Origin of the sequence: Streptomyces sp. cg35 (assembly GCF_050410835.1) — a bacterium.
Classification (GTDB): domain Bacteria; phylum Actinomycetota; class Actinomycetes; order Streptomycetales; family Streptomycetaceae; genus Streptomyces.
In genome coordinates this window covers 1290943-1402726 of the sequence record NZ_CP191268.1, presented here as the reverse complement: position 1 = coordinate 1402726, position 111784 = coordinate 1290943, and the positions used below count along the sequence as shown (strand labels likewise).

Sequence of the window (111784 nt, the reverse complement as noted above, 5' to 3'; positions counted from 1 at the left end):
CGTCGTCGGACACGCTACGTTCTGCGTCGTGGTCGTCTTCAACAACGTCGCCGCCCGGCTGCGCCGCCTCCCGGGCTCGTACGAGGAGGCGGCCATGGACCTGGGCGCCGACACGTTCCGGACGTTCCGCGACATCACGTTCCCGCTGACCCGCTCGGCGCTCGCGGCCGGCGGCCTGCTCGCGTTCGCGCTGTCCTTCGACGAGATCGTCGTGACCACCTTCACCGCGGGGGCGGGCGTGCAGACCCTGCCGATCTGGATCTTCTCCAACATGGCCCGCCCCCAGCAGGCCCCGGTGGTCAACGTGGTGGCCGTCGTCCTCGTCCTGCTGTCGGTGATCCCGGTGTACCTGGCCCAGCGGCTGTCCTCCGACACGGCGGCGGGCAGCCGGGTGTGACGACGGGTCAGTCCATGGCCTTAGCGAACAGCGGCACCACGTTCTTCAGCGCGTACTGGACCGAGAGCACCGAGTCGGTGGCGAAGGCGGAGCTGAGGTTCGTGTCGTCGAAGACGACCGAGTGACCCTTCTTCACCGCCGGGATCGCCCGGTACAGCGGGTCCGACTCGATCTTCTTCGCGGTGGTGCCGATCGGCGCCATCACCATCAGGTCCGCGTCGAGCATCTGGAGGTTCTCCTCCGACACCGGCACCGAGAACGCGGCGCCCGCCTTCTTCTCCACGGCCGCGTTGTTCTCGAAGCCGAGCCGCTCGACGAAGTCCAGCCGGCCGGTGCCGTGCACGTACGCGCCCCAGGCCGAGGCGGTGCGCGAACCGACCGTGATGCTCCGGCCCTTGAACTCCGGGTGCGCGGCGGCCGCGTCCGCGAACTGCCGCTCCGTGTCGTCGATCAGCTTCTCGCCCTTGTCGGGGACGCCGAGCGCCTGGGCGACCATGGTGGTCTGCTTCTCCCAGGAGATCTTGTACTGGTCGCCGCCCTTGGGCACACCGATGGTCGGCGCGATCTTGCTGAGGGTGTCGTAGCGCGTCTGGTCGCCGCTGGACTTGGTGTCGAGGATGAGGTCCGGCTCGAGCGCCGCGATCTTCTCGTACTCGGGCTCCAGCGTGCCGATCTTCTGCGGGGACTTGTCGTACGCGCCCTTGGCCCAGGGGCCGACGCCGTCGCCGCCGAAGGCCAGCCAGTCGCTCGCGCCGACCGGCTGCACGCCGAGCGCGAGGGCCGTCTCGGCGTCGCCCCAGCCGAGCGCGACGACGCGCCGGGGCTGCTCGTCGACCGTCACGGTGCCGAACTTGGTGGAGACCTTCGCGGGGAAGCTGCCCGCGGACTTCTGGGCGGCCGGGCCCGCCGCCTCGTCGTCGTTCGAGCCGCAGGCGGCGAGGGCGCCGGCGAGGGTCAGCGCGAGCGCGCCGCCGAGCAGCCGGCGGCGGGTGGTACGGGGGGTCCGGGTGGACATGAGGGGCTCTTTTCGCGGTTCTGTTGCGGGGGCGGGGGCGGGGGCGGGGGCGGGGTCACGGGTCGGGGTCACGGGGCGGCGTCGACGTGATGGCGCCCCATGGGGACGATCAGCGGGGTGCCGGACGCCGGGTCGGGGATGACGGTGCTGCGCAGCCCGAACACCTCGGCGACGAGGTCCTCGGTGACGACCTCGCGGGGCGCGCCCTCGGCGACGATGCGCCCGTCCTTCATGGCGACGAGGTGGTCGGCGTAGCGGCAGGCCAGGTTGAGGTCGTGCAGGACGACGACGAGCGTGACGCCGCGCTGCCGGTTGAGGTCGGTGAGCAGGTCGAGGACGTCGAGCTGGTGGCTGATGTCGAGATAGGTCGTCGGCTCGTCGAGCAGCAGCAGTTCCGTCTCCTGGGCCAGGGCCATGGCGATCCAGACGCGCTGGCGCTGGCCGCCGGAGAGCTCGTCGATCGACCGGTCCGCGAGATCGAGGACGTCCGTCGCCGCCAGCGCGGTGGCCACCGCCTCGTCGTCGGCGGGCGTCCAGCGCCGGAACCAGCCCTGGTGCGGATACCGGCCCCGGCCCACCAGGTCGGCGACGGTGATCGACTCGGGCGCGACCGGGGTCTGCGGCAGCACGCCGAGCACCGCGGCCACGTCCTTGGTGGACATGGCGTGCACGCTGCGCCCGTCGAGCAGGACCGTGCCCGCCGTCGGGGTGAGCAGCCGGGCCATCGACCGCAGCAGCGTCGACTTGCCGCAGGCGTTCGGGCCGACCACGACGGTGATCCGGCCGGGCGGGACGTCGACGTCCAGCGCGGAGACGATGCGGCGCTCGCCGTAGCCGAGTTCGAGGCCGCGGGCCTGCAGGGTGTGCGGGGAAGCCACGGGGGTCTCCGGTTCGTCGAGGGCGTCGGGACGGGACAGGTGCGGTGCGGGGCGCATGGTCAGCCGCCCTGCCCGACCCGGTTGGCCCGGGCCAGCAGCCACAGCAGGTACGGGGCGCCGATCACACTCGTCACGATGCCGACGGGCAGCTGGGTGCCGGGCAGCACGTGCTGGCCCGCGAAGTCGGCGACGGTCACCAGGAGCGCGCCGGTCAGGGCGGAGGGCAGCAGGGCCGCACCCTGCCCCGGCACCAGGCGCCGGGCGATCGGCGGCGACACGAACGCGACGAAGCCGACGGGGCCCGCCGCGGCCGTCGCCACCCCGGCCAGCGCGGTGGCACAGGCGAGCAGGGCGAGCCGGTCCCGCTCGACCCGTGAGCCGAGCCCGCCTGCCGTGTCGTCGCCGAGCTGCAGCGCGGACAGCGCGCGGGCGGCCACGACGGTCAGCGGCACGAGCACCGCGGCGCCGACGAGCAGCGGCCAGAACTGCGGCCAGGAGCGGCCGTTGAGGCTTCCGGCCAGCCACAGGAACGCGGTCTGCGCCTCCGTCACGTCCGAGCGCGTCATCTGGTACGAGATCACGCTCGACAGGCCGGTGCCGACGCCGAGCCCGATCAGGACGAGCCGGTAGCCGGTGACGCCCTTGCGCCAGGCGAGCAGGTAGACGGCTGCGCCGGTGACCAGGGCGCCGGACAGTGCCACGAACGACAGGGGCGTACCGCTCAGGCCGGCGAGCCCGCCGGCCAGCACGACGGCCGCGCCCGCGCCGGAGCTGACGCCGATGATGTCGGGGCTGGCGAGCGGATTGCGCAGCAGGGTCTGGAAGACCGCGCCGGACAGGCCGAAGCAGCAGCCGACGAGCAGCGCCAGCAGGGCGCGCGGCAGGCGCAGTTCGAGCACCACGAAGCGGGTGCCGCTGTCGCCCCCGCCGAACAGGGTGGCGACCACGTCGCGCAGCGGGAGCGTGTAGTCGCCGAAGCTCAGCGAGACGCACAGCGCGGCGAACGCGGCCACGGCGAGGGTGGCGGTCACGGCGGTGAAGCGGGCACGCCGGCGCCGGCGTACGGACACGACACGGGCGGTGGCGGCGTGCAGGGCGGTGCCGGTCACAGCTCCACCGTCTTCCTGCGCCGCACGAGCACGACGAACGGCACGGCGCCGAGCGCGGCCGTCATCACGCCGACCTGGACCTCGCCGGGCCGCGCGACGAGCCGTCCGGCGACATCGGCGAGGAGCAGCGCGGCCGGGGCGAGCAGCGCGCTGCAGGGCAGGATCCACCGGTAGTCGGGCCCGGTGATCAGGCGCACCGCGTGCGGCACGGCCAGGCCCACGAAGGCGATCGGTCCGGCGATCACGGTCGCGGCCCCGCACAGCAGGACCACGCAGGCCGCGGCGCCGATCCGGGCCAGGGCGATCCGCTGGCCGAGCCCGCGGGCCGTGTCGTCGCCCAGGGCCAGGGTGTTGAGCTGCGGGCCGAGCGCGAGGGCGAGCACGACCCCCACGGCGACGAACGGCAGCGCCTGCCACAGCACGTCCGGCTCCCGGCCGTTCAACGCCCCCACCTGCCAGAACCGGAACTGGTCGAAGGTCTGGCGGTCGGTGAGCAGCATCGCGCTGGTCAGGGCACCGAGGGCGGCGGCCACGGCCGCGCCGGACAGGGCGAGCTTCACGGGCGTCGCGCCCTCGCGGCCCAGGCTGCCGATCCCGTAGACGAGGACGGCGGCGAGACAGGCGCCGAGGAAGCCGAACCAGATGTACTGCCGCGGCTCGGTCAGGGCGAGCACGCTGATCGCGAAGACCACGAAGACGGAGGCGCCTGCGTTGACGCCCAACAGGCCCGGGTCGGCGAGCGGGTTGCGCGCCACGCCCTGCATCACGGCGCCCGCCAGACCGAGCGCGGCGCCGGCCATCAGGCCCGCGGCGGTGCGCGGGATCCGCACCTCCTGGACGATCAGCTGGGCGCGGACGCCGCGGTCGGGGTGGAAGAGCCCCGCGACCACGTCGGCGAGCGGGACCCGGCCCGAGCCGACGGCGAGGCTGAGGCCGGTCGCGGCCAGCAGGAGCACGGCGAGTGCTCCGAGGCCGAGCAGCGACCGCGCGGTGCCGCGGCGGCGGGCCACGGGGGCCGTGTCCCACAGGGTGAGTTGCACTGGTTCGTCGTTCCTTGTCCACCGGATGCCGCGCAGGGCGACAGGTGCCGGAACCACGCGTTCCAGGCGTTAGGTGAGCCTAACCTAACATCGGATAAGGTTCATTCGACAACTACCCTTGGCGCGGCCTGCGGACGCGCCGCGGTCCCGTACGAACTCAGGAGTCGGTTTGCTGCACGGCACGGACACCCTCGCGTCCCGCCCGTCCCCGGAGCGGGGCGACGGTTACGAGGAGCTGCGCTCCGCGGAGCAGCTGCGCGAGATGCTCGGGGAGCCGCACCCCATCGTGATCGACAAGGTCCACGACCGACTCGACGACCGGGACCGGGAGTTGCTCGCCCGCTCGCCGTTCTGCCTGCTCTCCACGTCGGACGCGCACGGCAACTGCGACACGTCGCCGCGCGGGGACGGCCCCGGGTTCGCGCACGTCGTCGACCCCGGCACGATCGCCCTGCCGGACCGGCCCGGCAACCGGCGCGCCGACAGCTTCCACAACGTCCTGCAGAACCCGCACGCGGGCCTGCTGTTCCTGATACCCGGCGCCACCGACGTCCTGCGGATCAACGGCCGGGCCCGGATCCTCACCGACGCCCCGTTCTTCGACGACATGACCGTCAAGGAGCAGCGGCCGACCCTCGCCCTGCTCCTGGAGATCGACGAGATCTATCTCCACTGCCCTCAGTCGCTGCGGCGCTCGGGCCTGTGGAATCCGCAGTCGTGGGAGAGCGGCGGCCGTACCGCCCGGCGCTGACGGGGACTCAGTTGCCGCTCATCAGGCGGTACATGCCCACGGAGTCGTGCGTCGAGGTCTCGGCGAAGCCGAACTTCTCGTAGAGGAACTTCGCCGGCCCGTCCGCGATCAGCGAGACGTACGCGGTCGCGGGCGCCCGGCGCTCCAGCTCCTCGGTCAGCGCGGCCATGATCCGCTTCCCGAGGCCCTGGCCCTGGTGGGCAGGGTGCACGCAGATGTCGACGATCTGGAACGCCGTGCCGCCGTCCCCGATGATCCGCCCCATCCCGATCGGCTCCCCCTCGTGCCGCAGCAGCACGCCGTACCAGGTGTGGGGCAGGGCGAGCGCGACGGCCTCGGGTGCTTTGTCGGAGAGCCCCGCGTCCGTGCGCAGGCGCCGGAAGACGTCGACCGACGGGACCCCGGCCTCGACCGTGTAAGGGTCAGTAATTGCACTCATGCCTTACATCATACGGGCGTCCGTGTGCGCGCTGTCTAGGGTTGGCGCATGCAGACGATCACGGGGGTTCCCGAGGGCTGGCCGACGGACGAGGCGACGGCGCGGGCGGTGCAGGACGCGCTGCGCGACCGCGTGGTGCTGGACGAGGCCGGGCCGGCGCCGGGGGCGGGCACGGTCACCGGGATCGACGTCGCCTACGACGACGAACGCGATCTCGTCGCGGCGGCCGCGGTCGTGCTGGACGCGGCGACACTCGACGTCGTCGAGGAGGCGACGGCCGTCGGGCACGTCGCCTTCCCCTATGTGCCGGGCCTGTTGGCGTTCCGTGAGATCCCGGCGGTCCTCGGCGCCCTGGCGGCGCTGCGCACGGACCCGGGGCTCGTCGTGTGCGACGGCTACGGACGGGCCCACCCGCGCCGCTTCGGCCTCGCAAGCCACCTCGGCGTGCTCACCGGGCTGCCCACCATGGGCGTGGCCAAGAATCCCTTCACCTTCACGCACGGCGAGGTGGGGCGCGCGCGGGGGAGCGCCGCCGCCCTCATGGACGGCGGCGAGGAGCTCGGCCGCGCCCTGCGCACCCGTGACGGCGTGAAGCCGCTCTACGTCTCGGTGGGCCACCGCGTCTCCCTGGCCAACGCGTGCGCGCACGCGCTGGCCCTGACTCCCGCCTACCGGCTGCCGGAGACGACCCGCAGGGCCGACCGGCTGTGCCGTGACGCCCTGCTCGGCCTCGGCGCCGGCGAACAGGCGCTCACCTCTCGGCGGCGACCCGGAAGGTGAGCCCGGCCGCCCGCAGCCGCCCGATCAGCGCGTCGCCCATCGCCACCGCGGTCGTCACCTGCCCCGAGGTGGCGGGGAGTTCGTCCTGCGCGAGGCACATCGCGGCCTCCGCCAGCATCTTCGCCGTCTCCTCGTAGCCGGGGTCCCCGCCGGACACCTCCGTGAAGACCTGCCGCCCGCCGCCCTCGCCCACGAACCGCACCGAGAACCAGCTCTTGGCCCGGCGCGCCTCGTCGGGGCCGTCCCCGGGCAGCAGCCGACCGCTCAACCAGCGCCGCGCGGGCGGCAGTTGAGCCGCGGCGAACAGCGCTCCCGCGGCGGCGACCCCGCCCACCGCGACCGGCAGCGACTTCACGGCCGCGTAGTGCCGGTAGCGGAAGTCCGGGCCGTAGCGCTCCAGGGCCCGCGCCGAGCGCTGCACCACCTGCGGGTCGATCGTCGGCAGCGGCACGGCCCAGGCCCCGACCTCCTTGGCGTACCGCGGCGTTCCCGTCGGCGCGTACGCGGTGCGCCCCACCAGCCGGGGCTGGTGGCGCCGCCGGTCCTGCTGCGCGGCGAGCATCTGCCGGGCCCGCGCGAACTGGTTCAGCGCGGACGCGAACGTACCGCCCGAGAACGTGGCGTTCGACCGTACGAAACCGTCGACCCGCAGCGGCACCGCCTCCGGCAACTGCTGCACCGTGAAGTACGCGCCCAGGTCGTGCGGCACCGAGTCGAAGCCGCACGCGTGCACCAGCCGGGCGCCCGTCTCTCGTGCGCGGGCGTCGTGCCGCACATACATGAGATCCACGAACTCGGGCTCACCTGTGAGGTCCACATAGTCGGTGCCCGCGTCGGCGCACGCCGCGACCAGGCCCTCTCCGTACTCCAGGTACGGGCCCACCGTCGTGGCCACCACGCGCGAGCGGGCGGCCAGGTCGCGCAGCGACGCCGCGTCGGCGACGTCCGCGCGCTCCAGCGGCAGCACCGCGCACGCCGGGTCGATGCCGGTGAGCCGCTCGCGCAGCCGCTCCAGCTTGGCCGTGTCGCGCCCGGCGATCGCCCAGCGCAGCCCCTCGGGAGCGTGCGCCGCGAGGTACTCGGCGGTGAGCACCCCCACGAAGCCCGTGGCCCCGAACAACACCACGTCGTACGTCCTGTCCGTGTTCCCGGGGTTCCCAGGCCTGTTCATGACACCCCTCACCGTGCTCCCGCGCCGCTGTCGGTGGCTGAGGCTAGCGTGCGGGCTCGCGGCGCTCCTTAGGGGGCCGGAAATTGGCTAAGCGCTTGCTCGTCGGGGGGTTGTGCTGACCAGGACGTGTTCATAGCATCTCTGGTGTTACATCAGTTGTGTCACAGACTGGGGGCGTGGCGGGATGGCAGTGGCAGGCACGGAATCCGGCGGTGGCCCGCTCGCCGGGGTGCGCGTGGTCGAGCTCGCCGGGATCGGCCCGGGGCCGTTCGCCGCGATGCTCCTCGCCGACCTCGGCGCCGATGTCGTACGGGTCGACCGGCCCGGCGGAGCGGGCCTCGCGATCAACCCCGAGTACGACATCACCAACCGCAACAAGCGGTCCGTGATCATCGACCTGAAGGCCGAGGACGGCGCGGAGCAGGTGCTCCGGCTCGTCGAGCGCGCCGACGTGCTGGTCGAGGGCTACCGGCCGGGGGTCGCCGAGCGCCTCGGCGTGGGGCCCGCGCCCTGCCACGCCCGCAACCCGAAGCTGATCTACGGCCGGATGACCGGCTGGGGCCAGGAGGGCCCGCTCGCCCAGCGCGCCGGACACGACATCGCGTACATCGCGCTCACCGGCACCCTCGGCATGATCGGCAAGCCGGACGAGCCGCCGACCGTCCCCGCCAACCTCGTGGGGGACTACGCGGGCGGCTCCCTCTACCTCGTCGTCGGCATCCTCGCCGCACTCCACCACGCCCGCGCCACCGGCGCCGGACAGGTCGTCGACGCGGCGATCGTCGACGGCACCTCGCACCTGGCCGCGATGATCCACGGCATGCTCGCGGCCGGCGGCTGGCAGGACCGGCGCGGCGCCAACCTGCTCGACGGCGGCTGCCCGTTCTACGGCACGTACGAGACCGCCGACGGCCTGTACATGGCGGTCGGCGCCCTGGAGCAGCAGTTCTACGACGAGTTCATCGACCTGATGGGCCTGGCGGGCGTCGCGCCCGCGCGCAAGGACCTGACCCGCTGGGACGAGCTGCGCGAAGCCGTCGCCGCCCGCTTCACGCAGCGCACCCGAGACGAATGGACGGCCGTCTTCGAGGGCTCCGACGCCTGCGTGGCCCCCGTCCTCTCGCTGCGCGAGGCCCCCGGCCATCCGCACCTCGCCGCCCGCGGCACCTTCGTCGACCACGGCGGCATCACCCAGCCCGCGCCCGCGCCCCGCTTCTCGGTCACCCCCACCGCCGTCCGCACGGGCCCCGCCCAGCCGGGCGCGGACACCGCGGAGGTGGCCCGCGACTGGGACGTACCAGGTCTGTTCGACCCCACGAAGAAAGGCAGTTGATCGCCAGCATGGAACGACGCCTGTTCAGCGCCGAGCACGAGGCGTTCCGCGAGACCGTCCGCACCTTCCTCGCCAAGGAGGTGACCCCGCACTACGAGCGGTGGGAGAAGGACGGCATCGTCGCGCGCGAGGCCTGGCTCGCCGCCGGACGCCAGGGGCTCCTCGGCCTCGCCGTGCCCGAGGAGTACGGCGGCGGCGGCACCGCCGACTTCCGCTACAGCGCCGTCCTCGCCGAGGAGTTCACGCGCGCGGGCGCCGCCGGACTCGCCGTCGGACTGCACAACGACATCATCGGCCCGTACCTGACCTCCCTCGGCACCGAGGAGCAGAAGCGGCGCTGGCTGCCCGGGTTCTGCGACGGCTCGACGATCACCGCCATCGCGATGACCGAACCCGGCGCCGGTTCCGATCTGCAGGGCATCCGCACCACCGCCGAGGACCACGGCGACCACTGGCTGCTCAACGGCTCCAAGACGTTCATCTCCAACGGCATCCTCGCCGACCTCGTCATCGTCGTCGCCAAGACCACGCAGGAAGGCGGCGCGCACGGACTGTCCCTGCTCGTCGTCGAGCGCGGCACGGAGGGCTTCGAGCGCGGCCGCAACCTCGACAAGATCGGCCAGAAGGCACAGGACACGGCCGAGTTGTTCTTCAACGACGTGCGCGTCCCGAAGGAGAATCTGCTCGGCGAGCTCAACGGCGCGTTCATCCACCTGATGACGAACCTCGCGCAGGAGCGCATGGGCATCGCCGTCGCCGCCATCGCCGCCGCCGAGCACCTGCTGGAGATCACCACGAGCTACGTCAAGGAGCGCGAGGCCTTCGGGCGGCCGCTCGCCAAGCTCCAGCACATCCGGTTCGAGATCGCCGAGATGGCCACCGAGTGCGCCGTCACCCGGACCTTCCTCGACCGCTGCATCGAGGACCACGCGGACGGCACCCTCGACGCCGTGCATGCCTCCATGGCCAAGTGGTGGGCCACCGAACTCCAGAAGCGCGTCGCCGACCGCTGCCTCCAACTGCACGGCGGATACGGGTACATGACCGAGTACCGCGTCGCGAAGGCCTTCACCGACGGACGCATCCAGACCATCTACGGCGGCACGACCGAGATCATGAAGGAGATCATCGGCCGTTCGCTGCTGTCCTGAACCACAGCTGAACCACCGCACCGCAACCCTCAGCTCCGCGAAAGGCAACCCAGTGACCACAGACGCGTACGTCTACGACGCGATCCGCACCCCGCGCGGCCGGGGCAAGGCCAACGGCTCGCTGCACGGCACCAAGCCGATCGACCTCGTCGTCGGCCTCATCCACGAGATCCGGGACCGCTTCCCGGACCTGGACCCCGCCGCGATCGACGACATCGTGCTCGGCGTCGTGGGCCCGGTCGGCGACCAGGGCTCCGACATCGCCCGGATCGCCGCGATCGCGGCGGGCCTGCCGGACACCGTCGCGGGTGTCCAGGAGAACCGCTTCTGTGCCTCCGGCCTCGAAGCCGTCAACCTGGCCGCCATGAAGGTCCGCTCGGGCTGGGAGGACCTCGTCCTCGCCGGCGGCGTCGAGTCGATGTCGCGGGTGCCGATGGCGTCCGACGGCGGCGCCTGGTTCGCCGACCCGATGACCAACTTCGAGACCGGCTTCGTGCCGCAGGGCATCGGCGCCGACCTCATCGCGACCATCGAGGGCTTCTCGCGGCGCGACGTCGACGAGTACGCGGCGCTCTCCCAGGAGCGCGCGGCCGCCGCCGTGAAGGACGGCCGCTTCACCCGCTCCGTCGTCCCGGTCAAGGACCGCAGCGGCCTGACCGTCCTCGACCACGACGAGTTCCTGCGCCCCGGCACCACCGCGGACTCGCTGGCCAAGCTGAAGCCGTCCTTCAAGGACATCGGCGACCTGGGCGGATTCGACGCGGTCGCGCTGCAGAAGTACCACTGGGTCGAGCAGATCGACCACGTTCACCACGCGGGCAACTCGTCGGGCATCGTCGACGGCGCCTCGCTCGTCGCCATCGGCAACAAGGAGGTCGGCGAGCGCCACGGTCTGACCCCGCGCGCCCGCATCGTCTCCGCGGCCGTCTCCGGCTCCGAGCCGACCATCATGCTGACCGGCCCGGCGCCCGCCACGCGCAAGGCCCTCGCCAAGGCGGGCCTGACCATCGACGACATCGACCTCGTCGAGATCAACGAGGCGTTCGCGGCGGTGGTGCTCCGCTTCGTGAAGGACATGGGTCTGTCGCTGGACAAGGTCAACGTGAACGGCGGTGCGATCGCCCTGGGACACCCGCTCGGCGCGACCGGCGCGATGATCCTGGGCACGCTCGTCGATGAGCTGGAGCGGCGGGACCTGCGGTATGGGCTGGCCACGTTGTGCGTCGGCGGGGGGATGGGCATCGCCACGATCGTGGAACGGGTGTAGCGCCGTAGGGGTGCGATTCCGTTGCCGGGCGCGGGTTGTCGCGGGCTGAGCGCGCGGTTCCCCCGCACCCCTGAAATGCAGGCGCTGCGCGCCGCATTTCCCCGATGAGACGACGCACGAAGTGCGCATCTCAGGGGCGCGGGGAACCGCGCGACCAGACCCCACCGGACCCGCACCCGGCCACGAAACACCGCCGCCCTTCCCAGAAGCCGCCCGCCAACCTCCCCGCACCTGACTTCACGGAGACCGACATGACCGCAAGCACGACCATCCGCTGGGAACAGGACGACACCGGCATCGTCACGCTCGTCCTGGACGACCCGAACCAGTCCGCGAACACCATGAACCAGGCGTTCAAGGACTCCATCGCCGCGATCGCCGACCGCGCCGAGGCCGAGCGCGACTCGATCCGGGGCATCATCTACACCTCCGCCAAGAAGACCTTCTTCGCGGGCGGCGACCTGAAGGACATGATGAAGGCCGGGCCCGAGGACGCCCAGGCCGTCTTCGAGACCGGCACCGGCATCAAGAACTCGCTGCGCCGCATCGAGACGCTCGGCAAGCCGGTCGTGGCCGCCATCAACGGCGCGGCCCTGGGCGGCGGTTACGAGATCGCCCTCGCGAGCCACCACCGCGTCGCACTCGACGCCCCCGGCTCCAAGATCGGCCTGCCCGAGGTCACGCTCGGCCTGCTCCCGGCCGGCGGCGGCGTCACCCGCACCGTCCGCCTCATGGGCATCGCCGACGCCCTCCTCAAGGTCCTCCTCCAGGGCACCCAGTACGCCCCGAAGCGCGCCCTGGAGAACGGCCTGATCCACGAAGTGGCCGCCACCCGCGAGGAGATGATCGAGAAGGCCCGTGCCTTCATCGACGCGAACCCCGAGTCGCAGCAGCCCTGGGACAAGCCCGGATACCGCATCCCCGGCGGCACCCCGGCCAACCCGAAGTTCGCCGCGAACCTCCCGGCCTTCCCGGCCAACCTCAAGAAGCAGCTGAACGGCGCCCCCTACCCGGCCCCGCGCAACATCCTCGCGGCCGCCGTCGAGGGCTCCCAGGTCGACTTCGCGACGGCCCTGACCATCGAGGCCCGCTACTTCACCGAGCTGGTCACCGGCCAGACCGCGAAGAACATGATCCAGGCGTTCTTCTTCGACCTCCAGGCCGTCAACTCGGGCGCCAACCGCCCCAAGGGCATCGAGCCCCGCAAGGTCCGCAAGGTCGCCGTGCTCGGCGCCGGCATGATGGGCGCCGGCATCGCCTACTCGTGCGCCCGCGCGGGCATCGACGTCGTCCTCAAGGACGTGTCCGCCGAGGCCGCGGTCAAGGGCAAGGGCTACTCCGAGAAGCTGTGCGCCAAGGCCGTCTCGCGGGGCCGCACCACCCAGGAGAAGGCGGACGCGCTGCTCGCCCGCATCACGCCCACCGCCGACCCGCAGGCCCTGGCCGGCTGCGACGCCGTCATCGAGGCCGTCTTCGAGGACCCCTCGCTGAAGCACAAGGTGTTCCAGGAGATCCAGCACGTCGTCGCCCCCGACGCGCTGCTGTGCTCCAACACGTCCACGCTGCCGATCAGCGTCCTCGCCGAAGGCGTCGAGCGGCAGGCCGACTTCATCGGTCTGCACTTCTTCTCGCCCGTCGACAAGATGCCGCTCGTCGAGATCATCAAAGGCGAGCGCACCGGTGACGAGGCCCTGGCCCGCGCCTTCGACCTCGTACGGCAGATCAACAAGACGCCGATCGTCGTCAACGACTCGCGCGGCTTCTTCACCTCGCGCGTCATCGGCCACTTCATCAACGAGGGCGTCGCCATGGTCGGCGAGGGCATCGAGCCCGCGTCGGTGGAGCAGGCGGCGGGCCAGGCCGGCTACCCGGCGAAGGTGCTCTCCCTGATGGACGAGCTGACCCTCACCCTGCCCCGCAAGATCCGCAACGAGACGAAGGCCGCGATCGTCGAGGCGGGCGGCACCTGGGCCCCGCACCCGGCCGAGGGCGTCATCGACCGCATGGTCGACGAGTTCGGGCGCACCGGCCGCAGCGGCGGCGCGGGCTTCTACGAGTACGGCGAGGACGGCAAGCGCGCCGGGCTCTGGCCGGGCCTGCGCGAGCACTTCACCAAGCCCGGCAGCGAGATCCCGTTCAAGGACATGCAGGAGCGCATGCTCTTCTCGGAAGCGCTCGACACGGTGCGGCTCGTGGAGGAGGGCGTCCTGACGTCCGTCGCCGACGCCAACATCGGCTCCGTCTTCGGCATCGGCTTCCCCGGCTGGACCGGCGGCGTCCTCCAGTACATCAACGGCTACGAGGGCGGCCTCACCGGATTCGTCGCCCGGGCACAGGAGCTGGCCGAGCGCTACGGCGACCGGTTCCTGCCGCCCGCGCTGCTGGTGGAGAAGGCCGAGAAGGGCGAGACCTTCACCGACTGACGCCGGACACGGCGGGAGGCGTTCCCACCCGAGGCGGTCAGCCCTCGGCGCGGAACGCCTCCCGCAGCTCCTCCTTCAACGACCGCTGGAACGCCGTCACCAGCGCCTGCACCACCATCGGCTGCATATGGGCCGAGAGCGACTTCATCGCCGCGAGATGCTCCGGATCCGACTCGCGCTCCCGGTAGGGCCCCCACACCTCGTCGCGGAACAGCCGCGACAACTCGTGCGCCGCCTGGCGGGTGTGCTCCATCAGGACGGTGCGCGCGGCCAGGATCGTCTCGTGCGCGATCGGTACGTCGAGCAGCTGCACGCCGAGCCGCAGCAGACCGACATCCACGCGGTACGTGTCCGCGTCCTCCGTGTAGGCGACGACGCCCATGGCCGACAGCCGGTCCACATCCGTGCCGGACAGGGCGCGGCCCGCCCGGCGCTCCAGCTCGCCGCGCGTCATGTCCTCCGCGGCGTCCGGCGCCCAGGTCGCCACCAGCGCCCGGTGGATGGCCAGATCGTGCGCGCTCAGGTCGGGCGGCAGCTGCTCCAGGTACCGCTCGATCGCGGCGAGGGTCATGCCCTGGTGCTGCAGCTCCTCGATCAGCGCGAGCCGCGACAGATGGTCCTGCCCGTAGTGCCCGACCCGGCGCGGACCGATCACCGGCGGCGGCAGCAGCCCGCGCGTGCTGTAGAAGCGGATCGTGCGGACCGTGACGCCCGCGCGCGCGGCCAGCTCGTCGACGGTCAGCGTGGGGGCCGACGCCGCCTCGGCGTCCTCGATGTCCGTCGTCATGTCCGCCTCGCGGGTCGCTCTCGTACACGTACGTGCAGCTGTCAATCAGGTTCAACAGTATTGCTGACACACCGATGTTGTGAAAGTGTCCCGCCCGGCCCAACTCGGCGCCTTATACGCCTGACCGGGCGTCCTGTACAGAGCGATCCCGTCATGTGAGAAGAACCGCTATGTGATCTCCGCCACCGCGTGCCCGGTGATCTCTGGGGGAAGGTGCACAGTCGGTCCGCGCACTGTCAGGGGTGTCGCGGACCGGAGCACATCCGGACCCCGGTGACCTGCGCGTCTCCGGGCACCACAGAGTGGACACCCCCACGTGAGCAAGGACGCCGTCACCACGGCCCTGGACGCATCCCCCACGGATGCCGCCCAGGCGCCCGCCGACGCGGGCGACGCCGGTTACAGCAAGGACCTCAAGAGCCGCCACGTCAACATGATCGCGATCGGCGGCGCGATCGGTACCGGACTCTTCCTCGGGGCCGGTGGCCGCCTCCACTCGGCGGGCCCCGCCCTCGTCTTCGCGTACCTCGTCTGCGGAGTCTTCGCGTACCTGGTCGTACGCGCCCTGGGTGAGATGGTCGTGTACCGGCCCTCGTCCGGCTCGTTCGTGTCGTACGCGCGCGAGTTCCTCGGCGAGAAGGGCGCCTATGTCGCCGGTTGGATGTACTTCCTGAACTGGTCGATGACCGGCATCGCCGACATCACGGCGATCGCGCTCTACACCCAGTACTGGAGCGCCTTCACCAGCATTCCGCAGTGGGTGCTGGCGCTGATAGCCCTCGCGGTCGTGCTCGGCGTGAACCTCATCTCCGTGAAGTACTTCGGCGAGATGGAGTTCTGGTTCGCGATCATCAAGGTGGCGACGCTCGTCGCCTTCCTGTTCGTGGGCATCTTCCTGGTCGCCACGCAGCACCCGGTCGACGGCCACACACCGGGCCTGCACATGATCACGGACAACGGCGGCTGGATGCCCAGCGGCACCATGTCGGTCATCCTCGTGATGCAGGGCGTCGTCTTCGCGTACGCGGCCCTGGAACTGGTGGGCGTCGCGGCCGGCGAGACGGCCGAGCCGCACAAGATCGTCCCGCGCGCCGTGAACTCGATCATGTGGCGCGTCGGCCTCTTCTACTGCGGCTCGGTGCTGCTGCTCGCCCTGCTGCTGCCGTCGTCCGTGTACAAGGACGGCGAGAGCCCGTTCGTCACCCTGTTCTCGAAGCTGGGCGTCGGCGGCATCGGCGACATCGTGAACCTGGTCGTGCTGACCGCCGCCATGTCGTCGCTCAACTCCGGGCTGTACTCCACCGGCCGCATCCTGCGTTCCATGGCGATGTCCGGCTCCGCGCCGAAGTTCACCGCCCGGATGAACCGCAGCCAGGTGCCCTACGGCGGCATCCTGCTGACCGCCGGTGTCGGCGTCCTCGGTGTCGGCCTGAACTACCTGCTGCCGCACGACGCGTTCGAGATCGTCATCGAGATCTCCTCGATCGGCATCATCGGCACCTGGGTCATGATCATGGTCGCGCACCTGGCGTTCGTCCGCCGGGCCAAGCAGGGCCTGGTCGAGCGGCCGAAGTTCCGCCTGCCCTGGTCCCCGGTCACCGAGATCGTCACGATCGTCTTCCTGCTGCTGGTCCTCGGCCTCATGTGGAACGACGCGGAGACCGGCCGCAAGACGCTCTGCCTGATCCCGCTCGTCGCGGTGCTCCTGGTCGCCGGCTGGTTCCGCGCCCGCCGCGGCATCGAACAGCGGGCGGCGCAGCAGAACGCGGGCGCGACCAAGGGCGACTAGCCCACCCGCCGTTGTCGGTGCCGGCCCCTACGGTGGCGTCATGTCGGAGATCACGTATGTCCGGGGTGACGCCACCGTGCCGTTGGGCAAGGGCAGGTAGAGCCGCTGATCGCCGAGCGGATCGTGGCCCGGGGGATACCGGTCGCGGTGTACGGGCACGACGGCTGAGCGGGCGCGTTGCGGCGGTGGGCCGTGCGGGTAGGACTCAGGCATGGCCCTGGTTCCGTGGGACGTTCACTTCAAGACGGGTCAACTGGCCGTTTTCGCGGCCGCGTTGGCGACGGCGCTCGTCACCTCCGTGAGGCTGCGGCCCGGCCCGGAGGCCCCGGCGCCACCGGCGCCGCCCGTGCGGCTGCGGGCCCAGGTCGTCCCGACCCACAGCACCCCGGCCGACGCCGAGCACACCGCCGCGGTCACCGACCTGTGCACCTGCGTCGCCGAACTCGCCTCGGACCTGGCCAAACGCTACGGCGGCGAGCTCTAGACCGGGCCGCGCCGGGGGTGCGTACCGGCCGCGCGGGCGGCGCATACTGGGTCGACAGGCACCATCGGCCCCGCGCGCCCCAAGGGAAGCGGCATGAAACAGCACGACCCGGACCCGGCACCGCCCCCGCCCGGCGGGATCCTCTGGGACACCGCGGGTGACGTCCGCTCGCTGCTCGCGCTGCCCGCCGCGTTCGTCCTCCAGGTCGCGCACCCGGCCGTCGGTGCCGGGGTCGACGACCACTCGGTGTTCCGGACCGATCCGTGGGGCCGGGGCCGGCGCTCGCTCACCTCGGTCCTGATGTGGGTCTACGGAGGCGAGGAGGCCGTCGAGGAGGGCCGCAGGCTGCGCCGCCTGCACCGCACGATCCAGGGCACGGACCCGCACGGCCGGCGCTACCACGCGCTGACCCCCGCGTACTACGCGTGGGTCCACGCCACCGGCTACCCCGTCGCCCGCTACGCGCGCCGCTACTTCGCCCGCCCCTTCACACCCGACGAGGACGAGCGGTTCTACGCGGAGTGGCTGATGGTCGGGCGGATCCTCGGCATCCACGACCGGGACATGCCGCAGACGACGGCGGAGTTCTGGCCGTACTACCGCACGGTGCTGGCCGAGGAGATCGGGCAAAACGCGGTGGTCGACGAGCTGATCGCGCGGGACCGGGCGATTCCGGCCCCGCCGGGCCGAGGCGTCCTGAGGGTGCTGTGGCCCCTCCTGCGCCCCGTCCTCACGCGCGTGCTCCGGTTCCTGTCGATCGGGCTGCTCCCGCCCGAGGCGCGCGAGGCCCTTCACCTCCGGTGGACGGCCGGGCAGGAGCGCCGCCTGCGTCTGCTCGGCGCCGTCGTCCGGTCCGTCGTGCCGCGCCTGCCGGAGCGGTGCCGGTTTCTTCCCTTTGCCCAGCGGGCGCGGGCGGCTGCTCGTCTGCCGTGAGCGGTCGCGTCGCCGACTGCGGGCCGGTGGTCCGTCCTCGCGCAGTTCCCCGCGCCCCTGGAGATGCGCACTTCGTGCGCGATCTCCATCGATGAAGGCGAGCGGCGAAGCCGCAGCCTTCAGGGGCGTGGGGAACTGCGCGACCGGCCACGACGCAACGTGCACCCACCGCACGACGGCCGACGGCAGACGGGTCAGTGCTCCCCGTGCACCCCGTTCGTGGCAGCGATCTGCTTCCACGACTTGGGCTGGTGCGGCGCCGCCGCGGCGCGGGCGGCAGGAGCCGCCGGCTTCGACGGCTGGTAGAGCCACGTGTCGAACAAGGACGCCAACGGCTTGCCCGAGACCTTCTCCGCGTACGACACGAAGTCGGAGACGGACGCGTTGCCGTACGCGTGAGCCGTCGGCCAGCCCTTCAGGATCTTGAAGAACTTCTTCTCGCCGACCGCGTTGCGCAGCGCCTGGATCGCGACGGCGCCCCGGTCGTACACGGCCGCGTCGAACTGGTTCTCCGCACCCGGGTCACCCGGCTTGACGGTCCAGAACGCGTCGTCCGCCGGGTGCTGCGCGTACACGTAGTCCGCGAGCTCCTGGGCCGTGCCCTCGCCCTCCTTCTCCGACCACAGCCACTGGCTGTAGCGGGCGAAGCCCTCGTTGATCCAGATGTCCTTCCAGTTGTCGACGGAGACGCTGTCGCCGTACCACTGGTGCGCCAGCTCATGGACGACCACCGACACGTTCGAGCCGCTCGCGAACTGCTTCGGCGAGTAGAAGGGACGCGTCTGCGTCTCCAGCGCGAACGACGACGGCACGTTGGGGACGTACCCGCCGAGCGCCTCGAAGGGGTACTTCCCGAAGACCGACTCCAGCCATTCCGCGACCTCGGTCGTGCGCTCCACGCTCGCCTTGGCCGCGCCCTCGTTCGCGCCGAGGTCCTTGCTGTAGGCGTTGACGACCGGCAGGCCGTCCGCGGTCGTGTCGGTCGTGATGTCGAACCTGCCGACCGCCAGCGTCGCCAGGTACGTGGCCTGCGGGTGGCTGGAGCGCCAGTTGAAGCGGGTCCAGCCCAGCTTCGAACTCTGCGACTGCAGCGTGCCGTTGGAGATCGCCTGGGTGCCGTCCGGCACGGAGACCGACACGTCGTACGTCGCCTTGTCGCGCGGATGGTCGTTCGACGGGAACCACCAGGCCGCCGCCTCGGGCTCGTTGGCGGCGACGCCGCCGTCCGGGGTGCGCTGCCAGGACGTGAATCCCCACAGCTTCACCTCGGACGGCTTGCCCGCGTACTTCACGACGACCGTGAAGGGGGTGCCCTTGGGCAGCCCGGCCGCGGGCGTCACCTCCAGCTCCTGCACATCGGACTTGGTGAACGCGGCTTTCCTGCCGTTCACCCTGACCTCGCTCGCGGTGAGCCCGAGGTCGAGGTTGAACCGCGACAGGTCCTGCGTGGAGGAGGCGAGGATCGTCGCCGTGCCCTCCAGCAGGTCCGTCTTCGGCTGGTACTTCAGACGCAGGTCGTAGTGGGAGACGTCGTAGCCGCCGTTCCCGTACATCGGGTAGTAGGGGTCGCCGATGCCCGAGGCCCCGGGCTCGAAGTCGGCGGCCGATGCCGGGATCGCCAGCAGGAGGGAGGCCGCCAGCGCGCCAGGGGCGATGAGTCTGCGGTACACGAAAACTCCAAGTCGTAGGGACAGGCCGAGGATTGATCTCGTCCGCGAGCCTATTCAGCACCTCGTGCCCCGGTCGTGTCCATGGCCGCAGCTGTCACACGATCGCCATTCGGCCGACATGTGCCTTCCTGCCCCAAGCGCCTGTCATCGGCGCGTTCGGCCCTCTGTCGCACAGGAGTTGACCCGTGTACCTTCCGCGCCATGCCGATACCTGCCCGACGCACCCACCGCCTCTGGAGAACGTTCGCAGCCGCGGCCACCGCCGCCCTGCTCGCCGTTCTCGTCGTACCCGGCGCCGCACAGGCGGCACCCGCCTCCCGCGCGTCGCAGCCCGTCTACTCCTACGAGAACGCGATCCGCGAGTCCGTCTGGGTCGACACCCGTGTCGACGGGGACGACGACGGAAAGACGGACCGGGTCGCCGTCGACATCGTCCGCCCGCGCGAACCCGCCGCGCAGGGCCGCAAGATACCCGTGATCATGGACGCCAGCCCGTACTACTCCTGCTGCGGGCGCGGCAACGAGAGCCAGCTCAAGACGTACGACGCGCACGGCAATGTCGTCCAGATGCCGCTCTACTACGACAACTACTTCGTGCCCCGCGGCTACGCCTTCGTCGCCGTCGACCTCGCCGGGACCAACCGCTCCGACGGCTGCGTCGACGTCGGCGGCCGCTCCGACATCCAGTCCGCCAAGGCCGTCGTCGACTGGCTGAACGGACGCGCCAAGGGCTACACCACCCGCGCCGGCACCGACCGCGCCCAGGCTTCCTGGACCAACGGCCGCACCGGCATGATCGGCAAGAGCTACGACGGCACCATCGCCAACGGCGTGGCCGCCACCGGGGTCGAGGGCCTGAAGACCATCGTCCCGATCGGCGGGATCTCCTCCTGGTACGACTACTACTTCCAGCAGGGCGCCCCGCTCTACGACTCCGGACCCGAGTGGCTCTCCGACTACGTCGAGAGCCCGGAGGCCCGCACCCGCTGCGCCGCCGTGCAGAAGCGACTTGTCGACGAAGCGCCCCGCAGCGGCGACTGGACCTCGCTGTGGCAGGAGCGCGACTACGTCAAGGACGCGCACAAGGTGAAGGCCAGCGTCTTCGTCGTGCACGGCATGCAGGACCTGAACGTCCGGGCCAAGCACTTCGGCCAGTGGTGGGACGCCCTCGCGAAGAACGGTGTCGAGCGCAAGATCTGGCTGGCGCAGACCGGACACGTCGACCCCTTCGACTTCCGCCGCGGCGCCTGGGTCGACACCCTGCACCGCTGGTTCGACCACGAACTCCTCGGCTACGACAACGGCATCGACCGTGAGCCGATGGCCGACATCGAGCGCACGCCGGACCACTGGACCACCGACCGGGCCTGGCCCCCGAGCACGACCGCGACCACCGCGCTGCGTCCCGGCAAGGGCGCCGCCGCGGGCGTCGGCACCCTCGGCCTCACCCCGGGCCGCGGCACCGAGACGTTCACCGACGACCCGGCCCTGAGCGAGACCGACTGGGCCGCGCAGATCGACACGTCGACACCCGGCAAGACAGGGTTCATCAGCCGCCCGCTCGGCAAGGACCTGCGGCTGTCCGGCTCCTCCAAGGTCACCGTCACCGCGACCCCGACCACGGCGAGCGCGCACCTCAGCGCCGTCCTCGTCGACCTCGGCCCGGCCACGATCCGCGACTACGCGGGCGCCGGCGAAGGCATCACGACGCTCACCGAGCGCAGCTGCTGGGGCCCGAGCACCACCGGTGACAGCTCCTGCTTCAAGAACACCGCGACCGCCACCGCCGACGTCAACTCCACGATCTTCAGCCGTGGTTGGGCCGACCTCGGCACCTACGCGAACCCGGACAAGGGCCGCCCCCTCACCCCCGGCAAGCCCTACACCGTCACGCTCTCGCTCGCGTCGAGCGACCACGTCGTGCCGGGGGGCCACCGGCTCGCCCTGATCGTCGCCGGAACGGACAAGGACCTCATCGACCCTCCGTCGACCAGGCCGGCCCTCACGCTCGACCTGTCCCGCACCGTGGCCCGCGTCCCCGTCGTCGGCGGCGCGGCCGCCTTCGCCGCGGCCACCGCCGGATCCCACCACGCCACCCCCCACTCGACCGCGGCCGACGGCCTGACCACGTTCCGCCAGGACCGCCCCGTCCCGGGAGGCAGCAACCGATGAAACCCCGCACGCGGGCCCTCGGCCTCGCCACCGCCGCGGCGGCGCTCGCCGCGCCCCTGGTGGCGAGCGCCCCCGCCCAGGCCACCTCCACCGCTCCCCGCACCGGCTTCGAGCAGACGAACGGCGCCCGCTGGACCGGCCAGGCCGAGGAGCAGCGCCTCCTCGCCACCGTCGACAAGGCGTCCGACCGGGTCACCGTCTCCCGCATCGGCACGACGAAACAGGGTCGACCGCTGCAACTCGTCCGCATCGGCGAGCACCGCACCGCGAACACCGTGCTGCTCATCTGCAGCCAGCACGGCGACGAACCGTCCGGCCGCGAGGCCTGCCTCACCACGATCCGCGACCTCGCGTACGCCAAGGACCGGGCCACGCGAACCTTCCTGGCCCGCACGACCCTGCTGGTCGTGCCGACCGCCAACCCCGACGGCCGCGCCGCCGACACCCGCGGCAACTCCGACGGCGTCGACATCAACCGCGACCACATCGCCCTGCAAACGGCGGAGGCGCGCGCGATGGCGGCCGTCATCCGCGACCGAAGGCCCGACGTCATCTACGACCTCCACGAGTACGGGGCCACGCCCCAGTACTACGACAAGGCCCTCTTCGACCTGTGGCCGCGCAATCTCAACACCGACAGCGCGGTCCACGACGAGGCCGAGACCCTGTCCCTGGACTACGTCCGCCCGGCCGCGAACGCCGCCGGGCACTCCACGGGCACGTACGGCATCTGGACCGACCCGGTCACCGGCGACCCGATCAAGCAGACCGCGGGCGACGGGCAGGAGCGCATCCTGCGCAACGTCTCCGGCGTCAAGCACGCCGTCGGCCTGCTCATCGAGAGCCGCGTCGACCCCGGGACGCCCGCCGAGGAGGCCGACCCTGCGCTGAACAACCGACGCCGCCGCGACTCCCAACTCGCGGCGCTCCGAGGCCTGTTCCGCTTCACCGGGGAGCGGGCCGGCCGGATCGAGGCGGCGACGGGCGCCGCCCGCGTCGCCGGCTTCCGCGACACCGGACCGGTCTACGTCGGCGGCGCCGACAACGACCCGGCCGAGCCCGCCGAGATCATCCAGGACCCGCCCTGCGGCTACCGGCTCACCGCCGCCCAGTACGGCGAGTTCAAGGACGAACTGGCGCTGCACGGCATCACCGTCCGGAAAACGGGCAAGGGAGCCTATGTGCCGCTCCGGCAGTCCGAACGGGCCCTGGTGGCACTGCTGCTCGACGCACGTGCGCCCTACCACTTGACGGAAGGGGCGCCCGACAGCAGCTGTTGATCGAGTGTCGGACGTGTGGGGCGCGTCGTATGTGGTAGGTCCTCAAGGGTGACAAACCCTCAGGAACCACCCAGCGACGCGCCCCTCGCCGAAGAGGGCGCGACAGGCGGCCGGAGCCCTTCCACCGACCGGATCGTGTTCGGCGTCACCGCCGTGCTCACCCTGGCCTTCGTGGTCTGGGGCTCCGTCGCCACCGACAACCTGGAGAGCGTCTCCACCAGTGCCCTCAACGGGCTGATGCACAACGGCGGTTGGGCCTTCATGCTGGCCGCCACCGGCTTCGTGGTCTTCGCGCTGTGGCTGGCCGTCAGCCGCTACGGGAAGATCACCCTCGGCAAGGAGGGCGAGGAACCGGAGTTCCGCACGGTCTCCTGGGTCGCCATGATGTTCAGCGCCGGCATGGGCATCGGCCTCATGTTCTACGGCGTGAGCGAACCCCTCGCGCACTTCTCGACGCCCCCGCCGGGCACCGACCCGGCCGATGCCGCCGACGCCATGGAGACGGCCATGGCGACGACCCTGTTCCACTGGACCCTGCACCCGTGGGCGATCTACGCGGTGGTCGGACTCGCCATCGCGTACAGCACGTTCCGGCGCCGCAGGCGGCAGACCATCTCCTCCGTCTTCGTCCCGCTCATCGGCGAGAAGCACGCGCACGGGGCGTGGGGCAGGGTCATCGACATCCTCGCGATCTTCGCCACGCTCTTCGGCTCCGCGGCCTCGCTCGGTCTGGGCGCGCTGCAGATCGGCTCCGGCTTCGAGGTCCTGAACTGGATGGACAAGGCGAGCACGGCGCTGCTCGTCTCGATCATCGCCGTCCTCACCGTCGCGTTCGTCGCCTCCGCCGTCTCCGGGGTGGAGAAGGGCATCCAGTGGCTGTCGAACATCAACATGGTCCTCGCGCTCATCCTGGCGGTCTTCGTCTTCGTCGCGGGCCCCACGATCATCGTCCTGGACCTCCTCCCCACGTCCATCGGCGCCTACCTCGGTGACCTGCCGCAGCTCATCGGCCGCACCGAGGCCTCCAGCGGCAAGGGCGTCGCCGACTGGCTCGGCAGCTGGACGGTCTTCTACTGGGCGTGGTGGATCTCCTGGACGCCCTTCGTCGGCATGTTCATCGCGCGCATCAGCCGCGGCCGCACGATCCGTCAGTTCGTCGGCGGCGTCATCCTCGTCCCGTCCACCGTGAGCCTCATCTGGTTCGCGATCTTCGGCGGTACGGCGATGAAGATGAAGGAGCACGGGCAGCTCGGCGGCGCCGACACTCCGGAGGCCCAACTCTTCGGTGTGCTGCACGAGTTCCCGATCGCCACGGCGTCGAGCCTGCTGGTCATGATCCTCGTCGGCATCTTCTTCGTGTCCGGCGCCGACGCGGCCTCGATCGTCATGGGCACCCTGTCGCAGAAGGGGGCGCTCGAACCCGGCCGGTTCGTCGTCATCTTCTGGGGCGTGGTCACCGGCGCGGTGGCGGCCGTCATGCTCCTCATCGGCAACGGCTCCGGCAACGCGCTCACCGGCCTGCAGAACCTCACGATCCTCGTGGCGGCGCCCTTCACCCTGGTGATGATCGGCATGTGCGTGGCCCTCATGCGCGATCTGCGCCGGGACCCGCTCATCGTCCGCGGCGACATGGGCAACGAGGTGGTGGAAGCGGCCGTGGTCGCCGGACACGAGCAGTACGGCGGCGAGTTCGAGATCCGCATCGGTCCGGGCGACGGGCCGGAGACGGAGGGCGATCCGATCGGCAAGCACTGAGTCCGCGCGGACGGGGGCACGGCAGGCGGCTGACCGTGCCCCCGTCGACGCCGGCTCGTCCGGCCCCGGCCGTCAGCCGTCAGCGCCCTCGACCAGCCGGGCCGCCTCCTCCGCACACCCCCACGCCACCGTCACCCCGGCACCCCCGTGCCCGTAGTTGTGCACCAACACCCGCCCGGACGGGGTCACTTCACGCTCGATGCGCACCGCGGGACGCGCCGGACGCAGCCCCACCCGATGCCCGAGCACCCGCGCCCCCGCGATCTCCGGACGCACCGCCGCGCACCGCGCCACGATCGCGTCCGCCACCGCCGGGTCCGGTTCCAGGGACCACGCGTCCTCCTCCGCGGTACCGCCCAGCAGCAGCCCGCCCGGCTGCGGGAAGAAGTACGTCGTCGCGTCCGAAGCCGGATCGGCGGCCGTGAACCAGGTGCGGACCCCGGGGTTCTCCACGACCACCAACTGCCCGCGCACCGGCCGCACCGCCGGGTCCGGCACCACGTCCCGGGCGCCCAGACCCGTGCAGTTCACCACGACCGGCGCCGCGGCCGTCGCCTGCGTCAAGGATGTCACCGAGCGCCGCTCGACCGGCACCCCTGTCGCCGTCAACTCCCCGTGCAGCCACGCCAGATGCGCCGGCATGTCGATCAGCGGCAGCCGCGCCGCGAGACCCCGGTCGGTGTCGCGCAGCCCCGCCACCTCGCCCGCCCACGCACCGAGCCCGTCCAGCCGGGTGCCCGCGTGTACCCCCTCGACCATGCGTACGCCGGTCTCCGCCGCGCGCCCCGCCCACTCCTCGTACCGGCGCAGCGAGCGCACCGACCACGGACCCACCCGCTCGACGGGGTCGATCCGGTACGGCCACCACAGGGCGCCCGCGACGGCCGAGGTGGTGCGCTGCGCCGGGTCCCGCGACCACATGCGCACCCGGTGGCCGCGCCACGTCAGAACCAGGGCGGTGGCCAGCCCGATGACCCCGCCGCCGACCACGATCACTTCGCCGCTCGCCTCACTGTCCACGCCCGGACCGTAGCGGAATGTGTCATGCCGTGCTCACATCGGGTGCCAGGTGGGGATACTCACCTTATGTCTGCCGAGTACGCGACCTTCGGACTGGCACCGGCGATGCGTGCCGGGGGAGTTCTCGCCAACGGTGACGTCCAAGTCCACCGGGACTTCGTGGACTTCATCGTCGACGGGCGTCCGCTGCTGTTCCAGCTTTCCGACCTCGACGCCGTCTCCCCGCTGGCCGCCGACATCCCGCCCGCCATCTTCACCGACCACGTCCGAAGCCTGCTCCTGGAGGCCGAGGCGCCCCTCGCCCACGGCCGCTACGTCATATACGGCTGTCCCGAGTGCGAGGGGCTGGAATGCGGCGCCGTCACCGCGGTGATCGAGCGCGCCGGCGACGGCAGCGACGACTACGTGTGGCGCGACTTCGCCTGGCAGACCGACGAGCACGCCGACCTGGAGCTCAACGGCTACCACGGCATCGGCCCGTTCCGCTTCGAGGGCACCGCGTACCGCGCCGCCCTGGGCCGCCTGCTCGGCGGAGCGGCCGGGACCGCCCCGCGCCGCCGCGTGCTGCTCATCGGCGCCCGCGTCGCGGTCCTCGCCAAGCTCGCCGCCGCCCTGCGCAGCATCGGCATCGGCGCCGAGATCACCCAGGACGCGTCCGGCGTATCGGCCGAGGAGCTGCGCACCTACGGGGCCGTCGCCTTCGGCCGCGCCGTCGACGAGGACCGGCGCGCCGCGGTGCGGCGCCAGTTCGAGCAGGCGGGCGCCGACCCGGCGTACGTCGAGGGACTCGCGCCGATCATCCCGCTGCTCGTCGCCCAGATCGAGGCCGCGCTCGACCGCAGCCCGCAGGAACAGCGCCGCCTCACCCGGCTCGTCGCCGCCGACGGGGAGGCGGGCATCGAGGTCACCTCCACCTGCCGGGTGCAGCTCGTCTCGTACCGTCTGGACCGTCTGTACCGCCCCCGCACCCACGACGTCTTCGACGAGGTGCTCGGCCCCGGACGGCACCGGATCCCGCTCGACGGCAGGGCCACCAAGGGAGAGTCCTTCCTCGTGGCCCGCACCACCGGGAGCGTGCTGGTGGCGCCGATGGCGCGCTGACCGCCCGGACCGGGCCGATCCCTGTGCCCCGATTAGGATCGACCCCCTGATGACTGCCACCCTCGTAGCCAAGAACCTCGCCGCGGGACACGGGGACCGTGCCCTGTTCGCCGGGCTCGACCTCGTCGTCGCGCCCGGCGACGTGATCGGACTCGTCGGCGCCAACGGCGCCGGGAAGTCCACCCTCCTGCGGCTCCTCGCCGGACTCACCACCCCGGAGGAGGGCGAGCTGCGGCTCTCCCCGCCGACCGCGACCGTGGGCCACCTCCCGCAGGAGCCGGACCGCAGGCCCGGCGAGACCGTCCGCCAGTTCCTCGCCCGCCGCACCGGCGTCGACGAGGCCCAGCGCCTCATGGACGAGGCCACCCAGGCCCTCGTCGACGAGGCTCCGGGCGCCGACGACGCGTACGCGACGAGCCTGGAGCGGTGGCTGAACCTCGGCGGCGCCGACCTCGACGAGCGGGCCGACGAGGTGGCCGCGCAACTGGGCCTCCAGATCGGCCTCGACCAGACGATGACCTCGCTCTCCGGCGGCCAGGCGGCCCGCGCGGGGCTCGCCTCGCTCCTCCTGTCCCGCTACGACGTCTTCCTCCTGGACGAGCCGACCAACGACCTCGACCTGGACGGTCTGGAGCGCCTGGAGACGTTCGTCCGCGGGCTGCGCGCGGGCACCGTCGTCGTCAGCCACGACCGCGAGTTCCTCACCCGCACGGTGACCAAGGTCCTCGAACTCGACCTGGCCCAGCAGCAGATCAACCTCTACGGAGGAGGCTACGACGCCTACCTGGAGGAGCGCGAGGTCGCCCGGCGGCACGCCCGCGAGGAGTACGAGGAGTACGCGGACAAGCGCTCCGCGCTCGAAGGCCGCGCCCAGATGCAGCGGTCCTGGATGGACAAGGGCGTCAAGAACGCCCGGCGCAAGGCCACGGACAACGACAAGCTCGGCCGCAAGTTCCGCAGCGAGTCCAGCGAGAAGCAGGCCGCCAAGGCCCGCCAGACCCAGCGCATGATCGAACGGCTCGATGTCGTCGAGGAGCCCCGCAAGGAGTGGGAGCTGCGCATGGAGATCGCCTCCGCGCCCCGCTCGGGCGCGGTGGTCGCCTCGCTCAGGGACGCCGAACTCCGTCGCGGCGACTTCCGTTTCGGGCCGGTCACGCTCCAGATCGACTGGGCGGACCGGGTCGCGATCACCGGTGCGAACGGCTCCGGCAAGTCGACGCTGCTCGGCGCTCTGCTCGGCCGGATCCCGCTCGACTCGGGGCACGCGACGCTCGGCTCCGGCGTCGTGGTCGGTGAGGTCGACCAGGCCCGCGCCCTGTTCCACGGTCCGCAGACCCTGCTCGACGCGTTCTGCGAGGCCGTCCCCGACACCGAACCGGCCGAGGTCCGCACCCTGCTCGCCAAGTTCGGCCTGAAGGCGGACCACGTCCTGCGCGCTGCGGCGACCCTCTCGCCCGGCGAACGCACCCGCGCCGCGCTCGCCCTCCTTCAGGGCAGGGGCGTCAACCTCCTGGTCCTGGACGAGCCGACCAACCACCTCGACCTGCCGGCGATCGAACAGCTGGAGTCGGCCCTCGCGTCGTACGAGGGCACGCTGCTGCTGGTCACGCACGACCGGCGGATGCTCGACGCGGTGCGGACCGACCGGCGGCTGCTGGTGGCCGACGGCAAGATCACGGAGGGCTGAGCGGGAGCGCCGCCGAGGGGCGCGGGGAACTGCGCGACCGGCCATGAACCGGCCGCCGGTTCCCCACGCCCATCACCCCCTACGGCACCTAGGCCAGCCCTGCCTTGCGCAGCGCGTCGGCCATCGCGGAGTTGGCCGGCGCGGCCGCGGGCCGCCCCTTGCCGCCACCACCGGAGCCGCCGCGGCCACCACCGGAGCCACCGCCGGCCCCGCCACGGCCACCGCCCTGCCGGGACTTCTGCTGCGGCGGACGACGATCGCCGCCCCGCTCTCCCCGCCCTCCGCTCCCGCCCGAGGGCTTCTCGTCGTCGAGGCGCAGCGTCAGCGAGATCCGCTTGCGCGCCACGTCGACCTCAAGCACCTTGACCTTCACGATGTCCCCGGGCTTCACGACGTCGCGCGGGTCCTTCACGAACGTACGGGACAGGGCCGAGACGTGCGCGAGCCCGTCCTGGTGCACACCGATGTCGATGAACGCCCCGAAGGCCGCGACGTTCGTCACGACACCCTCCAGGATCATCCCCGGCTCCAGATCGGAGATCTTCTCCACGCCCTCCTTGAAGGTGGCCGTCTTGAAGGCGGGCCGCGGGTCGCGCCCCGGCTTCTCCAGTTCCTTCAGGATGTCCGTCACGGTCGGCAGACCGAACGTCGTGTCCACATAGTCACCGGGCTTCAGCGAGCGCAGCGTGCCCGTGTCGCCGATCAGCGAACCGACCTCGCCACCGGTCGACTTCGCCATCCGCCGCACCACCGGATAGGCCTCCGGGTGCACCGACGACGCGTCCAGCGGGTCGTCGCCGCCCCGGATGCGCAGGAAGCCCGCGCACTGCTCGTACGCCTTCGGGCCGAGCCGGGCGACGTCCTTGAGGCCCTTGCGATTGCTGAACGGGCCGTTGGCGTCGCGGTGCGCCACGATGTTCTCCGCGAGCCCGGCGCCGATGCCGGAGACCCGGGCGAGCAGCGGGGCCGACGCGGTGTTCACGTCCACGCCCACGCCGTTCACACAGTCCTCGACCACGGCGTCCAGGGAGCGCGAGAGCTTCACCTCGCTCAGGTCGTGCTGGTACTGGCCGACACCGATCGACTTCGGGTCGATCTTGACCAGTTCGGCGAGCGGGTCCTGCAGCCGACGGGCGATGGAGACGGCGCCGCGCAGCGACACGTCCATGTCCGGCAGTTCCTGCGAGGCGAACGCCGACGCCGAGTACACCGAGGCGCCCGCCTCGGAGACCATCACCTTGGTGAGCTTCAACTCCGGGTGCTTGGTGATCAGTTCACCCGCGAGCTTGTCGGTCTCGCGCGACGCCGTGCCGTTCCCGATCGCGATCAGGTCGACCGCGTGCTCCTTGGAGAGCTTCGCCAGCTTGGCGATCGCCTCGTCCCAGCGGTTGGCCGGCACGTGCGGGTGGATGACATCGGTCGCCACGACCTTGCCCGTCCCGTCGACCACCGCGACCTTCACGCCCGTACGGAAGCCGGGGTCCAGGCCCAGCGTCGCGCGCGTGCCCGCGGGCGCCGCGAGCAGCAGGTCCCGCAGGTTCGCCGCGAAGACCTTGACCGCCTCGTCCTCGGCGGCCGTACGGAGCCGCAGCCGCAGGTCGATGCCGAGGTGCACCAGCATGCGCGTGCGCCAGGCCCAACGGACCGTGTCCTGCAGCCACTTGTCACCCGGACGCCCCTGATTGCGGATGCCGAACCGGTCGGCGACGATCGGCTCGTACGAGCTGGGGCCGTCCTCGACCGGCTCCTCGGGCTCCAGGACGAGCTCCAGCACGTCCTCCTTCTCGCCGCGCAGCATCGCCAGGATGCGGTGCGAGGGCAGCTCCTTGAAGGGCTCCGCGAAGTCGAAGTAGTCGGCGAACTTGGCGCCCGCCTCCTCCTTGCCGGACTTCACCTTCGCGGCGAGGCGCCCGCGCACCCACATGCGCTCACGCAGCTCACCGATCAGGTCGGCGTCCTCCGAGAAGCGCTCGGTGAGGATCGCGCGGGCTCCGTCCAGCGCGGCCTGCGGATCGGCGACGCCCTTGTCGGCGTCCACGAACGCGGCCGCGGCGGCGAGCGGGTCCACCGACGGGTCGCCGAGCAGGCCCTCCGCCAGCGGTTCGAGGCCCGCCTCGCGCGCGATCTGCGCCTTCGTGCGCCGCTTCGGCTTGAACGGCAGGTAGATGTCCTCCAGGCGCGCCTTGGTGTCGGCGGCGCGGATCTGCGCCGCCAACTCCTCGGTCAGCTTGCCCTGCTCGCGCACCGAGTCCAGGACGGCGGTGCGCCGCTCCTCCAGCTCGCGCAGGTACCGCAGCCGCTCCTCCAGGGTGCGCAGCTGGGCGTCGTCCAGGGACTCCGTCGCCTCCTTGCGGTAGCGGGCGATGAAGGGCACCGTCGAGCCGCCGTCCAGCAGCTCGACGGCGGCCTTCACCTGCCGCTCCCGTACGCCGAGTTCCTCGGCAATCCTGCCTTCGATGGACCCAACAGTGGGTGTCGCCACGATCCCGTACCGCCTATGTCGACTGAGGTTGCGCGGCAATTGTGGCAGGTGGCGCCGACAACGGAGGATCAGGGCGCCGACCTGCTCACACGTGGTGCGTGCGGTGGCCCGAACGGGAGGCGCCGCCGAAGAGGCGGCCGAGCGCGCGGAACGGCAGCGTCACCACGGTGGCGACGGCCCCGCCGGTCTGACGCAGGACATCGGCGATGGCACGGAACATGGGAGGCGCTCCTCTCGTTGTCCGGCCGGGGTGGCCGGATCCGTCAGGAGCGCCGGGTACCGCGCAGCGCCGTGCTCATGCCTCAGGCGGCCTTGCCGATGAGATCCGCGGGGAACGCCCCGTTGCCGAACGCTGTCCCGATGAACCCCGTGGCCAGCTCGGTCAGCCGGGCCACGCCCGCGTCCCCGAGGTGGTCGTAGGGCGCCCGGTCGAGCACGTCGGTGCGCTCCTCGATCGCGGCGCGCAGGCCCGCGCCCTCCTCGGTCAGCGTCAACTCCTCGTCCGCGGTGAGCAGTCCCCGCGCGCGCAGCCGCTCGGCGGCCCGGTCGAACTCGTCCCTGGACCAGCCGCGCGTGGCGAGCAGCCACTTCGGGGCCATGCCCTTGCCGGTCGCGACATGGCTGACCAGCGCCTCCACCGGGTCGAGTTCGGCGGCGAGCAGCGCGGCGAGGTGCCCGTCGCCGCGGTGCTCGCGCAGCAGCGTCGCCGCGTGCCAGTACGCCAGGTGCGGCGCCTCGGGGACGGGCAGGTCGGCGTGGGCCGCGTACAGGGGGCGGGCGTGTCGCGTGCACGCCTGTGTGGCGCGCAGCGCCAGCTCTGCGGCCTCGGCCATCTCGGGGGAGGCGAGCACGTCCTCGCCCAGGAGGCGGCGCAGCGTCGCGTCGACGGCGCGCAGGCGGGCCGCGAGGACCGTCTCGGGGGAGGCGGTCCGCCACACCGCGGGCACGTGCCGGGCCACGAGGTCGTGCTTGAAGTTGTAGAAGGCGGCGGTCACCGTACCGGCGCCGACCGCCCCCAGGGCCGCGGACCGGGCGGCGAAGTAGGCGGCGCTGCGGTCCGTCACACCCACCGCGGCCAGTTCCTTGCCCAGGTCGGGCGAGAAGTAGTGGGTCGAGTGGAACGGGTTGAGGACGTTGTGACAGTGGCGGGCGGCGCGCGGGCGCGGGTCAGCGGTCATGCCGACACGTTACCGACCGGTTGGTACGCGCAGGGAGGCAGGGGAGGCGGCCATGGCAGGAAAGGTGGGCTGCTCGTCATTGCAGCCATGCGCGATGCCCCCGAACAATGAGGGACATGTCGCCCCGCACCGTCCTGGTCCTCCTCTTCGACGGCGTCCAGAGCCTCGATGTCACCGGCCCCGTCGAGGTCTTCGCCGGCGCCGCGCTCGCCGCGGGCTCCGCCACCGGCGCGTACCGGGTCCGCACGGCCTCGCCCGACGGCGCACCGGTCCGTACGTCGAGCGGCCTGACCCTGGTCCCGGACCACGCCCTCGCGGACGCCCCGGCCCCGCACACCGTGCTGGTCCCGGGCGGCCAGGGCACGCGCCGCCCCGACCCGCGCCTGATCGACTGGCTGCGGACGCACGCCCCGCACGCCCCGCGGATCGTCTCGGTCTGCACGGGCGCGATCCTCCTCGCGCGGGCGGGCCTCCTCGACGGCCGCCGGGCCACCACCCACTGGGCGTACTGCGAGCGGCTCGCCCGTGACCACCCGGCGATCGACGTCGACCCGGACCCCATCTACGTACGCGACGGGAACGTGGCGACGTCCGCCGGCGTCACCGCGGGCATCGACCTGGCCCTCGCGCTCGTGGAGGAGGACCACGGCAGGGACACCGCCCTGACGATCGCCCGCCACCTCGTCGTCTTCCTGCGACGCCCGGGGAACCAGGCCCAGTTCAGTGCCCAGCTCGCGGCCCAGACGGCCCGCCGCGAGCCGCTGCGCGAGCTCCAGCAGTGGGTCACCGAGCACCCCGACGACGATCTGACGGTGGAGTCGATGGCGGCCCGCGCCCGCCTGTCCCCGCGCCACTTCGCCCGCGCCTTCCAGGCGGAGACGGGCCTCACCCCCGGCAGATACGTGGAACGCGTCCGTGTCGAGCACGCGCGCCGTCTGCTGGAGGACACCACCGACGGCGTCGAGGAGATCTCCCGGGCCAGTGGCTACGGCACCCCCGAGGCGATGCGCCGCGCCTTCCTCAAGACCCTGGGCACGCCCCCGGCGGAGTACCGCCGCCGCTTCCGCGCCCCGGCCCCCGCACACTGACCCACCGAAGGGAAACACCGTGCAGATCGCCGTTGTCCTGTTCGACCGCTTCACCGCGCTCGACGCCGTCGGCCCCTACGAGACCCTCGGCCGCCTGCCCGACGCGGAACTCGTCTTCGTCGCCGAGGAGCGGGGCCCCGTCCGGAGCGACACCGGCGCCCTCGCCCTCGTCGCCGACAAGGCCTTCGCCGAGGTCCCGCACCCGGACATCGTCGTCGTCCCGGGCGGGCCGGGCCAGACCCCGCAGATGGAGAACGAGACCCTCCTCGCCTGGCTGCGCGCGGCCGACGCGACCAGCACCTGGACGACCTCGGTGTGCACGGGCTCCCTGCTGCTGGCCGCCGCGGGCCTGCTGGAGGGGCGCCGGGCCACCTCGCACTGGCTCGCCCTCGACGTCCTGAAGCAGTTCGGCGCGCGGCCGACCGGCGAGCGCGTCGTCATCGACGGCAAGTACGTCACCGCGGCCGGGGTCTCGTCCGGCATCGACATGGGTCTGACCCTGCTGGGCCGGATCGCGGGCGACGAGCACGCCCAGGCCGTCCAGCTGCTGACCGAGTACGACCCGCAGCCGCCCTACGACGCGGGCTCGCCGCAGAAGGCCCCCGCGCACCTCGTCGAGGAGTTCCGAGGCAAGAGCCGCTTCATCCTGACGTAGCCGGCACGGTCCAGCCGAAGCGCGGCGCCCTGCGCTCCAGGAACGCGGCGACACCCTCCCCGGTGTCGCCGCTGCCGCGCGCCTGCCCGGCCCAGTACCCGTCCCGGTCGGTGCGCCCCGCCACGAACTCCTTCGCCGCCGCCTGCGTCAGCAGCGAGCGGCCGGCCAGGACGCGGGTGAACGCGGCCACCCGCTCGTCCAGTGCGGGCCCGTCCAGGACCTCGTCCACGAGCCCGGACCGCAGGGCCCGCTCCGTCCCGATCAACTCGCCGGAGAACAGCAGGTACTTGGCGGTCGCCGGCCCCACCAGCGCCGTCAGACGCCGCGTCGACGACGCCGGGTAGACGATCCCGAGCTTCGCCGGAGTCACCCCGAACAGGGCGCTTTCGGCGGCGAACCGCAGATCGCAGGCGGCCGCCAGCTGACAGCCGCCGCCCACGCAGAAGCCGCGCACCACGGCCAGCGTCGGTTTCGGGAAGGCCGCGAGCGCCTCCTCCGCCGCGACGGCGAGCCGCTGCGCGGCGCCCGCGTCCTCGCCGAGCGTGGAGATGTCCGCCCCCGCGCAGAAGGTGTCACCGGCGCCGGTCAGCACCAGGACCCGCACGGCCGGGTCCGCCGCGAGCTCCGCGAGGAGCGGGGGCAGGGCGGCCCACATGGTGTCGGTCATGGCGTTGCGCCTGGCCGGATGGTCGATGACGACGGTGGCGACCCCGCCGGTGACGGTGTGCGTGAGCTGCTGCGAGGACAAGGGAGCCATGCGCCGGATGCTATCCGCCGGTGTCGAACGTACGATCAAGAAGGGGTGCCGACAGGAGGCGCCGATGGCCGGACAGGACGATGAGAGCCCGCTGACGGGCAAGGTCACGACCGCGGAGGAACGCGGCCCCGCCCACCAACGCAAGAAACTCCGGCGCGGCTTCGGCTGGCTCGCCGTGCTCGGCGGCCTCCTGGTCGTCGCGGGCGTGATCGGCCTCTTCTACACGGCCTTCGCGACGTTGACCTCGATGCTGCTGTTCGGCTGGCTGCTGCTGATCGGCGGCCTCGTCGGGCTGCTGCACGCCATCCAGTCGCGGGGCAGCAACTTCTTCTGGCTCGGCGTCGTGGTCGCCGCCCTGAACCTGGCGGCGGGCATCGTCGTCATCCGCCGTCCGGAGGGCACCGCCCAGGCCCTCACCATGTTCGCCGCGCTCCTGTTCCTGACCGGAGGGGTCTTCCGGCTGGTCGGCGCCCTGGTCGTGCGCGGCCCGCAGTTCGGCTGGACCCTGGTGCAGGGCGCCTTCGGCATCCTGCTCGGCGTCCTGGTCCTCGGCAACTGGCCGGAGAGCAGCCGCTATGTCCTCGGCTGCTTCTTCTCCCTCGCGCTGCTCTTCGACGGCCTGGGCCTGCTGGCCACCGGACTGGGCGGCCGCCGGATCGTCAACCTCGTACAACAAGCTGAAGAGCCGCCGAAAACGGAACAACTGGGCCAGGATCAGTCGCCTGGCTGACCAGGTCATACGTCCACGATCAAAATCCGCCGATAGTCGCTGACTTATGGTCAGTCAACCGGTCCGGACCAGCGCGTTGCCAACACTCGAAGGGTGGTGACAATCGAGCGCAAGGGCGGCGACCGGACGATGCGTGACGACGGGTTGGAAGCGCGCCCGCGTCCTCAGGACAGTGGGGGAGCTCCCCCCGAGGCCGCCACGGGCGTGCCACTGCCGTACGAGGGGATCTGGCGGTTCACGGCGCAGGCGGTCGACGCCTCCGTGCCGCAGGCCCGGCGGGCGGTGCGCGAACTGCTCGCGCGGCAAGGGGTGCCCGCCCCCGACGACCTGGTCCACGGGCTGCTCGTGATCGTCTCCGAGCTCGTCACCAACGCGGTGAAGCACGCCGCCCTCCTCTCGCCGATGCTGGCCGTGGAGGTCGCCGTCGGCGCGGAGTGGGTGCGGGTCTCGGTGGAGGACGAGCACCCCTACCGCCCGACGGCGCTGGAGGCCACCAGCGGCCAGACCGGCGGCCGCGGCCTGCTGCTCGTGCGGGAGATCACCGCGGAGGCGGGCGGCGTCTGCGACGTCGAGCACACCGCCAGCGGGGGCAAGGTGATCTGGGCCGCCCTGCCCCTCAAACCGGCGAACGTCTGACGGCTACCAGCCCGTGGCCGGACCCGTCAGTTCCCGGACGGCGGGCCGCGCCGCGTCGAGCACGGTCATGAACCACGCCGAGAACGGGTCCTTGGCGTGCCGCTCGGCCAGCTCCGCGGCCGTCACGAACGCCGTCTCCCCGACCTCCTCGGGGTCCGGGTCCAGCGGAGCCTGCACCATCCCGACGAACAGGTGGTTGAACTCCTGCTCCACCAGACCCGACTCCGGGTCCGGGTGGTTGTAGCGCACGGTGCCGGCCTCCGCCATCAGCGACGGCGAGACGCCCAGCTCCTCGAAGGTGCGCCGGGCGGCCGCGGCGAACGGGGCCTCGCCCGGGTACGGATGCCCGCAGCAGGTGTTCGACCACACACCGGGGGAGTGGTACTTGCCGAGTGCCCGCTGCTGGAGCAGGAGCCGTCCCCGCTCGTCGAAGAGGAACACGGAGAACGCTCTGTGCAGCTGGCCCGGCGGCTGGTGGGCCGCGAGCTTCTCCGCGGTGCCGATCGTCCTGCCGCCCTCGTCGACGAGTTCCAGCAAGATCGCTTCTCCGGTGCCGTTCGACGAGCTGTTCGCCGCGGTGGCAGGTGTGGTCGGCATACCCATCCTTCGCTTCGGTCCTCGGGCCCCAAGTCTGCCGTACGAAACGGACAGCCATCCGCACTGGTGGTGCTCCGCATGTCCCGCCCGGCCGCGAAGCCGGGCGGGACCACGGCGGGCGCGGGTCAGACGCCGAACGCGGCAGGGTAGGCGATCGTGCCCCGCGGGACCTGCCGGGAACCGCCACCGGCCCCCAGGTCGAGGGCCATCATCGCCTCGTCGGGCACCTCGAAGGCGGGCCTGATGCCGTACGCGGAGGCGGGCGTGAACCCGAACCTCGGGTAGTAGGCGGGGTCCCCGAGAACGAGCACGATTCCCTCCCCGTGCGCCCGGGCCGCCTCCAGCACCGCGCGTACGACGGCCGAACCGGCGCCCACGCGCTGGTACTCCGGAAGTACGGCCACCGGTGCGAGCGCCGCCGCGGGCGCGCCGTCCACCGTGCAGCGGGTGATCAGCGCGTACGCGGCGACCGTGCCGTCCGGTGCCTCGGCGACGTACGACAGGCCCTCCAGCCAGGCGCCCCGGTCGGCCCGCAGGGCGTCCACGAGGTCGGCCTCGGCCGCGGTCGGGAAGGCGGCGGCGCTGACGGCGTGCACGGCCTCCCGGTCGCCGTCCGTCTCCGGCCGTGTCGGCCAGGCGGCCGCGGGCCGCAGCGCATAGCCCGTGTATCCGTACTCGCTGCCGTGCTCGCGCCGCATCGCCAGCTCCGCCCGCGTGCCGGCGAGCGCCTCGGCCATACCGGGCCGCTGTGGATCGGCGGCGTCGGCCCGCTCGGCGAGCGGCTCGTAGTACTCGTCCCAGTCGGACTCGGGCTGCCGGTGCACACCGAGCACGGAGTACCCGGCGGTCGTGCAGGCCCGCAGGTTCCCCTCGGTCGTCCGCAGCTTGTAGTGCTCCTCCCAGAAGGCGCGGGCCGCGGGGGAGGGGGTGTACGTCGTCCACTCGCACTCGGTGAGGACGAGCGCGCCGCCCGGCGCGAGCAGCCGCCGCCACCGCGCGAGCGCGGTGGCGAAGCCGATGCTGTAGGCCGAGCTCTCGGCCCAGATCAGGTCGAACGAGCCGTCCGCGTAAGGGAGTTCGCCCATGTCAGCCGAGACGGCGTGCACCCGGTCGGCGAGCCCGCGCGTGTGCGCCGCGGCCCGCAGCTCGTCGAGGAAGGGCTCGTGCAGGTCCACGGCCGTCACCTCGCCGCCGGTCTCCGCGGCGAGCAGCAGCGCGGAGCGGCCCGGACCGCAGCCCAGGTCGAGGACGCGGGGCCGGGCGGGCAGTTCGCCCACGAGGGAGAGGAGACGCCGTGTGGTGGCGTCGGAGCCGGGGCCCTGCCGGGGCAGCCCGTGGTGCAGGGCGAAGAAGGAATCGCGTACGACGTTGCTGTTGTCGGTCAACGTAGAACCCTTGAGTGAAGGGGCCTCGCTCAGGCGACGGCCCGGGAGATGGGGATGCACCTGTCGCTGCGCACGGCAGCGGTCACCGCGACGACAGTCATCAACCCACCTCCTCAAAGATCGATGGCCACGCTAGCACGGAGGGTCACCGAGCGGGGGTTCAGTGGCAGAGCTTCGCCTCGTGCTCCGCATGTCCGGTGGGCTCCAGCTGGAACGTGCAGTGCTCGACGTCGAAGTGGTCGCCGAGGCAGCCCTGCAGCTCGTGCAGCATCTTCTCGTTGCCGATCGCGCTGAGCACGTCCGGACTGACGACCACGTGCGCGGAGAGCACCGGCATGCCCGAGGTGATCGTCCAGGCATGCAGGTCGTGGACGTCCTCCACGCCCGACAGCGCCAGTATGTGGGACCGCACCTGGGCCATGTCGACGCCCTTGGGAGCCGACTCCAGCAGCACGTTCAGGGTCTCGCGCAGCAGCTTCACCGTACGCGGCACGATCATGAGCCCGATCAGGATCGACGCGATCGGGTCGGCGGCCTGCCAGCCCGTGGTCAGGATGATCACGGCCGAGACCAGCACCGCCAGCGAGCCGAGCGCGTCGGCCGCCACCTCCAGGAAGGCACCGCGCACGTTCAGGCTCTCCTGCTGGCCCTTCACCAGGAGGGACAGCGAGATCATGTTCGCCACCAGGCCGATGAGGCCGTAGACGATCGTCAGACCGCCCGCCGTCTCGGCCGGCTCCATGAAGCGCTGGATCGCCTCGTACAGGACGTAGCCGCCGACGCCCAGCAGGAGCAGGCAGTTGGCGAGCGCGGCGAGGATCTCGGCGCGCGCGTAGCCGAAGGTGCGCTGATCGCTGGCCGGGCGGTTGGCGAAGTGGATCGCGAGCAGGGCCATCGCGAGGCCGAGCGCGTCCGTGGCCATGTGGGCAGCGTCCGCGATCAGGGCGAGCGAGTCGGCCGCGAGGCCGCCGACGATCTCCACCACCATCACGGTCAGCGTGATCGAGAGCGCGATGCGCAGCCGTCCCCTGTGAGCGGCGGCGGCCGTCCCGGTCGTCGGCCCGTGGCTGTGCCCGTGGTCGTGTCCGGCCCCCATGGAAACCGCCCTCCGTATCCGCTCGCCGTGCCGCACCGGTCCGGGGCGGCGATCACAGTGAACTACGGGTAGGGGGTATCCGCAAACACTGCAGTGAACACCGTTGTCATGTGCCCTGACCTGCGGAAACGTTCTCCCGGTAGGGGCGGGGCATGTCCGCAGGTCAGAGGACCGGCACGCTTCACTCGGGGTGCCGCAGCCGCCATCCGGCCCAGGCCGACTCGACCATCTCGCGCACGGTGCGCCGCGCCGTCCAGCCGAGCTCCTTCTCGGCCCGCGCCGAGGAGCCGACCGCGCGCGGCGCGTCACCGGGGCGACGCGGCTCGACGAGCGCGGGCGTGGAGTTCCCGGTGACGTCCGCGATCACGTCGACGAGCTCGCGCACCGAGACACCCTGGCCCGTGCCGATGTTGAGGGTCAGGTCACCGCTCGCGTCGGGCAGCGCCAGCCGGCGGGCCGCCGCCAGATGCGCCTCGGCGAGGTCGGCGACGTGGATGTAGTCACGTACGCACGTGCCGTCCGGCGTCGGGTAGTCGTCGCCGAAGATCCGCGGGGCCTCGCCGCGGGTGAGCCGGTCGAAGACCATCGGGATCACGTTGAAGACGCCGGTGTCCGCGAGCAGGGGCTCGGCGGCGCCCGCCACGTTGAAGTAGCGCAGGCACACCGTCGCCATGCCGTGCGCGTGCCCGGCCGCCCGCACCAGCCACTCGCCCGCCAGCTTCGTCTCGCCGTACGGGTTCACGGGAGCACACGGCGTGGACTCCGTGATGAGGTCGGTGTCGGGGTTGCCGTAGACCGCCGCGGACGACGAGAACACGAACCGGCGCACACCCGCCGCCGCGACGGTCTCCAGGAGCGTGGCGAGTCCGCCCACGTTGTCCCGGTAGTACGGCTCGGGCTTCTCGACCGATTCACCGACCTGCTTGTGCGCGGCGAGGTGCACGACACCGGTGACGTCGTGCTCGGCGCAGACCCGGCGCACCAGGTCGGCGTCCAGGACCGAGCCGCGCACCAGCGGGATCTGTGCGGGCAGCCGGTCCGGCACCCCCGACGTCACGTTGTCGAGGACGACGACGCGCTCCCCGGCGCCCGCCATCGCCCGTGCCACGTGTGCCCCGATGTATCCGGCTCCGCCGGTGATCAGCCATGTCATGACGCACCACCCTAAGCCGGTCGCGGACGCCCTCGGGTTTGTGGCCCGGGGCCTTGATCGACAATGATGAACGGGCGGCCTGGCCTACGCAGACCGTGTGGGACAGGGGCCAATCGGGCCGTAAACGGGCGGTGAACGTCCACTTCTCATCATCCGATAGCCTCTGCCGACATGCCGCCCGGCCACCCCTAGGGACTGCGCTCCGGGCGCCTCCACCGTGCATGAGCCCGGCGCCCTCGCGTCGGCACCCAAGGAGTGAGTTCGTCTGTCGACCGCCATCGTCACCGGCCAGCCGGTTCCCGGGTCGTCCCTGGAGGGCGATCTGCGGGCGCTCGGCTTCGACGTGCGACTCGCCCCGGACGTCGCGGACGCCGCAGCGGCACTCGCCACCGCCCCCGCGGACCAGCGGGTCGCCGTCGTCGACGCCGGCTTCGTGGGCCATGTCCACGCCCTGCGCCTCGGCCTCACCGACCCCCGCTTCCCCGTGTCCGCGATCCCCGGCGCCGTCACCGCGCAGCCCGCGGCCCGCGAGGCCCTGCACCGCGCGGTCGGGGAGACGGGCATCGCGCCCGACGCCACGGCCAAGAGCCTGGAAGCGGCCGGCACCGATGTGCACCGCCCCGAGCTCGGCGAACTCGTCGCCGCGGTGCCCGCCGACCCGCAGGCCCGCAACGAGGCCCGGCAGGCCGTCGCCGCCGTCGACGACGAGGCGATCCGGCTGCGTACCGCGGTCAAGGCCCGGGACGGCTTCTTCACCACGTACTGCATCAGCCCGTACTCCCGCTACATCGCGCGCTGGTGCGCCCGTCGCGGACTGACCCCGAACCAGGTCACCACCGCGTCGCTGCTCACCGCCCTGATCGCGGCGGGCTGCGCGGCCACCGGCACGCGCCCCGGCTTCGTCGCCGCGGGCCTGCTGCTCCTCTTCTCCTTCGTCCTGGACTGCACCGACGGGCAGCTCGCCCGCTACTCGCTGCAGTACTCGACGCTCGGCGCCTGGCTCGACGCGACCTTCGACCGCGCCAAGGAGTACGCGTACTACGCGGGCCTCGCGCTCGGCGCGGCCCACGCGAACGGCGATGACGTCTGGGCCCTCGCGCTCGGCGCGATGGTCCTCCAGACCTGCCGCCACGTCGTCGACTTCTCCTTCAACGAGGCGAACCACGACGCGACCGCCAACACCAGCCCCACCGCCGCCCTCTCCGACAAGCTCGACAGCGTCGGATGGACGGTCTGGCTGCGCCGGATGATAGTGCTGCCGATCGGCGAGCGCTGGGCGCTGATCGCGGTCCTCACGGCGCTGACCACCCCGCGCATCACCTTCTACGTCCTGCTCGTGGGCTGCGCGCTCGCCGCCTGCTACACGACGGCCGGCCGGGTGCTGCGCTCCCTGACCCGCAGGGCGCGCCGCACCCCGCGCGCCGCCCAGGCACTGGCCGACCTGGCCGACGCGGGCCTGCTGCGGGGCATCACCGTCCGCAAGCTGCGCGGCGGGGGGTACACCGCCCCGCTGCTGGCCCTCCTCGGCGCCGCGATCCTTGTGATCATTGCCACCGTCGAGGACTTCGGCTCCTGGAGTGTCGTCGCCGGCGCCACCGCCTACGTGATCCTCGCCGACGTGGCCGTCAGCGGACCCCTCACAGGCGCTCTGGACTGGCTCGTTCCACCGATCTTCCGCGCCGCCGAGTACGGCACGATCCTGCTGCTCGCGGCCAAGGCGGACGTGAACGGAGCCTTGCCCGCGGCTTTCGGGCTGGTGGCGGCGGTCGCCTACCATCACTACGACACGGTGTACCGCATCCGCGGTGGCACCGGAGCACCCCCGCGCCGGCTGGTGCACGCGATCGGCGGGCACGAGACCAGAACGCTCGTGGTCACCGTGCTGGCCGCGCTGCTCACCGACACGGATTTCACCGTCGCGCTCACGGTCCTCGCCGTGTTCGTGGCACTCGTGGTGCTCGCCGAGAGCATCCGCTTCTGGGTCGCCTCCGCTCGACGTGGAGCACCCGCCGTACACGATGAAGGAGAACCCGCATGATCGGCCTCGTCCTGGCCGCCGGCGCCGGCAGCCGGCTCCGCCCCTACACCGAGACGCTTCCCAAGGCGCTCGTGCCTGTCGTGGGCGAGGGAACCGAGAACGAGCTCTCCGTCCTCGACCTGACCCTCAAGAACTTCGCCGAGATCGGCCTCACCGAGGTCGGCATCATCGTCGGCTACCGCAAGGAGGTCGTCTACGAGCGCAAGGCCGCGCTCGAGGCGAAGTACGGCCTGAAGCTGACGCTGATCGAGAACGACGTGGCCGAGAAGTGGAACAACGCCTACTCCCTGTGGTGCGGTCGTGACGCCATCAAGCACTCGGTGATCCTCGCCAACGGCGACACCGTGCACCCGGTCTCCGTCGAGAAGACCCTGCTGGCCGCCCGCGGCGACGGCAAGAAGATCATCCTCGCCCTGGACACGGTGAAGAACCTGGGCGACGAGGAGATGAAGGTCATCGTCGACCCCGAGAAGGGCGTCCAGCGCATCACGAAGCTGATGGACCCCGCCGAGGCGACCGGCGAGTACATCGGCGTCACCCTCATCGAGGGCGAGGCGGCCGAGGAGCTCGCCGACGCGCTGAAGGCCACGTACGAGCGCGACCCGCAGCTGTACTACGAGGACGGCTACCAGGAGCTCGTCAACCGCGGCTTCAAGGTCGACGTCGCGCCCATCGGTGACGTCGCGTGGGTCGAGATCGACAACCACGAGGACCTCGCCAAGGGACGTGAGATCGCGTGCCAGTACTGACGAGGCTCATTCCCTCGCCGGTCGTCGTCGACATCCGGCGAGGGGCGCTCAACGACCTCGCCGGGGTCCTCGCCGACCAGAGGATCTCGTCGTCCCAGGGCTGTCTGGCCATCGCGATCAGCGGTGGATCGGGCGCCGCCCTGCGCGCCCGCCTGGAACCCTCGCTGCCCAGCGCCGAGTGGTTCGAGGTCGGCGGCGGCACCCTCGATGACGCCATCAAGCTCGCCGACGACATCAAGAAGACGGGCCGCTTCGACGCCGTCGTCGGCCTCGGTGGCGGCAAGATCATCGACTGCGCCAAGTTCGCCGCGGCGCGTGTGGGCCTGCCGCTGGTCGCCGTCGCGACGAACCTGTCGCACGACGGCCTGTGCTCGCCCGTCGCGACCCTCGACAACGACGCGGGCCGCGGCTCGTACGGTGTGCCGAACCCGATCGCCGTCGTCATCGACCTCGACGTCATCCGTGAGGCGCCGGTCCGCTTCGTGCGCTCCGGCATCGGCGACGCCCTGTCCAACATCTCCGCGGTCGCGGACTGGGAGCTCGCCGCCCGCGAGCGCGGCGAGGACATCGACGGACTGGCCGCCGCCATGGCCCGGCAGGCCGGCGAGGCCGTGCTGCGCCACCCCGGCGGCGTCGGCGACGACGGTTTCCTCCAGGTGCTGGCCGAGGGCCTGGTCCTCACCGGCATCGCCATGTCGGTCTCCGGCGACTCGCGGCCCGCCTCCGGCGCCTGCCACGAGATCAACCACGCCTTCGACCTCCTCTACCCCAAGCGCGCCGCCAGCCACGGCGAGCAGTGCGGCCTGGGCGCGGCCTTCGCGATGCACCTGCGCGGTGCCCACGAGGAGTCCGCGTACATGACCGAGGTGCTGCGCCGGCACGGCCTGCCGGTGCTGCCGGAGGAGATCGGCTTCACCGTGGACGAGTTCGTGAAGGTCGTGGAGTTCGCTCCGCAGACCCGACCGGGCCGCTACACGATCCTCGAACACCTCGACCTCTCCACCGACCAGATCAGGGACGCCTACGCCGACTATGCAAAAGCCATCGGTAGCTGAGCTCCGCCCGGTCGTTCACCCCGCGGGCGTGAAGGACCGGCGCAGCGGTGAGCACTGGGGCGGACGGCTCTACATGCGCGAGATCTCGCTGCGTGTGGACCGCCACCTGGTGAACACCAAGGTCACGCCCAACCAGCTGACCTACCTGATGACCGTCTGCGGCGTCCTCGCGGCCCCGGCCCTGCTCGTACCGGGCATCTGGGGCGCGGTCCTCGGCGTCGTCGCGGTCCAGCTGTACCTGCTGCTCGACTGCGTCGACGGCGAGATCGCCCGGTGGCGCAAGCAGTACTCGCTCACCGGCGTCTGGATGGACCGCGTCGGCGCGTACCTGACCGACGCCGCCGTGCTGGTCGGCTTCGGTCTGCGCGCCGCCGATCTGTGGGGCTCCGGCCGCATCGACTGGCTGTGGGCCTTCCTCGGCACCCTCGCCGCGCTCGGCGCCATCCTGATCAAGGCCGAGACGGACCTGGTCGGGGTGTCCCGCGCCCAGAGCGGCCGGGAGCAGGTCAAGGAGTCCGCGTCCGAGATCCGCGGCTCGGGCATGGCGCTGGCCCGCAAGGCCGCCGCCGCGCTCAAGTTCCACCGCCTCATCCTGGGCATCGAGGCGTCCCTGCTGATCCTGGTCCTCGCGATCGTGGACCAGATCCGGGGCGACCTGTTCTTCACGCGCCTGGGCGTGGCCGTCCTGGCGGGCATCGCGCTCCTCCAGACCGTGCTCCACCTCGTGTCCATCCTCGCTTCGAGCAGGCTCAAGTGAGCGCCCCGGGAGAGCAGTTGAAGGTCGGCGCGGTCGTCATCACGATGGGCAACCGCCCGGCCGAGCTGCGCGCGCTGCTCGACTCGGTCGCCAAGCAGGACGGCGACCCCGTCGAGGTGGTCGTGGTCGGCAACGGCTCACCGGTCCCGGACGTCCCCGCGGGCGTACGGACCGTGGAGCTGCCCGAGAACCTCGGCATCCCCGGCGGACGCAACGTCGGCATCGAGGCATTCGGGCCCTCTGGCTCCGACGTCGACATCCTGCTCTTCCTCGACGACGACGGCCTGCTGCCGCTGACCGACACGGCCGAGCTGTGCCGCCAGGCCTTCGCCGCCGACCCGGAGCTGGGCATCATCAGCTTCCGCATCGCGGACCCGGACACCGGCGAGACCCAGCGCCGTCACGTCCCGCGGCTGCGCGCCGCCGACCCGATGCGCTCCTCGCGCGTGACGACCTTCCTCGGTGGCGCCAACGCCTGCCGGACGCGGGTCATCGCGGAGGTCGGCGGGCTGCCCGACGAGTTCTTCTACGCCCACGAGGAGACCGACCTCGCCTGGCGTGCCCTCGACGCGGGCTGGCTGATCGACTACCGCGCGGACATGGTGCTGCACCACCCGACGACGGCTCCGTCCCGGCACGCGGTCTACCACCGCATGGTGGCCCGCAACCGCGTCTGGCTCGCCCGCCGCAACCTGCCCGCGCTGCTGGTCCCGGTCTACCTCGGTGTCTGGCTGCTCCTCACCCTCGCCCGTCGTCCCTCGGGCCCGGCCCTGAAGGCCTGGCTCGGCGGATTCAAGGAGGGCTGGACGACGCCCTGCGGACCCAGGCGTCCTATGAAGTGGCGCACGGTGTGGCGCTTGACCCGACTGGGCCGACCTCCTGTCATCTGACAAGCTCGAGTCTGAGAGCATGCGGGCCTACCCACGGTCCCTGCTCCCGCCCATGCCCGATCAGGCTGTGCTTTTGAAGACGAAAGTTCCCCCTTGTGAGTGAGACAACGCATGACGGGCCGGTCGCCGTGAGCGCGGCCCCGTCCCCCGACGACGGGCTCTCCCCGGCCGAGCTCGCCGCCAAGTACGGCTTGTCCGTCAGCGGAGCCCGTCCCGGTCTGTTCGAGTACGTACGACAGCTGTGGAGCCGGCGCCACTTCATCATCGCCTTCTCCCAGGCGAAGCTGACCGCCCAGTACAGCCAGGCGAAGCTCGGCCAGGTCTGGCAGGTGGCGACGCCGCTGCTGAACGCGGCGGTGTACTTCTTCATCTTCGGGCTGCTGCTCGGCGCGAGGAAGGGCATCCCGCACGACATCTACGTGCCGTTCCTGGTGACGGGCGTCTTCGTCTTCACGTTCACGCAGAGCTCGGTCATGGCGGGTGTACGGGCGATCTCCGGCAACCTCGGCCTGGTGCGCGCGCTGCACTTCCCGCGGGCCTCGCTGCCGATCTCCTTCGCGCTCCAGCAGCTCCAGCAGCTGCTGTTCTCGATGATCGTGCTCGTCGTGATCATGCTCGGGTTCGGGATCTTCCCGGCGCTGTCGTGGCTGCTGGTGCTGCCGGCCCTGGTGCTCCAGTTCGCCTTCAACACGGGCCTCGCGCTGATCTTCGCCAGGATGGGCAGCAAGACGCCCGACCTCGCGCAGCTGATGCCGTTCGTCATGCGCACGTGGATGTACGCGTCCGGCGTCATGTTCAGCATCCCGGCGATGCTGGCGGGCAAGGAGAGCGTGCCCAGCTGGGTCGGCGAAGTGCTGCAGTGGAACCCGGCGGCCATCTACATGGACCTGATCCGCTTCGCCTTCATGGGTGGGCACGGGTACACCGACGACGAGTACCTGCCTCCGCACGTGTGGGGCTTCGCCCTCGGCTGGGCCGTCCTGTTCGCCGTGGTCGGCTTCGTCTACTTCTGGAAGGCAGAGGAGAGGTACGGCCGTGGCTGATCTCGACAAGACGACCGATGCCCGCATCCCGACGGTCATCGCCGACGAGCTGCACATCGTGTACCGCGTCAACGGCGCCAGGACCGGCAAGGGCAGCGCCACCTCCGCGCTGAGCCGGATACTCAAGCGCGGTGAGGAGCGCGGCGTCCGCAAGGTGCACGCCGTGCGCGGCGTCTCCTTCACCTCCTACCGCGGCGAGGCCATCGGCCTGATCGGCTCGAACGGGTCGGGCAAGTCGACGCTGCTGCGGGCCATCGCCGGCCTGCTGCCCGCGGAGAAGGGCAAGGTCTACACCGACGGCCAGCCCTCGCTGCTCGGCGTGAACGCGGCGCTGATGAACGACCTGACGGGCGAGCGCAACGTCATCCTCGGCGGCCTGGCCATGGGCATGTCCCGCGAGGAGATCAAGGCGCGCTACCAGGAGATCGTCGACTTCTCGGGCATCAACGAGAAGGGCGACTTCATCACCCTGCCGATGCGGACGTACTCGTCCGGCATGGCGGCCCGCCTGCGCTTCTCCATCGCGGCCGCCAAGGACCACGACGTGCTGATGATCGACGAGGCCCTGGCCACGGGCGACCGGAAGTTCCAGAAGCGCTCCGAGGCCCGCATCCGCGAGCTGCGCAAGGAGGCCGGCACGGTCTTCCTGGTGAGTCACAACAACAAGTCCATCCGTGACACCTGTGACCGCGTTCTGTGGCTGGAGCGCGGGGAGCTGCGTATGGACGGTCCGACGGCCGAGGTACTCAAGGAGTACGAGAAGTTCACGGGTAAGTAACCGCCCGGCTTTCCGACCGCGTCATAACAGGCCCCACCGGAATCCAACCGGTGGGGCCTCTGATGTTCATGTAGATGCCAACTACTTCCCGATCAAGGTCAAGGGTGGGTCAACTTCCTTGCCAGTAAGGAATCTTGGCGTCAATCGGTGTGTTGTTGTGATGCGCGGAACACCCCGCCGTGGCGGTCATCGTTGTACAACGTAAGCTGTACCGGTGCTTATGCGCGGCAAGTGGGGCGATAATGCGCGATGTCCTGGTCCGATAGGGAAGGTCGGTCGCGCGGACGGCCGGGCGGCGTGTCCGAAATAGGATGTATTAGTCCGCAGTGTAGAACGGGAGATGTGACGGCAATGGTTACGGGAAATCTCCAGGTCCACGAGGCTTTCGCCGTCGTTCCGGAAGCGGACCGCACCCGGTGAGCGCACTGTCCCGTGTGCGCCCGGTGCCCCCGCAGGGCCCGGAGAGCGCCACCTTGGACAAGGCCGCCGACGAGAACTTCCCGGTGGCCCCGTTCTTCCTGCCCCGCGCCTGGCGCGACGACCTGATGGCCGTGTACGGGTACGCGCGCCTGGTCGACGACATCGGCGACGGTGACCTCGCGCCGGGCGGCGCCGACGCCCGATTCCTCGGCGTCTCACCCGAACGGGCCGACGACCGCCTCGCGATGCTGGACGCCTTCGAGGCCGACCTGCGCCGCGTCTTCGACGCGACGCCCCGGCACCCGCTGCTGCGCGCCCTGCAGCCCACCGTCCGGCGCCGCTCGCTCACCCCCGAACCGTTCGTCGGCCTCATCGAGGCCAACCGCCAGGACCAGCTCGTCACGCGCTACGAGACGTACGACGACCTCCTCGCCTACTGCGAGCTGTCCGCCAACCCGGTCGGCCGCCTCGTCCTCGCCCTCACCGGCACCGCGACCCCCGAGCGCATCCGCCGCTCGGACGCGGTCTGCACGGGACTGCAGATCGTCGAACATCTGCAGGATGTCGCCGAGGATCTGGCGCGCGACCGCATCTATCTTCCCGCCGAAGACATGAAACGGTTCCACGTCCAGGAGTCGGATCTCGCCGCGCCGACCGCAGGCGCAGCGGTGCGCGCCCTGGTCGCGTTCGAAGCGGAACGCGCCCTCCGGCTCTTGAATGAAGGCACCCCCCTCGTGGGTAGCGTCCACGGCAGATTGAAGCTGCTGCTGGCCGGGTTCGTGGCTGGGGGGAAGGCGGCGGTCCACGCGATCACCGCCGTTTCGTACGACGTCCTTACCGGACCGCCCAAACCCACCAAGCTCCAGCTGCTGCGCGAGGTGGGAGCGACTCTGCGAGGAGAGGGGTGAGCAAAACCGTGGAGTCTGACCAGCAGGTGTCGGCACCGGTGCTCGCCGCATACAGCTACTGCGAGACCGTCACCGGGCAGCAGGCCCGTAACTTCGCCTACGGCATCCGGCTGCTGCCGACCGCGAAGCGGCGCGCCATGTCGGCGGTGTACGCGTTCTCGCGTCGCGTCGACGACATCGGCGACGGCACGCTGGCGCCGGACGTGAAGGCGCAGCGGCTCGACGAGACCCGGGCGCTGCTCGGCCGGGTCCGCGACGGCAAGGTCGACGAGGATGACACCGATCCGGTGGCCGTCGCGCTCGCGCACGCCGCCGACCGGTTCCCGATCCCGCTCGGCGGGCTCGACGAGCTCATCGACGGTGTCCTGATGGACCTGCGCGGCGAGACCTATGAGACCTGGGACGACCTGAAGGTGTACTGCCGGTGCGTCGCAGGCGCCATCGGACGGGTCTCCCTCGGCGTGTTCGGGACCGAAGCGGGGGCGCGGGGCGCCGAGCGCGCGCCCGAGTACGCCGACACGCTCGGGCTCGCACTCCAACTGACCAACATCCTCCGGGACGTTCGCGAGGACGCCGCCGACGGGCGGACCTATCTGCCCGCCGACGATCTGGCCAAGTTCGGCTGCTCGGCCGGGTTCGACGGTCCGGTGCCGCCCGCCGGTTCGGACTTCGCCGGGCTGGTGCACTTCGAAGTGCGTCGCGCCCGCGCCCTGTTCGCCGAGGGCTACCGCCTCCTGCCTCTGCTCGACCGGCGCTCCGGTGCCTGCGTCGCCGCCATGGCCGGGATCTACCGCCGCCTGCTCGACCGCATCGAGCGCGAGCCGGAGGCCGTGCTGCGCGGCCGGGTCTCGCTGCCCGGCCACGAGAAGGCGTACGTCGCCGTGCGCGGCCTGTCCGGCCTCGACGCCCGCACCGTCTCCCGGACCGCGCTCAGGAGGCGCGCCTGATGGGCATTCCGGTGCTCCCTGTCGCCTCCGCCGCGAAGTGGCGCGCAACCCTCCGGGGCGGCGCGGCGTCCCTGCATGCAACGACCTGCCGAGCGTTCGTCACACCCGTCGAACCCCGCCGCACGCTGGTCGTACGCACCGCCGGCACCACTGAGGGAGAGGGCGCATGAGCACCGGCAACACGGCATCGGAAGCGCTCGACGCGGACTCCGCCGCGCCGGAACGCAGGCCCGTCGCGGTGGTCGTCGGCGGCGGGCTCGCAGGGATCACCGCGGCGCTCGCGCTCGCCGACGGCGGCATGGACGTCACGCTTCTCGAAGGGCGGCCCCGCCTCGGCGGCCTGGCCTTCTCCTTCAAGCGCGGCGACCTCACCGTCGACAACGGCCAGCACGTGTACCTGCGCTGCTGCACCGCCTACCGCTGGTTCCTGGACCGCATCGACGCCACGCCGCTCGCGCCCGTGCAGGAACGTCTCGACGTGCCCGTGCTCGACGCCGACCGGAACCGGCTCGGTCGGCTGCGGCGCACCGCCCTGCCCGTACCGCTGCACCTGGCGAAGAGCCTCGCCACCTACCCGCACCTGTCGCTGGCCGAGCGCGCCAACGTGGGACGGGCCGCTCTCGCCCTCAAGGGCCTCGACCCCGCGGATCCGGCGCTCGACAAGCAGGACTTCGGCTCCTGGCTGGCGGAGCACGGTCAGTCGCAGCGGGCCATCGAGGCGCTGTGGGACCTGGTCGGCGTCGCGACCCTGAACGCGGTCGCGGGCGAGTCCTCGCTGGGGCTTGCCGCCATGGTGTTCAGGACCGGGCTGCTGTCCGACCCCGGCGCCGCCGACATCGGCTGGGCCCGGGTGCCCCTCGGTGAACTCCACGACACCCTCGCCCGCAAGGCGCTCGACTCCGCGGGCGTACGCACCGAACTCCGTACACGCGTCACCTCCATCTCGCCTATGGAGAACGGGCGTTGGAGTATCGAGGTTCCCGAGGCACCCGACACTTCCGGCCAGATTCTCGAGGCCGACACCGTCGTGCTCGCCGTGCCGCAGCGCGAGACGTACGACCTGCTGCCCAAGGGCGCGCTGGACGACGCCGACCGGCTCCTCGACATCGGCACCGCGCCGATCCTCAACCTGCACGTCGTGTACGACCGCAAGGTCCTCAAGCAGCCGTTCTTCACCGCGCTCGGTTCCCCGGTCCAGTGGGTCTTCGACCGCACGGAGGCCTCGGGACTCACCGAGGGCCAGTACCTCGCCGTGTCCCAGTCGGCCGCCCAGGACGAGATCGACGAGCCCGTCGCCGCGCTGCGCGAGCGCTACCTGCCCGAGCTGGAGCGGCTGCTGCCCGCCGCGCGCGGCGCGACGGTGCGCGACTTCTTCGTCACCCGGGAGCGGACGGCGACCTTCGCGCCGGCCCCCGGCGTCGGCGCCCTGCGGCCCACGGCCCGCACCAATGCCCCCGGCCTCTACCTGGCCGGCGCGTGGACCGCCACCGGGTGGCCCGCGACCATGGAAAGCGCAGTCCGCAGCGGCACGAGCGCCGCGGACGCGGCGCTCGCCGCCCTCGGCCGCCCGCGCGGCCATCTGTTCCGGGAGGCGGCGTGAGCATCGAAACACCCACGGCAGCAACGCCGACATCGGTAAATCAAGGAGAGACTGTGCCACCTGTGCCCTCGGCCGAACAGGCTGCCGACGCGGTGGACGTGACCGCGCTTCTGGAGCGCGGCCGAACCCTGGCCACGCCGGTGCTCAAGGCGGCCGTGGACCGCCTCGCGCCGCCCATGGACACCGTCGCCGCCTACCACTTCGGCTGGATCGACGCCGAGGGCAACCCCTCGGACGGTGACGGCGGCAAGGCCGTGCGCCCCGCGCTCGCCGTCCTCTCCGCGCAGGCCGCGGGCGCCGCGCCCGAGATCGGCGTGCCCGGTGCCGTGGCCGTCGAGCTCGTGCACAACTTCTCGCTCCTGCACGACGACCTGATGGACGGGGACGAGCAGCGCCGCCACCGCGACACCGTGTGGAAGGTGCACGGCCCGGCCCAGGCCATCCTCGTCGGTGACGCCCTGTTCGCCCTCGCCAACGAGGTGCTCCTGGAGATCGCGTCGGTCGACGCCGGCCGCGCCACCCGCCGTCTCACCACCGCCACCCGGGCCCTCATCGACGGCCAGGCGCAGGACATCTCCTACGAACACCGCGAGCGCGTCAGTGTCGAGGAGTGCCTGGAGATGGAGGGCAACAAGACCGGCGCCCTGCTCGCCTGCGCCTCCTCCATCGGCGCGGTCCTCGGCGGCGCCGACGACGTCACCGCCGACGCCCTGGAGAAGTACGGCTACCACCTGGGCCTCGCCTTCCAGGCCGTCGACGACCTGCTCGGCATCTGGGGCGACCCCGAGTCCACCGGCAAGCAGACCTGGAGCGATCTGCGCCAGCGCAAGAAGTCGCTGCCCGTCGTCGCCGCGCTCGCCGCGGGCGGCCCGGCCTCCGAGCGGCTCGGTGAGCTCCTCGCCGCGGACGCCAAGAACAACGACTTCGACAACTTCTCCGAGGCGGAGTTCGCCGCCCGCGCCGCCCTCATCGAGGAGGCCGGCGGGCGCGAGTGGACCGCCCAGGAGGCCCGGCGCCAGCACACCGTCGCCCTCGAAGCCCTGGACACGGTCCAGATGCCAGCCACGGTGCGCGCACAGTTCGCGGCGCTCGCCGACTTCGTCGTCGTACGAAAGAGATGATCACTATCGGCCGCATATGACTCGCAGTCGCCGGCCGGTGTCCCGCCAGGGCATCGGCCGACGGTTACCCAGCAGAGAAGAGCCACTGCACGAAGGGATAGCCATGACAGCGACGACCGACGGAAGCACCGGAGCCGTGACTCCCGAGGCGACCTCGGCCACCACTGCCCCCCAGTCCGACACGACCCCCGAGGCGGCCGGGACACACAGCGCCGCCGACCGAGCCATACAACGCGCCACGGACTTCCTGCTCGCCCGGCAGGACGCCCAGGGCTGGTGGAAGGGCGACCTCGACACGAACGTGACGATGGACGCCGAGGACCTGCTGCTGCGCCAGTTCCTGGGGATCCGCGACCAGGCCACCACCGACGCCGCCGCCCTCTTCATCCGTGGGGAGCAGCGCGAGGACGGCACCTGGGCCACCTTCTACGGCGGACCCGGCGAACTCTCCACCACCATCGAGGCGTACGTCGCCCTGCGGCTCGCGGGCGACCGTCCGGACGACCCGCACATGGCCAAGGCGTCCGCCTGGGTCCGCGAACGCGGCGGCATCGCGGCGAGCCGCGTCTTCACCCGGATCTGGCTGGCCCTGTTCGGCTGGTGGAAGTGGGACGACCTCCCCGAACTCCCGCCCGAGCTCATCTACTTCCCGAAGTGGATGCCGCTCAACATCTACGACTTCGGATGCTGGGCGCGGCAGACCATCGTGCCGCTCACCATCGTGTCCGCGAAGCGCCCGGTGCGCCCCGCCCCGTTCCCGCTGGACGAGCTGCACACCGACGCGCGCAACCCGAACCCGGCCAAGCCCCTTGCCTCGGTGGCCAGTTGGGACGGAGCCTTCCAGCGGCTCGACAAGATCATGCACGGCTACCACAAGGTGGCCCTGAAGAGACTGCGCAAGGCCGCGATGAACTCCGCGGCCCGCTGGATCATCGAGCGGCAGGAGAACGACGGCTGCTGGGGCGGCATCCAGCCGCCCGCGGTGTACTCCGTCATCGCCCTGCACCTGCTCGGCTACGACCTCGAACACCCGGTCCTCAAGGCAGGGTTGGAGTCGCTCGACCGGTTCGCCGTGTGGCGCGAGGACGGGGCCCGGATGATCGAGGCCTGCCAGTCCCCGGTGTGGGACACCTGTCTGGCGACGATCGCCCTCGCCGACGCCGGGCTGCCCGCCGACCATCCGAGCCTCGTCAAGGCCGTGACGTGGATGATGGACGAGCAGATCGACCGGCCGGGCGACTGGTCGGTGCGCAAGCCCCAAGTGGAGCCCGGCGGCTGGGCGTTCGAGTTCCACAACGACAACTACCCCGACATCGACGACACCGCCGAGGTCGTGCTCGCGCTGCGCCGCGTGGACCACCCGGACAAGGCGCGGGTCGAGAAGTCCATCGAGCGCGGGGTGCGCTGGAACCTCGGGATGCAGTCGAAGAACGGGGCGTGGGGCGCCTTCGACGTCGACAACACCAGCCCGTTCCCCAACCGGCTGCCGTTCTGCGACTTCGGCGAGGTCATCGACCCGCCGTCCGCCGACGTCACCGGGCACGTCGTCGAGATGCTCGCCATCGAGGGCAGGTCGAACGACCCGCGCACCCGGCGCGGCATCGAGTGGCTGCTCGCCGAACAGGAGGCGAACGGCGCCTGGTTCGGCCGCTGGGGCGTCAACTACGTATACGGCACAGGGTCGGTGGTGCCCGCGCTGACCGCAGCCGGACTGCCCGCCTCGCACCCCGCGATCCGGCGGGCCGTCAGCTGGCTCGAATCCGTCCAGAACGACGACGGCGGCTGGGGCGAGGACCTGCGCTCGTACCGCTACGAGGACTGGAAGGGCCACGGGGTCTCCACCGCCTCCCAGACCGCCTGGGCGCTGATGGCGCTGCTCGCGGCCGGGGAGCGGGACTCCAAGGCGGTCGAGCGGGGCATCGAGTTCCTCGCCGACACCCAGACGGAGGACGGCACCTGGGAGGAGCCGTACTTCACCGGGACCGGCTTCCCCTGGGACTTCTCGATCAACTATCACCTGTACCGGCAGGTCTTCCCGCTGACCGCGCTGGGCCGGTACGTGCACGGCGAGCCGTTCGCCGACCGGGCCGCCACCGCGGCCAAGGGAAGCTGATGACCGGGGACCCGGCGGCCACCCGCCCGCCGGAGACCATGCCGCTGCTCGTCGCGTGCGCGCTGGGCATCGAGCACGTCGCCCTGCGCACCGGCAGCCGCGCCGGGGCGACCGCGCCCGTGAAAGTGCTGCGGACGGGCATGGGACCCAAGGCCGCCGAACGGACCATGACGCGCGCCCTCGGTGACATCGCCCTCCGCGACGCCGCCGTGGTCGCCACCGGCTTCTGTGCCGGGCTCGCGCCCGGGATGCACCCCGGTGACCTGGTCGTGGCCGAGGAGACCCGCGACGCGTACGGGCACACGCCGTGCGCGGGCACGGACCTGCTGGTCAAGGAGCTGGTCAAGGCCGTACCCGGCCGCACCGTGCACACCGGTCCGCTCACCGGATCCGACCATGTGGTGCGCGGACACGAACGCGGCGACCTGCTCGCGACCGGCGCGGTCGCGGTCGACATGGAGTCCGCGGCGACCCTGCGCACGGCCGCGGCGGCCGCCGGGCCCGACGGCCGTCCGGTTGCGGCCGTCCGGGTGGTCGTCGACGCTCCAGAACATGAACTCGTCCGGATCGGCACAGTTCGCGGTGGACTATCGGCTTTCCGTGTCCTTCGTGCCGTCCTTCCTGCTTTTTTCGAATGGCACCGTTCTTTGCTGCTCCCTCGGAGGTGAGCCAGATGGCCATGCCGCTCCGTCAGTCCATCAAGGTTGCGACGTATCTCGCTGAACAGAAGATCCGCAAGCGGGACAAGTTTCCGCTCATTGTCGAATTGGAGCCGCTTTTCGCCTGCAACCTGAAATGTGAGGGCTGCGGCAAGATCCAGCACCCGGCCGGGGTGCTCAAGCAGCGCATGCCCGTCGCGCAGGCCGTGGGTGCCGTCCTCGAGTCCGGCGCCCCGATGGTGTCCATCGCCGGCGGCGAGCCGCTGATGCACCCTCAGATCGACGAGATCGTCCGGCAGTTGGTCGCCAAGAAGAAGTACGTCTTCCTCTGCACCAACGCGATGCTGCTGCGCAAGAAGATGGACAGGTTCACGCCGTCGCCGTACTTCGCGTTCACCGTGCACATCGACGGCATGCGCGAGCGCCACGACGAATCCGTCGCCAAGGAAGGCGTGTTCGACGAGGCGGTCGCGGCGATCAAGGAGGCCAAGCGGCGCGGCTTCCGGGTCACCACGAACTCGACCTTCTTCAACACGGACACCCCGCAGAACATCATCGAGGTGCTCAACTACCTCAACGACGACCTCTCGGTCGACGAGATGATGATCTCGCCCGCGTACGCCTACGAGAAGGCCCCCGACCAGGAGCACTTCCTCGGCGTCACGCAGACCCGCGAGCTGTTCAAGAAGGCCTTCGCGGGCGGCAACCGCCGACGCTGGCGGCTCAACCACTCGCCCCTGTTCCTCGACTTCCTCGAGGGCAAGGTCGACTTCCCGTGCACCGCGTGGGCCATCCCGAACTACTCGCTCTTCGGCTGGCAGAAGCCCTGCTACCTGATGAGCGACGGGTACGTGCCGACGTACCGGGAGCTCATCGAGAAGACCGACTGGGACGCCTACGGCCGAGGCAAGGACCCGCGCTGCGCCAACTGCATGGCGCACTGCGGCTACGAGCCGACCGCCGTCCTCGCCACCATGGGCTCCCTCAAGGAGTCCCTGCGCGCGATGACCGAGACCGTCGCCGGGAATCGTGGGTGACCACGCCATGAAATCCGGAGAGCCTGTCTCACTGGGCCTCCCCGAGGTACCGGTCCGGCCCCTCGCCGAACGGCGCGTCAGCCGTCGGATCCAGGTCGGACCGGTACCCGTGGGAGGCGGCGCGCCCGTGTCCGTGCAGTCGATGACGACGACACGGACCTCGGACATCGGGGCCACGCTGCAGCAGATCGCCGAACTGACCGCCTCCGGCTGCCAGATCGTGCGGGTGGCGTGCCCCACGCAGGACGACGCGGACGCCCTCGCGACCATCGCGCGGAAGTCGCAGATCCCGGTGATCGCGGACATCCACTTCCAGCCGAAGTACGTGTTCGCCGCGATCGACGCCGGATGCGCGGCGGTCCGGGTGAACCCGGGCAACATCAAGAAGTTCGACGACCAGGTGAAGCAGATCGCGCGGGCCGCCTCGGACGCCGGCACCCCGATCCGCATCGGGGTCAACGCCGGGTCGCTCGACAGACGACTGCTGCAGAAGTACGGGAAGGCGACGCCGGAAGCGCTCGTCGAGTCGGCGCTGTGGGAGGCGTCGCTCTTCGAGGAGCACGGGTTCCGCGACATCAAGATCTCGGTCAAGCACAACGACCCGGTCGTGATGGTGAACGCGTACCGGCAGCTCGCCGCCGCGTCCGACTACCCGCTGCACCTCGGCGTGACCGAGGCCGGCCCCGCCTTCCAGGGCACGATCAAGTCCGCGGTCGCCTTCGGGGCGCTGCTCTCCGAGGGCATCGGCGACACCATCCGCGTCTCGCTGTCCGCGCCGCCCGCCGAGGAGGTGAAGGTCGGCATCCAGATCCTGGAGTCGCTGGGCCTGCGGCAGCGGCGCCTGGAGATCGTGTCCTGCCCTTCGTGCGGGCGGGCCCAGGTCGACGTGTACAAGCTCGCCGACGAGGTGAGCGCCGGGCTCGACGGCATGGAGGTGCCTCTGCGGGTGGCCGTCATGGGGTGTGTCGTGAACGGTCCCGGCGAGGCGCGCGAGGCCGATCTCGGCGTCGCGTCCGGCAATGGCAAGGGGCAGATCTTCGTCAAGGGCGAGGTCATCAAGACCGTGCCCGAGTCGAAGATCGTGGAGACGCTCATCGACGAGGCGATGAAGATCGCCGAGCAGATGGAGCAGGACGGCGTCGCGTCGGGTGCGCCCGACGTCACCGTGAGCTGAGGTCTTGAGTTCGAACGGGAAGGGGGCTCGAGCGTGACGATTCTGGAAACCATCCGGGGGCCGCGGGACCTGAAGGCGCTGAGCGAGGAGGAGCTCGGCGAACTGGCGGCGGAGATCAGAGAGTTCCTGATCCACGCGGTCGCGCGGACCGGCGGACACCTCGGACCCAACCTGGGCGTGGTGGAGCTCTCCATCGCGCTGCACCGGGTCTTCGAGTCGCCCGTCGACCGGATCGTCTGGGACACCGGCCACCAGAGCTACGTGCACAAGCTTTTGACAGGCCGTCAGGACTTCTCGAAGCTGCGCGGGAAGGGCGGCCTCTCCGGCTACCCGTCGCGGGAGGAGTCCGAGCACGACATCGTCGAGAACAGCCACGCCTCCACGGCCCTCGGCTGGGCCGACGGGCTCGCCAAGGCCCGGCAGGTGCAGGGTGAGCGCGGGCACGTCGTCGCCGTCATCGGCGACGGGGCGCTCACCGGCGGCATGGCCTGGGAGGCACTGAACAACATCGCGGCGGCCAAGGACCGGCCGCTGATCATCGTCGTCAACGACAACGAGCGGTCCTACGCCCCGACCATCGGCGGCCTCGCCAACCACCTGGCCACCCTGCGCACGACGGACGGCTACGAGAAGGTCCTGGCCTGGGGCAAGGACGTACTCCTGAAGACGCCCGTCGTCGGACACACGGTGTACGAGTCCCTGCACGGCGCCAAGAAGGGCTTCAAGGACGCGTTCGCGCCGCAGGGCATGTTCGAGGACCTGGGCCTGAAGTACGTAGGGCCGATCGACGGGCACGACGAGGGGGCGGTGGAGTCCGCGCTGCGCCGGGCCAAGCGCTTTCACGGACCGGTCCTCGTGCACTGCCTCACCGAGAAGGGGCGCGGGTACGAGCCCGCGCTCGCCGACGAGGCCGACCGGTTCCACACCGTGGGCGTGATGGACCCCCTGACCTGTGAACCGCTCGCCCCCTCCAACGGGCCGTCCTGGACATCGGTGTTCGGCGACGAGATCGCGCGGATCGGCCGGGAGCGCGAGGACGTCGTCGCGATCACCGCGGCCATGCTGCACCCGGTGGGGCTGACGAAGTTCGCGGAGGAGTTCCCTGGCCGGGTGTGGGACGTCGGGATCGCCGAGCAGCACGCCGCCGTGTCGGCCGCCGGACTCGCCACCGGCGGTCTGCACCCGGTGGTCGCGGTCTACGCGACCTTCCTCAACCGCGCCTTCGACCAGCTGCTGATGGACGTCGCGCTGCACCAGTGCGGAGTGACCTTCGTGCTCGACCGCGCGGGGGTGACCGGCGTCGACGGCGCCTCGCACAACGGCATGTGGGACCTGTCCGTGCTCCAGGTCGTGCCCGGCCTGCGGATCGCCGCGCCGCGCGACGCCGACCAGCTCCGGGCGCAGCTGCGGGAGGCCGTCGCCGTCGACGACGCGCCGACCATGCTGCGCTTCCCCAAGGAATCCGTGGGCGCCTCGATCGAGGCCGTCGACCGGATCGGCGGGATCGACGTGCTGCACCGGGCCGACGAGCCGCGGGTGCTGCTCGTGTCCGTGGGCGTGATGGCGCCCGTGTGCCTGCAGGCCGCCGAGCTGCTGGAGGCACGGGGCATCGCCTGCACGGTCGTGGACCCGCGGTGGGTCAAGCCGGTCGACCCCGATCTCGCTCCGCTGGCCGCCGCCCACGAGCTCGTCGCCGTCGTCGAGGACAACAGCAAGGCGGCCGGCGTCGGCTCGGCCGTCGCGCTCGCGCTCGGGGAGGCCGAAGTCGACGTGCCCGTACGGCGGTTCGGGATTCCCGAACAGTTCCTGGCGCACGCCAAGCGGGGCGAGGTGCTCGCCGACATCGGCCTGACGCCCGTGGAGATCGCGGGGCGGATCAGCGCCTCCCTGAACCTGAAAGCCGTCAGGCCGCCCGTGGCCGGCAAGGAGAACGACGTATGAGCAAGGAGTTCGACCTCGGCACGCTGCTGGCCGAGCGCGGTGCCGAACGGTACGAGCTGCACGCCAAGTACCTCAACCACCAGCTGCCGAAGATGCTCCACACCATCGGCTTCGACAAGGTGTACGAGCGGGCCGAGGGCGCGCACTTCTGGGACGCGGACGGCAACGACCACCTCGACATGCTCGCCGGTTTCGGCGTCATGGGCCTGGGCCGCCACCACCCCGTCGTCCGCAAGGCGCTGCACGACGTGCTCGACGCCTCGCTCGCCGATCTGACCCGGTTCGACTGCCAGCCGCTGCCGGGCCTGCTCGCCGAGAAGCTGCTGACGCACAGCCCGCACCTGGACCGGGTGTTCTTCGGCAACAGCGGCACGGAGGCGGTGGAGACCGCGCTGAAGTTCGCCCGCTACGCCACCGGGAAGCCGCGCGTCCTGTACTGCTCGCACGCCTTCCACGGCCTGACCACCGGCTCGCTGTCGGTCAACGGCGAGGACGGGTTCCGTGACGGCTTCGCGCCGCTGCTGCCCGACACCCCCGTGCCGCTCGGCGATCTCGACGCGCTCGCGAAGGAGCTGAAGAAGGGCGACGTCGCGGCGCTCATCGTCGAGCCGATCCAGGGCAAGGGCGTGCACGAGGCGCCGCCCGGCTATCTGCGGGCCGCGCAGGAACTCCTGCACAGGCACAAGGCGCTGCTGATCGCCGACGAGGTGCAGACCGGCCTCGGCCGCACCGGCGACTTCTACGCGTACCAGCACGAGGACGGCGTCGAGCCGGACCTCGTGTGCGTGGCCAAGGCGCTGTCCGGCGGGTACGTGCCGGTCGGGGCGACGCTCGGCAAGGACTGGATCTTCAAGAAGGTCTACTCGTCCATGGACCGCGTCCTCGTCCACTCGGCGAGCTTCGGGTCCAACGCGCAGGCCATGGCCGCCGGGCTCGCGGTGCTCTCCGTCATGGAGGACGAGGAGACCGTCGCGAACGCCCGGGCCATGGGCGAGCTGCTGAAGACCCGGCTCACCGCGCTCGTCGACCGCTACGAGCTGCTGAGCGACATCCGCGGGCGCGGCCTGATGATCGGCATCGAGTTCGGCCGGCCCAGGTCACTCAAGCTGCGCAGCCGCTGGACCATGCTGCAGGCCGCCCGCAAGGGCCTGTTCGCCCAGATGGTCGTCGTGCCGCTGCTGCAGAAGCACCGGATCCTCACCCAGGTCTCCGGCGACCACCTCGAAGTCATCAAGCTGATCCCGCCGCTCGTGGTGGACGAGGCCGACGTCGAGCGGTTCGTGGCGGCGTTCACCGCCGTGATGGACGACGCGCACAGTGGCGGCGGGCTGATGTGGGACTTCAGCAAGACCCTGATCAAGCAGGCGGTCGCCAACCGCTGACCGCCCGGAACGGTTTGCCTCTGAGGCAATAAATTTGCCCCTCGGGCAGGGCTCTGGCTGAATCGACCGTATGAGCCCTGCCCTCCCGAAGGAGGTTCCGGAGCCCCCGGAGCTGCCCGCCGTCGCGCCCCAGCTGCGTGCCCTGCGCCGCCGTGCCGCCCTCACGCTGGAGGCCGCGGCCCGCTCCGCCGGTCTGTCGCCCGCGCATCTGTCGCGCCTGGAGACCGGTCAGCGCCAGCCCTCGCTGCCGATGCTGCTCGCCCTCGCCCGCATCTACGGTACGACGGTCTCCGAACTGCTCGGCGAGACCCCCGCCGACCGGGACGCGGTCGTCCGCGCCCGGGACATGGAGGCGACCGAGGCCGGCGGCTGGACGTACTTCCAGGCCGGTTCCCCCGGCCGCGGCATGCAGGCGCTGCGGGTCCACGTGCCGTACGGCTCGCAGGGCGACATCGTGCGCGTCCACCCCGGCGAGGAGTGGCTCTACGTCCTCGAAGGGCGGCTGCGGCTGCGCCTGGGGGACACGTCCTACCGGCTCGACCCCGGGGACAGCGCGCACTTCGACTCGCTCACCCCGCACCGGATCGCCGCGGGGGACCCGGGCGGGGCCGAGCTCCTCTTCGTACACACCCTGCTGCAGAGCCCGACCGCCGCGCTGTGCCTCGGCCCGGCGGCCGGTCCGGCCCGGGAGGCCCGACATGACTGACATGAGCGACGCGACCGAGCCCACCGCCGGGGAACAGCCCGCCCGGCGGGACATCGAGGACAAGCTGCCGCGCGGCATCTGGGTCCGGGTCCTCGTGTACGTCTTCGCGGGGCACGCCCTCGCCGCCTTCATCTACCTGCTGTTCACGCTGGGCGGGGGCGAGTAGCCGGGTCAGACCAGGAGCCGCTCGCGCAGCCGGTCGCGCTCGGCCGCGGTGAGCCCCAGGCCCTCCTCGAAGTAGCGGTCCGTGCCGCCCCAGGTCTGCTCGATGGTGTCGAAGGCCGCGTGCAGGTACGTGGAGCGAGCGTCGAAGAGCGGGCTGAGCAGCTCCATGACCTCGGGGGAGTAGGCGTCGGCGGACGTGCCGCTGCGGCGCACCTTGTAGCGGCGGTGCTTCGCGTTCGACTCCAGGTAGTCCGCCTCGATCGCGTCGCGCTCCACGCCGACGGCGAGCAGCGTCACCGCGATCGACAGCCCCGCCCGGTCCTTGCCCGCCGCACAGTGCATCAGGGCGGGGACGCTGTCCTCGGCGATCGAGCGCAGCACGCGGCTGTGCTCGGCGGTGCGCTGGGTGATGATCGAGCGGTACGACGTGATCATGCGGTCCGCGGCGCGGCCCTCGGACAGCAGGGACCGCAGCTGCTCTATGTCGCCGTCGCGGACCATCTGCCAGAACTCGGCGCCGTCCGCCGGGTCGGACAGCGGCAGGTTCACATTGCGCACGCCGGGCAGCTCGACGTCGGCGCCCTCCAGCCGCTGGTCCGCGGCGTTGCGGAAGTCGAAGACGGTGTGCAGGCCGAGCCCGGCGAGGAACGCCGCGTCCTCGGCGGTGGCGTGGGCGAGATGGCCGCTGCGGTAGAGCACGCCCGGCCGCACGCTCCGGCCGTCCACCGTCGGCAGGCCGCCCACATCGCGGAAGTTGCGCACTCCGAACAGCTCGGGCTCGGTGGACGGGGCGTGCTGCGTCACGGGGGCTCCTCCCGGTCGGATCACCGGCGTTGCTCGCCGGCGGGCGCGCTCCCGACGATACGACATGGATTCCGACGGCAACCATGTGTCCGTTTTAGGTATTTATGCGCCAACTATCCGCAAGGGAAGGGAGATTGTGGCCGGGCGCGTGAGCAGGCTCATAGCCGTGACGGTGCGTGGCGGTCGCCTCGAATCCACCTCTCGGGAATTCCCTTGATTTTCTTGAAGGTATGGCGCCGGTAAAGCGCGACCGTCGACGCAGGGTGACACAGAAAGCTCTCAGTCGATCAAGAAAGCGGCACCATAAGTCAATTCGATGCTTGTCGCCGCCTTTCGTACTGCCTTACGGTCACCCTTCAATCCGGGCGGAACGCCTAGTCCTGCCACCGCCCGGACTCCGAACCACGACCCGTGACGGCAGGAGCGGGGGACCCACAGGCAGTACGCCGCCGAGGGAATTCCCCATGCGGCTAGGGGTGAAGTCGTGCTCGTACACCGGGCGCGGCCGGGCAACTCCAGCCCGAACCCGACAGCTCACCTCGCAGGCGACGGAGAGGAAATCCGCCATGCCCGCCAAGGGAAAGCACCGCCGCCCGAAGTCCCAGCGCGTCACGCGCGCCGCCGCCGTCGCCTCGGCCGGCGGGGCCGCGCTCGCCCTGCCGCTCATCGGCGCCACCGGCGCCCACGCGGCGACCGCCGACACCGCCGCGAAGACCTACACGGTCAAGGCCGGTGACACGCTCTCCAAGATCGCCAAGGCGCAGGACGTCGACGGCGGCTGGAAGAAGCTCTACCAGGCCAACAAGGACGTCGTCGGCTCCGACTCCGGCCTCATCAAGCCCGGCATGAAGCTCACGCTGGACGGCGCCGCGGCCAAGAGCGCCACCACCACGGCCACGCAGGCGAGCACCACCACGGCCGACTACGTGAAGCCCGTCGACGGCACCAGTGGCACGCCCTACCACCAGTCCGGCTCGATGTGGTCCAGCGGCTACCACACCGGCACCGACTTCGTCGTGCCCACCGGCACCTCGATCAAGGCGGTCGGCGCCGGCACCGTCGTCTCCGCCGGCTTGGACGGCGCCTACGGCAACGAGGTCGTCATCCAGCACGCCGACGGCCGCTACTCGCAGTACGCCCACATGTCGTCAGTCGGCGTCTCCTCCGGGCAGACCGTCACCGCGGGCCAGCAGATCGGCCTCTCCGGCGCGACCGGCAACGTCACCGGACCGCACCTGCACTTCGAGATCCGTACGTCGCCGAGCTACGGCTCCGACATCGACCCGCTGGCGTACCTGCGCGAGCACGGCGTCAACGTCTGAGCCGCGGCACCACGCGCGATCTTCTCGGCGCCCGGGGATATTCCCCGGGCGCCGAGTGGGTTTTCTCACCACGCGTCAACCCCTGGCTACGGTCGCGTATGAAGACTCTCAAGGCGATTCCGCACTGCGGAAGGATCGATTTTGGCCACCCAGGCGTTGCCCGGTTCGCACATATCCAGGGGGTTCACGCCGAACAGGTCGGCTGCGGCGTGCATCTCACGCATCAGCCAGTTTGTCTTCATACTGATGCGCCGGCTGACGCTGGCGGCATCGACAGGCTTGGCCGGCTGGAGGGCAAACCCCAGCTCCGCCCGAGTCAGCCCGGAGACTCTGAGTGCCAGGTCCACCGAGGCGGAGAAGTTCTTCTCCGTGTCCGTGGGCTCTATCCTCGCGGCAGTCATCTACGTCCCTCGTAGTTGGTCACGCGCCCCGTCGACGGGGACGCATGTAGGTCGCGCTTCCTGCGATCACTTTACAGCGGACCCCGCACGAATCGCACGCGAACTGAGAAAATCTCGTTCAGCTTGAAGTTTCCTCATGCGGCCCTCTACTGTGCTCGCATGATCCCCAACCCCCCGGGCCTTGCCCCGCTATGCCCATTTGTCGACACGGTCAGTAGCCGTGTCGGGCCTGGCGGTGACACGCGGTGAGCGCGCGCAACGACGTCATGTTCGGTGGCGTGGGCGCGGCCGACAGGATCGCCCACCGGGGTCCAGAGGGATATTCGCAAACGCCGCTCTGGGTTGTCCTGCGTTGCCGCAAAGAGGTCTGGCTCTACGACTACTTGCGCGCCGCGTACGGCGGCTACGACGAGGTGTTTCCCAGCATCAAGACGATCGCGAAGGACTGCGAGGTCTCCCGCCGAACCGTCGAGCGCACCCTGTCCCTGCTCATCGAAGCGGGCGCCATGTCCCGCAGTCCGCAGTACCGCGAGAACGGCGGACGCACCGCGAATCTCTACCTCACCGAGTGGTTCCCGCCGGAGCACCCGAGCCGTGCAGGGGCCTCTGCTGTACCGCCAAACGAGTGAAGACCAGGTCAGACCCCTGCGTCAAAAATGACGCACCCCCCTGCGACAAAAATGACGCACCCCCCTGCGTCAGATCTGTCGCACCCCCCTGCGTCAGATTTGACGCACCAAGAGACACATAGAAGTTGAGACACAGAGAAGGGGAGCCACACAGAAGCCGAGCCACACAGAACGTCGTGAGCCTTCGGCTCACTGCCTTTCCGGGGGGACTGTCGCCTCCCCCCGGGCCCCCATAGACACGTTCGCTTCGCTCACGCCGGTCTCGGCAAGCCGAGCCCCTGTAACCCCTGGGCTTATCGCCGTCGAGCAAGCTCCAACTACCTGATCTCTGAACAGAACCCCAGAAGCGCGTGCGTGCACGTTCGCGAGCGCGCGGAGAGAGAGCCCCGATGAGCGAGCAGCAGCACATTCTGTCGGCCGACGTCCAGAACACCCGGGGCGTCATGCTCTACGTCCACCGCGAGCAGACGCACGACACCGAGGAAACGCACGCTCGCGCTGGGCATTTGGGCTTCGGAACGTCGATGGAGTTGTCCGGGGTTATCGAGATCCTGAACGACGCGATACGCAGCAAGACGTCCGTGAAAGCCGTACGTGACGCTCTGCGCGCTGTTGCCGAGCGAGTCGACGCTCTCGATGCGGAGCGCGCTACAAGCCGCTCACAGGGGCGTGTGCCGCTTCAGCGCGAGGACGAATCCGCGCCCGATCCCTCCCATACCGAGTGAGGCACCGTGAACGACCCACTGACGTACGCCGAAGTCCTCGCCGTACGCGAGCGTGAACGCGAACTCTCCTACGCAGCCCAAGGCGTCCTCTCCCGCCTGCGCGCACTGCCCGTCGAGTGCCCCTACACCGCCGAGTCCCTGAGCCCCTGGACCGCCGACCGCGTCGACCGCATCCGCGGGTGCCTGCGTGAACTGTCCGCCGCCCGCTGGCTCGTGCGCTTCGACTACGAGGGCCTGGCCGACAACGAGGCGTACTACCTGCCCCGGGAGCTGGTGTGAACCCGAGCCCGGTCCGCAACACCCTGATCCACGTCGAGATCAAGGCCACCCCCGAGGGCGGTGAGACGCGCTGCATCGCCGATGCGTGGTTGCAGGTGCCGGCGTCGTCGTCGGAGGGCCTGCCCAGGGCGTTCGCCCGCGAGGTCGCCGCAGAACTGCGCAGCCTCGCTGACGACTTGGAGGGAGACCGATGACCACGGAGCCCGAGGTGTGGGACGAGGACGAGGCGCACATGGTGCGCCCGGTCGACCCGCACCGCTACTGCCACCTTCAGGGCCGCCACGACTGCCAGAAGCAGCCCGAGCTGTCGCCGGCCGAACGCGCCGAGCGGATCAAGACGCTGCGGGCGCTGGTCTCGCGCCGCAGGACGCCCAGCGCCGGGAGGGCCGGATGAGCCGGCGCACCAGGACCACGCGCAGCGGCTACACCTACACCGTGCTCAGCGCCCGTGAGATGGCGCAGCGCGTCGCGGAGTTCGGCGACTACTGGGCGTGGACGTGCCGGTACTGCAACGGCTACATCCAAGGCGGCTCCGGCGCCGTCGACGAGCACATCGACATCGTGCACCCCGAACAGCGCGACGCGGACCGGGCCATGGTGGTGAGGCGGCGATGACCGCACGTCCCCGACTGCGCCTGTTCCACGGGGGAGTCGCCGGCCTCCAGCGCGGCGACATGATCCTGCCCGCCGTCGCCGTCAACAAGGTCCACGAGCCAGGCCCGCACCAGCAGCACTACGACCCGCACCGCGTGTACGTCACCGAACTGCGCTGGTACGCGCAACTCTTCGCCCACGGCCAGCACGGCGACGTGTACCGGGTACGGCCCGTCGGTGTCCGGCTGCCGGACCGGGACTGCCGCCAGTCGTGGGTGTGTCAGGGCGCCGTCGTCCTGGACGTCGTCGCCCGGCATCCGGTCGAGGCGCCCGAGCGCCTCAAGCGGCTCGGGCTGGTGCTGCGATGATGACGAGCCCCGAGAGCCGGCCGCAGATCGCGCCGTCGCGCTGCATGTTCCGCCGCTGTCCCGACTGCGCGCAGCCCACCCACGTGCACCCGTGCGCGGACGGCTCGACCGTCGCGATGGCCCCGAAGAAGTACCCGGCCGACCAACTGCCGCCCGTCATATGGCGACACCTCGTACACGGCGTCGTACGGCTCGGCGCGGACCCGAGGGAGCCGTGGGTGGTGATGCTGGAGCACGCCGAGGTCTGCCCGGCCCGGCACCCGAGCGACCTGCTGACCTGGCTGCGACGCTGAACCCCATCTGATCTGCTGCTTTCTCGCCCCCGTGGCCTGGTGCGGGCATTGACTGGTTTCTAAGCAGTCAACGTTGCGTAGAACCAGAGTTGACGAAGCGTCGACCATGCGGCAACCTCTCTGTCATGGAGTCCGCTCAGAACGCCGCGCCGAACCCGGTGACGGCCGTGAACATCACCAGCGCCGGCGACACGCGTGACGGTGTCCCGCCGGGCGGTCTTGTCGAGCAGGCGGTGCGACTGCTTCAGCAGGCCGAGACGCTGCTGGAGGACGCTGTGATCGCGGAGCGCATGCGAGACACCTCGTGGGAGCGCATTGGCCTGGAGCTGGGTGGCGTGTCAAAGTCCGCTGCTCACAAGCGTTTTGCGGGAGTCGTAAGCAACTTCCAGGACGTCCTCGACGGTGGCCGGCGTGACATCCGTGATGCTGAGACTGGGCTGGATGTTATGGGCCATTCCAACGTGAGGTTCTTGACGGCGCATCAAGACGTTCTCAATTCCTGGTCTACCGTCCGCGAGATCGTGGACGACCAGGCCATCCTTGCGGACCTGCACGGCGCTGCTGTGGCCGTGCAGCGTGGCGGTCGCACGCACAAGAGGCCTGTGCAGGTAGCTGACGAAGGCGAGTCGAGTGCGCCGAGCGTCATGTTGCCGGACTCGGGCCCGGACATCGTCGTCACCGGCGACGGCGGTGCCCAGTACGTGATCGAGCTCAAGGCCACGGGGGAAGTTACTCGCGCGAGGCAGTCGCTCAAGCTGGGCGGCGGCAAGAAGCCGCGGCGGCTCCTTCACGCCGAGCCCGGCTATCTCTACGTACCCGTCGCGCCGTCGGGTGCACCGCCGAGTGCGGACGCGTTCGAGGCGGCAGTGGGTCGGGCACTCGCTTCTCTCATCGGAGAGCCGGAGCTCGACGATACGGTGCACGCGGCGCGGCGGATGCTCTCGCGGCTGGAGGCGGTCGAGCATCGGCTTGACCAGATCGAATCGCGGCAGCCGCCGGATGCGCTTCCCCCGGATCTCGACGGCAGCACTCCTGAGTAGGAAGACCCCCAAAAACCCCGGCGCCCCCGCAGCGACCTCCTACAGCAGCATGCGGGGGCGACCGGTCCACCAAGCAGGCCCTAACTAAGGACTGATCGGTTTTGACCATCATTATGCAACAGAGTCCCGTCGGTGGCGAAGGCCCCGAGCCCAACGTCTGGTGGGCGCTGGCGGCGGGCTACGCCGCGGGCAGTGCCGGTGCGGCCGGCGCGGTCGGTGCCGACGTCGGCGGCACGTCGGCGGTCATCGTCGCGCTCGTGCAGGGGGTGATCGGCGCCGCTGCCTGGGTCTACGTCCAGCGTAGGCGGCGGTAATCCGTGCGGCGGCCGTCGCATCCCGCGCATGGGGTGCGGCGGCTTAGCCGTACCGTCACAGACAGTCCGCGACGGTGACCGTACGTACGTTGCGAGTAGTCAATGGCGTAACGGTGCTGTACTGCGGATAATCAGGGCGTATGAGCACCGATCACATACAGAGCATCGCGCAGACCGCCCGCGCGAAGTACCCGGCGGGTCGGTGCCTGACCCTGCCGCGCTCCCACACCGTCCACGAGACCAGCCTCAAGCTCTGGAAGGGCCAGTGGATTCCGGCGCCGGCCTGCCACGTCGGCACCTTCCAGGACGTCGCCGACACCGGCATCAGCGTCTACGGCCCCTCGACCTGCAACCGCACCCGGTGCCGGGAGATGCGCGAGGCCCGCTCCGGCCTGAACCTCCCGCAGTGGCCCGACAACTTCCAGATGGAACTGTTCGCCGCCTGATTCGCCCAACAACTCTCGTGAATCGAACGGTAGTTGTACGGTCGAATGAGCCGGGGGAGCGGGAGGCCTCCCCGGCGCGCGGGGCCCCGGAGCTGTCGGCGGCACCGGGTCTTTCCCGCTACGGTGAATCCACTGACCTCAGCTCTTAGCGGTGCGGATGGTTGGTGGACAGGCCGAGCGCCCCGACCTCACGAGCGGGGCGCTCGACCCTTTCCCGGGGTGTTCAGTCGTCGTCGTCCCACTCGTGCCCGGTGATGCTGTCCCGGTGCCGCAGCGTCGCGGGATGCGGCGGGCGCCCGCAGACCAGATCGATGTGTTCCGCCTCCGGGTACAGCACCCGGTGCGCCCCGCACACCACGTTCGCGATGGCGTCCGAGCCGCGCACCGAGAGCTGGCGCAGTACGCGCCCGTCCCAGGTCTGCACCGTCTCCACGTCGTCCTCGACGCCCCACCGTGCCGGGTCGGCATCGCCGGAGTCCGCGTGAGCGCGCGCTGCGTCGCGCAGCAGGCCCGCCTGCCGGGCGCGCTCCTCGGGCCCGGTGAAGCGGTGGCACCGCCCGCAGTAGCCGTTGGCCACGTCCTTGGGGTGGTGCGAGGTCGCCGAGCACACGGGGCAGGTGAACGACGGGCGGGAGGTCATGACTCCCATGGTGCCGCAGCCGCGCGTAATTGATCACTTTCCAGGGCGTTAGGCGAGGTGGCCCGCCCGAGCCCACGCGGCTCCCCTTCCCAGGGTGCACCGGGGGAGTTGGCACAGATCGGGCCGGGGGCGGCGGGGCGTGAACCTCGCGTGCTTGACGTCCTGTCGTCCCCCGCATGGCGATCAACTCCGCATAGTGATCGCGGTGTTACCGTCGGTAACATGACGAAGCGCTTGAAAGGGACGGACCGGACGGCGCTCGCCGCCAAGCTCCGGACCGCCTACGAAGGCGGCTACTCGATCCGCCAGTGCGTCACGCTCTCCTCCCTCTCTTACGGCTGCACCCGCCGCCTGCTGCTCGAAGCAGGAACGAAACTGCGCACCTCCGGCCCGAGCCGCATCAACCGCTCCGTGCCCGAACCGCTCAGCGTCTCCATCCCCGCCCAGCGCACCGGCGGCCACTGATGACCAGCCACCTCGTACGCGAGATCCCCAAGCGCCACACCCCACAACGGCGCGCCCTCGCACAGGAGTTGAAGGACGAATACGCCTGCGGCGACCTCTCTGTCCTCGACGTCGCCGCCCTGTTCGGCCTCGCCCCCACCACCGCGCACACGCTCCTGAAAGAAGCCGGCACCGTCATGCGACGCGGCCCGCGCCCCGACCCCTCCTTCGACACCGTCCACCCCGACGGCACCCCACACCGGCACGTCCCCGGCCTGCTCGGCACGCTGCCCCTCCACACCCTGATCAAGGACTACGCATGATCGGCGCCGAAGAACTCGCCACCCGCTTCACGTTCCACCCCGCCAACGCCGCCCAGGCCGCCAAGTACGAGGAGCTGCGCGCCCTCGCCCACAACATGGCGCAGGTCATCGACGAGCACGTGCCCGACTCCCGCGAGAAGTCGACCGCACTGACCAAGCTCGACGAGGTCGTGATGCACGCCAACGCCGGCATCGCCCGCCGTGACGACGAGGCCGGCCGATGAGCAAGAACAGCCCCGAGCCCGCCTGCGCCCCCGACCTCGCGCCGCTGCTCGCCCCGATCGGCTCCGTCAAGCGCTACCCCGGCAACCCCAAGCGCCACGACCTCGACACGATCAAGGACTCCATCACCCGCTACGGGTTCTGGCGGGCCATCGTCGTGCAGAAGGCGACCGGCTACGTCCTGGCCGGCAACGGCCAGCACGAGGCCGCCGAACTCCTCGGCGCCACCAAGGTCCCCATCGTCACCGTCGACGTGGACGACGATGACGCCAAGCGCATCGTCCTGATGGACAACAAGGCCGGCGACAACGGCTACCACGACCAGCTCCTCGCGGAACTCCTCAAGGACGTGCAGGCCACCGCCGACGGCCTCGACGGCACCGGCTTCTCCGACGACGAGATGGACGACCTCCTCGACAAGCTCGCCGACGACGCCCTGTCCGGCAGCGACGATGAACCCCTCGGTGATGCCGACGAGGAAGACGCCACCACCGCGTGGGGCGTCATCATCACCGCCGGCACCGAGGCCGAACAGCTCGAACTCCTGGAGCGCTTCCAGGACGAGGGCCTGAACGTGCGGGCGCTGATCGGATGAAGGCAACCGTCTCCGTCTCCCACGAACTGATCCGCACACCCCGTGTGATGCAGGTCGAGGCCCGCTTCGACCTGCCGGCCGACGAGAAACTGGCCCGCACCTGGCAGGTCGAGGCGCCGATCGAGGACAAGGACTGGAACATCGGGCTGATCGTCGGCCCGTCCGGCGCGGGAAAGTCGACCTGCGCGAAGGCCATGTTCGGCGACCAGCTCATCGGCGACCTCGACTGGCCCTACCAGGGCGCCCTGGTCGACGCGTTCGCCGCGGACCTCTCGGTGAAGGACATCACCGCCACCCTCAACGCGGTCGGCCTCTCGACCGCCCCGGCCTGGCTCAGGCCGTTCCACACCCTGTCGGGCGGCGAGCAGTTCCGCGCGCACGTCGCCCGCGCCCTGCTGGAGAACCCCGAGCTGGCCGTCATCGACGAGTTCACCTCGACCGTGGACCGCCAGGTCGCCCAGATCGCCTCGGCCGCCACCTCCAAACTCGTACGCCGGCGCGGCTCCCGCATGGTCGCGGTGACCTGCCACTACGACATCGAGGAGTGGCTGCAACCGGACTGGGTGTTCCAGCCGCACGTTCCCCGCTTCACGTGGAGGCAGGTTCAACCCCGGCCAACCGTCACGGTCGACGTGCGCAAGGTGGACGCCTCGCTCTGGAAGGTCTTTCGGGTCCATCACTATCTGAGCGCGAACATGCCCGCCGGTGACTGCTACGGCGCGTTCGTCGGCGACGAGTGCGTGGCCTTCGGCGTCGTCGCGCACTTCCCCCACCCCAGCCCCAAGGCCCGCCGTATCCGCCGGCTGCGGCGCCTGGTCGTCATGCCCGACTGGCAGGGCCTCGGCATCGGAACCCGCTTCGAGGAACACCTCGCGGATCTGTATGTCGCCAAGGGCTACCGCTTCCGCTCCGTGACGACCCACCCGGGGCTGATCCGCTACTACCTGAAGAGCAAGCGATGGCACTGCGATACCCGGCCCGGACAGATGATGCTGGGCGGCGGCAAGAACGCCCACAAGGGCTTGGCCAAGCACCAGGCCGACCCACGGATGATGAACTGCTACGGCTTCGAGTACCGGCCAAAGGCCCCCGTCCCCGCGTCGCAGGCAAGCCCCTGACGCTCCCGCAGCTCGCGTACGCGTATGGAGTCGAGCTAGTGGACTGGAGGCCGGGAAACGAGCGCTCAACCGGACTGCTCGTGCACAACGGGCCCGGTCTCGCGATGGCGACCCTGGACGCGTGCCCCGGCCTGCGCTGGGCCCTCGACCTGACCGGCCTGGTCAAGCCTGTGCCCTACGAGGTGCGTAACTTCCTGCTCGGCGCCGCGCGCACCGCCCCGGTCATCGCCGGCGCCCTGGTGTTCTTCGCCGACAAGCCCGACGCCGCGCTGGACGCGCTCGTCGGGCTGTCCGGCTACCCGGCCCGCTTCGTGTTCACCGGCAACGTGCCCGCCTTCGGCCAGCCCTCGCCCCCGGTGCAGTACTGGCCGGTGTTCGACGACTTCGCCGACGCGGTCAACCGCGCCACGTCCACAGCGACAAACGTCCCTGCGCAGGGATCGGCTCGTCGAACAGCACGGGGTCGGACAGAAGCCAGTGGTAGTGCGCCTCGACGGCCCACGCAGACGGAGAGTCGGTGACAATGTCATGCAGCGTCACATAGCCCAGAATCGCGCCGTACACCTCGTCGACGGGCGTCATCTGACCCATGTGCAGACGCGTCGTGGGGTCGATGCACTGTGGGCGTTCGTCCGGCTTGTCCGGGCGCTTCGCGGCATGTACGTACAGGCGGCCTCGGTGCTTCGTCTGCCAGGAACGGTTCTCCACGTCTTTCAGGCCGTGCATGATCCGTCCGGCGTGCGGTTGTCGGATCGTGAGCACGTTGGGCAGCGAATTCACTGGTACCTCTCGATGTATGCGGCAGCAGTGCGCAGCCGGTCAGGGTCGTCGGCGAACTGTCCGAGACCTCGGTTGCACGCGTTGCACAACAGGCCCCGGACACGTCCGGTTGCGTGGCAGTGATCAACGTGGAAGAACTTCGATTCCTCAAGCGCCGTGCTTGGGCAGATCGCACAACAGCCGTCCTGCTCCGCGAGCATGCGTTCGTAGTCGTCAACGGTGATGCCGTACTTCTTCTTCAACGTCGCGTTGCGCTGCGAGCGGTGGTAGCGCTCCTGGTTCTTCGTGCGCCAGTCGTCCTGACGCTCCTTCTCGCAGTCGGCGCAGATGTGGTGTCCTTGCTGCACAAGGCGGCGCGGGAGTTCCTTGACCTCTCCGCAGCGTCGACACGACAGGACCCGTTCGTCGTACGCCCGCTGAATGTGCGCGCGGTACGCGTCCTGCGCCGCAACGAGGCCCGCGTACGGGCCCGGGTCGCGCCACCCGCACTTGCACGAGACGGCCCACATCCGTTGCTGACGTGGGTGCGTGACTTCCTCGGCGGGTGTCAGGCACTCAAACGCCCGCTTGTGTCCCGGCGGCTTCCGCGTCGCCATGTGTGCGGTGTAGATCGCTGCTTCCATACCCAATTCTATCGGACATTGCCCGCCTGACCTGGGCAAACGTAGCCACCCTGGGGGGCTTGTGAGCGCACGGATCACGCTGCACTGCGACACGCTCTGGCGCTACGGCGGGTGCACATCCACCCTGCTCACCGACGCCGCGACCATCGCCGAAGCACGCGCCGCCGGCGCCGGACTCGACTGGCGACACAGCGGCCGCCGCGACTACTGCGCCACCTGCTCGGGCAGCCGCCGCTCGCGCCCGGCCGGCGACGTCGTCCGCCTGCTCCACGCTCCCGAGCACGACGAGCCGGAGGGGCCCGATGCCCGCCGATAAGACACCGATCACTCTCGACCCCGACCGCGACCCGTGGGAGCAGCAGCCCCGCGAGAGCGACGACAACTTCCGCCGCTTCGAGGCGTACCGCGACATGAAGGACCGCAAGGTCCGCGCCCTCGCCGTCGAGATCGGACGCCAGCCCGGCTACCTGCAAAAGCTCGCCACCCGCATGCACTGGGCCGAGCGCGCCAAGGCCTGGGACGTCGAGCAGCGCCGCCGCGACGATGCCGCCCTCGAAGAGGCGCGGCGCACCCACGCCAAGACGATGGTCGCCGCGACCGGCCTCGCGCTGCGCTCCCTGCTCAAGGGCTGGAAGCAGGACCGCGAGTTCTCCAACGCCGAACTGATCCGCCTGCAACAGGTCCTCGCGCAGGCCATCGACCCCAAGACGGTCACCGTGCGCGGCGACGACGAAGCGCCGGCGATCCGCGTCACCGCCGTCCCCCTGTCCGAGGACGAGCGCCTGGCCGAGCTGCGCGCCATCGCGGCCGCCGCGGCGGCGCGCGCTGAGGGGACAGACGACGTAACCATCCGGTACGGCGACGAGGACGACGAGTAGTGCTCCAGTACGCCCCCGACCCCACCGAGCAGGTCGAGCGCGCCCGCTACCTCGCAGCCCTGGGCGATCCCGTCTCGATGGCCGTCTCCGTCGACGACTCCTTCAAGCCGCGCCCGCACTCGCGCCTGATCGGCAACGCGCTCGCCAAGGTCGCCGCCGGCAACGCCAAAAAGGTCCTCATCACCACCCCGCCGCAGGTCGGCAAGTCGACCACGGCCGCCGTGTGGGGCGTCTTTTGGTGGCTGGTGCGCAACCCCACGCACCACGTCATCATCGCCTCCTACGGCTCCGAGCTGGCCGACGAACGCGGCCGGCAGATCCGCAAGCTGATCCGCACCTACGGCCACCTGTTCAACCTCTACCTGTCCCCGGACCGCTCCAGCGTCTCGGACTGGCGCCTGACGACCGGCGGGGGAGTGCGCTGCGCGGGCATGGGCGGCTCGCTGACCGGCCACCCCTGTGACTTCCTCGTCGTCGACGACCCCCACAAGAACCGGGCGGAGACCGACTCCCCGACCGTGCGCAAGCGCGTCGCGAACTCCTACTCCTCCGACCTCGTCTCACGCCTCTCACCCGGGGCGCCGACGCTGCTGATCCTCACGCGCTGGCACGAGGACGACCTCGCCGGCCGCCTGCTCAAGGCCGAGGGCCGCGTCGAGGACGGCGGCGAGTGGACCGTCATCCACCTGCCCGCCCTCGCCGACCTCGACCTCACCCCCGACGGCGACCCGCTCGGGCGCAAGCAGGGCGAACCCCTCTCCCACCCCAAGATCCCCACCCGCGACAAGGGCGCCCTCCTCGCGCACTGGTACAGCAAGCGCAGCGGCTCCACCCCCTACGACTGGGGCGCCCTCTACCAGGGCAACCCCCAGCCCACCGAAGGCGCACTCGTCACCGCCGAGCTCATGCGCGAGCGCACCCACCTGACCGGCATCCCCGGCCCGCGCCGCGTCGGCGTCGCCGTCGACCCTTCCGGCGGCGGACGCGACCAGGCCGGCGTCATCGGCGGCCACATCGGCACCGACAAGCGCCTGTACTGGACGCACGACCGCTCCGGACACATGACCTCCGACCAGTGGTCACGCGCCGCGTGCACGCTCGCCATGGAGACCAACGCCTCGGTCATCTACGTCGAGAAGAACTTCGGCGGCGACCAGGCCGAGCTGGTGGTGAAGACCGCGTGGAAGATGCTGCGCGAGGAGTGGCCGGACGAGCACGACGGCGAGCCCAACCCCTACGACAAGATCCCGCCGCTCGTCGAGGCGAAGTCCGCGAAGGTCGGCAAGATGCTGCGCGCCGAACCGGTCGCCGGCCAGATCCGCGAGGACCGCATCCGCCTCGCCGAGCACATGCCCGAGCTGGTCAAGGAGTGGTGCACCTTCCAGGTCGACTCCTCCTGGTCGCCCGGCCGCATCGACGCATCCGTCCTGCTCTCCGACCAGCTCCTCGGCCCGCCGTCGACCGGGCACGCCGTGAACAGCCCGCAGGGCTCACGCCAGGAGATCGCAAACCGCGCCGCACAGCAGCGCGGCGGCCCGCGCATCGGCAAGCGCTCCTACGGCGGTTGACGCCTGCCATCCTGGGGGCATGACTGACGCAGACCAGCCGGACGACCAAGACACCTTCATGGACGCACTGGTCGGTGCGATGAGCGGTCCAGGGATGCCGGAAGTGAACTCCGTTGCCTTGGAGACCGACCGGGGGATTGAGGTTATGTACGAGGACGGCGGCATCCTCCAGATCCCGGCCTCGCTGCTGCCGAAGCGGTTGTAGAGTCTCGGCGCCGGGCCTGTGGGGCACAGCGCGCTGAACGGGCCGCACCGTTGCGCCCGCCCCTAAACCGGCAACGGCCCCCCGACTACTACGCGGGGGGCCGTGCGCTTAGTTGGCGACGCGGTGATCGGCTTCGTCGGCGACGATCACCTGTACTGCGCCGTGGGTCTCGATCTCCAGGTCGGAGCGGAACTCGCCCAGCGGGCGGAAGTCGAAGGCGGGGTTGTCCTCGTCGAGGTCGATGACGAGGTGCGAGACGAGTGCCGTGGCAAGACGCTGGAGCAGCGGCAGCGTGGGCACGTGGCCTCCGCCCTCGATCGCGGACACCTTCGGCTGGCTCAGCCCGGCGCGCTCGGCGAGCTGGGCCTGCGTCAGTCCCAGCTTCGTGCGCCGGTCGTACAGTGCCTCGGCGAGTGCGAGGGCGTATCCGGCCTCGACGTACTCGGGCGTCGGCGTGACGCGCTCACCGAGAGCGCGACGGGTGCGCGTGGTCTTCCACTGAGAGTGGTTCATGACTCCGCCTCGCTTCGGTCGTAGGTATGGGTTGCAGCGTCGTGGTCGGCCTCGCACATCTTCTGGGCGTCCGTGGCTCGACTGACTTCGGTCTGTTCGCTGTTGCGTGTCTTGCGGAACACCGTCAGCAGCACGACGCGTTGGCCTGGGGCGAGCCAGTATGTGATGCGCCGAGCGTCGTCGCCCAGGTGGAACCGCAGCTCACGCACCTTGTCGCGCAGGGGTTTGCTGAGCGGCATGGACAGCGCGAGCGGGTCGGGCAACAGTCGGTCGACGACGCGTTCCACGCGTGAGTAGTCGCCGTCGGAGAGCAGGTCGAGCCAGTCCCGCACTTCGGGCTCGATCTCGATCGTCCATCGTTCCTCGCTCACAGACACAGTATATCGAAATCGGTATGTGAACGCGGGGTCGGTTCGCGGACGGCCCCGACGCTTTGCGCAGTCGCCGGGGCCGCCTCGGGGCCGTTGCTGTGACACAAAGGGCGGCGTCCTATACCGCCTGCTCGGCCCGGCTCACGAGTGCCCTATGCCAAACTGGAATATTCGTTTCAAATACACCAAAAAGTGCACATGGTGTAAAGGTTCTGAAACGCTTCAGTGCTCAACGCCGGGCAATTCTTCGTCCGGCGGCTCGTATCGCAGGTCACCCCTGGGGCGTGCGCGCCATTGCGTCGGGTCCATGGCGATGTCGGCCAGGCATGAGGGGGTGGGGCGTTTCCCGGCCGCGAGCCCGACGGCGATGACGACCGGTGCGGCAAGCAGGGCGCGGCGTGTCAGTTCGATGACGTCCTCCATTCGTGACTCTACGCAACAGATTCTTCACTGAAACGGTAGATAGGCCGTAGGATTTGCGGCGTGACGATCACTTTGTGGGCATTCTTCCTTGTGACGCTGGGTGCGGCGAGGATCACGCGCCTAGTGACGACCGACACCATCGCGGCCCCTGTGCGCGACCGATTCGCCGCGCGGGCCCTCGCCTCCTACAAGGCGGACCTCGCCCAGGCCGGCGACGACAAGGAAGCGCGCGAGGCGCTCAAGCCCGTCACGGAACGCGGCCTGTACGCGGGCCTCACCTGCGCCTGGTGCGTCGGCTTCTGGGCCGTCCTCGTCGCCTACGTGATCGTGCACCTGCTCACGCACTGGCCCGACACCGCGCTGGGCTGGTTCGCCGCCGCGGCACAGGTCCTCGCCGCGTCCTGGCTCGTCGGCGCCCTCAACACGCGTTACGCCCGGTAACCCGCCTTGCCCCCGCTGCCCAAGCCCCGAGCGTTCCGCGCCGCGTCCCTGATCGCGAGCGCGGAACTCCTGCGTTCCCCGCGCAGAACCACCGCCCGCTCCGTCAACCGCAACCGCTCCCGCTCATCGATCAGCCAGCTGCCGGCCTCGGCGGGCTGGCAGTCCGACGCCTGGGGCTTCTACCGCAAGTGCGGTGAACTGCGACAGGGCGTGCGCTGGCTGTCCAACGCCTGCTCGCGCGCCACGCTGAAACTGGGCACGGTCGACCCGCGCGGCGACGGAACCCCCGTCCCCGTCGACGACCAGGACCTCATCGACCGCTACCTCGGCCAGTGGGCCGGCGGCGCCGACGGGCAGTCAGACCTCCTCGCGCAGATGGCCATCCACTACACCGTCGCCGGTGAGTGGTACCTCGTCGGCTACACCGACCCCGAGTGGGAGCCCAACCCGGCCGACCCCAGCGAGAAGGCCCCCGAGCTGTGGCGCGTCGCCTCGCGCGCCCAGCTCCAGACCACCGGGTCCGGGATCGATGCACCGTTCCGTTTCCAGTACGGCGAGAACCGCTACGTGGATCTCGCCGAGGGCAGCTCGTTCATGTCCCGCATGTGGCGCCCCGACCCCGAACGGTCCTGGCTCGCCGACAGCCCCGTGCAGCCGCTCCTGGCGGACCTGCGCATCCTGTGTGGCCTGACCGCCCACGTCAACGCCACCATCGACTCTCGCCTGGCCGGCAACGGCATCCTCGCCGTCCCGCAGGAAGCCTCCCTGACCGGTGCGGAGACGCCCCCGGAGCTGGACGCCGACGGCAACCCCCGTGATGACGCCGACGAGTTCATGGACGAACTCATCGAGAACATGGTGCCGGCGATCACCGACCGCGACCGCGCCAGTGCTGTGGTGCCGATCGTCCTGCGCGCCAAGGGCGAGGACATCAAGAACATCCAGCACATCGACATCAGTTCCAAGTTCGACGAGCGCGCCAAGGAGCTGTTGGAGCAGGCGCAGCGCAAGGTCGCCATCGGCATGGACGTGCCGCCGACCGTCATCCTCGGCAGCGAGGACGCGAACCACTGGACGAGCTGGCAGATCTCCGAGGAAGGCGTTCAGCTCCACGTCGACCCGCTGCTGACGCTGTTCACCCAGCCGCTGACCGACCGGTACCTGCGCCCCCTGATGTTCGATGACGGCATCAAGGACGCCGGCCGGTACGTCATCTACGCCGACACCACCGAACTCACGCTGCGCCCGGACCAGTCCGAGGACGCCATCCAGCTCTACGACCGGGGCGAACTCTCCGGCGAGGCGATGCGCCGTGAGGTCGGCTTCGGCGACGGCGACAAGCCCAGCGACGAGGAGCGCACGCGCCGCCTGCTGTGGAAGCTCGCCGAGGACCCCCAGCTGGCGCCGGGAATCCTGGCCAAGGTGCTCGGCGTCGACCTCGGGCTGGCACAGAATCCCGCATCCGCCGGACCGGGTGCGGGCCCTGCGGCCGTGGGTGCTGGAGCCGGGCAGCGCCAGGCACCCACGGCCGATACAGGACAGGGCGCCGAACCCCGCGCCCTGCCGACCGACAACGGCGCGAACATGGCGCTGATGGCCGCCGCCGACATGGCGGTGCGCCGCGCCCTGGAAGTCGCCGGCAAGCGCATGACGCCGGGGCGCACCGCGATGGACTCCAACGTCCCCGCCTGGCAGCTGCACACCACGATCCAGGCGCAGACCGACATGGCCCGTCTCCTCGACGGCGCCTGGGTCCACCTCGCCGCCTGCCCCTTCGCCACCTCCGAGGCCGTCGCCGCCGTCGACCGCTACACGCGCCGCCTCATCACCGGGCAGCAGGCCCACGACCCCTCGCTGCTCGCCCGTCACATGCGGGACGCCGGAGTCGTCGCATGAGCCTGGCCCAACTCGTCTCACGGGCGGTGGGCGCCTTCCGCACGCGCCTTGCGGGATGGCTCGCCACTGCCCGTGAGGCTGTCACGCGTCGCGGCCTGGACGGATGGCCCGACACGTGGCCGGCCGAGGTCCCCCCATCGCTGGCACCGTTCATCGTCGAGGCGTACATGAACGGTGCCGGCGGCCTCGCCGCCGCCCACCCCCGCGCCGAGCAGTACGCCCGCGCGGCCGTCGAGCGGATCGCCGCGGGGCACTGGCCCGCCAACACCTACCGCAAGCTCGCCGGCCTGCCGCCCGAGCAGCAGGACACCGTGTTCGACCCCGCCACGCACGAGGCGTGGGCCAACGCCCTGGTGCAGACCGAACTGCGCTCGGCGATGAACGCCGGAACGCTCACCGCCGCGCTCCTCAACGGCGCCGACACCGGCACCCGGATGCTCAAGACCTGGCGCATCCACATGCCGCTCGACGGCCGCACCCGCGACGCCCACCAGCAGGCCAACGGCCAGACCGTGCCCATCGACCAGCCGTTCACCGTCGGCGGCGAACGCCTCATGTTCCCCGGCGACCCCACCTCAGCGAGCCCCGCGCAGACCTGGAACTGCCGCTGCACGCTGCGCCTGACCCCGGCCCCGCTCACCGCATCAGGAGGAACGATGCCCCAGCCCACTCCCGTTGCCGTGCCCGCGCCGGGACCCGACGACATCCGCTGGTCGGGCCCGCTGGCCCCGATCGAGCAGAACAGCGGCGACATGCGCCGCCTGGCCGCAACCCAGCGGCTCGATACCCGTGAACTTCCCCTCCCGTTGCTGTTCCAGCCGTCGCTGGCGGAACGGCACCAAGGCGCTGTGCAGGGGCTGGCCATTCTTCGTAACGCCTGGGTCGAGGGCGGCGTCCTGCACGGCAGCGGCACCTTCGACGGCAGGGACCCGGACGCTACGAAGGTGGCCGACAAGATCCAGCGGGGCTACCTCGGCTGGGTCTCCGTCGACCTCGACAAGGCTCTGATGGAGCTGGACGAGTCCAACCCGGACGAGCCTGTCGAGGTCGTCAGGTCCTGGCGCCTGACCGGCGCCACCCTCGTGGGCCAGCCGGCCTTCGACAAGCACGCCAAGATCCGCATCCTCGACGACGACGAGGACCTGCCCATCGGCCCCCTCATGCAGGACCCGGCCGCGCCCGACGAGCGCGACCCGCTCGCGGCCGACGCCCCGCTGGACGACCCGAGCGTGCCGGAGCTGGACCCCGCCACCGTCGAGGACCAGGACCCCGCCGCCGAGGGCGAGACGCCGGCGGCGAAAAAGGTCCCGCCGCGCCCCGTTCCCAAGGACAAGCCGGCGGACAACGACGCGGACAACGACGCCCCCGAACAGGGCGCAAAAAAGCCCCCGTTCCCGCCGAAGCCGCAGGCAGGCAAGGGTGCGAACAAGGACACCGACGAGGACAACGGCAAGGACAAGAAGAAGGCCAAGGGCAAGCCGTTCGCCCTCGATGCGGCCACCCTCCAGCGGGCCTCGCTCGTGGCCTCCGTCATCCCGCTCGCCCCGCCCAAGGCATGGTTCGCCGACCCCGGGTTCGACCAGCCGACCGCCATGCACGTCACGCCCGAGGGACAGGTCTTCGGTCACCTCGCCACGTGGGACCGCCCGCACATGTCGTTCGCGGGCCGCAACATCTTCGCCCCCAAGTCCCCGACGGGCTATCAGGAGTTCCACGTCGGCAGCGTGCTGACCGCCGAGGGCACCTACCTGTCGGTGGGCACCCTCACCGCGGGCACCAGCCACGCCGAGCACGGGCTCACCGCGAGCGAGACCATGGCCTTCTACAGCGACACCGGCTACGGCGCCGCCGTCGTGCGCGCCGGGGAAGACGCGCACGGCATCTGGGTCGCCGGCTCCCTGGCCCCCGAGGCCACCCCCGAGCAGATCGCCGCCCTGCGCCGCGCCCCGCTGTCCGGCGACTGGCGCGACAACGGCCACGGCCTCGACCTCGTCGCAGCCCTCGCCGTGAACCGACCCGCCTTCCCCGTGCTGCGCGCGAGCGCCTACTGCCAGGACGACAAGGCCCTCTCCCTCGTCGCGGCCGGCGTCGTCTCCGAGGCCGACGCCTTCGGCGACTGGCCCGACGTCCCCCAGCAGGCCATCCCCGGCTCGGGGGAGTGGGCCGCCGCACTGAACCAGGCCATTGCCCCGATGCGCAAGGCCCTGGAAGACATCCGGGCGCTGATGCCCATCGCCGCGCAGCGCGCAGGCCAGAGCGCGCACGCCCAGCGCGAGGACTTCGCCCGCAGCGACGAGCAGCCCCAGCAGCTCTCGCTGGTCACCAAGCGCATGAACGCCGTCCGCACCGCCGGGGTGGAGGCGCGCATGGCCAAGCTGCGCCAGCCGTCCCTCAGCACGGGCACGCGCATCGGTGTCGACGCGCGCGAGAAGGACATGGACGACGCCGACGACGCGGAGGGCGAACTAAGCCCCGACGAGCAGGGCGACATCACCGGCGAGTTCGACGATGACGACCTCGCCGAAGCCGAAGCGTTCCTCAACGGCGGCGGCGACGGCGGACAGGCGTTCAAGCGCAAGAACTGGGTGGAGAAGGCCGGCGGCCTGCCCCGCTACATCAAGCGCGTCGCCAAGCACATCCGCCGGGGCGGGGCCACCGAGTCCCACGCCATCGCCGGCGCGGTGAACCAGATCAAGCGATGGGCGCGCGGCGGCGGCAACGTCAAGCCGGACACCGTCGCCAAGGCCCAGGCAGCGCTGGCCGAATGGAACGCCAAGCGCCTGCTCGGGCGCCGTAAGTAGACAGGAAGGTAAGGCGCATGGGGTGCTGTGGTGGCGGCGGTGGATACCGCGTAGGCCAGTGGAACTCGGGGGAGACCCCGCCCAAGGGGGCCAAGGTGTGGCGGCACCGGTTGCCCGAGGGCGAGACCTTCGACGACGGGAAGAACACCCGCGACTTTGTGACGTGGGTGGAGGCCGACGCCTCGCGCGCTGCGGCCGGCGGCCGGGGCGAGTACTTCCAGGCCGTCGCCGAAGGGTAAGTGTTTTCAAGCGAGTTGGGGTATATGCTCCGACTTGCAGGTGTGTACCACGTTTGTGGCGTTCTGATCCCCCGGGGTTGTGCGGACTCTCCCGGGGGTGAACGCATCTGCATCAACTGAGCGTGTCCGTCTGGCTGTGGGTCGGGGTGCGAGGAAGACCCGTCTGGCTTCGGGCCGGGGTTGCAACAACCGCCCATCGGGCGGTGGTTGAGGCATTTCTCGCCTAAGGACACCACTCGCGATGAACCGCGAACAGCTCACACAGCTTCTCCACCAGCTCTCCGAAGCGGCCGACGACGCAGCACGCGCCGAACTCATCGCCGGCGCTACCGGCGAACTGACCGCCGAGCAGGCCGCCGAACTCGTCGACTCCGGCCTCGGTGCCTACGACGAACTCGTGGACGCCGACGGCTCGCGCACCGACGACGAGGTGCAGATCCTCACGCAGATCGCCGACGTCGTCGAGGCCGCCCGAGGCCGTCAGCAGTCCATCGAGGCCGCCGAGACCGCCCGTCAGCAGCAGATCGCCGACCTTCACGGCCGCATGCGCCCCCAGGGCTCCGAGGAGCCCGCCGAGGAAGGCAGCGACGGCGACGGCGAAGGCGGCGAGCCGGGCGACGGCGAGGGCCAGGAGCCCGCCGAGCAGGCCGAGCCCGCCGAGGCCATCGACCAGCCCGGCCCGGAGGCCGGCGGCGAGCCGGCCGCCGCTGCACCCGCCGCGGGCGTCCCCGTGGCCGCTTCCACCCGTTCCGGTTCCCGCTTCGGCGGCATGCGATCTGACAGGGCGTCTGACGTGCGCAACAACGGCTCCAACTGGTCCCTGACCGCGTCGGCGGACATCCCCGGCTACAACACCGGCCAGGACATCAACTTCGACCAGCTCGTCGACGCCGCCACCCGCCGCATGCAGGCCCTCGCCCGCATCGGCCGCAGCAACGCCGCGACCGGCGGCGTCAACGTCGCGCAGTTCACGCTGAACCGCTCGGACAGCAACCTCGTCGCCCGCGACCTCAACGACTCGCGCGTGCTCGACTACGCCGCCGACGAGCGCCGCCTCAAGGGCGGAAGCCTCGTCGCCGCGTGCGAGGGCACCGTCGCACAGGGGGACATTTGGTGCAGCCCGAGCGACACATTGTGGGAATTCTGCCCGGACATGGCCTCCCGTGAGGGCATCCTCGACCTCCCCACGGTCACGGTGCGCCACGGCGGTCTGCGCTGGCCCTCCACCCCGGACTTCGGCACCGTCTACGACAAGCTCAAGGAGCACACCTGGTCCTGGACCGAGGCGCAGCTCTGCGAGACCGACGACGCCGGCGACCCGATCGAGCGGCCGACGAAGCCGTGCGCCGAGCTGCCGTGCCCGGACTGGAACGAACTGCGCCTCCTGCCGCGCGGCATGTGCATCAAGGCCGACATCCTGCGCAACCACTCCTGGCCCGAGCAGGTCCGCGACTGGACGCAGCGCCTCATGACCGCGCACGAGCACCTGATCAACGCCGACACCATCGAGCGCATGGTCAGCCTCGTCGACCACACCGTCACCTACGCGATCGAGGGCACCGGCGACGACGCCGGCTACCGCACCGGCCCCGGCGCCGTCCCGACGCTGCTCGGCGTCCTTGAGCTCCAGATCGAGAACATCAAGGCCCGCGAGCGCATGGCCCGCGGCACCACCGTCGAGGTCGTCCTGCCCTACTGGGTCCACGGCCTGCTCCGCTCGGACCTGTCCAAGCGCCTCGGTGTCGACCTGATCGCCGTCCCCGACTCGCGCATCAACCAGTGGTTCGCGCAGATGGGCGCCCGCGTCCAGTTCGTCTACGACTGGCAGGACCTCGACACCGCCGACCCGACCACGCTCAAGCAGTGGCCGCAGCAGCTCCAGATCCTCGTCTACACCGCCGGCGCCTACGTCTCCGCGCGCCAGGACATCATCAGCCTCGACTCGATCTACGACAGCGTGAACCTGCTCGGTGACGCCAACCACGCGTCCAACAAGTTCATTTCGCTGTTCACCGAGGAGGGCTTCCTCCTGGGCCGCAAGTGCGGCGTCTCGCGCCTGCTGAAGGTCGACCTGTGCGCCAACGGCGCCACCACCGGCGGCGTGCTGCCGACGGCCAAGCAGCTCTGCCCGGCGGTCTGACCCGCCCTCTGTAGGCACTTTCAACTCCCTGCGCCCCGGCCGAGACCGGGTCTGTTCCCTGCCGGTGGATTCCGGCCGGGGCGCGGGGCCAGCCCACAGAAGGGAGGGCACTCATGACCACCCCCACCGCACCACCGACGTCCTACGCCGCGCTGGTGCAGGTACAGCAGCCGACGCCGCAGGCACGCCGCTACGGCCTCTACTCGGCCGCGACCGTCACCGACGAACGCGTACGGCAGGCGTACGCGACATGGACGACGGACACGTGCGCCGAGGGCGACTACTGGGCGCTGTGCGACCCCGAGCGGCCCGGCCTGGAAGACGGCAACGCCGAGACCAAGCGCACCGACCAGCCTCGCTGGGACACGGCCTGGCCCATCGGCCTGTACGCCGGTCTCGCCTGCGGTGACCTCAACACCGAGGACATCGACCGCCGGGTGCGCGCCCGACTGGACGCGGCCGAGGAACGCCTCATCGAGCGGGCCCTGTGGTCCGACCGGGCGGGCATCCTTCCCTCGCTCAAGTCCGATCGAGCGGTCGTTCTGGCCGGCGCCGACGCCCCGGCCCCCGGCATCACCGAAGCCGTGGCCCTGCTCGAAGAGGCCCTGGGCGGCGCCACCTCGGAGCTGGGCGTCCTGCACGCGCCGCGCCGTCTCGCCGCCTCCGCTAGGGCGAGGAACCTCGCCAACCCGGACGGCCCGCGCCTCAAGTCGCCGCTCGGCGTCCCGTGGGCGTTCGGCTCCGGGTACAGCCTCACCGGCCCCGACGGCACCGCCACACCTGGCACGGCGTGGATCTACGCCACCGGCCAGGTGACCGTGCGACGCGACTCCGTGCAGGTCCTTCCCGGCACGCATCCGCGCACCGCCGGGTTCTTCGACCCGCCCTCGAACACGCACTACGCGATCGCCGAGCGGATCGTCCTGGTCACCTTCGACTGCCCGCTGTTCGCGGTCGCCGTCGCCGACTCCACTCCCGTGGTGCCCGCCCTGCCCGCCCCCACGCGGGTCTCCGCGGTGGGCCTGGAGAGCGACCACACCTCAGCGCTCATCACCTGGGCCCCCGTCCCGGGCGCCGAGGCCTACGACGTCGAGATCGCCCCCAAGACCACTGCCAAGAAAGCCAAGTGAGGAACGATGGCTACCAAGTGCTTTACCCCGGTGCTCGGGCGGCGACTGCGTCTGACCCGCGTCGACGGCTGCGGCCGGCCCATCTACGGAGCCGGCTCCCAGGCCGTGTCCAAGGGCTTCATCCAGGTCACCTACTCGGCCGAGATCGCCGAGGGCGAGGAGATCGAGCAGACCAACGCCGCCGGCGAGCGGTGCGTCTACCTCAAGGTCCCCGACTCCATCAAGTACATCCAGGCGGAGATCCAGTTCTGTGAGGTCGACCCCGGCCTCGTCGGACTGATCAACCCGGCCAACGCTCTGGAGCTGGACGCCAACGGCGACATCGTCGGCTGGCGCGAGTCCGTCGAGCCCTCCGACTCCGGCGGCTTCGCCCTCGAAGTGTGGACCGACGTCCAGGGCGAGTCGGCGTGCGACGACCCGAACGCCACCGGCGCCTGGGGCTACATCCTGTGCCCCTGGCTCACCTCCGGTGTCATGGGCGACCTGGAAATCGGCGCCGCGTCCGTCAATTTTACGTTCACCGCGAACGCCCAGGCCGGCTCGCGCTGGGGCGTGGGCCCGCACAAGGTCGTCGCCAACGCCGCCGGCGCGCCCAGCCCGCTCGCTGCGCCGATCGGCACGAAGGAAGTCCGCCTCATCCGGCAGACCACCATCGCCCCGCCGCCGGCGACCTGCGGAACCACCGACCTGCCCGCCCCGGGCGGCGCCACCCTCACGGCCACCGTGGACGGCACCGACCCGATGAAGTTCACCTTCAAGTGGGACGGCACCGCCGAGGACGGCACCGTCGTCAACTTCGCCTTCGGCGACGGCACCACCGGCACCGCCACGGTCACCGACAACGCCGCCGAGGCCGAGCACACCTACACGCAGGCGGGCACGAAGATCGCCACCGCTACGGCGCAGGGCGAGACGGTCGCGGCCTACGCAAACCCTTCCCAGCCCTGACCGCACCCACCGGCCTGCGCGCCGCCGACTCCGACGTGTCGGACAGCAGCGCGCAGATCCGGTGGGCAGCGGTGCCCGGCGCCGACTCCTACGACGTGAACGTCAAGGAGAAGGCGCCGGGCGGCAACGCCCAGGGACAAACCCCAGATGAGGAAGGAACCGGCTGATGGCGATCGTCACCGGCACCAGCTACACCGCGACCGGCCTCGACCCGGCCACCGAATACACCGTGACCGTCAAGGCGATGCGCGGCGACGTGGAAGGCGCTGCGGCCTCTGCCGACTTCACGACCAAGGGCAACAAGGCCCCGGCCAAGCCGACCACCGTCGCCATCAAGACCGGGCCGACCACCGCGGGCGCGCTCATCAGCTACGCCTCGTCCGGCACCCCGGCCGCGACGAAGTTCGAGTTGCAGCGCAAGCCCAAGTCCGGCGGCTCGTACAAGACCGTCGCCACCAGCGCGGCGGCGTCGGACCGTGAGCTGACCGACCCCGGCCCGCTCACCACCGGCACCACCTACCAGTGGCGCGTGCGCGCCTTCAACGGCGACTCCCTGCCCGCGGACTCCGACGCGGTCGAGGGCACGCCCACCGCGCCCGCGCTCGCCACCCCCGCGCCCGTGCAGGACGGCACCCCGACCACGACCGGGTTCGCGGTGAAGTGGCCGGCCGTCGAGCACGCCGACGCCACCAAGGGCGACAAGGGCTACGACGTCGGCATCACGCCGACCGGTCCCACCGTCAGCGCGGTCGACGTCACCGATCCGGCCAACCCCAAGGTGACCGTCACCGGCGCCCAGGCCGGCACTTCGTACTCGCTGTCGGTCAAGGCCCTCGGCGACGGCACGAACTACACCGACTCGGCGATCGGTACGCGCTCGGTCAACACCGCTGCGCAAAAGCTCACCAAGCCGGTCCCGGTGAAGAAGGGCAACGCCTCCAACTCCGGGTTCTCCGTCGAGTGGCCGGCCGTCGCCAACGTCGATGCCACCAAGGGCGACAAGGGGTACGCGCTGGACATCACCCCGACCGGGCCGACGCTCGGCGCGGTCGACGTCACCGACCCCGCGAAGCCGTTCGTTGCCGTCACCGGGGCAAGCCCCGGCACCGCGTACACGGTCGGCGTCGTTGCCAAGGGCAACACCACCCAGTACACCGACTCGGACAAGGGCACCGTCGCTGTCTCCACGACGGCCGCGAAGCTGACCAAGCCCGTGCCGGTGCAGGACGCGGAACCGACGGCAACCGAGCTGACCGCGAAGTGGCCCAAGGTCGCCAACGTCGACGCCACCAAGGGCGACAAGGGATACACCGTCACCGTCACGCCGGCCGGCCCGACGGTCGGCGCGGTCGATGTCACCACCGACGCCAACAACCCGAAGGTGGCCCTGACCGGGGCCACCGCTGCCACGGAGTACACGGTCAGCGTGGTCGCTAAGGGCAACACGACCAACTACACCGACTCCGACGCCGGCACCGTCGCCCTCACCACCGCGGCGGCCAAGTAGTGGCGGCCGCGACGGAAGGAGCAGTGTCGGGCCCCTGCGGCTGGGAGCCCGACGACCAGTGCTGCCCAGGACGCGAACAGCTCCCTGAGGGCGTGTGGGCTTCGTCCGTCGCGGCGGCCACCGAGATCCTGTACCGCCTCACCGGCTCCCAGTTCGGTGCATGCGGCAGGGTCGTGCGCCCGTGTCACACGCCGTGCCCCACGCAAGGCTGCGACGTGTGTCCGGGCGGCGGCTCGGGCTCCATGGGCGCCCCCTGGCGCCCGTGGGTGGTGGGCGGCGACGTCTACAACTTCACCTGCACGCAGGGCGCCGGCTGCGGCTGCGGCCCCGCCGTGCCGACGGTGCGTCTGGCCGGCCCCGTGCACAAGGTCGTCGGCGTCGTCGTCGACGGCACCGAACTGCCCGCCGACGCCTACGCCGTCTACGACCAACGGGACCTCGTACGTCTCGACGGCAAGGGCTGGCCGTGCTGCCAGCGTCTCGACAAGCCGCTCACCGAGCCGGGCACGTGGGCAGTGAACTACGAGCGCGGAAAGCCGCTCAGCGTCGCGGGCAGACGCGCTCTGGGTGCTCTGGCATGTGAGTTCACGCGCCTGTGCGTCGGCGACAAGTGCCGCCTGCCGTCCCGGGTCACCAACGTCAGCCGCGACGGCGTCACCTGGCAGATCGACCCCAGCACCTTCTACGCCGAGGGCCTGACCGGCATCACCGAGGTCGACCTCTGGATCAAGGCCGTCAACCCCCACCAGCGCCAGCGCCGCGCCTCCAGCCGCAACATCGACCGCCCGTCGCCCGGCCGCGTGCGCAGCTTCCCGCGCGACACCTGGGGGAGCCCGTGATCATCACCCCCGCCGGGCGCCCCAAGTCGCCGTACGGCGTCATGCTCGCCCAGCTCGTCGCGTGCATCTGCCAGCGCTACGCCACCTACGACATGCCGCTGTGCGTGTGCGAGATGCGCCACCACGGCACCCTGCTCATCCCCGACAACTGCGCCGACGCGTGCGCGTGCCGCGACGGCGCCGACGGCGTCCTGTACGGCCGCACAGTGGAGATCCGCCCCTACCAGGACGGCACCGAGAACAGCCGGCCCTGCGCCGATCCGATGGTCGAGGTGGAGTTCGCCTTCGCCGTCTACCGGTGCGTGCAGCTCTCCCAGGACGGCTCCGCCCCGCCCTCGGAGGTGGCCGGCAACGAGGCCCACGACTTCCTCGTGGACGCCACCCTCCTGCGCGCCGCCCTCCTGTGCTGCGACCTGTGGCAGGACGACGAGTTCGAGTCCTGGCGCCCCCGCCTGTCGACGTGGACGCCGATGTCCGGCGGCAACTGCGCCGGGGGAGAGCAGCGCCTCATCGTCGCCGGCCGCGAGCGTCTGGGCCGCCTGACCTTCGAGCCTGTCCCCCTGGAGGCCCCGTGAGCGAGCAGCGTGTCACCGTCCGCGTGGAGAAGCGATTCGCCGGCGGCCCCGAGATCGGCTCCGTCGTCACCGTCACCCGCACCCCGTTCCTCGACAACCTGATCCGCAGCGGCATCCTCACCGTCGTCCACCTCCCGCACGAGCCGGGGGAGGACTGATGGGCGCCGTCACCCTCAACGAGGCAGAGATCAACCGGCTGTTGTACTCGGCGGCCGGTCCGGTGCACCGCAAGGTGTACGAGGTCGCCCGCGCGGTGCAGGACTCCGCGCGCGCCTCGATCAACTCCGACAGCGGGCGCCTGGCCGCCTCGATCCGCGTCGTCGTGCAGGGCCAGCCCTCCCGGCAACGGGTCCACGCGCGCATCGGGACCAAGCTCGATTACGGCTGGTACCAGGAAGTCGGTACCGGCATCTACGGGCCGACCCACCGCCTGATCACCCCGCGCAGCGCGAAGGCGCTCCGGTTCCGTCCCCGCGGCGGCGGCAAGGTCGTGTTCGCCAAGTGGGTGCGCGGGTCCAGGCCGCAGCACTTCATGGTCAACGCCCTGCACCGAGCGTCCCCGTGGCCCGTGCGGGAGTACCCCGTGTCCTGAATGTCCGGTCAGCCACGCCAAATGGCGTGATTCAAGATTCAACCATCACTCGAGGATGCACAACTCATGGCGCTGCAATTCACCACCGGAGACGACTCCGCCAAGGAACTGGCCCCGCCGGTCCCGATCGACCTCGACGAGCAGGAACTCACCGCGTACTGCCCCAAGTCCCGCGCCTGGTCACGCCTGCTCGGCTCCCTGTCGACCGCCGCCACCACGGCGGACGAGCAGTTCGCCATCGGCTCGTTCATGGACGCCTGCTTCGACGACCAGGACCGCATGTACCTGGAGCGCCGCTTCCGCGACCGCAGCGACCCGCTCGACGTCGAGATCATGGTCGAGATCTTCACCGCCGTGCTGGAGGAGTGGGCGCCCTACATGGCCGACGAGGTCGAGCGCGTCCAGGAGGCCCGCGCCACCGTCGGCACCCGCAACCGGGCCGAACGCCGCGCCGTCTCCTCCCGCAAGCCGTCCCGCCCGCGCGCCTCCAAGCCCAAGCAGACCGCCGCGCAGAGCGCCGAGTAGCCGCATGGAAGACCAGGGCGCCCCCTACTGGGACAACGGACCGGCCGACCCGCCGTTCCTGCTGGCCATCTCCGACCAGGAGTTGACCGTTCCCCGCGTCGACACCGGCTGGTGGCTCGGCGCCCTGGCCGACGGTGACTGGGCCACCGTCGTGCGCCTCATCGACGAGCACAACGACCGCACGCTGACCGAGCTGGTCGCCGACGAGGAGTGGGACACCGACGACCTGCACCGGCTCGGCTGCGCTGTCGCCGAGACCGTCGCCGGATGCCCCTGGCCCATGGCCGTACGCCTGGCCCAGCACGCCACGTCCGTGCCCTGGATCGACTTCGCCGCACCGATGTTCAGCCTCGCCCCCGACCTCGACCCCATGAACGCCCCCCTGCGACAGGTCCTCGCCGGCCTGTGGGCGCTGCTGTTGCAGGGCGCCGAGAAGGACGCCGACCGCACCCGGCTGCGCGCCCAGTACACCGCCGCCGACGGCACCAACGCCCCGCCCAACCCGAAGTCCGCCAAGGGAGCGCCGACCATGTCCGGAAGCAAGTACCGCCGCTTCTCCGACGCCGAGGCCGCCGCCGCGTTCCGCGTCGCGGCCACCGAGAAGGTGGGCTGACATGGCGCTCGCCGAGGCGATGGTCGACATCAACGCCGATACCTCGAAGTTCAAGCGGACCCTGCGCCGCGAGTTGCGCAACCACTCCATCGACATCCGCCTCAACGCGGACTGGGCGGAGTTCAAGGAGCGCCTGCGCCGCCTGTCCGGGCAGGTCGAGGTCAAGCTCATCCCGAACATGAAGGAGCTGCGCGCCCGGCTGCGCGCAGCGAAGTTCAACGCGCAGGTGGCGCTCCAGCCCAACCTGACCGCGATCCGCACGACGCTCGCGCGGGCCCTGCTGCGCGCCGAGGTCGAGCTGATCCCCGACCTCACCCTGCTGCGCGCCCGCCTGGCAGCCGCCCGCCTGCGCACCTCCGCCGACGTCGACGGCGACACCTCCCCGCTGCGCACCACCCTGCGCAACACCCGCCCCGACCCCGTCCGGGTCCCGATCACCATCGACGAGCGCGGCTTCCTGTCGCGGATGAACACCATCGGCAAGCGGGCCGCCAGCCTCATCGCCCCGATGGCCAAGTGGGGCTCCATCGGCGCCGCCGTCGCCGTCCTGGGAACACAGCTCGCCGTCACCACCGGTCAGGTCATCCAGTTCACCGGCGCCCTGGCCCCGCTGTTCGGCATCCTCGCCGCCGGCCCCGCCGCACTGATGGGCATGGCCGCCGCCGGCGGCGCCCTCTACGCCGCGTTCGACGGCCTGAAAAAGGCCGTCCAGCCCCTCTCCGGCGACTTCAAGCGCCTCAAGAACGAGGCCTCCGACGCCGCGTTCAAACAGCTCTCGGCGGAGATCAAGGGCATGACGCCGTTCATGTCCGTCCTGCGTACGGGCATCACCGGCATCGCCACCGAGTGGGGCCGCGCGGCGGCTGAACTCGCGAAGTACGTCAAGTCCCAGTCCGGCATGCAGGCCGTCGGCGCCGTGCTGCGCGCCGCTCGTCAAGCCGTGGCCGGACTCGCGGACGGCATCCGGCCCGTCACGGCCGGGTTCATGGACATGGCCGAGGTCGTCTCTAACGCCTTCGGTAAGCGCCTGGGCGACGCCATCGCCTCCGGGTCGCAAAAGCTCGGCGACTGGATGGCCCAGGCCGCCCGCTCGGGCGACGCCATCAAGTGGGTCGACTCCGGCATCAAGGCCTTCAAGCAACTCGGCTCCATCCTGCGCGACATCGGCGGCATCATGGCCGCCGTCTTCCGCGCCGCGTCCGACTCCGCGGGCGACTACATGTCGACCATCGGCGAAGTCCTCAAGTCGACGCACGAGTTCCTCGACTCCGCCAAGGGCCAGTCCTCCCTGCGCTCGCTGTTCCTCAGCCTCCAGGAGATCGGCAAGCAACTCGGCCCCGTCTTCCGCCAGCTGATCACCACCATCGGGCAGGTCGCGCCGGTCGTCGCCGATCTCGCCGTCGCGCTCGGCCCCGGCGTCGCCGCCGCGATCAAGGGCATCGGCGACGCCGTCACCGCCGCCGGCCCCGGCCTGACCGAGTTCGGCCGCGCCCTGTCCGAGGCCGTCGCCCAGCCCGCCGTACAGGAAGCGCTGCGCTCGATCGGCGAAGCGCTCGGCAACCTCGCGACCGCCGTCGCTCCCATGCTGCCGCCGCTGGCCGCATCCCTGGCGACCGTCGCCAAGGCCCTGGCCGACATGATCAGCGCCGCCCCGCCCGGCGTTCTGCAGGCGCTCGTGACCGCACTGGTCGCGCTCGCCGCGGTGAAGTTCGTCGCGACCGGCATCAACCAGTTCGCCACCGGCCTGCGCACCGTCACCACCGCAGCCGGCACCGTGCGCTCCGCCGTCACCGGCACCGTCGGCGTCCTGGGCCGGTTCGCCTCCGGCTTCCGTGACTCCCAGGCCGCCGCGTCCGCGTTCTCCGGGACGGCCGGAACCATCGGCGGCAAGGTCCGCCAGATCGGCTCCGCGATGGTCTCCGGAGTCCAGGCCGCCGCCTCCTTCACCGCGTCCATGGTGCGCGCCGGGGCCGCCGCCGCGGCCTCGCTCGCGCGCGGCGCCGCCTCCGCTGCTGTCTCGGCCGCGCAGATGGCGGCCGGCCTTGCCCGTGCCGGTGCCGCTGCTGTGCTGGCCGGAGCGCAGACCGCTGCCGCCGCCGCGCGGATGCTCGCGATGCGGGCCGCGCAGATGGCCGTCGCCGCCGCGACCGGCATCTGGACCGCCGCACAATGGCTCCTCAACGTCGCCCTGACGGCCAACCCCATCGGCATCGTCGTTGTGGCCGTCGCGGCGCTCATCGCCGCCATCGTGCTCATCGCGACCAAGACGACCTGGTTCCAGACGGCCTGGCAGGCCATGTCGTCGGCCCTGGTCACCGCCTGGAACGCGTGCTGGGCGGCCCTGCAAGTCGGCTTCCAGGCCCTGATGACCGCCCTGACCGCCGTCGGAACGTTCTTCTCCTCGACCCTGCCCGGCTTCTTCACCGGCGCGTTCTCGACGATCACCTCGACCGTCAGCTCGTGGGTGTCGACCATCGTCGGGTTCTTCACGTCGCTGGTCTCCTCGACCGTCGCGACCGTGTCCGGCTGGGTCTCCTCGGTCGTCGGGTTCTTCACCAACCTGTGGTCGCAGGCCACGGCGATCGTCTCGGCCGGCGTCTCCGCCGTGGTCAGCTTCTTCGCCCAGCTCCCCGGCCGGGCGCTCGGCGCCATTCAGTCGCTGCTCGGGTCGGTCGGCTCGTTCTTCTCCTCGCTGTGGGCGCGGGCCCGTTCGCTCACGACGGCTGGCGTCGCCGCGGTGGTCGGGTTCTTCCGGTCGCTGCCCGGCAAGGCGATGTCCGCGATCAACGGCCTGCTCTCCCAGATCGGTTCGTTCTTCACCCGGGTCTGGCAGGCCGCCCGCTCGAAAACGACGTCCGGGATCTCGGCGGTCGTCGCGCTGGTGCGCTCGGTGCCCGGCAAGATCGTCTCCGCGCTGGGGGACCTGGCAGGCAAGGTCGGCGGCGTCTTCCAGAAGGCCTGGGACGCAGCGAAACGCATCGGCGGCCAGGTCCTCAACTTCGCCAAGGAGCTGCCCGGCAAGGTCGTCTCCGCCATGGGCGACATCGGCTCGAAGATCGCCTCGACGATCAAGAACAAGGTGCCCGGCCCGCTGCGGAAGTTCCTGCCGTTCGCCAACGGCGGCATCGTCACCGGCCCCACCCGCGCCCTGATCGGCGAGGCCGGGCCCGAGGTCGTCGTCCCGCTGTCCAAGCCCCGCCGCGCCCGCGAGCTGCTGTACGCCTCCGGCGCGGCCCGCCTCCTCGCCCAGGACCGGGGCGGCGACAAGGCGTGGGACAAGGCCGCACGCGACGCCGTCCAATCCGGCCCGCAGATCGGCACGTTGCAGGTCATCACCCCCGCCCAGGACCCCGAAGCCGTCGCCCTCGCCGTCGCCGCACGCATGGCGCGCGCCGCCTAGATAAGGAGCTGGACTGTGGCCTACGTCGGCTATCTGGATCTCGGCACCGTGCCGCTGATCGACAACTACCTGACCTACCAGCTCGCCGCCGAGGCGGGCCTGGCCGGAGTGCTGCTGTGCGAGCCGTGCGACGTCCCGCCGCCTGCCTGGCGCAACCGCGACGTACGCGTGGCCCCATGGTGGGACGACGCCGTGCCCGCGAGCCGGGAGTTCCTGGGGCTGACCGGGCTGGAGTTCACCGGCCTGTCCTTCCCCACGCGCAGCCGTGAGGTGACCTCGCTCGCGCACGCCGGCGGCACCCTGGGCCGCCTGACCGCAGGCCACCGGGAGATCGGGGTACGGGCCTCCGCGCTCGCCCTGTCGGATGCCGGCATGTCCTACGGCATGGCCTGGCTCGCCTGGGCGCTTCGGCACGCAGACCAGACCAGCGACGGCACCTCGTGCGGCACCTGCGCCGGGTCCACGGCGCGCATCCTGGCCTACTGCCCGCAGGACCCCTCCGACGAGTCGGCGTGGCGCACGATGTACGAGGTGGGCCTGCTCGAATGGCCGGCCGACCCCAAGCTGGGGCGCGGCGCTGCCTCGTGCGCGGGCGGCCGGGTCGTGACCGGCGAACTGAACTTCACCCTCGCCGCCGGACGCCCCTGGCTCCACGGCCCGCTCGTCCCCCTGGCAACCAACCTCGGGTTCTTCACCCCGACCCGCTGGCCGTGCCAAGGGTGGGTGGCGCACAAGCCCGGCACCAAGGGCAACCCGCTCGACTGCGAAGTGTCCGTGCTGGACGAGTGCATTCAGTGGATGCCGGCCGAAGAGGGCTACTGCTACACCGACTCCTGCACCCACATCCGCGCCAACGTGTTGGACCCGGTGCAGACCACCGGCACCGGCACCACCACCCTCGGATACAAGCTCGCCTCCGCAGGCGGCAACCCCGGCAAGCTCGCCGTGGTCGAGGGCCGCGTCGGTATCCAGAACGCCGCCGACGTCAACGTGCGCGTCCTGTACCAGCACCCGACCTTGGCGGGCTGGCCCGTGCGCCCCGGGCACACCGTCACCTTTACGGCGGCCATCGCCGCCTCCGCGCGCATCGCCGCCTCCCTGGTCTGGCTCAACGGCGACGGAACCGAGATCGGCCGCACGCAGGAAGCCGACCCGGGATCGGGCATCGCCGAGGGCCCGGCGCCGGAACTGGCCCGCTACGTACGCCCCGAGATCATGTTCATGGACCGCCTCGGGGCCTGGCAGGCCATCGGGGCTGCGGAGATGCTCGCACTGCCCCCGGGAACGCGCCCAGGGGGCGTGTGTGACCCCAACCCGTACACCGGGGCACCCAAGCCGCCCCCCACGCTGCCCGTCGCGGGAGACCCGGCCTCGTGCATCGCGACGCTCACCCCCGCCTACGCGTCCACGCACGTCGACGCCGGACGCGCCCCCACCCACGCCGACATGGTGCCCTCCATCGTCGTGCACGCCGGCGCCAAGCCCCTCAAGAAGTTCTCCATCAAGATCTACCGCTCCACCCCGGGCGGAACGTGCGAGCCCGAGAACCTCGACGAGTGCGACCTCGTCGCCCAGTTCGGCGTGCCCTACCTCGGCGCCGGCACCGTGCTGTCGATGGACGGCCGCGCCGGATGCATCACCAAGATTTGCCCCGACGGCAGCACCGAGGAGAACGTCACGCTGTTCAACGGCACCGGCCGCCCGATCCGCGAACTGCCCACTTTCTCGGCCGCCGAGTCGTGGTGCGTCGTCGCCATCGCCGACCGCGGGGAGATCGTCGACCCCGAGTCGGTCACCGCCACCATGTCCATCATGGCCTCGCCCCGCTGGGAGGCCGCCTGATGGCCGCCTCGCTCGGCTGCGCCGAGGAGTACCTGATCGTCCTGCACTACCGGGGCGGCCCCCACAAGGGCATCGCCGCCGTGGTGGAGCGACCCGTGTCCATCAAGTGGCAGCGCATCCTCGACGGGATCAGCGCCTGTCAGATCGTCGTCTCTAAGCCCCTGTGCGGCTCGCTCACCAAGGCCCTCGACCCGTCCATCGTCCAGAACCCCGAGTGGGCCTACGAGATCACCGTCTACCGCGACCAGGACGTGGAACCGGTCTGGTGCGGCCCGCTGGTCACCTACACCGAGACCCGCACCACCATCACCCTCGCCGCCGCCGACCTGCTCGCCTGGCTCAAGATGCGGCCCATCCCGGTCGACTACCGCTACACCGGCAAATCCAGCCTCGACGCCTCCGAGCTGGCCGCCTGGGTCATGAACGAGGCCTACGCGTTGGACGACCCGGACGCGCGCGCCGGCATCGTCGTCACCGCCGCGGGCATCCCCGCATCCCGCAGGGGCCAGGCGTACACCGAGGTCGCCTGGGACGCCATCAACGCCCTGACGACCGCGCACATCGACCTCACGTGCGTCGTGCGCACGATCCTCGTCGGGCCCGAGCAGCACTCGGTCCTGGGCCGCGTCCTGCACCTGACCGAAGAGGACTTCGCCGGGTCAGACGGCCCCACCATCGAGCGCGACGGCTACTCGGCCGCGACGATGTACACCGCCCGCGCGCAGGGCATTCAGGGCGTGGCCGCCGACCCCAACGCGGCCAACCCGACCAACTCCAACTGGGTCGACATTCACGCCATCAAGAAGGAAGGCGAGGACGGCACCCCGGAGCTCACGCAGCCCGACAAGATCCCCGACGCGGCCACGGTGCAAGCGCAGACCCCGCCCAACCTGGCGACCGTCGGCGGCACCGAGACGGGCTGGCGCGGCCTGCTGTGGCAGCAGCGCGGCATGCAGGGCACCCGCCTCATCGACGAGGTCACCCTCACCGCCCAGCGCGGCCTGCGCCGAGGACGCCACCCGCACTACCTGCGCATGGAGTCCAGCCAGCTGTCGCCGCGCGCACCCGTGCCGATGACCGACCTGATCCCCGGCGCGCGCGTGATGCTCCACCTCGACGAGACGTGGGTGCGCCCGCTGAACACACCGATGCGCCTGACGAACGTGGACGTGACCTTCGATGCGAAGGGCGAACACGTCTCGATTGCCTGCGAGCCGGTCTCCATCAACGTGGAAGACCCCAGCGATGAAGACGACATGAGCGACACCGACGACGACGCGGAGGCCGCCCGTGGCACGCGCTGACAGCCTCTCCGGCACCCCCGATCCGCTCGCGCTCCCGGAGTTGCTCAACCAGCTCACCGAGCGTGTCACCGCGCTGGAGCAGGGCATCGGCGGCGGGTTCCTACTCGCCCCCGACGCCGAGGCCGACGACATCCTGAACGTCGAGACCAACGACGGCAGCAAACTCCAGATCTTCCCGCCGCTGGTGACCCCGCAGATGATTGCGGAGATCTGGAAGGAGATCACGCCCGAGGTCGTCCAGTTCCCCCTGAACCGGGGCACCGCCGAGATCACCCGGGTCGGCCGGCGCGTGTGGCTCGTCGGCCAGGCGCAGCCCATCAACGCCCCTGACTGGCACAACGGCACCAACGTGATCGGCACCGTGCCCGAGGAGTTCGCGCCCACCGAGTGGCAGTCGTTCCCGTGCAGCTGTGAGGCGCGCTACGACCACCAGCCGCGCACAACGCGCTGCGACATCAACGACGCCGGCCAGATCCGCTTTTACTCGATCCCGGCCTCACGCGTCGACCCCAAGCGCGTGGTGGTCACCATCGAGCAGCCCGGCCAGCGCACCGACCAGGGCGGCGAACACCAACACGGCTCCACCGGCAGCGCCGGCGGGCACACGCACAGCGGCAACACCGGCGCGGCGTCGACCGGAACCGCGCACACGCACCCCACCGGCGGCAACAACCCCGGCGGGCACACGCACACCACCTCGCCCAGCTCGACGCACTCGCACTGGATGCCGGGACAGACCTTCTACACCCCGCACACCTACGACCAGGGCGCCACGCTCGTACCGGACACCGCGAAATACCCGAACTGGGTCAACATCGTGGCGACTTGGACTCTTGCCGGTAAGGACCAGACGGAAGGGTCGGCCACCTGATGCGCGGCTGCATTACCGATGACTTCACCCTCGAAAACGGGCGCGTGCTCACCCTGCGCGGGCCGGTGCCCGGCGTGCGGCAGGGCAGCCGGTCGGGCCTGTTCCGCGACCCGCTGGGGCTGCGGCGCGGCGAGCTGGCCGGACGGACGCTGCAAGAGGTCCGCTCCACCGCGACGATCACCCCGCCGCAGATGAACGCCGGCGAGCTGTGGAAGGTGCCCGAGCCGAACCTCACCGCCGCGCAGCCGGCCGCCGGACAGCCGTGGGCGGTCGTCGGCACCTGGGCGCTCAACTGGGCAGGGCTCGTGCCCGCGACGCGCGGCGACCTGATCATGTGGGCCGACCCGTCGTGCTTCCAGCCGTTTCCCGCGCGGCTGCGCTCGGTCAACCGCACCACGGTCACCGGGTTCACGTCGTCGACCATCTGGGCCGGATCGCAGATGTGGCCGGTAGCGCAGGTCATGAACGGCGACGAAGCCTCCGTCGCCCTGTTCCACAACGCCTTCGTGGAGAACGCGACATTCGCCCTGTGGGGCCTGGACCACATCACCGCTTCGTTCCAGGGGTTCGTGATGCCGCTGGCGGACGTTGCAAGGCCGCGCACGATCGGCGAGGCGATCCAGGCCGCGCCGGGCGGAGACACGATTCAGGCCGTCATGGACGCGGCCACCGCAACGACCGTGCGCACGGTCATCGACGAATGGAGCACGCCGTGAAGACGACCCCCACCTACGGGCTTCCGTACCTGACGGGCGAGGACACCAAGACGGACTGGGTGGCGTACTGGAAGCAACTCGCCGACAAGATCGAAGAGGTCATCAAGGAACACGGCGGCGGCGGAGGCACAGGCTCCAAGGCGGCCATGGCCAAGCTGAACGCGGGCTACGCGGTGCCGCCGGCCACGTTCACCGGCCGGGCGCCGATCACCGGGACCGGACAGACCGGCGGGTTCACGTTCTCCTCCACCGGCATCATCGTGCCCGAGGACGGCGTCTACTCCGCGGCGATCTGGGCCACTTTCGGCCGCTCCACCACCACGACGGCCACACAGCTCGGCATGGGCGTCGTCTCCCGCGCGACCGGCACCCCGACCACCGGCGACAAGATGAACGACTGGTTCCCCCTCGACGCGCAGCGCACCGGCAACTTCGGCATGACCATCTTCGGCGGTGCACGCCTGGCCGCAGGCGACGGCGCGTACTGCATGGTCCGCGTCTCCACCTCCGGCGACAACAGCTTCGTGGTGAACAACGGCACCATGGTCGTCACGAAGGTGTCGGACTGATGGGCCTGCCGATCGTCACCGATCCGTGCCTGAACCCGGCACTCGGGGTGGGCACCGACAACGAGCTGGACATGCGCATCGGCGACGACCCGCGCCCCCCGACGTTCCCGACCGAGCGCGGCGTCTACCTCGACACCGACCTCGGCCTGTGGGCGGACCCGGCGCCGACGTACACGCACAAGACCGCCACCGGCAGCGTCTCCGAGTACCTGCTCGAAGCCAAGAAGACCGTCAACTTCGCTGCCACGGTGCTGGACATCGACCCCTCGCCGGTCCACACCGTCCTCGTCTCCGGGGTGCTCTGGGCCCGGGTGTACGGCGAGCGCCAGGACGCCACCGCAGACGGCGTCGGCAACCTGAAACCGCGCCTGGCGGTCACCGCGGGCGACGAGACGATCGCCGGCCACCTCGACAACATCCTCGCCTCGGGAAGCGGCATCGCCCCGGTGTGGGGGGCCTCGGTCCAGGTGCCGTTCCGTGTCGTGCTCCCGCCGGCCGTGCGCAAGCCCCTGTCCGGCGCGCTGCGGGTGCAGTCGTCCATGAACGCGTCGTGGAAGCTCACCTTCACCTTCCGCCTGCTGACGGCGACGGCCGTCACGATCCGCCCCGAGGGGAGCTGACATGGCCGACGAGGTGTCCTACAACCCCGACCTGTTCCAGGTCACCGACGCCGGCGACCTGGCCGTGAAGGCCGAGGTACGCAAGTGGCCCTATCCCGGGGTGAGCCTGTCCCAGGGCAACGGGCTGAAGTACGACGCGAACGGCCTCTTCGTCGATGTGCCGCCGACCGTGTCGCTGCTCTCCGAGATCTGGAACGCCGTGGACGGGGCCGGGCCCGTCGACATCGCCTCCGCCGCGTCCGGGACGCTGCCCATCCCGCAGGTGGGCCTGGCGGCGTTCACCAAGGACGCGGTGGTGGTCGGCGGCTGGCACCTGACCTGCTGGTACACGCTCGACGACGCGGCGACGGCCGAGGGGTACGTGACGCTCAAGCTCACCGACAAGGCGCTGCCGCTCAACGCCGTGAGCGCCGTGGGCAACACGCGACAGGGCCTCGTCCGCCACTGCGCGGCGTTCATCCCCGTGGAGCGCGATGTGGCCGGCGGGCAGGCGTTCACCACGGCCGTGGCGGCACAGATCAACAATCAGACGGGCGGACCGGTGACGGTGGACTTCCGCGCTCACTTCTCCGCGTACGTGATGGAAGGAGTGACGTTCTAGTGCCTGACCTGAATTGCTACGGGAAGAGCCTCAAGACGGTCAACGGCGTCCTGGAGGTCAAGGGCCCCACCGAGGCGGCGTGGCCGCTCAAGCGGCCCATCACCGAGGCCAACGCCCTGCACGTCGACGAGTCGGGCGGCATGTGGGCGCACGACTACCAGATCCGCGCCATGCGTCCGGCGAAGGCCAAGCCCGACGACGAGCTGTACAAGATCACCAACCCGTCGGTGGTCGGGGAGAACCGGAACTGGCTCGGCCCCGACTTCAAATGGACCGTCAAGAACGACAACATGGCCGGCGATCTCGTCGTGCACGGCTCGTGCCTCATGTACGGCGTGATGCGCGGCTTCCAGAACAACGCCTGGGTCGAGCCCCTGATGTGGGTCGACGACGCGGCCCCGCCGGCGCGCGGCTACGACTGGCCGCGCGTGGGCGGCCAGCGCGCGGTGTTCAACTTCTCCGTGTTCTTCAACGGCACGTTCCCCTTCACGCTGACCGTCGGGCCGGGCAAGTCCGTCGACCTGCACCGGGCCGTGGGCGCATGGGTGGAGTACAGCAAGGACTGGCGGCCGGGCCCCGACGCCTATGTCGACCTCACCATCCGGTGCCGGGCCGTCGGCTACCTGGCCCAGCCCGCCCCCACCGGCCCCTCGGCGCTCAACAGCAGCACCAGCAAGGGGGCATGAGCGATGGCACGGAACGCAACGATCTGCACGGGCCCGTCGTTCGGTGTCGACAACACGGGCACGCTGCGCATCCGCCAGCCGCAGGAACGGCCCTGGCCCTACGACATCGCCATCGACCAGGGCAACGGCCTGTTCGAGGACCAGCAGCAGGGCCTGTGGGTGCCGCCGCAGGACAAGAACACCATCCGCCGTGACCCCGACCAGTACCAGAGCGTCAACGTCTCCACCGTCGGGGTGGCACCCAAGGACGAGGTCCAGTTCCAGTTCGACGACGTGTCGGTGACCAACCGGGGCGCCGGCCGCATGCGCGTCCACCTGATGCTGCACATGCGCACGTACGTCACGATGTCGGACAACACCACGAACAAGAACGTCGGCGCCATCGACGCGAAGGTCTGGTACGACACCGACCCTGAGCCGCAGACGTGGGAGGAGTACGCGACGGCGTTCTCCGGCAGCTTCTCCTGGCGGCACACCTTCATCGTGGACGCCTCGACGTGGGCCGAGCCACAGCAGACCCGCACGATCCACTCCGCGATCCGCTACCGCAACGCGGAAGGGTCGGTGAACCAGACGGTTCAGTCGATGGAGATGAAGCCGGTCGGGTTCACGTTCATCCCGTTCCCCAACGAGACGGGGCTGAAGTAGTGGCCGGCATGAACCAGCTGTGCGCCTCCGACTCCTTCCGCCTCGACGCGCGCGGCGACATGCAGATCAAGGCGCCGGCCAAGCAGGAGTGGCCCTACCAGGACGAGCTGGCGAACGCCAACGGCCTGAACCTGGACGTCAACCGCGGTCTGTGGGTGCCGATCCAGCACGGCACGGTCATCGAGCGGCCCGTGGAGCGCCTCGTGCAGCAACGCACGGTGCGGCCCGGCGTGCCGGTCGACGCGTGGTTCCAGGGAATCCCGCTGGCCAACCCGACGGTGACGCCGCTGCGCGTCGAGCTGTCGCTGATGTTCAAGGCGTACGTCTACCTGTACAAGGGCGTCGGCTCGCTGGAGTCGAAATGGTGGATCAAGGGGGAGGAAGAACCCGGCTTCGACGAGGTCGCCACCGTGTACTCGGAGGGGTTCACGTGGATGCGCTCGTGGGTCATGGACGCCGGTTTCTGGCTCCAGCCGGGGGAGGAGAAGACCGTCTGGTTCGGCGCCCGCTACCGCATCGCGGAGAAGTCCGACCAGCACATCGTGCGCTACATCGAGTCGCACCCGGTCGGATTCACTTTCCCGGCCTACCCGTTGCAGGACCAGTTCGGGCACGACATCACCCCGCCCGAGCCGGACTACGACGTGTGGGTGCAAGACATGGGCGCCGTCGCCGGCGAGAACGTGAGCGACGACCAGGCCAAGGCCAACGTCCTCGCCTTCCAGGCCGCCGTCGACGCCATCGTGGCGGACGGCAACCGCGGCAGGGTGCGCGTCCCCGACGGGGTGTTCCTGCTCAAGGGCCGATCCGAGTCCTACAACGAGCCGATGATCCAGCTCAAGGACGCCGTGCACATCCTGATGGACGACGACGCGGTCCTGCGCCGGCGCGGGCGCGGCTACCTGATGGGGAACTGGGCCTACGGCGACACGACCGAGGAATACGAGGGCCCGTCGTCGTGGACGGTCGAGGGCGGCACCCTGGACGGGGACGCGGCCTGGGCGTCGGCGAACAACCAGACCAACCCCATGACGAACATCAGCCATGGCGGCGGCATCTTCCGCCGGCTGCGGTTCCTGAACCAGTACGCCAACCACTGCATCGACCTGTGTGGCGCGACCGGCATGGTCATCGAGGGGTGCACCTTCGAGGGCTGGCTGCCCTCCAAGGCCGACCGGCTCGCCGCGCCGTGGGACGGGACCGTGTGGAACGGCACCGGCTACCCGTACATCGAGGCCATCCAGTTCGACCACTGCCGGGCCGGGTCCGGTACCGGGGGCGCGGAGGACGACACGGTCACCAAGGGCGTGACCATCATCGACTGCGAGGTGAAGCCGTCGGCAGACTTCGGGCCGCACGCCGTCTTTGCCGGCATGCACGGCTGGCCGGCGACCGCCGACCGGTGGTCCGAGATCCTCATCGAGAACAACACCGTGCAGAACTACCTCGGGCACGCCCTGGCGCTGAAGTACTGCACGGACGTCACCGTGCGCTCCAACACCTTCATCAGCGCCCACGACAACCCCCGCTACGGCGCACTCGACGACGGGCCGCGCGCGGCGATCAACGTCAACGCCCTGGGCAGCACCAAGGACGTCGAGCGCATCCTGATCGAGAACAACCGGATCGCCGACTCGGGCGGCCCGGACTGCAAGTTCGCCGCGATCAGCGTCAACGAGGAATGGTGGGGCTACACCGCCGAGGCCTCCGGCTCCTACACGCGCGTGGTCACCGCACAGAACATGCAGGCCAAGGAGGTGCGCATCATCGACAACACGATCACCGGCCACCAGGGCAGTTACGTGATCTGCGCGGCGCAGAACGCGCCCGCCATCGAGATCACCGGCAACCGATGGGCCGAGCAGACGGTCACCGAAGGCGATCTGTTCTCGGCCGACATGACCAACGTGTCCGACAACGGCCCCATCGAGAACGGCGGCGGCGACAGCGGCGATGGTGGGGAGGGCGAAGGGGACGCGGAGTAGGTGGAAGCCCCCTCCCCGCGCCGGGAGAGCGTGACGTCATCGGCGAGGGAGGGGGCGTTCAAGGCCCGCCGCACCCCTCGGGGGGCGCCCGCAGGGCAGGGCTGGGGTGCGGCGGGAGTCTCAGCAGCGGCAGGTCTGCCCGGCGATGGCCAACGGGACGACGACCACAGCGGACACAACGATCAGAGCGATAGCGAACAGGTTCTGCCTCACCGTTGACCGCCGATCGAGGATGCGACCAGCAGCGCGAGCGCGGCCAGGCCGACTAAGGCGCCGACCACGGCGGGGCCGCTCACCGGTCCAGTCCTTGCGGGCAGATGCGGTCGGGGCGCGGGCAGGCGATCAGGGCGAGTGCGACGTAGGTCTGGCCGCGCGCGTAGTAGCCCCAGATGACGTCGGCTCCGACCTCCTGGGACAGCGTGCGCTGGGCGTACTCCAGACGCGTGTCGAGGGGGAACGCTGCCTCGTCCAGCGGCGGGTGATCGGTGCCGGCCTGCTTGAGCCAGTCGACCGCCTTCGGCGGCTCCTCGAACGTCCACAGGATTGTGTCGGGCCGCCGGTCGAGGAACGCGGCGATCTCGAAGGGCGGGTAGGACGATGATGCTTCGCCGCGTCGGCGCTGGGGGTCGCTGAAGCCTGCGCCGGTGTAGCGCCAGCCGTGCCAGTGGGTGTGCGTCCTCACGAGGATGTGGTCTCCGGTAACGGGGTGGGTGTGGTCACGCTGCGCGCGAAGGTCTCGGCGTCCAGAAGTTGCAGCGCGCCGTGCAGGTAGGTGCGCACGCGGTCGACCTGAGGGGCGGGTCCGCCGAGCAGGTCCGCGATGGGGATCTGGGCGCGCAGCGCCGGGTCGAGATAGGCCTGGCTGGTGAGCTCGCCGGCTATTCGCTCGATCAGCCAGGCCAGGGTGCGTTCCTTCACCGCGAACGTCAGGTGCACGCTGGTGTCCTCGCCCACGGTGTGCGGGGCGTGAATCCACCCGCGCGGAAGCCAGAACACGTCGCCCGGCTCCAGGACGTACTCCGCCGCCGGCGCCGTGTTCGCCAGGTGCACACGCTCGGTGTGGGTGAAGCCGCGCGGCTTGTACACGTCGTGCTCGGGCACCGGGTTGTCGACAAACGGCGGGTGCACGGGCCAGGCCTTGCGGCCGTGGACCTGCACGATGAGCGTCACGTACGGGTCGTAGTGGTAGCGGAACCCCTGCTGCTCGCCGGGCGTGACGTAGGCGTTCACGTGCACGTCTGCGCCCGTGTCGCGGGCAACGGCCGCGCGCAGTGCAGCGATCGGCGGGCGCACGGTGTGCAGGCGCCGCAGGCTCACCGTGCCGCCCCGGTCCAGGTGCCGGCGGATGAAGCCGGGCTGGGGCATGTCGCCGTCGGTGTACACGTAGCGGGGGATCAGGTTGCCGTCCTCGGCCAACTCGATGTTCCGCGCGGCGACACAGTTGTTGTCGATGAGGTCATCCACGTCGGCCAGGCTCAGCAGCCCCGCGTACGCGCCCGGGTCGTGGTGGAAGTGCAGCGGCTTGTCCGGCCACGGGGCGAGCGTGGCAGCGGGGTTCGGGATGAGGTCGTGAAGTTGCACGCGGTGTCCTTCCAACACGGTCGCCGAACCTGCCGCGCCCGTCCCCAGGACCGGGCACGGCAGGTGTTCACGGGGTCAGGCCAGATCAGCTGGCGGCCGGACCGTGCTTGCGCAGCCAGCCCTCGGCGAACGTGGTGATCTCGTCCGCGCTCATGCGCAGCTCCGGCTGGGCGGCGGCGCCCTCCAGCTTGGAGTCGCGCAGGGCGAAGCCGCCGCCGCCGAGATCGGCGATGGTGACACAGGACTCCATGGTGTCGCCGGAGTTGTCGCCGCAGAACGCCGCGAACTCGCCGGTCACCGGACGGTCGTACAGCTCCGTGGTTTCAGGGGTGATGGCCATCAGAGGTACCTCCTCGTGTCGGAACGGATGGTGCAGGTCCCCGCTCCCCGAGTTGCCGAATGCCGTTCGGGATCGTGCTCGGAGAGCGGGAGTTCACAGGGAGTGCAGCAGCGCGACCGCGAACGCCCCGACCGCCGCGGCCGTGAGCGCGGTGGTGATGGCGACCTCGACGACGCGCTGCCGCACGCGCGAGCGGCGCGCAGTCACGGCGCCGGCCTGCGCTCCGGGGGCAGGCCGGGGCGTGCCACGAACCGGGACGGCGCCGGCGCCTGGGGGTCGAGGACGTCGGCCAGCATTGCGGCCGAGCGCGCGAGGTTGCGTACGTGCTGGTGCAACCTGAACGCGGAGTCGTTCGAGGTCGGCCGAGCGGGGTGATCCACGAGGCGATAGGCGCCCCGGTAGGCGGTGAGCGTCTCCGTCGACTGGTCGGGGTGGTCCTCGCGCAGCAGCCGGCGCACCGTCTCGGTGAGGACTTCGGCGCGGCCGAAGAACTCCTCGCGAGTGCAGGCGTTGAGCGCCAGGCCCTCGGCCCTGCGGGCCGCCTCCCGCACCACGGTGAAGTCGATGGGTTCCTCCGGCGTGGGTCTCACGTCGGCCTGGTGGTCCTGCGTCTGCGGTGAGTTCACGACGCTCACTGCGCCCCCTCGATCGGTTGCTTCCGCTTGCCGAGATCAAGCCTCGTCATCGGGCGGGGGCCGCACCATGCGATGGGGGTATCACCCGGGACTCACAAAACGTGGCCGGGAATCACCTAGGTATCACCTGCGCCCTGGAGGGTTCCGGGGCACGCTGTCCAGGCGATAGTCACGATGCTGACCGGCTGCTGGGAAGCCGACACGGGGAGGGCCTACATGGCACCGCAGGACGCACCAAAAACCCTGCTACAGGCCCTCGTACTCGCTCGCGGATGGCCCTACCGGGAGGCCGCGAAGGAGTACCGGCGCACCGGATCGATCCTCGCCGTGGAGTTGGGCGACGACGATTACCGGACAGCCGATGTGTCCGAGCCGACGTGGAGACGGTGGACGGGCGGCAAGCAGAAAGGCCTGCCGAACGGTCCAGCGGTCCGCATCCTTGAGCGCATGTTCCTCGGGCACACCGCCCACGCGCTGTTGGGCGCACCCCCAGCTCTGGTCGCCTTGCAACCCGCGCTGAATGAAAGCGACATAGCTATGACTGCTCGCGACGCTGCGGCCCACGCCGGGAACGCCGCCTCTTCTCACCTCCCGGAGATGACGCTCGACCAGATCGACGACGACGTGCGAGCGCTGGCCGTCGCATACGACACCACCGACCCCAACAAGGCCTTCCAGGACTGCAACACGCTCCTGCTCGACATCCAGGACAAGCTGGAGCGCACGCAGCGCCCGCGCCAGAAGGAGCGGCTGTACCTGTCGGCCGGCATGGTGACTTCGCTGTTGTCGGTGGCCTCTTTCGACCTGGCCGCGCTGGGGCCGGCGGTGCAGTTCGCCCGGACCTCGGCCATGTACGGCGAGACCATCGAGAGCGGGCCCATGCAGGCGTACGCGAACGGCATCCTGGCCTACCTGTCGTACTGGGGCGGGCGCCCCGCTGCGGCCCTGCGGTACGTGCAGACGGCGCGCACGTTCGCCGGCGTCGGTGACACGGGGCGGGTCAGACTGCGGGCGATCGAGGCTCGCGCGCACGCTCACCTGGGGCGCGGCCAGGACGCGGAGCGGGCCATACAGGCCGCTCTGGAGCCGGGCAACGGCGAGCGGGACGAGTTGCACGACGTGGGCGGCGAGTTCGGCTTCGGGCCCTCGCGCGCGGCGATGTCCCACGCCACCACTTATCTGGTGCTCGGGGACAGTGAGCGTGCCGAACGCTCAGCCCTGCACGCCCTGTCGCTGCTGGGGGAGGAGCCGTCCCCGGACCGGCCGGTGCAGATGCAGGTCACCGTGGACCTGGCCCGTGCCCGCCTGCTGCGCGGCGAGCTGGACGGCGTCGACGAGGCCCTCGCCCCGGTTCTGGAGACGGCCGCGGAGTGGCGCACCATCGGGCTGGTCGAGCGCGTGAGCCAGCTGCGCGCCCAGCTCGCGCGCTCGGAAGCGGCGCAGGCCCACCTGGGCCAAGAGCTCGGCGAGCAGATCGAGGAGTTCGTGGCCCTGGCGGCCGCCCGTCCGCTGACGGGAAGCCGCCTGGCGATCGAGGCTTAGAGCGCGGCGAGAATCGCCTGCTCCTTGGCGGGGTCGATGCCGTGCTGGTCCCAGCGCGGATGCTTCACCGGCCCCTCACCCTGCTGCATCCATGTCCAGGTGTCGGCCACCGTCTCGCTCAGGGGGCGAGTGCGCAGGAAGGCACCTCGGGCCCGCTGGGTGTCCACGGCCCACGTGCCGGGGCTGGTGCGCCACAGCGGCAGCTCGGTCCACTCCTTCACGCCGTGCGCGGCCAGTACCTCATCTGGCGCCCAGACAAGGCGTCCACGATCGCCGGTCACCGTCAGGCAGTAGGTCAGGAAGTCGTCCATGGTGTAACGGCCCTGGGGCGCAGCAAGGTTGTAGGTGCCGGGCGGTGCGGTCAGGGCGAAGGCGGCGACGTCGCGCACGTCGATGGGCTGGATCATCTTGTCGCGGTCACCCGGCGCGAGGATGGTCCCGCCCCGCTCGCAGCGCCGAAGCCACCAGGGGAGCCGGCCGACGTACTCGCCGGGACCGAGGATCACGCCGGGCCGCAGGATCGTGACCCGCCTCTCGTCGAAGGCACTGCGTACGGCCTTCTCACAGCCGGCCTTCTGCTTGCCGTAGTGCACGGTGGTGCCGTCGCCGGCGCCGTAGTCGCGGTCGGCATCGGCCGGCGCATCGTAGGTGGGACTGTCCTCGGTCAGGGGCTCGTTGGGCCAGCCCGTGTAGGCGTTGACCGTCGAGACGTACGCATAGTGCGTGGCGACGGGGGCCAGGATGCGGGCGGCGTCGAGGACCTGTCGCGGGGCCATCTCCGATGCGGAGGTGTCGACGACGAGATCCCACGGGCCGGAGCGGGTGAGGCGCTTGAGGTCCGCGGTGCTCGTCCGGTCCCCGTGGACGGCCGTCGTGCCGGGAAGGTCCGGCGCGCTGCGTCCACGGTTGAAGGTGGTCACGTCGTAGCCGAGGTCAAGGGCCTGGCGGACGACGGCCCTGCCGAGGAACCACGTTCCGCCCAGGAGAAGGATGCGCATGCGGTGATCCTGCCGGGGCTTGCAGGGCTCTGGCTAGCCCGCTCGCTCGCTGGCGCTCAGTGCTCGCACAGGTTGCTGTCGGCGGCAATGCCCAGGGTGACGAAGGCGGCCATGGACAGCTTGGCGTCGGCGAGAGACTTGGCGTCCGGGTTGGTGGGGTGTCCGTTGTTGGCGGACATGAGGTCGCCGGGGCCCTCGTAGTTGTTGGCCTTGTCGGCGCGGCACCAGGCCATGCCGAGCTTGACGGCCTCGTCGTCGCTGAGGTTGGCGCGCTTGAAGGCGCCGTCGTCCTTGACCGCGCTCAGAAAGCCGTCCTTGTCGCCGGTGACCTCGCTTGCGGGCTTCGCGGTCGCGCTGGTCTTGGTCTTGTCCGCGTCGTCGTTGCTGGACGAGCAGGCGACGGCGCCGAAGGCGATGAGGCCGGCGGCGGCGGTCGTTATGGCGGTGCGGGTGTGGCGAGCAGACATGAAGGTGTCCCTTTCGGGGCGGTGTGTGGGGGATGCACGAATTGGTGCACTCCTCACGTTAACGGATCTTTTACGGACGCAAAGGGTCGAAAGGCATGTGACCCCTCGCGCACGCCTGCTCGCTGTCCGCTACCGTGGTGGCTCGCTCCCCGTAAGGGCAGCAAGGAAAGCGGGCCCGTTCTCACAGGTAGGCCCCGCTTTCGCCGTCCGTGGGCGGGCCCGACCCCTGTGCAGGCCCGCCCACGGCCGTCTACACCAGACGCGCCCGCAGCATGTTCGTAGCCGTCGACGGCTGACCGTCCTGCCCGGCGAACAGCAGCTCCAGCAACGCCTTGGCGGCCTGGTCGAAGCCGACGCCGCACTCCGACGCCTCGCCCTTGAGGTACTCGTTCAGCAGCGAGATCTGGCCCGAGGACAGCGCCGCGCGCTCCGCCTTCGGCGCCGGCCGCTCCTCGACCACCTCGCCTTCGATCACCTCGGCCTCAGGCGCGAGCGCCGCACGCGCGTGGGCGCGCAGGTCCACCCCCGCCGGCACCTGCTTGGGCAGCGTCCTGACGACGGTCCGCAGGGCCTCCTGCGTCGGACGCACGCCAGCGTCCCCGAAGCCGCTCAGCAGTTCGCGTACGCCCTCGTCGCCGCGCGAGGAGTACAGCGACCCCAGCTCCCGCGCCGGACCCTCCGAGCGCAGCCCCAGCCCGGACCCGGCCCGCAGGATCGGAGCAGCGGCGATCATCCGGTTCACGTACGACTCCGACAGGCCCCACCCCTGCTCGCAGTACTGCGCCCAGGTCAGGCCGTAGCGCAGGTGCAGCTCGTCGTCCTTGATCTCCCCGAAGGCCTCGCCGGCCTCCACGATCGCCTTGCCGAGCGCGGCGATCCGCGCCTCGTTCGCTGTCAGGCGCATCTGCTGGGCCGGTGACCAGGCCGCGCTCTCATCGATCGGCAGCTGGTGCGCGGCGGTACCGAGCTGGCCGCGCGCCGCGTGCCCGTGCGCGAGCATGGCGGCGTTGTGCGCTGCGTTGCTAGCTGCCACGTACGGCCTCCGCGAGTACGAGATCCGCGGCGAGCGCCATGGGCTCGCCCTCGGGGACGTCGAGGGGCTTGCCGAAGGCCTGGCCGTAGCCGTGCCGGGCGTCGCTGTTG

The 111784-nt window shown here is 70.8% G+C and carries 119 protein-coding genes, 1 pseudogene and 1 riboswitch (2 of these 121 running past the window's edge); of the genes and pseudogenes, 87 read left to right on the top strand and 33 right to left on the bottom strand.

The genetic code is table 11. The annotated features are described in order from the left end of the window. Positions 1–397, top strand: partial view of an ABC transporter permease gene (locus tag ACQUQD_RS06800; RefSeq protein WP_428951043.1) — the end only. 419 nt of this gene lie to the left of the window's left edge; the window shows 397 of its 816 coding nt (coding positions 420–816); its start codon lies off the left edge, out of view; its stop codon occupies positions 395–397. A gap of 7 nt (positions 398–404) precedes the next feature. On the opposite strand, the gene ACQUQD_RS06795 is transcribed toward ACQUQD_RS06800, so the two are convergent. From ACQUQD_RS06795 to ACQUQD_RS06780, 4 genes are all read right to left on the bottom strand, one after another. Next, the gene (locus tag ACQUQD_RS06795) at positions 405–1412 is read right to left on the bottom strand and encodes an iron-siderophore ABC transporter substrate-binding protein (protein ID WP_428951042.1); all 1008 of its coding nucleotides are present in this window, start codon (positions 1410–1412) and stop codon (positions 405–407) included. Between the two features lie 68 nt (positions 1413–1480). Next, positions 1481–2347 carry an ABC transporter ATP-binding protein gene (locus ACQUQD_RS06790; RefSeq protein WP_428951041.1) on the bottom strand — a complete coding sequence of 289 codons (867 nt, stop codon included), beginning with the start codon at positions 2345–2347 and terminating at the stop codon, positions 1481–1483. 2 nt (positions 2348–2349) lie between these two features. Further along, positions 2350–3399 (bottom strand): FecCD family ABC transporter permease, encoded by a 1050-nt coding sequence (locus ACQUQD_RS06785; protein ID WP_428951040.1) that lies wholly within the window; start codon positions 3397–3399, stop codon positions 2350–2352. Continuing rightward, positions 3396–4439: a FecCD family ABC transporter permease gene (locus tag ACQUQD_RS06780; RefSeq protein ID WP_428951039.1), complete on the bottom strand. Its 1044-nt coding sequence runs from the start codon at positions 4437–4439 to the stop codon at positions 3396–3398. Before ACQUQD_RS06780 ends, ACQUQD_RS06785 begins: the two co-directional genes overlap by 4 nt. A 169-nt stretch (positions 4440–4608) precedes the next feature. Between ACQUQD_RS06780 and ACQUQD_RS06775 the strand changes: the two genes are divergently transcribed. Next, complete coding sequence (locus ACQUQD_RS06775; RefSeq protein WP_428951038.1) at positions 4609–5190, top strand: MSMEG_1061 family FMN-dependent PPOX-type flavoprotein; 582 nt, start codon at positions 4609–4611, stop codon at positions 5188–5190. A 7-nt stretch (positions 5191–5197) separates the two neighbouring features. On the opposite strand, the gene ACQUQD_RS06770 is transcribed toward ACQUQD_RS06775, so the two are convergent. After that, entirely contained in the window at positions 5198–5629 is a 432-nt protein-coding gene (locus ACQUQD_RS06770; protein WP_428951037.1) for a GNAT family N-acetyltransferase, read from the bottom strand. Between the two features lie 48 nt (positions 5630–5677). On the opposite strand from ACQUQD_RS06770, the gene ACQUQD_RS06765 reads away from it, so the two are divergent. After that, positions 5678–6409, top strand: coding sequence for an endonuclease V (locus tag ACQUQD_RS06765; RefSeq protein ID WP_428951036.1), 732 nt, complete (start codon positions 5678–5680; stop codon positions 6407–6409). On the opposite strand, the gene ACQUQD_RS06760 is transcribed toward ACQUQD_RS06765, so the two are convergent. Then, positions 6381–7580, bottom strand: a complete 1200-nt coding sequence (locus ACQUQD_RS06760; RefSeq protein ID WP_428951035.1) for a saccharopine dehydrogenase family protein — start codon at positions 7578–7580, stop codon at positions 6381–6383. The two genes, ACQUQD_RS06765 and ACQUQD_RS06760, sit on opposite strands and share 29 nt — an antisense overlap. Before the next feature lie 184 nt (positions 7581–7764). Here ACQUQD_RS06760 and ACQUQD_RS06755 point away from each other — a divergent pair, with 184 nt between their 5' ends. The 4 genes from ACQUQD_RS06755 to ACQUQD_RS06740 all read left to right on the top strand — a co-directional run bounded on the left by ACQUQD_RS06755 (position 7765) and on the right by ACQUQD_RS06740 (position 13754). After that, complete coding sequence (locus tag ACQUQD_RS06755) at positions 7765–8913, top strand: CaiB/BaiF CoA transferase family protein (RefSeq protein ID WP_428951034.1); 1149 nt, start codon at positions 7765–7767, stop codon at positions 8911–8913. 8 nt (positions 8914–8921) lie between these two features. Beyond that, positions 8922–10064 carry an acyl-CoA dehydrogenase family protein gene (locus ACQUQD_RS06750; protein WP_428951033.1) on the top strand — a complete coding sequence of 381 codons (1143 nt, stop codon included), beginning with the start codon at positions 8922–8924 and terminating at the stop codon, positions 10062–10064. 52 nt (positions 10065–10116) lie between these two features. Then, positions 10117–11331 (top strand): acetyl-CoA C-acetyltransferase, encoded by a 1215-nt coding sequence (locus ACQUQD_RS06745; protein WP_428951032.1) that lies wholly within the window; start codon positions 10117–10119, stop codon positions 11329–11331. Positions 11332–11582: 251 nt separating this feature from the next. Then, a complete protein-coding gene (locus ACQUQD_RS06740) occupies positions 11583–13754 on the top strand; it encodes a 3-hydroxyacyl-CoA dehydrogenase NAD-binding domain-containing protein (RefSeq protein WP_428951031.1) in 2172 nt (723 codons plus the stop codon). Between the two features lie 37 nt (positions 13755–13791). On the opposite strand, the gene ACQUQD_RS06735 is transcribed toward ACQUQD_RS06740, so the two are convergent. Next, on the bottom strand, positions 13792–14541 hold the full coding sequence (locus tag ACQUQD_RS06735; RefSeq protein ID WP_428951030.1) for a MerR family transcriptional regulator: 750 nt from the start codon (positions 14539–14541) through the stop codon (positions 13792–13794). A gap of 316 nt (positions 14542–14857) precedes the next feature. On the opposite strand from ACQUQD_RS06735, the gene ACQUQD_RS06730 reads away from it, so the two are divergent. The 3 genes from ACQUQD_RS06730 (at position 14858) to ACQUQD_RS06720 (ending at position 17747) form a co-directional block, all read left to right on the top strand. After that, positions 14858–16330: an amino acid permease gene (locus ACQUQD_RS06730; RefSeq protein ID WP_428951029.1), complete on the top strand. Its 1473-nt coding sequence runs from the start codon at positions 14858–14860 to the stop codon at positions 16328–16330. A gap of 211 nt (positions 16331–16541) precedes the next feature. After that, positions 16542–16814, top strand: a complete 273-nt coding sequence (locus tag ACQUQD_RS06725) for a hypothetical protein (RefSeq protein WP_428951028.1) — start codon at positions 16542–16544, stop codon at positions 16812–16814. Positions 16815–16907: 93 nt separating this feature from the next. Further along, positions 16908–17747, top strand: a complete 840-nt coding sequence (locus ACQUQD_RS06720; protein ID WP_428951027.1) for an oxygenase MpaB family protein — start codon at positions 16908–16910, stop codon at positions 17745–17747. Between the two features lie 194 nt (positions 17748–17941). Here the strand turns inward: ACQUQD_RS06720 and ACQUQD_RS06715 are convergent, their stop codons facing one another. Then, positions 17942–19417 (bottom strand): M1 family metallopeptidase, encoded by a 1476-nt coding sequence (locus ACQUQD_RS06715; protein ID WP_428951026.1) that lies wholly within the window; start codon positions 19415–19417, stop codon positions 17942–17944. A gap of 201 nt (positions 19418–19618) precedes the next feature. Here ACQUQD_RS06715 and ACQUQD_RS06710 point away from each other — a divergent pair, with 201 nt between their 5' ends. From ACQUQD_RS06710 to ACQUQD_RS06700, 3 genes are all read left to right on the top strand, one after another. Then, a complete protein-coding gene (locus tag ACQUQD_RS06710; protein WP_428951025.1) occupies positions 19619–21589 on the top strand; it encodes a Xaa-Pro dipeptidyl-peptidase in 1971 nt (656 codons plus the stop codon). Next, positions 21586–22869: a M14 family metallopeptidase gene (locus ACQUQD_RS06705; protein ID WP_428951024.1), complete on the top strand. Its 1284-nt coding sequence runs from the start codon at positions 21586–21588 to the stop codon at positions 22867–22869. Before ACQUQD_RS06710 ends, ACQUQD_RS06705 begins: the two co-directional genes overlap by 4 nt. Before the next feature lie 135 nt (positions 22870–23004). Further along, positions 23005–24624, top strand: coding sequence for a BCCT family transporter (locus tag ACQUQD_RS06700; RefSeq protein ID WP_428957471.1), 1620 nt, complete (start codon positions 23005–23007; stop codon positions 24622–24624). Between the two features lie 72 nt (positions 24625–24696). Here ACQUQD_RS06700 and ACQUQD_RS06695 read toward each other — a convergent pair whose 3' ends face one another. Then, entirely contained in the window at positions 24697–25644 is a 948-nt protein-coding gene (locus ACQUQD_RS06695; protein WP_428951023.1) for an FAD-dependent oxidoreductase, read from the bottom strand. Between the two features lie 66 nt (positions 25645–25710). On the opposite strand from ACQUQD_RS06695, the gene ACQUQD_RS06690 reads away from it, so the two are divergent. Continuing rightward, positions 25711–26745, top strand: a complete 1035-nt coding sequence (locus tag ACQUQD_RS06690; RefSeq protein ID WP_428951022.1) for an oxidoreductase — start codon at positions 25711–25713, stop codon at positions 26743–26745. A gap of 49 nt (positions 26746–26794) precedes the next feature. Next, on the top strand, positions 26795–28432 hold the full coding sequence (gene abc-f / locus ACQUQD_RS06685; RefSeq protein ID WP_428951021.1) for a ribosomal protection-like ABC-F family protein: 1638 nt from the start codon (positions 26795–26797) through the stop codon (positions 28430–28432). A gap of 88 nt (positions 28433–28520) precedes the next feature. Here the strand turns inward: abc-f and ACQUQD_RS06680 are convergent, their stop codons facing one another. The 3 genes from ACQUQD_RS06680 to ACQUQD_RS06670 all read right to left on the bottom strand — a co-directional run bounded on the left by ACQUQD_RS06680 (position 28521) and on the right by ACQUQD_RS06670 (position 32092). Then, entirely contained in the window at positions 28521–30914 is a 2394-nt protein-coding gene (locus tag ACQUQD_RS06680; RefSeq protein WP_428951020.1) for a Tex family protein, read from the bottom strand. An 85-nt stretch (positions 30915–30999) separates the two neighbouring features. After that, positions 31000–31134 carry an LPFR motif small protein gene (locus ACQUQD_RS06675; protein ID WP_428951019.1) on the bottom strand — a complete coding sequence of 45 codons (135 nt, stop codon included), beginning with the start codon at positions 31132–31134 and terminating at the stop codon, positions 31000–31002. An 82-nt stretch (positions 31135–31216) separates the two neighbouring features. Then, positions 31217–32092 carry an SCO6745 family protein gene (locus tag ACQUQD_RS06670; protein ID WP_428951018.1) on the bottom strand — a complete coding sequence of 292 codons (876 nt, stop codon included), beginning with the start codon at positions 32090–32092 and terminating at the stop codon, positions 31217–31219. Positions 32093–32208: 116 nt separating this feature from the next. On the opposite strand from ACQUQD_RS06670, the gene ACQUQD_RS06665 reads away from it, so the two are divergent. Together ACQUQD_RS06665 and ACQUQD_RS06660 are read left to right on the top strand one after the other, a co-directional pair. Next, positions 32209–33180, top strand: a complete 972-nt coding sequence (locus ACQUQD_RS06665) for a GlxA family transcriptional regulator (protein ID WP_428951017.1) — start codon at positions 32209–32211, stop codon at positions 33178–33180. Between the two features lie 19 nt (positions 33181–33199). Next, entirely contained in the window at positions 33200–33835 is a 636-nt protein-coding gene (locus ACQUQD_RS06660) for a DJ-1/PfpI family protein (protein ID WP_428951016.1), read from the top strand. On the opposite strand, the gene ACQUQD_RS06655 is transcribed toward ACQUQD_RS06660, so the two are convergent. Further along, a complete protein-coding gene (locus ACQUQD_RS06655) occupies positions 33822–34592 on the bottom strand; it encodes an enoyl-CoA hydratase/isomerase family protein (RefSeq protein WP_428951015.1) in 771 nt (256 codons plus the stop codon). The genes ACQUQD_RS06660 and ACQUQD_RS06655 overlap by 14 nt on opposite strands. A 64-nt stretch (positions 34593–34656) precedes the next feature. On the opposite strand from ACQUQD_RS06655, the gene ACQUQD_RS06650 reads away from it, so the two are divergent. Beyond that, complete coding sequence (locus ACQUQD_RS06650) at positions 34657–35322, top strand: HdeD family acid-resistance protein (protein WP_428951014.1); 666 nt, start codon at positions 34657–34659, stop codon at positions 35320–35322. A 93-nt stretch (positions 35323–35415) separates the two neighbouring features. Continuing rightward, positions 35416–35958 (top strand): ATP-binding protein, encoded by a 543-nt coding sequence (locus ACQUQD_RS06645; RefSeq protein WP_428951013.1) that lies wholly within the window; start codon positions 35416–35418, stop codon positions 35956–35958. Between the two features lie 3 nt (positions 35959–35961). Here the strand turns inward: ACQUQD_RS06645 and idi are convergent, their stop codons facing one another. The 4 genes from idi to galE all read right to left on the bottom strand — a co-directional run bounded on the left by idi (position 35962) and on the right by galE (position 40189). Further along, positions 35962–36555 (bottom strand): isopentenyl-diphosphate Delta-isomerase, encoded by a 594-nt coding sequence (gene idi, locus ACQUQD_RS06640; protein ID WP_428951012.1) that lies wholly within the window; start codon positions 36553–36555, stop codon positions 35962–35964. 125 nt (positions 36556–36680) lie between these two features. Further along, complete coding sequence (locus tag ACQUQD_RS06635; RefSeq protein WP_428951011.1) at positions 36681–37940, bottom strand: GNAT family N-acetyltransferase; 1260 nt, start codon at positions 37938–37940, stop codon at positions 36681–36683. A gap of 160 nt (positions 37941–38100) precedes the next feature. Further along, positions 38101–39036 (bottom strand): cation diffusion facilitator family transporter, encoded by a 936-nt coding sequence (locus ACQUQD_RS06630; RefSeq protein WP_428951010.1) that lies wholly within the window; start codon positions 39034–39036, stop codon positions 38101–38103. Between the two features lie 181 nt (positions 39037–39217). Further along, a complete protein-coding gene (galE, locus tag ACQUQD_RS06625) occupies positions 39218–40189 on the bottom strand; it encodes a UDP-glucose 4-epimerase GalE (protein WP_428951009.1) in 972 nt (323 codons plus the stop codon). 265 nt (positions 40190–40454) lie between these two features. Here galE and ACQUQD_RS06620 point away from each other — a divergent pair, with 265 nt between their 5' ends. The 19 genes from ACQUQD_RS06620 (at position 40455) to ACQUQD_RS06530 (ending at position 61673) form a co-directional block, all read left to right on the top strand. After that, a complete protein-coding gene (locus tag ACQUQD_RS06620; RefSeq protein ID WP_428957470.1) occupies positions 40455–42227 on the top strand; it encodes a DUF5941 domain-containing protein in 1773 nt (590 codons plus the stop codon). Beyond that, entirely contained in the window at positions 42224–42976 is a 753-nt protein-coding gene (locus tag ACQUQD_RS06615; RefSeq protein WP_428951008.1) for a sugar phosphate nucleotidyltransferase, read from the top strand. The genes ACQUQD_RS06620 and ACQUQD_RS06615 overlap by 4 nt, the downstream gene beginning before the upstream one ends. After that, on the top strand, positions 42964–44031 hold the full coding sequence (locus tag ACQUQD_RS06610; protein ID WP_428951007.1) for an iron-containing alcohol dehydrogenase family protein: 1068 nt from the start codon (positions 42964–42966) through the stop codon (positions 44029–44031). Before ACQUQD_RS06615 ends, ACQUQD_RS06610 begins: the two co-directional genes overlap by 13 nt. Further along, positions 44009–44788 (top strand): CDP-alcohol phosphatidyltransferase family protein, encoded by a 780-nt coding sequence (locus tag ACQUQD_RS06605; RefSeq protein WP_428951006.1) that lies wholly within the window; start codon positions 44009–44011, stop codon positions 44786–44788. The genes ACQUQD_RS06610 and ACQUQD_RS06605 overlap by 23 nt, the downstream gene beginning before the upstream one ends. A 17-nt stretch (positions 44789–44805) precedes the next feature. Further along, positions 44806–45678: a glycosyltransferase family 2 protein gene (locus ACQUQD_RS06600; protein WP_428957469.1), complete on the top strand. Its 873-nt coding sequence runs from the start codon at positions 44806–44808 to the stop codon at positions 45676–45678. A 95-nt stretch (positions 45679–45773) separates the two neighbouring features. After that, the gene (locus ACQUQD_RS06595; protein ID WP_428951005.1) at positions 45774–46721 is read left to right on the top strand and encodes an ABC transporter permease; all 948 of its coding nucleotides are present in this window, start codon (positions 45774–45776) and stop codon (positions 46719–46721) included. Beyond that, positions 46714–47499, top strand: a complete 786-nt coding sequence (locus tag ACQUQD_RS06590) for an ABC transporter ATP-binding protein (protein ID WP_428951004.1) — start codon at positions 46714–46716, stop codon at positions 47497–47499. Before ACQUQD_RS06595 ends, ACQUQD_RS06590 begins: the two co-directional genes overlap by 8 nt. Before the next feature lie 425 nt (positions 47500–47924). Continuing rightward, a complete protein-coding gene (gene hpnC / locus ACQUQD_RS06585) occupies positions 47925–48827 on the top strand; it encodes a squalene synthase HpnC (protein ID WP_428957468.1) in 903 nt (300 codons plus the stop codon). Then, entirely contained in the window at positions 48824–49774 is a 951-nt protein-coding gene (hpnD, locus tag ACQUQD_RS06580) for a presqualene diphosphate synthase HpnD (RefSeq protein WP_428951003.1), read from the top strand. The genes hpnC and hpnD overlap by 4 nt, the downstream gene beginning before the upstream one ends. A gap of 166 nt (positions 49775–49940) precedes the next feature. Further along, positions 49941–51374, top strand: coding sequence for a hydroxysqualene dehydroxylase HpnE (gene hpnE, locus ACQUQD_RS06575; protein WP_428951002.1), 1434 nt, complete (start codon positions 49941–49943; stop codon positions 51372–51374). Between the two features lie 62 nt (positions 51375–51436). Then, a complete protein-coding gene (locus ACQUQD_RS06570; protein ID WP_428957467.1) occupies positions 51437–52495 on the top strand; it encodes a polyprenyl synthetase family protein in 1059 nt (352 codons plus the stop codon). A gap of 103 nt (positions 52496–52598) precedes the next feature. Continuing rightward, entirely contained in the window at positions 52599–54608 is a 2010-nt protein-coding gene (gene shc / locus ACQUQD_RS06565; RefSeq protein WP_428951001.1) for a squalene--hopene cyclase, read from the top strand. Next, positions 54608–55276 (top strand): 1-hydroxy-2-methyl-2-butenyl 4-diphosphate reductase, encoded by a 669-nt coding sequence (locus tag ACQUQD_RS06560; RefSeq protein ID WP_428951000.1) that lies wholly within the window; start codon positions 54608–54610, stop codon positions 55274–55276. Before shc ends, ACQUQD_RS06560 begins: the two co-directional genes overlap by 1 nt. A 5-nt stretch (positions 55277–55281) precedes the next feature. Further along, on the top strand, positions 55282–56304 hold the full coding sequence (gene hpnH, locus ACQUQD_RS06555; protein WP_428950999.1) for an adenosyl-hopene transferase HpnH: 1023 nt from the start codon (positions 55282–55284) through the stop codon (positions 56302–56304). A gap of 7 nt (positions 56305–56311) precedes the next feature. Then, complete coding sequence (gene ispG, locus ACQUQD_RS06550) at positions 56312–57478, top strand: flavodoxin-dependent (E)-4-hydroxy-3-methylbut-2-enyl-diphosphate synthase (protein ID WP_428950998.1); 1167 nt, start codon at positions 56312–56314, stop codon at positions 57476–57478. A 33-nt stretch (positions 57479–57511) separates the two neighbouring features. Beyond that, positions 57512–59419, top strand: coding sequence for a 1-deoxy-D-xylulose-5-phosphate synthase (gene dxs, locus ACQUQD_RS06545; RefSeq protein ID WP_428950997.1), 1908 nt, complete (start codon positions 57512–57514; stop codon positions 59417–59419). Then, on the top strand, positions 59416–60801 hold the full coding sequence (locus tag ACQUQD_RS06540) for an aspartate aminotransferase family protein (RefSeq protein WP_428950996.1): 1386 nt from the start codon (positions 59416–59418) through the stop codon (positions 60799–60801). The genes dxs and ACQUQD_RS06540 overlap by 4 nt, the downstream gene beginning before the upstream one ends. A 70-nt stretch (positions 60802–60871) precedes the next feature. Further along, positions 60872–61507, top strand: coding sequence for a helix-turn-helix domain-containing protein (locus ACQUQD_RS06535; RefSeq protein WP_428950995.1), 636 nt, complete (start codon positions 60872–60874; stop codon positions 61505–61507). Next, positions 61500–61673, top strand: a complete 174-nt coding sequence (locus tag ACQUQD_RS06530; RefSeq protein ID WP_428950994.1) for a DUF6126 family protein — start codon at positions 61500–61502, stop codon at positions 61671–61673. Before ACQUQD_RS06535 ends, ACQUQD_RS06530 begins: the two co-directional genes overlap by 8 nt. A 5-nt stretch (positions 61674–61678) precedes the next feature. Here the strand turns inward: ACQUQD_RS06530 and ACQUQD_RS06525 are convergent, their stop codons facing one another. After that, entirely contained in the window at positions 61679–62476 is a 798-nt protein-coding gene (locus ACQUQD_RS06525; RefSeq protein ID WP_428950993.1) for a tyrosine-protein phosphatase, read from the bottom strand. A gap of 377 nt (positions 62477–62853) precedes the next feature. Then, positions 62854–63039, top strand: a riboswitch (cyclic di-AMP (ydaO/yuaA leader). A 3-nt stretch (positions 63040–63042) separates the two neighbouring features. On the opposite strand from ACQUQD_RS06525, the gene ACQUQD_RS06520 reads away from it, so the two are divergent. Then, complete coding sequence (locus ACQUQD_RS06520) at positions 63043–63798, top strand: M23 family metallopeptidase (protein ID WP_428950992.1); 756 nt, start codon at positions 63043–63045, stop codon at positions 63796–63798. Between the two features lie 86 nt (positions 63799–63884). On the opposite strand, the gene ACQUQD_RS06515 is transcribed toward ACQUQD_RS06520, so the two are convergent. Beyond that, the gene (locus ACQUQD_RS06515) at positions 63885–64199 is read right to left on the bottom strand and encodes a hypothetical protein (RefSeq protein WP_428950991.1); all 315 of its coding nucleotides are present in this window, start codon (positions 64197–64199) and stop codon (positions 63885–63887) included. A 245-nt stretch (positions 64200–64444) separates the two neighbouring features. On the opposite strand from ACQUQD_RS06515, the gene ACQUQD_RS06510 reads away from it, so the two are divergent. The 11 genes from ACQUQD_RS06510 to ACQUQD_RS06460 all read left to right on the top strand — a co-directional run bounded on the left by ACQUQD_RS06510 (position 64445) and on the right by ACQUQD_RS06460 (position 68887). Beyond that, positions 64445–64828 carry a helix-turn-helix domain-containing protein gene (locus ACQUQD_RS06510; RefSeq protein WP_428950990.1) on the top strand — a complete coding sequence of 128 codons (384 nt, stop codon included), beginning with the start codon at positions 64445–64447 and terminating at the stop codon, positions 64826–64828. Positions 64829–65217: 389 nt separating this feature from the next. After that, on the top strand, positions 65218–65553 hold the full coding sequence (locus ACQUQD_RS06505) for a hypothetical protein (protein WP_428950989.1): 336 nt from the start codon (positions 65218–65220) through the stop codon (positions 65551–65553). Positions 65554–65559: 6 nt separating this feature from the next. After that, positions 65560–65832, top strand: a complete 273-nt coding sequence (locus ACQUQD_RS06500; RefSeq protein ID WP_428950987.1) for a hypothetical protein — start codon at positions 65560–65562, stop codon at positions 65830–65832. Continuing rightward, complete coding sequence (locus tag ACQUQD_RS06495) at positions 65829–66026, top strand: hypothetical protein (RefSeq protein WP_428950986.1); 198 nt, start codon at positions 65829–65831, stop codon at positions 66024–66026. The genes ACQUQD_RS06500 and ACQUQD_RS06495 overlap by 4 nt, the downstream gene beginning before the upstream one ends. Further along, a complete protein-coding gene (locus ACQUQD_RS06490) occupies positions 66023–66226 on the top strand; it encodes a hypothetical protein (protein WP_428950985.1) in 204 nt (67 codons plus the stop codon). Before ACQUQD_RS06495 ends, ACQUQD_RS06490 begins: the two co-directional genes overlap by 4 nt. Beyond that, positions 66223–66447, top strand: coding sequence for a hypothetical protein (locus tag ACQUQD_RS06485; RefSeq protein WP_428950984.1), 225 nt, complete (start codon positions 66223–66225; stop codon positions 66445–66447). The genes ACQUQD_RS06490 and ACQUQD_RS06485 overlap by 4 nt, the downstream gene beginning before the upstream one ends. Beyond that, a complete protein-coding gene (locus ACQUQD_RS06480; protein WP_428950983.1) occupies positions 66444–66794 on the top strand; it encodes a hypothetical protein in 351 nt (116 codons plus the stop codon). Before ACQUQD_RS06485 ends, ACQUQD_RS06480 begins: the two co-directional genes overlap by 4 nt. Then, positions 66791–67087 carry a DUF6083 domain-containing protein gene (locus ACQUQD_RS06475; protein ID WP_428950982.1) on the top strand — a complete coding sequence of 99 codons (297 nt, stop codon included), beginning with the start codon at positions 66791–66793 and terminating at the stop codon, positions 67085–67087. Before ACQUQD_RS06480 ends, ACQUQD_RS06475 begins: the two co-directional genes overlap by 4 nt. 125 nt (positions 67088–67212) lie before the next feature. Then, positions 67213–68127 carry a hypothetical protein gene (locus ACQUQD_RS06470; protein WP_428950981.1) on the top strand — a complete coding sequence of 305 codons (915 nt, stop codon included), beginning with the start codon at positions 67213–67215 and terminating at the stop codon, positions 68125–68127. Positions 68128–68228: 101 nt separating this feature from the next. Next, a complete protein-coding gene (locus tag ACQUQD_RS06465) occupies positions 68229–68441 on the top strand; it encodes a hypothetical protein (protein WP_428950980.1) in 213 nt (70 codons plus the stop codon). Positions 68442–68581: 140 nt separating this feature from the next. Next, the gene (locus ACQUQD_RS06460) at positions 68582–68887 is read left to right on the top strand and encodes a hypothetical protein (RefSeq protein ID WP_428950979.1); all 306 of its coding nucleotides are present in this window, start codon (positions 68582–68584) and stop codon (positions 68885–68887) included. 223 nt (positions 68888–69110) lie between these two features. On the opposite strand, the gene ACQUQD_RS06455 is transcribed toward ACQUQD_RS06460, so the two are convergent. Next, positions 69111–69527: a hypothetical protein gene (locus ACQUQD_RS06455; RefSeq protein ID WP_428950978.1), complete on the bottom strand. Its 417-nt coding sequence runs from the start codon at positions 69525–69527 to the stop codon at positions 69111–69113. 222 nt (positions 69528–69749) lie between these two features. Here ACQUQD_RS06455 and ACQUQD_RS06450 point away from each other — a divergent pair, with 222 nt between their 5' ends. The 6 genes from ACQUQD_RS06450 to ACQUQD_RS06425 are packed head-to-tail and all read left to right on the top strand — an operon-like array spanning position 69750 to position 72750. After that, complete coding sequence (locus ACQUQD_RS06450) at positions 69750–69992, top strand: helix-turn-helix domain-containing protein (RefSeq protein ID WP_428950977.1); 243 nt, start codon at positions 69750–69752, stop codon at positions 69990–69992. Beyond that, a complete protein-coding gene (locus ACQUQD_RS06445) occupies positions 69992–70294 on the top strand; it encodes a hypothetical protein (RefSeq protein ID WP_428950976.1) in 303 nt (100 codons plus the stop codon). Before ACQUQD_RS06450 ends, ACQUQD_RS06445 begins: the two co-directional genes overlap by 1 nt. Beyond that, entirely contained in the window at positions 70291–70518 is a 228-nt protein-coding gene (locus tag ACQUQD_RS06440; protein WP_428950975.1) for a DUF7681 family protein, read from the top strand. The genes ACQUQD_RS06445 and ACQUQD_RS06440 overlap by 4 nt, the downstream gene beginning before the upstream one ends. After that, entirely contained in the window at positions 70515–71111 is a 597-nt protein-coding gene (locus ACQUQD_RS06435) for a ParB N-terminal domain-containing protein (RefSeq protein WP_428950974.1), read from the top strand. The genes ACQUQD_RS06440 and ACQUQD_RS06435 overlap by 4 nt, the downstream gene beginning before the upstream one ends. Then, complete coding sequence (locus ACQUQD_RS06430) at positions 71108–72229, top strand: GNAT family N-acetyltransferase (RefSeq protein ID WP_428950973.1); 1122 nt, start codon at positions 71108–71110, stop codon at positions 72227–72229. Before ACQUQD_RS06435 ends, ACQUQD_RS06430 begins: the two co-directional genes overlap by 4 nt. A gap of 38 nt (positions 72230–72267) precedes the next feature. Beyond that, positions 72268–72750 carry a hypothetical protein gene (locus ACQUQD_RS06425; protein WP_428957787.1) on the top strand — a complete coding sequence of 161 codons (483 nt, stop codon included), beginning with the start codon at positions 72268–72270 and terminating at the stop codon, positions 72748–72750. 85 nt (positions 72751–72835) lie between these two features. Here the strand turns inward: ACQUQD_RS06425 and ACQUQD_RS06420 are convergent. Together ACQUQD_RS06420 and ACQUQD_RS06415 are read right to left on the bottom strand one after the other, a co-directional pair. Continuing rightward, positions 72836–72991 (bottom strand): annotated as a pseudogene (locus tag ACQUQD_RS06420) (ASCH domain-containing protein); the annotation flags it as partial. A 14-nt stretch (positions 72992–73005) separates the two neighbouring features. Continuing rightward, positions 73006–73632: an endonuclease VII domain-containing protein gene (locus tag ACQUQD_RS06415; RefSeq protein ID WP_428950971.1), complete on the bottom strand. Its 627-nt coding sequence runs from the start codon at positions 73630–73632 to the stop codon at positions 73006–73008. A 61-nt stretch (positions 73633–73693) separates the two neighbouring features. On the opposite strand from ACQUQD_RS06415, the gene ACQUQD_RS06410 reads away from it, so the two are divergent. The 4 genes from ACQUQD_RS06410 to ACQUQD_RS06395 are packed head-to-tail and all read left to right on the top strand — an operon-like array spanning position 73694 to position 76283. Beyond that, a complete protein-coding gene (locus tag ACQUQD_RS06410) occupies positions 73694–73948 on the top strand; it encodes a hypothetical protein (RefSeq protein WP_428950970.1) in 255 nt (84 codons plus the stop codon). Then, positions 73935–74510, top strand: coding sequence for a hypothetical protein (locus tag ACQUQD_RS06405; RefSeq protein WP_428950969.1), 576 nt, complete (start codon positions 73935–73937; stop codon positions 74508–74510). Before ACQUQD_RS06410 ends, ACQUQD_RS06405 begins: the two co-directional genes overlap by 14 nt. Next, positions 74510–76078 (top strand): terminase large subunit domain-containing protein, encoded by a 1569-nt coding sequence (locus ACQUQD_RS06400; protein ID WP_428950968.1) that lies wholly within the window; start codon positions 74510–74512, stop codon positions 76076–76078. Before ACQUQD_RS06405 ends, ACQUQD_RS06400 begins: the two co-directional genes overlap by 1 nt. Before the next feature lie 19 nt (positions 76079–76097). After that, positions 76098–76283 carry a hypothetical protein gene (locus tag ACQUQD_RS06395; protein ID WP_428950967.1) on the top strand — a complete coding sequence of 62 codons (186 nt, stop codon included), beginning with the start codon at positions 76098–76100 and terminating at the stop codon, positions 76281–76283. A gap of 108 nt (positions 76284–76391) precedes the next feature. Here the strand turns inward: ACQUQD_RS06395 and ACQUQD_RS06390 are convergent, their stop codons facing one another. The 3 genes from ACQUQD_RS06390 to ACQUQD_RS06380 form a co-directional block, all read right to left on the bottom strand. Continuing rightward, positions 76392–76796, bottom strand: a complete 405-nt coding sequence (locus ACQUQD_RS06390) for a helix-turn-helix domain-containing protein (RefSeq protein ID WP_428950966.1) — start codon at positions 76794–76796, stop codon at positions 76392–76394. Beyond that, the gene (locus ACQUQD_RS06385; protein WP_428950965.1) at positions 76793–77167 is read right to left on the bottom strand and encodes a type II toxin-antitoxin system RelE/ParE family toxin; all 375 of its coding nucleotides are present in this window, start codon (positions 77165–77167) and stop codon (positions 76793–76795) included. The genes ACQUQD_RS06390 and ACQUQD_RS06385 overlap by 4 nt, the downstream gene beginning before the upstream one ends. A 222-nt stretch (positions 77168–77389) precedes the next feature. Further along, positions 77390–77590, bottom strand: a complete 201-nt coding sequence (locus tag ACQUQD_RS06380; protein ID WP_428950964.1) for a hypothetical protein — start codon at positions 77588–77590, stop codon at positions 77390–77392. A gap of 60 nt (positions 77591–77650) precedes the next feature. On the opposite strand from ACQUQD_RS06380, the gene ACQUQD_RS06375 reads away from it, so the two are divergent. From ACQUQD_RS06375 to ACQUQD_RS06250, 26 genes are all read left to right on the top strand, one after another. After that, positions 77651–78031, top strand: a complete 381-nt coding sequence (locus ACQUQD_RS06375; RefSeq protein WP_428950963.1) for a DUF1360 domain-containing protein — start codon at positions 77651–77653, stop codon at positions 78029–78031. 6 nt (positions 78032–78037) lie between these two features. After that, complete coding sequence (locus ACQUQD_RS06370; protein ID WP_428950962.1) at positions 78038–79927, top strand: hypothetical protein; 1890 nt, start codon at positions 78038–78040, stop codon at positions 79925–79927. Then, a complete protein-coding gene (locus ACQUQD_RS06365) occupies positions 79924–82728 on the top strand; it encodes a phage minor head protein (RefSeq protein ID WP_428950961.1) in 2805 nt (934 codons plus the stop codon). The genes ACQUQD_RS06370 and ACQUQD_RS06365 overlap by 4 nt, the downstream gene beginning before the upstream one ends. Before the next feature lie 17 nt (positions 82729–82745). Then, the gene (locus ACQUQD_RS06360; protein WP_428950960.1) at positions 82746–82967 is read left to right on the top strand and encodes a hypothetical protein; all 222 of its coding nucleotides are present in this window, start codon (positions 82746–82748) and stop codon (positions 82965–82967) included. 241 nt (positions 82968–83208) lie between these two features. Continuing rightward, positions 83209–85107: a major capsid protein gene (locus ACQUQD_RS06355; protein WP_428950959.1), complete on the top strand. Its 1899-nt coding sequence runs from the start codon at positions 83209–83211 to the stop codon at positions 85105–85107. Positions 85108–85220: 113 nt separating this feature from the next. Continuing rightward, the gene (locus tag ACQUQD_RS06350; RefSeq protein WP_428950958.1) at positions 85221–86237 is read left to right on the top strand and encodes a hypothetical protein; all 1017 of its coding nucleotides are present in this window, start codon (positions 85221–85223) and stop codon (positions 86235–86237) included. Between the two features lie 6 nt (positions 86238–86243). After that, positions 86244–87185: a hypothetical protein gene (locus ACQUQD_RS06345; RefSeq protein WP_428950957.1), complete on the top strand. Its 942-nt coding sequence runs from the start codon at positions 86244–86246 to the stop codon at positions 87183–87185. 35 nt (positions 87186–87220) lie between these two features. Continuing rightward, positions 87221–87352: a hypothetical protein gene (locus ACQUQD_RS06340; RefSeq protein WP_428950956.1), complete on the top strand. Its 132-nt coding sequence runs from the start codon at positions 87221–87223 to the stop codon at positions 87350–87352. Beyond that, on the top strand, positions 87352–88692 hold the full coding sequence (locus ACQUQD_RS06335) for a hypothetical protein (protein ID WP_428950955.1): 1341 nt from the start codon (positions 87352–87354) through the stop codon (positions 88690–88692). Before ACQUQD_RS06340 ends, ACQUQD_RS06335 begins: the two co-directional genes overlap by 1 nt. A 242-nt stretch (positions 88693–88934) precedes the next feature. Further along, positions 88935–89531, top strand: coding sequence for a hypothetical protein (locus tag ACQUQD_RS06330; RefSeq protein WP_428950954.1), 597 nt, complete (start codon positions 88935–88937; stop codon positions 89529–89531). Continuing rightward, a complete protein-coding gene (locus tag ACQUQD_RS06325) occupies positions 89528–90106 on the top strand; it encodes a hypothetical protein (RefSeq protein WP_428950953.1) in 579 nt (192 codons plus the stop codon). Before ACQUQD_RS06330 ends, ACQUQD_RS06325 begins: the two co-directional genes overlap by 4 nt. Beyond that, positions 90103–90264 (top strand): hypothetical protein, encoded by a 162-nt coding sequence (locus ACQUQD_RS06320; RefSeq protein ID WP_428950952.1) that lies wholly within the window; start codon positions 90103–90105, stop codon positions 90262–90264. Before ACQUQD_RS06325 ends, ACQUQD_RS06320 begins: the two co-directional genes overlap by 4 nt. After that, the gene (locus tag ACQUQD_RS06315) at positions 90264–90698 is read left to right on the top strand and encodes an HK97 gp10 family phage protein (protein ID WP_428950951.1); all 435 of its coding nucleotides are present in this window, start codon (positions 90264–90266) and stop codon (positions 90696–90698) included. Before ACQUQD_RS06320 ends, ACQUQD_RS06315 begins: the two co-directional genes overlap by 1 nt. A gap of 66 nt (positions 90699–90764) precedes the next feature. Beyond that, complete coding sequence (locus ACQUQD_RS06310; RefSeq protein WP_428950950.1) at positions 90765–91223, top strand: hypothetical protein; 459 nt, start codon at positions 90765–90767, stop codon at positions 91221–91223. Positions 91224–91227: 4 nt separating this feature from the next. Continuing rightward, positions 91228–91836: a hypothetical protein gene (locus ACQUQD_RS06305; protein ID WP_428950949.1), complete on the top strand. Its 609-nt coding sequence runs from the start codon at positions 91228–91230 to the stop codon at positions 91834–91836. A 1-nt stretch (position 91837) separates the two neighbouring features. Then, a complete protein-coding gene (locus ACQUQD_RS06300; RefSeq protein ID WP_428950948.1) occupies positions 91838–95236 on the top strand; it encodes a hypothetical protein in 3399 nt (1132 codons plus the stop codon). 15 nt (positions 95237–95251) lie between these two features. Continuing rightward, entirely contained in the window at positions 95252–97078 is a 1827-nt protein-coding gene (locus ACQUQD_RS06295) for a hypothetical protein (RefSeq protein ID WP_428950947.1), read from the top strand. Continuing rightward, on the top strand, positions 97078–98382 hold the full coding sequence (locus ACQUQD_RS06290) for a hypothetical protein (protein ID WP_428950946.1): 1305 nt from the start codon (positions 97078–97080) through the stop codon (positions 98380–98382). Before ACQUQD_RS06295 ends, ACQUQD_RS06290 begins: the two co-directional genes overlap by 1 nt. Further along, positions 98369–99253 (top strand): hypothetical protein, encoded by an 885-nt coding sequence (locus tag ACQUQD_RS06285; protein WP_428950945.1) that lies wholly within the window; start codon positions 98369–98371, stop codon positions 99251–99253. Before ACQUQD_RS06290 ends, ACQUQD_RS06285 begins: the two co-directional genes overlap by 14 nt. Then, positions 99253–99969, top strand: coding sequence for a hypothetical protein (locus ACQUQD_RS06280; RefSeq protein ID WP_428950944.1), 717 nt, complete (start codon positions 99253–99255; stop codon positions 99967–99969). The genes ACQUQD_RS06285 and ACQUQD_RS06280 overlap by 1 nt, the downstream gene beginning before the upstream one ends. Continuing rightward, positions 99966–100538, top strand: coding sequence for a hypothetical protein (locus ACQUQD_RS06275; protein ID WP_428950943.1), 573 nt, complete (start codon positions 99966–99968; stop codon positions 100536–100538). The genes ACQUQD_RS06280 and ACQUQD_RS06275 overlap by 4 nt, the downstream gene beginning before the upstream one ends. Beyond that, positions 100538–101158, top strand: a complete 621-nt coding sequence (locus ACQUQD_RS06270; RefSeq protein WP_428950942.1) for a hypothetical protein — start codon at positions 100538–100540, stop codon at positions 101156–101158. Before ACQUQD_RS06275 ends, ACQUQD_RS06270 begins: the two co-directional genes overlap by 1 nt. Position 101159: 1 nt before the next feature. Further along, complete coding sequence (locus ACQUQD_RS06265) at positions 101160–101759, top strand: hypothetical protein (protein ID WP_428950941.1); 600 nt, start codon at positions 101160–101162, stop codon at positions 101757–101759. Further along, entirely contained in the window at positions 101759–102445 is a 687-nt protein-coding gene (locus tag ACQUQD_RS06260; protein ID WP_428950940.1) for a hypothetical protein, read from the top strand. Before ACQUQD_RS06265 ends, ACQUQD_RS06260 begins: the two co-directional genes overlap by 1 nt. 3 nt (positions 102446–102448) lie before the next feature. Continuing rightward, positions 102449–103093 carry a hypothetical protein gene (locus tag ACQUQD_RS06255; protein ID WP_428950939.1) on the top strand — a complete coding sequence of 215 codons (645 nt, stop codon included), beginning with the start codon at positions 102449–102451 and terminating at the stop codon, positions 103091–103093. 8 nt (positions 103094–103101) lie between these two features. After that, entirely contained in the window at positions 103102–105078 is a 1977-nt protein-coding gene (locus ACQUQD_RS06250; RefSeq protein ID WP_428950938.1) for a hypothetical protein, read from the top strand. 292 nt (positions 105079–105370) lie between these two features. Here ACQUQD_RS06250 and ACQUQD_RS06245 read toward each other — a convergent pair whose 3' ends face one another. The 4 genes from ACQUQD_RS06245 to ACQUQD_RS06230 form a co-directional block, all read right to left on the bottom strand. Then, a complete protein-coding gene (locus ACQUQD_RS06245) occupies positions 105371–105760 on the bottom strand; it encodes a hypothetical protein (protein ID WP_428950937.1) in 390 nt (129 codons plus the stop codon). After that, positions 105757–106659 (bottom strand): JmjC domain-containing protein, encoded by a 903-nt coding sequence (locus ACQUQD_RS06240; protein WP_428950936.1) that lies wholly within the window; start codon positions 106657–106659, stop codon positions 105757–105759. Before ACQUQD_RS06240 ends, ACQUQD_RS06245 begins: the two co-directional genes overlap by 4 nt. 85 nt (positions 106660–106744) lie before the next feature. After that, the gene (locus ACQUQD_RS06235) at positions 106745–106999 is read right to left on the bottom strand and encodes a DUF397 domain-containing protein (protein WP_428950935.1); all 255 of its coding nucleotides are present in this window, start codon (positions 106997–106999) and stop codon (positions 106745–106747) included. 203 nt (positions 107000–107202) lie between these two features. After that, positions 107203–107634, bottom strand: coding sequence for a hypothetical protein (locus ACQUQD_RS06230; RefSeq protein ID WP_428950934.1), 432 nt, complete (start codon positions 107632–107634; stop codon positions 107203–107205). A 597-nt stretch (positions 107635–108231) separates the two neighbouring features. On the opposite strand from ACQUQD_RS06230, the gene ACQUQD_RS06225 reads away from it, so the two are divergent. Next, complete coding sequence (locus ACQUQD_RS06225; protein WP_428950933.1) at positions 108232–109176, top strand: hypothetical protein; 945 nt, start codon at positions 108232–108234, stop codon at positions 109174–109176. On the opposite strand, the gene ACQUQD_RS06220 is transcribed toward ACQUQD_RS06225, so the two are convergent. The 4 genes from ACQUQD_RS06220 to ACQUQD_RS06205 form a co-directional block, all read right to left on the bottom strand. Then, on the bottom strand, positions 109173–110174 hold the full coding sequence (locus tag ACQUQD_RS06220; RefSeq protein ID WP_428950932.1) for an NAD-dependent epimerase/dehydratase family protein: 1002 nt from the start codon (positions 110172–110174) through the stop codon (positions 109173–109175). The genes ACQUQD_RS06225 and ACQUQD_RS06220 overlap by 4 nt on opposite strands. Before the next feature lie 56 nt (positions 110175–110230). Beyond that, a complete protein-coding gene (locus ACQUQD_RS06215; RefSeq protein ID WP_428950931.1) occupies positions 110231–110641 on the bottom strand; it encodes a hypothetical protein in 411 nt (136 codons plus the stop codon). Between the two features lie 250 nt (positions 110642–110891). After that, positions 110892–111674: a hypothetical protein gene (locus ACQUQD_RS06210; protein WP_428950930.1), complete on the bottom strand. Its 783-nt coding sequence runs from the start codon at positions 111672–111674 to the stop codon at positions 110892–110894. Next, positions 111664–111784: the final stretch of a hypothetical protein gene (locus tag ACQUQD_RS06205; RefSeq protein ID WP_428950929.1), read on the bottom strand. It continues 563 nt past the right edge of the window; 121 of the gene's 684 nt are visible here — the last part of the coding sequence; its start codon lies off the right edge, out of view; it ends in the stop codon at positions 111664–111666. The genes ACQUQD_RS06210 and ACQUQD_RS06205 overlap by 11 nt, the downstream gene beginning before the upstream one ends.

What these genes read in the sequence shown, in the direction of transcription:
- ACQUQD_RS06795 (WP_428951042.1), bottom strand. Translation starts at nt 1,412, where the DNA reads ATGTCCACCCGGACCCCCCGTACCACCCGCCGCCGGCTGCTCGGCGGC.
- ACQUQD_RS06790 (WP_428951041.1), bottom strand. Translation starts at nt 2,347, where the DNA reads ATGCGCCCCGCACCGCACCTGTCCCGTCCCGACGCCCTCGACGAACCG.
- ACQUQD_RS06770 (WP_428951037.1), bottom strand. Translation starts at nt 5,629, where the DNA reads ATGAGTGCAATTACTGACCCTTACACGGTCGAGGCCGGGGTCCCGTCG.
- ACQUQD_RS06765 (WP_428951036.1), top strand. Translation starts at nt 5,678, where the DNA reads ATGCAGACGATCACGGGGGTTCCCGAGGGCTGGCCGACGGACGAGGCG.
- ACQUQD_RS06760 (WP_428951035.1), bottom strand. Translation starts at nt 7,580, where the DNA reads ATGAACAGGCCTGGGAACCCCGGGAACACGGACAGGACGTACGACGTG.
- ACQUQD_RS06755 (WP_428951034.1), top strand. Translation starts at nt 7,765, where the DNA reads ATGGCAGTGGCAGGCACGGAATCCGGCGGTGGCCCGCTCGCCGGGGTG.
- ACQUQD_RS06750 (WP_428951033.1), top strand. Translation starts at nt 8,922, where the DNA reads ATGGAACGACGCCTGTTCAGCGCCGAGCACGAGGCGTTCCGCGAGACC.
- ACQUQD_RS06740 (WP_428951031.1), top strand. Translation starts at nt 11,583, where the DNA reads ATGACCGCAAGCACGACCATCCGCTGGGAACAGGACGACACCGGCATC.
- ACQUQD_RS06735 (WP_428951030.1), bottom strand. Translation starts at nt 14,541, where the DNA reads ATGACGACGGACATCGAGGACGCCGAGGCGGCGTCGGCCCCCACGCTG.
- ACQUQD_RS06725 (WP_428951028.1), top strand. Translation starts at nt 16,542, where the DNA reads ATGGCCCTGGTTCCGTGGGACGTTCACTTCAAGACGGGTCAACTGGCC.
- ACQUQD_RS06720 (WP_428951027.1), top strand. Translation starts at nt 16,908, where the DNA reads ATGAAACAGCACGACCCGGACCCGGCACCGCCCCCGCCCGGCGGGATC.
- ACQUQD_RS06710 (WP_428951025.1), top strand. Translation starts at nt 19,619, where the DNA reads ATGCCGATACCTGCCCGACGCACCCACCGCCTCTGGAGAACGTTCGCA.
- ACQUQD_RS06705 (WP_428951024.1), top strand. Translation starts at nt 21,586, where the DNA reads ATGAAACCCCGCACGCGGGCCCTCGGCCTCGCCACCGCCGCGGCGGCG.
- ACQUQD_RS06690 (WP_428951022.1), top strand. Translation starts at nt 25,711, where the DNA reads ATGTCTGCCGAGTACGCGACCTTCGGACTGGCACCGGCGATGCGTGCC.
- abc-f (WP_428951021.1), top strand. Translation starts at nt 26,795, where the DNA reads ATGACTGCCACCCTCGTAGCCAAGAACCTCGCCGCGGGACACGGGGAC.
- ACQUQD_RS06675 (WP_428951019.1), bottom strand. Translation starts at nt 31,134, where the DNA reads ATGTTCCGTGCCATCGCCGATGTCCTGCGTCAGACCGGCGGGGCCGTC.
- ACQUQD_RS06670 (WP_428951018.1), bottom strand. Translation starts at nt 32,092, where the DNA reads ATGACCGCTGACCCGCGCCCGCGCGCCGCCCGCCACTGTCACAACGTC.
- ACQUQD_RS06665 (WP_428951017.1), top strand. Translation starts at nt 32,209, where the DNA reads ATGTCGCCCCGCACCGTCCTGGTCCTCCTCTTCGACGGCGTCCAGAGC.
- ACQUQD_RS06655 (WP_428951015.1), bottom strand. Translation starts at nt 34,592, where the DNA reads ATGGCTCCCTTGTCCTCGCAGCAGCTCACGCACACCGTCACCGGCGGG.
- ACQUQD_RS06650 (WP_428951014.1), top strand. Translation starts at nt 34,657, where the DNA reads ATGGCCGGACAGGACGATGAGAGCCCGCTGACGGGCAAGGTCACGACC.
- idi (WP_428951012.1), bottom strand. Translation starts at nt 36,555, where the DNA reads ATGCCGACCACACCTGCCACCGCGGCGAACAGCTCGTCGAACGGCACC.
- ACQUQD_RS06630 (WP_428951010.1), bottom strand. Translation starts at nt 39,036, where the DNA reads ATGGGGGCCGGACACGACCACGGGCACAGCCACGGGCCGACGACCGGG.
- galE (WP_428951009.1), bottom strand. Translation starts at nt 40,189, where the DNA reads ATGACATGGCTGATCACCGGCGGAGCCGGATACATCGGGGCACACGTG.
- ACQUQD_RS06615 (WP_428951008.1), top strand. Translation starts at nt 42,224, where the DNA reads ATGATCGGCCTCGTCCTGGCCGCCGGCGCCGGCAGCCGGCTCCGCCCC.
- ACQUQD_RS06605 (WP_428951006.1), top strand. Translation starts at nt 44,009, where the DNA reads ATGCAAAAGCCATCGGTAGCTGAGCTCCGCCCGGTCGTTCACCCCGCG.
- hpnE (WP_428951002.1), top strand. Translation starts at nt 49,941, where the DNA reads ATGAGCACCGGCAACACGGCATCGGAAGCGCTCGACGCGGACTCCGCC.
- shc (WP_428951001.1), top strand. Translation starts at nt 52,599, where the DNA reads ATGACAGCGACGACCGACGGAAGCACCGGAGCCGTGACTCCCGAGGCG.
- ACQUQD_RS06560 (WP_428951000.1), top strand. Translation starts at nt 54,608, where the DNA reads ATGACCGGGGACCCGGCGGCCACCCGCCCGCCGGAGACCATGCCGCTG.
- hpnH (WP_428950999.1), top strand. Translation starts at nt 55,282, where the DNA reads ATGGCCATGCCGCTCCGTCAGTCCATCAAGGTTGCGACGTATCTCGCT.
- ispG (WP_428950998.1), top strand. Translation starts at nt 56,312, where the DNA reads ATGAAATCCGGAGAGCCTGTCTCACTGGGCCTCCCCGAGGTACCGGTC.
- ACQUQD_RS06540 (WP_428950996.1), top strand. Translation starts at nt 59,416, where the DNA reads ATGAGCAAGGAGTTCGACCTCGGCACGCTGCTGGCCGAGCGCGGTGCC.
- ACQUQD_RS06535 (WP_428950995.1), top strand. Translation starts at nt 60,872, where the DNA reads ATGAGCCCTGCCCTCCCGAAGGAGGTTCCGGAGCCCCCGGAGCTGCCC.
- ACQUQD_RS06530 (WP_428950994.1), top strand. Translation starts at nt 61,500, where the DNA reads ATGACTGACATGAGCGACGCGACCGAGCCCACCGCCGGGGAACAGCCC.
- ACQUQD_RS06520 (WP_428950992.1), top strand. Translation starts at nt 63,043, where the DNA reads ATGCCCGCCAAGGGAAAGCACCGCCGCCCGAAGTCCCAGCGCGTCACG.
- ACQUQD_RS06515 (WP_428950991.1), bottom strand. Translation starts at nt 64,199, where the DNA reads ATGACTGCCGCGAGGATAGAGCCCACGGACACGGAGAAGAACTTCTCC.
- ACQUQD_RS06505 (WP_428950989.1), top strand. Translation starts at nt 65,218, where the DNA reads ATGAGCGAGCAGCAGCACATTCTGTCGGCCGACGTCCAGAACACCCGG.
- ACQUQD_RS06490 (WP_428950985.1), top strand. Translation starts at nt 66,023, where the DNA reads ATGACCACGGAGCCCGAGGTGTGGGACGAGGACGAGGCGCACATGGTG.
- ACQUQD_RS06485 (WP_428950984.1), top strand. Translation starts at nt 66,223, where the DNA reads ATGAGCCGGCGCACCAGGACCACGCGCAGCGGCTACACCTACACCGTG.
- ACQUQD_RS06480 (WP_428950983.1), top strand. Translation starts at nt 66,444, where the DNA reads ATGACCGCACGTCCCCGACTGCGCCTGTTCCACGGGGGAGTCGCCGGC.
- ACQUQD_RS06475 (WP_428950982.1), top strand. Translation starts at nt 66,791, where the DNA reads ATGATGACGAGCCCCGAGAGCCGGCCGCAGATCGCGCCGTCGCGCTGC.
- ACQUQD_RS06470 (WP_428950981.1), top strand. Translation starts at nt 67,213, where the DNA reads ATGGAGTCCGCTCAGAACGCCGCGCCGAACCCGGTGACGGCCGTGAAC.
- ACQUQD_RS06460 (WP_428950979.1), top strand. Translation starts at nt 68,582, where the DNA reads ATGAGCACCGATCACATACAGAGCATCGCGCAGACCGCCCGCGCGAAG.
- ACQUQD_RS06455 (WP_428950978.1), bottom strand. Translation starts at nt 69,527, where the DNA reads ATGACCTCCCGCCCGTCGTTCACCTGCCCCGTGTGCTCGGCGACCTCG.
- ACQUQD_RS06450 (WP_428950977.1), top strand. Translation starts at nt 69,750, where the DNA reads ATGACGAAGCGCTTGAAAGGGACGGACCGGACGGCGCTCGCCGCCAAG.
- ACQUQD_RS06445 (WP_428950976.1), top strand. Translation starts at nt 69,992, where the DNA reads ATGACCAGCCACCTCGTACGCGAGATCCCCAAGCGCCACACCCCACAA.
- ACQUQD_RS06440 (WP_428950975.1), top strand. Translation starts at nt 70,291, where the DNA reads ATGATCGGCGCCGAAGAACTCGCCACCCGCTTCACGTTCCACCCCGCC.
- ACQUQD_RS06435 (WP_428950974.1), top strand. Translation starts at nt 70,515, where the DNA reads ATGAGCAAGAACAGCCCCGAGCCCGCCTGCGCCCCCGACCTCGCGCCG.
- ACQUQD_RS06430 (WP_428950973.1), top strand. Translation starts at nt 71,108, where the DNA reads ATGAAGGCAACCGTCTCCGTCTCCCACGAACTGATCCGCACACCCCGT.
- ACQUQD_RS06415 (WP_428950971.1), bottom strand. Translation starts at nt 73,632, where the DNA reads ATGGAAGCAGCGATCTACACCGCACACATGGCGACGCGGAAGCCGCCG.
- ACQUQD_RS06405 (WP_428950969.1), top strand. Translation starts at nt 73,935, where the DNA reads ATGCCCGCCGATAAGACACCGATCACTCTCGACCCCGACCGCGACCCG.
- ACQUQD_RS06395 (WP_428950967.1), top strand. Translation starts at nt 76,098, where the DNA reads ATGACTGACGCAGACCAGCCGGACGACCAAGACACCTTCATGGACGCA.
- ACQUQD_RS06390 (WP_428950966.1), bottom strand. Translation starts at nt 76,796, where the DNA reads ATGAACCACTCTCAGTGGAAGACCACGCGCACCCGTCGCGCTCTCGGT.
- ACQUQD_RS06380 (WP_428950964.1), bottom strand. Translation starts at nt 77,590, where the DNA reads ATGGAGGACGTCATCGAACTGACACGCCGCGCCCTGCTTGCCGCACCG.
- ACQUQD_RS06365 (WP_428950961.1), top strand. Translation starts at nt 79,924, where the DNA reads ATGAGCCTGGCCCAACTCGTCTCACGGGCGGTGGGCGCCTTCCGCACG.
- ACQUQD_RS06360 (WP_428950960.1), top strand. Translation starts at nt 82,746, where the DNA reads ATGGGGTGCTGTGGTGGCGGCGGTGGATACCGCGTAGGCCAGTGGAAC.
- ACQUQD_RS06355 (WP_428950959.1), top strand. Translation starts at nt 83,209, where the DNA reads ATGAACCGCGAACAGCTCACACAGCTTCTCCACCAGCTCTCCGAAGCG.
- ACQUQD_RS06350 (WP_428950958.1), top strand. Translation starts at nt 85,221, where the DNA reads ATGACCACCCCCACCGCACCACCGACGTCCTACGCCGCGCTGGTGCAG.
- ACQUQD_RS06345 (WP_428950957.1), top strand. Translation starts at nt 86,244, where the DNA reads ATGGCTACCAAGTGCTTTACCCCGGTGCTCGGGCGGCGACTGCGTCTG.
- ACQUQD_RS06335 (WP_428950955.1), top strand. Translation starts at nt 87,352, where the DNA reads ATGGCGATCGTCACCGGCACCAGCTACACCGCGACCGGCCTCGACCCG.
- ACQUQD_RS06330 (WP_428950954.1), top strand. Translation starts at nt 88,935, where the DNA reads ATGGGCGCCCCCTGGCGCCCGTGGGTGGTGGGCGGCGACGTCTACAAC.
- ACQUQD_RS06315 (WP_428950951.1), top strand. Translation starts at nt 90,264, where the DNA reads ATGGGCGCCGTCACCCTCAACGAGGCAGAGATCAACCGGCTGTTGTAC.
- ACQUQD_RS06310 (WP_428950950.1), top strand. Translation starts at nt 90,765, where the DNA reads ATGGCGCTGCAATTCACCACCGGAGACGACTCCGCCAAGGAACTGGCC.
- ACQUQD_RS06305 (WP_428950949.1), top strand. Translation starts at nt 91,228, where the DNA reads ATGGAAGACCAGGGCGCCCCCTACTGGGACAACGGACCGGCCGACCCG.
- ACQUQD_RS06300 (WP_428950948.1), top strand. Translation starts at nt 91,838, where the DNA reads ATGGCGCTCGCCGAGGCGATGGTCGACATCAACGCCGATACCTCGAAG.
- ACQUQD_RS06290 (WP_428950946.1), top strand. Translation starts at nt 97,078, where the DNA reads ATGGCCGCCTCGCTCGGCTGCGCCGAGGAGTACCTGATCGTCCTGCAC.
- ACQUQD_RS06280 (WP_428950944.1), top strand. Translation starts at nt 99,253, where the DNA reads ATGCGCGGCTGCATTACCGATGACTTCACCCTCGAAAACGGGCGCGTG.
- ACQUQD_RS06270 (WP_428950942.1), top strand. Translation starts at nt 100,538, where the DNA reads ATGGGCCTGCCGATCGTCACCGATCCGTGCCTGAACCCGGCACTCGGG.
- ACQUQD_RS06265 (WP_428950941.1), top strand. Translation starts at nt 101,160, where the DNA reads ATGGCCGACGAGGTGTCCTACAACCCCGACCTGTTCCAGGTCACCGAC.
- ACQUQD_RS06255 (WP_428950939.1), top strand. Translation starts at nt 102,449, where the DNA reads ATGGCACGGAACGCAACGATCTGCACGGGCCCGTCGTTCGGTGTCGAC.
- ACQUQD_RS06250 (WP_428950938.1), top strand. Translation starts at nt 103,102, where the DNA reads ATGAACCAGCTGTGCGCCTCCGACTCCTTCCGCCTCGACGCGCGCGGC.
- ACQUQD_RS06235 (WP_428950935.1), bottom strand. Translation starts at nt 106,999, where the DNA reads ATGGCCATCACCCCTGAAACCACGGAGCTGTACGACCGTCCGGTGACC.
- ACQUQD_RS06225 (WP_428950933.1), top strand. Translation starts at nt 108,232, where the DNA reads ATGACGCTCGACCAGATCGACGACGACGTGCGAGCGCTGGCCGTCGCA.
- ACQUQD_RS06220 (WP_428950932.1), bottom strand. Translation starts at nt 110,174, where the DNA reads ATGCGCATCCTTCTCCTGGGCGGAACGTGGTTCCTCGGCAGGGCCGTC.
- ACQUQD_RS06215 (WP_428950931.1), bottom strand. Translation starts at nt 110,641, where the DNA reads ATGTCTGCTCGCCACACCCGCACCGCCATAACGACCGCCGCCGCCGGC.